The 115343-nt window shown below is 63.7% G+C and carries 99 protein-coding genes and 2 pseudogenes (1 of these 101 running past the window's edge); 69 read left to right on the top strand and 32 right to left on the bottom strand.

Annotated elements, in window-relative coordinates; all coding sequences use genetic code 11:
• The 7 genes from J2Y63_RS07960 to J2Y63_RS07930 all read left to right on the top strand — a co-directional run.
• A protein-coding gene (locus J2Y63_RS07960; RefSeq protein WP_435265616.1) for a GcvT family protein crosses the window boundary here: on the top strand, window positions 1-28 show its 3' portion. The gene continues 2411 nt to the left of window position 1, outside the view; the window shows 28 of its 2439 coding nt (coding positions 2412-2439); its start codon lies beyond the left edge, outside the window; the stop codon is at window positions 26-28.
• 2 nt (window positions 29-30) lie between these two features.
• Window positions 31-2487: a GcvT family protein gene (locus tag J2Y63_RS07955; protein WP_435265615.1), complete on the top strand. Its 2457-nt coding sequence runs from the start codon at window positions 31-33 to the stop codon at window positions 2485-2487.
• A gap of 3 nt (window positions 2488-2490) precedes the next feature.
• Window positions 2491-4065: a trimethylamine methyltransferase family protein gene (locus tag J2Y63_RS07950; RefSeq protein ID WP_435265614.1), complete on the top strand. Its 1575-nt coding sequence runs from the start codon at window positions 2491-2493 to the stop codon at window positions 4063-4065.
• A gap of 110 nt (window positions 4066-4175) precedes the next feature.
• On the top strand, window positions 4176-5141 hold the full coding sequence (locus J2Y63_RS07945; protein ID WP_435265613.1) for an ABC transporter substrate-binding protein: 966 nt from the start codon (window positions 4176-4178) through the stop codon (window positions 5139-5141).
• A 12-nt stretch (window positions 5142-5153) separates the two neighbouring features.
• Window positions 5154-6239, top strand: coding sequence for a quaternary amine ABC transporter ATP-binding protein (locus J2Y63_RS07940; protein ID WP_435265612.1), 1086 nt, complete (start codon window positions 5154-5156; stop codon window positions 6237-6239).
• Window positions 6236-7729 (top strand): ABC transporter permease, encoded by a 1494-nt coding sequence (locus tag J2Y63_RS07935; RefSeq protein WP_435265611.1) that lies wholly within the window; start codon window positions 6236-6238, stop codon window positions 7727-7729. The genes J2Y63_RS07940 and J2Y63_RS07935 overlap by 4 nt, the downstream gene beginning before the upstream one ends.
• Before the next feature lie 104 nt (window positions 7730-7833).
• A complete protein-coding gene (locus J2Y63_RS07930; RefSeq protein ID WP_435265610.1) occupies window positions 7834-8520 on the top strand; it encodes a spermidine synthase in 687 nt (228 codons plus the stop codon).
• Here J2Y63_RS07930 and J2Y63_RS07925 read toward each other — a convergent pair.
• The 8 genes from J2Y63_RS07925 to J2Y63_RS07890 form a co-directional block, all read right to left on the bottom strand.
• Window positions 8508-9506: an ABC transporter permease gene (locus J2Y63_RS07925; protein WP_435265609.1), complete on the bottom strand. Its 999-nt coding sequence runs from the start codon at window positions 9504-9506 to the stop codon at window positions 8508-8510. The genes J2Y63_RS07930 and J2Y63_RS07925 overlap by 13 nt on opposite strands.
• A 56-nt stretch (window positions 9507-9562) precedes the next feature.
• Window positions 9563-11083 carry a sugar ABC transporter ATP-binding protein gene (locus J2Y63_RS07920; RefSeq protein WP_435265608.1) on the bottom strand — a complete coding sequence of 507 codons (1521 nt, stop codon included), beginning with the start codon at window positions 11081-11083 and terminating at the stop codon, window positions 9563-9565.
• Between the two features lie 93 nt (window positions 11084-11176).
• Window positions 11177-12262 (bottom strand): sugar ABC transporter substrate-binding protein, encoded by a 1086-nt coding sequence (locus tag J2Y63_RS07915; RefSeq protein WP_256116611.1) that lies wholly within the window; start codon window positions 12260-12262, stop codon window positions 11177-11179.
• A gap of 228 nt (window positions 12263-12490) precedes the next feature.
• Window positions 12491-13213: a ribose 5-phosphate isomerase A gene (rpiA, locus tag J2Y63_RS07910; RefSeq protein WP_435265607.1), complete on the bottom strand. Its 723-nt coding sequence runs from the start codon at window positions 13211-13213 to the stop codon at window positions 12491-12493.
• 23 nt (window positions 13214-13236) lie between these two features.
• On the bottom strand, window positions 13237-14079 hold the full coding sequence (locus tag J2Y63_RS07905) for a MurR/RpiR family transcriptional regulator (protein ID WP_256116614.1): 843 nt from the start codon (window positions 14077-14079) through the stop codon (window positions 13237-13239).
• Window positions 14076-14768, bottom strand: coding sequence for an HAD family hydrolase (locus J2Y63_RS07900; protein WP_435265606.1), 693 nt, complete (start codon window positions 14766-14768; stop codon window positions 14076-14078). Before J2Y63_RS07900 ends, J2Y63_RS07905 begins: the two co-directional genes overlap by 4 nt.
• An 11-nt stretch (window positions 14769-14779) precedes the next feature.
• Complete coding sequence (gene xylB, locus J2Y63_RS07895; RefSeq protein WP_435265605.1) at window positions 14780-16306, bottom strand: xylulokinase; 1527 nt, start codon at window positions 16304-16306, stop codon at window positions 14780-14782.
• Window positions 16307-16309: 3 nt separating this feature from the next.
• Window positions 16310-17773, bottom strand: a complete 1464-nt coding sequence (locus J2Y63_RS07890; protein ID WP_435265604.1) for an aldehyde dehydrogenase family protein — start codon at window positions 17771-17773, stop codon at window positions 16310-16312.
• A gap of 288 nt (window positions 17774-18061) precedes the next feature.
• Between J2Y63_RS07890 and J2Y63_RS07885 the strand changes: the two genes are divergently transcribed.
• From J2Y63_RS07885 to J2Y63_RS07865, 5 genes are all read left to right on the top strand, one after another.
• Entirely contained in the window at window positions 18062-19207 is a 1146-nt protein-coding gene (locus J2Y63_RS07885) for a fumarylacetoacetate hydrolase family protein (protein ID WP_435265603.1), read from the top strand.
• Window positions 19207-20145, top strand: a complete 939-nt coding sequence (locus J2Y63_RS07880) for a C-terminal binding protein (protein WP_435265602.1) — start codon at window positions 19207-19209, stop codon at window positions 20143-20145. The genes J2Y63_RS07885 and J2Y63_RS07880 overlap by 1 nt, the downstream gene beginning before the upstream one ends.
• 11 nt (window positions 20146-20156) lie before the next feature.
• On the top strand, window positions 20157-20918 hold the full coding sequence (locus J2Y63_RS07875; RefSeq protein WP_435265601.1) for an SDR family NAD(P)-dependent oxidoreductase: 762 nt from the start codon (window positions 20157-20159) through the stop codon (window positions 20916-20918).
• Between the two features lie 101 nt (window positions 20919-21019).
• On the top strand, window positions 21020-23014 hold the full coding sequence (gene tkt / locus J2Y63_RS07870; protein ID WP_435265600.1) for a transketolase: 1995 nt from the start codon (window positions 21020-21022) through the stop codon (window positions 23012-23014).
• Between the two features lie 21 nt (window positions 23015-23035).
• Entirely contained in the window at window positions 23036-24469 is a 1434-nt protein-coding gene (locus tag J2Y63_RS07865; protein ID WP_435265599.1) for a xylulokinase, read from the top strand.
• 3 nt (window positions 24470-24472) lie between these two features.
• On the opposite strand, the gene J2Y63_RS07860 is transcribed toward J2Y63_RS07865, so the two are convergent.
• On the bottom strand, window positions 24473-25207 hold the full coding sequence (locus J2Y63_RS07860) for a GntR family transcriptional regulator (RefSeq protein WP_435265598.1): 735 nt from the start codon (window positions 25205-25207) through the stop codon (window positions 24473-24475).
• 311 nt (window positions 25208-25518) lie between these two features.
• Here J2Y63_RS07860 and deoC (J2Y63_RS07855) point away from each other — a divergent pair, with 311 nt between their 5' ends.
• The 7 genes and pseudogenes from deoC (J2Y63_RS07855) (at window position 25519) to J2Y63_RS07825 (ending at window position 34469) form a co-directional block, all read left to right on the top strand.
• Complete coding sequence (gene deoC / locus J2Y63_RS07855) at window positions 25519-26436, top strand: deoxyribose-phosphate aldolase (protein WP_435266066.1); 918 nt, start codon at window positions 25519-25521, stop codon at window positions 26434-26436.
• 23 nt (window positions 26437-26459) lie between these two features.
• Window positions 26460-28835, top strand: coding sequence for an aldehyde dehydrogenase family protein (locus J2Y63_RS07850; protein WP_435265597.1), 2376 nt, complete (start codon window positions 26460-26462; stop codon window positions 28833-28835).
• Between the two features lie 169 nt (window positions 28836-29004).
• Window positions 29005-29774 (top strand): annotated as a pseudogene (locus J2Y63_RS07845) (SDR family NAD(P)-dependent oxidoreductase).
• Between the two features lie 78 nt (window positions 29775-29852).
• Window positions 29853-30818, top strand: a complete 966-nt coding sequence (locus J2Y63_RS07840) for a substrate-binding domain-containing protein (protein ID WP_435265596.1) — start codon at window positions 29853-29855, stop codon at window positions 30816-30818.
• Between the two features lie 54 nt (window positions 30819-30872).
• Window positions 30873-32378, top strand: a complete 1506-nt coding sequence (locus J2Y63_RS07835) for a sugar ABC transporter ATP-binding protein (RefSeq protein ID WP_435265595.1) — start codon at window positions 30873-30875, stop codon at window positions 32376-32378.
• Window positions 32375-33367 carry an ABC transporter permease gene (locus J2Y63_RS07830; RefSeq protein ID WP_435265594.1) on the top strand — a complete coding sequence of 331 codons (993 nt, stop codon included), beginning with the start codon at window positions 32375-32377 and terminating at the stop codon, window positions 33365-33367. Before J2Y63_RS07835 ends, J2Y63_RS07830 begins: the two co-directional genes overlap by 4 nt.
• Window positions 33368-33380: 13 nt before the next feature.
• A complete protein-coding gene (locus J2Y63_RS07825) occupies window positions 33381-34469 on the top strand; it encodes a glycerol dehydrogenase (RefSeq protein ID WP_435265593.1) in 1089 nt (362 codons plus the stop codon).
• Window positions 34470-34535: 66 nt separating this feature from the next.
• Here J2Y63_RS07825 and J2Y63_RS07820 read toward each other — a convergent pair whose 3' ends face one another.
• The 15 genes from J2Y63_RS07820 to J2Y63_RS07750 all read right to left on the bottom strand — a co-directional run bounded on the left by J2Y63_RS07820 (window position 34536) and on the right by J2Y63_RS07750 (window position 48481).
• The gene (locus J2Y63_RS07820; RefSeq protein ID WP_435265592.1) at window positions 34536-35294 is read right to left on the bottom strand and encodes an SDR family NAD(P)-dependent oxidoreductase; all 759 of its coding nucleotides are present in this window, start codon (window positions 35292-35294) and stop codon (window positions 34536-34538) included.
• 23 nt (window positions 35295-35317) lie between these two features.
• Window positions 35318-36847, bottom strand: coding sequence for a xylulokinase (locus J2Y63_RS07815; protein WP_435265591.1), 1530 nt, complete (start codon window positions 36845-36847; stop codon window positions 35318-35320).
• Window positions 36844-38391 carry a xylulokinase gene (locus J2Y63_RS07810; RefSeq protein WP_435265590.1) on the bottom strand — a complete coding sequence of 516 codons (1548 nt, stop codon included), beginning with the start codon at window positions 38389-38391 and terminating at the stop codon, window positions 36844-36846. Before J2Y63_RS07810 ends, J2Y63_RS07815 begins: the two co-directional genes overlap by 4 nt.
• A 4-nt stretch (window positions 38392-38395) precedes the next feature.
• On the bottom strand, window positions 38396-39142 hold the full coding sequence (gene deoC / locus J2Y63_RS07805; protein WP_435265589.1) for a deoxyribose-phosphate aldolase: 747 nt from the start codon (window positions 39140-39142) through the stop codon (window positions 38396-38398).
• Between the two features lie 2 nt (window positions 39143-39144).
• Window positions 39145-40038, bottom strand: coding sequence for an SIS domain-containing protein (locus J2Y63_RS07800; RefSeq protein WP_435265588.1), 894 nt, complete (start codon window positions 40036-40038; stop codon window positions 39145-39147).
• Window positions 40039-40051: 13 nt separating this feature from the next.
• Window positions 40052-40912 carry an MBL fold metallo-hydrolase gene (locus J2Y63_RS07795; RefSeq protein WP_435265587.1) on the bottom strand — a complete coding sequence of 287 codons (861 nt, stop codon included), beginning with the start codon at window positions 40910-40912 and terminating at the stop codon, window positions 40052-40054.
• On the bottom strand, window positions 40909-41844 hold the full coding sequence (locus tag J2Y63_RS07790) for a phosphoglycerate dehydrogenase (protein WP_435265586.1): 936 nt from the start codon (window positions 41842-41844) through the stop codon (window positions 40909-40911). Before J2Y63_RS07790 ends, J2Y63_RS07795 begins: the two co-directional genes overlap by 4 nt.
• 4 nt (window positions 41845-41848) lie before the next feature.
• Complete coding sequence (locus tag J2Y63_RS07785) at window positions 41849-42802, bottom strand: shikimate dehydrogenase family protein (RefSeq protein WP_435265585.1); 954 nt, start codon at window positions 42800-42802, stop codon at window positions 41849-41851.
• Window positions 42799-43452, bottom strand: a complete 654-nt coding sequence (eda, locus tag J2Y63_RS07780) for a bifunctional 4-hydroxy-2-oxoglutarate aldolase/2-dehydro-3-deoxy-phosphogluconate aldolase (RefSeq protein ID WP_435265584.1) — start codon at window positions 43450-43452, stop codon at window positions 42799-42801. Before eda ends, J2Y63_RS07785 begins: the two co-directional genes overlap by 4 nt.
• The gene (locus J2Y63_RS07775; RefSeq protein WP_435265583.1) at window positions 43449-44093 is read right to left on the bottom strand and encodes a glucose-6-phosphate isomerase; all 645 of its coding nucleotides are present in this window, start codon (window positions 44091-44093) and stop codon (window positions 43449-43451) included. Before J2Y63_RS07775 ends, eda begins: the two co-directional genes overlap by 4 nt.
• 31 nt (window positions 44094-44124) lie before the next feature.
• Complete coding sequence (locus J2Y63_RS07770; protein ID WP_435265582.1) at window positions 44125-44889, bottom strand: SDR family oxidoreductase; 765 nt, start codon at window positions 44887-44889, stop codon at window positions 44125-44127.
• A 1-nt stretch (window position 44890) separates the two neighbouring features.
• Window positions 44891-45619: an SDR family oxidoreductase gene (locus tag J2Y63_RS07765; RefSeq protein ID WP_435265581.1), complete on the bottom strand. Its 729-nt coding sequence runs from the start codon at window positions 45617-45619 to the stop codon at window positions 44891-44893.
• A gap of 16 nt (window positions 45620-45635) precedes the next feature.
• Window positions 45636-46730: a glycerol dehydrogenase gene (locus J2Y63_RS07760; RefSeq protein ID WP_435265580.1), complete on the bottom strand. Its 1095-nt coding sequence runs from the start codon at window positions 46728-46730 to the stop codon at window positions 45636-45638.
• 32 nt (window positions 46731-46762) lie between these two features.
• Complete coding sequence (locus tag J2Y63_RS07755) at window positions 46763-47533, bottom strand: SDR family NAD(P)-dependent oxidoreductase (RefSeq protein ID WP_435265579.1); 771 nt, start codon at window positions 47531-47533, stop codon at window positions 46763-46765.
• Window positions 47534-47770: 237 nt separating this feature from the next.
• Window positions 47771-48481 (bottom strand): GntR family transcriptional regulator, encoded by a 711-nt coding sequence (locus J2Y63_RS07750; RefSeq protein ID WP_435265578.1) that lies wholly within the window; start codon window positions 48479-48481, stop codon window positions 47771-47773.
• 120 nt (window positions 48482-48601) lie between these two features.
• Between J2Y63_RS07750 and J2Y63_RS07745 the strand changes: the two genes are divergently transcribed.
• The 18 genes from J2Y63_RS07745 (at window position 48602) to J2Y63_RS07660 (ending at window position 67989) form a co-directional block, all read left to right on the top strand.
• Window positions 48602-49681, top strand: coding sequence for an Ldh family oxidoreductase (locus J2Y63_RS07745; RefSeq protein WP_435265577.1), 1080 nt, complete (start codon window positions 48602-48604; stop codon window positions 49679-49681).
• A gap of 52 nt (window positions 49682-49733) precedes the next feature.
• On the top strand, window positions 49734-51089 hold the full coding sequence (locus J2Y63_RS07740) for an ABC transporter substrate-binding protein (RefSeq protein ID WP_256116657.1): 1356 nt from the start codon (window positions 49734-49736) through the stop codon (window positions 51087-51089).
• Window positions 51090-51234: 145 nt separating this feature from the next.
• On the top strand, window positions 51235-52134 hold the full coding sequence (locus J2Y63_RS07735) for a carbohydrate ABC transporter permease (protein WP_256116659.1): 900 nt from the start codon (window positions 51235-51237) through the stop codon (window positions 52132-52134).
• Between the two features lie 10 nt (window positions 52135-52144).
• Window positions 52145-53005, top strand: a complete 861-nt coding sequence (locus J2Y63_RS07730) for a carbohydrate ABC transporter permease (RefSeq protein WP_256116660.1) — start codon at window positions 52145-52147, stop codon at window positions 53003-53005.
• A 4-nt stretch (window positions 53006-53009) separates the two neighbouring features.
• Window positions 53010-53252: a hypothetical protein gene (locus J2Y63_RS07725; RefSeq protein ID WP_435265576.1), complete on the top strand. Its 243-nt coding sequence runs from the start codon at window positions 53010-53012 to the stop codon at window positions 53250-53252.
• Complete coding sequence (locus J2Y63_RS07720; RefSeq protein WP_435265575.1) at window positions 53252-54361, top strand: ABC transporter ATP-binding protein; 1110 nt, start codon at window positions 53252-53254, stop codon at window positions 54359-54361. The genes J2Y63_RS07725 and J2Y63_RS07720 overlap by 1 nt, the downstream gene beginning before the upstream one ends.
• Before the next feature lie 4 nt (window positions 54362-54365).
• Entirely contained in the window at window positions 54366-55460 is a 1095-nt protein-coding gene (locus J2Y63_RS07715) for an ABC transporter ATP-binding protein (RefSeq protein ID WP_435265574.1), read from the top strand.
• Window positions 55457-57118, top strand: coding sequence for a GMC family oxidoreductase (locus tag J2Y63_RS07710; protein WP_435265573.1), 1662 nt, complete (start codon window positions 55457-55459; stop codon window positions 57116-57118). Before J2Y63_RS07715 ends, J2Y63_RS07710 begins: the two co-directional genes overlap by 4 nt.
• An 11-nt stretch (window positions 57119-57129) precedes the next feature.
• Window positions 57130-57657: a 2,4'-dihydroxyacetophenone dioxygenase family protein gene (locus J2Y63_RS07705; RefSeq protein WP_435265572.1), complete on the top strand. Its 528-nt coding sequence runs from the start codon at window positions 57130-57132 to the stop codon at window positions 57655-57657.
• On the top strand, window positions 57635-58426 hold the full coding sequence (locus J2Y63_RS07700; protein ID WP_435265571.1) for an SDR family NAD(P)-dependent oxidoreductase: 792 nt from the start codon (window positions 57635-57637) through the stop codon (window positions 58424-58426). Before J2Y63_RS07705 ends, J2Y63_RS07700 begins: the two co-directional genes overlap by 23 nt.
• 8 nt (window positions 58427-58434) lie before the next feature.
• On the top strand, window positions 58435-59430 hold the full coding sequence (locus tag J2Y63_RS07695; RefSeq protein ID WP_435265570.1) for a zinc-binding dehydrogenase: 996 nt from the start codon (window positions 58435-58437) through the stop codon (window positions 59428-59430).
• 29 nt (window positions 59431-59459) lie between these two features.
• Window positions 59460-60896 (top strand): aldehyde dehydrogenase, encoded by a 1437-nt coding sequence (gene aldA, locus J2Y63_RS07690; RefSeq protein WP_435265569.1) that lies wholly within the window; start codon window positions 59460-59462, stop codon window positions 60894-60896.
• A gap of 48 nt (window positions 60897-60944) precedes the next feature.
• The gene (locus J2Y63_RS07685; RefSeq protein WP_435265568.1) at window positions 60945-61718 is read left to right on the top strand and encodes an SDR family NAD(P)-dependent oxidoreductase; all 774 of its coding nucleotides are present in this window, start codon (window positions 60945-60947) and stop codon (window positions 61716-61718) included.
• A 433-nt stretch (window positions 61719-62151) separates the two neighbouring features.
• Entirely contained in the window at window positions 62152-63339 is a 1188-nt protein-coding gene (locus tag J2Y63_RS07680) for a sugar ABC transporter substrate-binding protein (protein WP_435265567.1), read from the top strand.
• A gap of 132 nt (window positions 63340-63471) precedes the next feature.
• Window positions 63472-64956 carry a sugar ABC transporter ATP-binding protein gene (locus J2Y63_RS07675; protein ID WP_435265566.1) on the top strand — a complete coding sequence of 495 codons (1485 nt, stop codon included), beginning with the start codon at window positions 63472-63474 and terminating at the stop codon, window positions 64954-64956.
• Between the two features lie 15 nt (window positions 64957-64971).
• Complete coding sequence (locus J2Y63_RS07670; RefSeq protein WP_435265565.1) at window positions 64972-66015, top strand: ABC transporter permease; 1044 nt, start codon at window positions 64972-64974, stop codon at window positions 66013-66015.
• Window positions 66016-66028: 13 nt separating this feature from the next.
• Window positions 66029-66922 carry a sugar phosphate isomerase/epimerase family protein gene (locus J2Y63_RS07665; protein WP_435265564.1) on the top strand — a complete coding sequence of 298 codons (894 nt, stop codon included), beginning with the start codon at window positions 66029-66031 and terminating at the stop codon, window positions 66920-66922.
• 125 nt (window positions 66923-67047) lie between these two features.
• Window positions 67048-67989: a bifunctional helix-turn-helix transcriptional regulator/GNAT family N-acetyltransferase gene (locus J2Y63_RS07660; RefSeq protein ID WP_435265563.1), complete on the top strand. Its 942-nt coding sequence runs from the start codon at window positions 67048-67050 to the stop codon at window positions 67987-67989.
• Between the two features lie 75 nt (window positions 67990-68064).
• On the opposite strand, the pseudogene J2Y63_RS07655 reads toward J2Y63_RS07660, so the two are convergent.
• From J2Y63_RS07655 to J2Y63_RS07645, 3 genes and pseudogenes are all read right to left on the bottom strand, one after another.
• Window positions 68065-71147 (bottom strand): annotated as a pseudogene (locus J2Y63_RS07655) (efflux RND transporter permease subunit).
• Window positions 71144-72220 (bottom strand): efflux RND transporter periplasmic adaptor subunit, encoded by a 1077-nt coding sequence (locus tag J2Y63_RS07650; protein ID WP_435265562.1) that lies wholly within the window; start codon window positions 72218-72220, stop codon window positions 71144-71146. The pseudogene J2Y63_RS07655 and the gene J2Y63_RS07650 overlap by 4 nt, the downstream one beginning before the upstream one ends.
• An 87-nt stretch (window positions 72221-72307) precedes the next feature.
• A complete protein-coding gene (locus J2Y63_RS07645) occupies window positions 72308-74944 on the bottom strand; it encodes a glycosyltransferase family 39 protein (protein WP_435265561.1) in 2637 nt (878 codons plus the stop codon).
• 240 nt (window positions 74945-75184) lie between these two features.
• Here J2Y63_RS07645 and J2Y63_RS07640 point away from each other — a divergent pair, with 240 nt between their 5' ends.
• From J2Y63_RS07640 to J2Y63_RS07630, 3 genes are all read left to right on the top strand, one after another.
• The gene (locus J2Y63_RS07640) at window positions 75185-75331 is read left to right on the top strand and encodes a MipA/OmpV family protein (RefSeq protein WP_435265560.1); all 147 of its coding nucleotides are present in this window, start codon (window positions 75185-75187) and stop codon (window positions 75329-75331) included.
• A 99-nt stretch (window positions 75332-75430) separates the two neighbouring features.
• Complete coding sequence (locus J2Y63_RS07635; protein WP_435265559.1) at window positions 75431-76186, top strand: response regulator; 756 nt, start codon at window positions 75431-75433, stop codon at window positions 76184-76186.
• Window positions 76183-77571: a sensor histidine kinase gene (locus tag J2Y63_RS07630; protein ID WP_435265558.1), complete on the top strand. Its 1389-nt coding sequence runs from the start codon at window positions 76183-76185 to the stop codon at window positions 77569-77571. Before J2Y63_RS07635 ends, J2Y63_RS07630 begins: the two co-directional genes overlap by 4 nt.
• Here the strand turns inward: J2Y63_RS07630 and J2Y63_RS07625 are convergent.
• Window positions 77568-77768, bottom strand: coding sequence for a hypothetical protein (locus J2Y63_RS07625; protein WP_435265557.1), 201 nt, complete (start codon window positions 77766-77768; stop codon window positions 77568-77570). The two genes, J2Y63_RS07630 and J2Y63_RS07625, sit on opposite strands and share 4 nt — an antisense overlap.
• Window positions 77769-78059: 291 nt before the next feature.
• Here J2Y63_RS07625 and J2Y63_RS07620 point away from each other — a divergent pair, with 291 nt between their 5' ends.
• The 6 genes from J2Y63_RS07620 (at window position 78060) to J2Y63_RS07595 (ending at window position 86171) form a co-directional block, all read left to right on the top strand.
• Window positions 78060-79232, top strand: coding sequence for a patatin-like phospholipase family protein (locus J2Y63_RS07620; protein ID WP_435265556.1), 1173 nt, complete (start codon window positions 78060-78062; stop codon window positions 79230-79232).
• Window positions 79233-79280: 48 nt separating this feature from the next.
• On the top strand, window positions 79281-80135 hold the full coding sequence (locus J2Y63_RS07615; protein WP_435265555.1) for a DUF3313 domain-containing protein: 855 nt from the start codon (window positions 79281-79283) through the stop codon (window positions 80133-80135).
• A gap of 122 nt (window positions 80136-80257) precedes the next feature.
• On the top strand, window positions 80258-81484 hold the full coding sequence (locus J2Y63_RS07610; protein ID WP_435265554.1) for an efflux RND transporter periplasmic adaptor subunit: 1227 nt from the start codon (window positions 80258-80260) through the stop codon (window positions 81482-81484).
• The gene (locus tag J2Y63_RS07605; protein ID WP_435265553.1) at window positions 81484-84549 is read left to right on the top strand and encodes an efflux RND transporter permease subunit; all 3066 of its coding nucleotides are present in this window, start codon (window positions 81484-81486) and stop codon (window positions 84547-84549) included. The genes J2Y63_RS07610 and J2Y63_RS07605 overlap by 1 nt, the downstream gene beginning before the upstream one ends.
• Before the next feature lie 173 nt (window positions 84550-84722).
• Complete coding sequence (locus tag J2Y63_RS07600) at window positions 84723-85340, top strand: methyltransferase family protein (RefSeq protein WP_435265552.1); 618 nt, start codon at window positions 84723-84725, stop codon at window positions 85338-85340.
• Between the two features lie 108 nt (window positions 85341-85448).
• Window positions 85449-86171, top strand: coding sequence for a response regulator transcription factor (locus tag J2Y63_RS07595; RefSeq protein ID WP_435265551.1), 723 nt, complete (start codon window positions 85449-85451; stop codon window positions 86169-86171).
• A gap of 199 nt (window positions 86172-86370) precedes the next feature.
• On the opposite strand, the gene J2Y63_RS07590 is transcribed toward J2Y63_RS07595, so the two are convergent.
• Window positions 86371-87219, bottom strand: a complete 849-nt coding sequence (locus J2Y63_RS07590) for a MipA/OmpV family protein (RefSeq protein ID WP_435265550.1) — start codon at window positions 87217-87219, stop codon at window positions 86371-86373.
• A 284-nt stretch (window positions 87220-87503) separates the two neighbouring features.
• On the opposite strand from J2Y63_RS07590, the gene J2Y63_RS07585 reads away from it, so the two are divergent.
• The 10 genes from J2Y63_RS07585 to J2Y63_RS07540 all read left to right on the top strand — a co-directional run bounded on the left by J2Y63_RS07585 (window position 87504) and on the right by J2Y63_RS07540 (window position 98243).
• The gene (locus J2Y63_RS07585; RefSeq protein WP_435265549.1) at window positions 87504-88823 is read left to right on the top strand and encodes an ATP-binding protein; all 1320 of its coding nucleotides are present in this window, start codon (window positions 87504-87506) and stop codon (window positions 88821-88823) included.
• A gap of 40 nt (window positions 88824-88863) precedes the next feature.
• Window positions 88864-89268, top strand: a complete 405-nt coding sequence (locus tag J2Y63_RS07580; protein ID WP_435265548.1) for a DUF2809 domain-containing protein — start codon at window positions 88864-88866, stop codon at window positions 89266-89268.
• An 86-nt stretch (window positions 89269-89354) separates the two neighbouring features.
• A complete protein-coding gene (locus J2Y63_RS07575) occupies window positions 89355-90377 on the top strand; it encodes a LacI family DNA-binding transcriptional regulator (RefSeq protein ID WP_435265547.1) in 1023 nt (340 codons plus the stop codon).
• Window positions 90378-90544: 167 nt separating this feature from the next.
• Complete coding sequence (locus J2Y63_RS07570) at window positions 90545-91558, top strand: SIS domain-containing protein (protein WP_435265546.1); 1014 nt, start codon at window positions 90545-90547, stop codon at window positions 91556-91558.
• A gap of 88 nt (window positions 91559-91646) precedes the next feature.
• On the top strand, window positions 91647-92972 hold the full coding sequence (locus J2Y63_RS07565) for an ABC transporter substrate-binding protein (RefSeq protein WP_435265545.1): 1326 nt from the start codon (window positions 91647-91649) through the stop codon (window positions 92970-92972).
• Window positions 92973-92995: 23 nt separating this feature from the next.
• The gene (locus J2Y63_RS07560) at window positions 92996-93952 is read left to right on the top strand and encodes a carbohydrate ABC transporter permease (RefSeq protein WP_435265544.1); all 957 of its coding nucleotides are present in this window, start codon (window positions 92996-92998) and stop codon (window positions 93950-93952) included.
• Window positions 93949-94809 (top strand): carbohydrate ABC transporter permease, encoded by an 861-nt coding sequence (locus tag J2Y63_RS07555; protein ID WP_435265543.1) that lies wholly within the window; start codon window positions 93949-93951, stop codon window positions 94807-94809. The genes J2Y63_RS07560 and J2Y63_RS07555 overlap by 4 nt, the downstream gene beginning before the upstream one ends.
• A 1-nt stretch (window position 94810) precedes the next feature.
• Window positions 94811-95674 carry a PfkB family carbohydrate kinase gene (locus J2Y63_RS07550; protein WP_435265542.1) on the top strand — a complete coding sequence of 288 codons (864 nt, stop codon included), beginning with the start codon at window positions 94811-94813 and terminating at the stop codon, window positions 95672-95674.
• A 2-nt stretch (window positions 95675-95676) separates the two neighbouring features.
• On the top strand, window positions 95677-97080 hold the full coding sequence (locus tag J2Y63_RS07545; protein WP_435265541.1) for an NAD(P)/FAD-dependent oxidoreductase: 1404 nt from the start codon (window positions 95677-95679) through the stop codon (window positions 97078-97080).
• A gap of 47 nt (window positions 97081-97127) precedes the next feature.
• Window positions 97128-98243 carry an ABC transporter ATP-binding protein gene (locus J2Y63_RS07540; protein WP_435266065.1) on the top strand — a complete coding sequence of 372 codons (1116 nt, stop codon included), beginning with the start codon at window positions 97128-97130 and terminating at the stop codon, window positions 98241-98243.
• Between the two features lie 42 nt (window positions 98244-98285).
• Here J2Y63_RS07540 and J2Y63_RS07535 read toward each other — a convergent pair whose 3' ends face one another.
• Window positions 98286-99500 (bottom strand): NADP-dependent isocitrate dehydrogenase, encoded by a 1215-nt coding sequence (locus J2Y63_RS07535; RefSeq protein ID WP_435265540.1) that lies wholly within the window; start codon window positions 99498-99500, stop codon window positions 98286-98288.
• 48 nt (window positions 99501-99548) lie between these two features.
• Window positions 99549-100223 (bottom strand): FadR/GntR family transcriptional regulator, encoded by a 675-nt coding sequence (locus J2Y63_RS07530; protein ID WP_435265539.1) that lies wholly within the window; start codon window positions 100221-100223, stop codon window positions 99549-99551.
• Between the two features lie 255 nt (window positions 100224-100478).
• Between J2Y63_RS07530 and J2Y63_RS07525 the strand changes: the two genes are divergently transcribed.
• From J2Y63_RS07525 to J2Y63_RS07505, 5 genes are read left to right on the top strand one after another with little or no spacing between them, the layout of a single operon-like run.
• On the top strand, window positions 100479-101462 hold the full coding sequence (locus J2Y63_RS07525) for an ABC transporter substrate-binding protein (protein ID WP_435265538.1): 984 nt from the start codon (window positions 100479-100481) through the stop codon (window positions 101460-101462).
• A complete protein-coding gene (locus J2Y63_RS07520; RefSeq protein WP_435265537.1) occupies window positions 101462-102304 on the top strand; it encodes an ABC transporter permease in 843 nt (280 codons plus the stop codon). The genes J2Y63_RS07525 and J2Y63_RS07520 overlap by 1 nt, the downstream gene beginning before the upstream one ends.
• 1 nt (window position 102305) lies before the next feature.
• The gene (locus tag J2Y63_RS07515) at window positions 102306-103112 is read left to right on the top strand and encodes an ABC transporter ATP-binding protein (RefSeq protein ID WP_256116721.1); all 807 of its coding nucleotides are present in this window, start codon (window positions 102306-102308) and stop codon (window positions 103110-103112) included.
• 6 nt (window positions 103113-103118) lie between these two features.
• Window positions 103119-103871 (top strand): ABC transporter permease, encoded by a 753-nt coding sequence (locus J2Y63_RS07510; RefSeq protein ID WP_256116722.1) that lies wholly within the window; start codon window positions 103119-103121, stop codon window positions 103869-103871.
• The gene (locus tag J2Y63_RS07505) at window positions 103871-104581 is read left to right on the top strand and encodes a fumarylacetoacetate hydrolase family protein (RefSeq protein WP_435265536.1); all 711 of its coding nucleotides are present in this window, start codon (window positions 103871-103873) and stop codon (window positions 104579-104581) included. Before J2Y63_RS07510 ends, J2Y63_RS07505 begins: the two co-directional genes overlap by 1 nt.
• A gap of 419 nt (window positions 104582-105000) precedes the next feature.
• On the opposite strand, the gene J2Y63_RS07500 is transcribed toward J2Y63_RS07505, so the two are convergent.
• Window positions 105001-106188 carry an MFS transporter gene (locus J2Y63_RS07500; protein ID WP_435265535.1) on the bottom strand — a complete coding sequence of 396 codons (1188 nt, stop codon included), beginning with the start codon at window positions 106186-106188 and terminating at the stop codon, window positions 105001-105003.
• An 85-nt stretch (window positions 106189-106273) separates the two neighbouring features.
• Between J2Y63_RS07500 and J2Y63_RS07495 the strand changes: the two genes are divergently transcribed.
• The 8 genes from J2Y63_RS07495 (at window position 106274) to J2Y63_RS07460 (ending at window position 115085) form a co-directional block, all read left to right on the top strand.
• Window positions 106274-106597, top strand: a complete 324-nt coding sequence (locus J2Y63_RS07495; RefSeq protein WP_256116725.1) for an ArsR/SmtB family transcription factor — start codon at window positions 106274-106276, stop codon at window positions 106595-106597.
• A gap of 219 nt (window positions 106598-106816) precedes the next feature.
• Window positions 106817-107614, top strand: coding sequence for an IclR family transcriptional regulator (locus J2Y63_RS07490; protein ID WP_256116726.1), 798 nt, complete (start codon window positions 106817-106819; stop codon window positions 107612-107614).
• 152 nt (window positions 107615-107766) lie between these two features.
• The gene (locus J2Y63_RS07485) at window positions 107767-109140 is read left to right on the top strand and encodes an MmgE/PrpD family protein (protein WP_435265534.1); all 1374 of its coding nucleotides are present in this window, start codon (window positions 107767-107769) and stop codon (window positions 109138-109140) included.
• 73 nt (window positions 109141-109213) lie between these two features.
• Window positions 109214-110404, top strand: coding sequence for a mandelate racemase/muconate lactonizing enzyme family protein (locus tag J2Y63_RS07480; RefSeq protein ID WP_435265533.1), 1191 nt, complete (start codon window positions 109214-109216; stop codon window positions 110402-110404).
• Window positions 110405-110424: 20 nt separating this feature from the next.
• Entirely contained in the window at window positions 110425-110922 is a 498-nt protein-coding gene (locus J2Y63_RS07475) for a VOC family protein (RefSeq protein WP_435265532.1), read from the top strand.
• A 43-nt stretch (window positions 110923-110965) separates the two neighbouring features.
• Entirely contained in the window at window positions 110966-112672 is a 1707-nt protein-coding gene (locus J2Y63_RS07470) for a thiamine pyrophosphate-binding protein (protein WP_435265531.1), read from the top strand.
• A 22-nt stretch (window positions 112673-112694) separates the two neighbouring features.
• A complete protein-coding gene (locus J2Y63_RS07465) occupies window positions 112695-113645 on the top strand; it encodes a ketopantoate reductase family protein (RefSeq protein ID WP_435265530.1) in 951 nt (316 codons plus the stop codon).
• Between the two features lie 129 nt (window positions 113646-113774).
• On the top strand, window positions 113775-115085 hold the full coding sequence (locus tag J2Y63_RS07460) for an MFS transporter (protein ID WP_435265529.1): 1311 nt from the start codon (window positions 113775-113777) through the stop codon (window positions 115083-115085).
• Window positions 115086-115343: the final 258 nt, after the last annotated feature.

Genomic DNA, 115343 nt, shown 5'->3' with positions numbered 1-115343 from the left:
CGCTGCCGGGACCCGGCTGAGGAGTTGAACATGAGAACACAGGCACGGGTCGTGGTCATCGGTGGCGGTGCCATGGGCGTTTCGCTGCTCTACCATCTGGCAAAACGCGGCTGGAGCGACGTCATGCTGGTCGAGAAGACCGAGCTGACCGCTGGCTCCACTTGGCATGCCGCCGGTCTCTGCACGCATTTCGCCCATAACGCGACAATCATGGAAATGCGAGCGCATTCGATCCGGATGTATCGCGAGGGACTGACGGCCGAGACAGGCCTGCCGACCGGCTTTCACGCCAGCGGTGCGCTGCGCGTCACCCGCTCGGAAGAGCGGATGAACGAGTTCCGCCATGTCCAGGGCATCGGCGACTTCGTCGGCCACGAATTCCGGATCCTGACGCCGCAGCAGCTCAAGGAGATCTATCCGCTGGTCGAGCTCGACGGCATCATCGGCGCCATCTACGAGCCCAATGATGGCCATGTCGATCCGACGCTCGCCACCAATGCGATGGCGACGGCGGCGCGCAATCTGGGCGCCGAGATCGTCCGCCATAATCCCGTCCTGTCGCTCGGTAAGAACGCCGCGGGCGAATGGCTGGTGGAGACCACCAAGGGCACGATCGTCGCCGAGCATGTCGTCAACGCCGCCGGCACCTGGTGCCGCGAGATCGGCCAGATGATGGGCCTCGACCTTCCGGTCGTGCCGATGCTGCACCAATATGTCGTGACCGCGGAGGTGCCGGAGATCGTGGCGCGCATCCGAGCCGGCGAGCCGGAGTTGCCGATCATCCGCGATCCCGAGGAAAGCTGGTATCTGCGCCAGGAGCGCGACGGCTACATCGTCGGCCCCTATGAAAAGACCGCCCATCCCTGGGCCGTCGACGGCATTCCGCCGGCCTTCGGCATGGAGCTGATGCCGCCGGATCTCGACAGCATCGAGCACATCATCGCCATGGCGATGGAGCGCGTTCCGGCGCTCGCCAATGCCGGCATCAAGACGGTCGTCAACGGCCCGATCACCTTCACGCCGGATGCCAACCCGATGGTCGGTCCGGCCTTCGGGGTGCCGAACGGCTGGCTGCTCACGGGCTCCAGCATGGGCGTCATGGAAGGTGGCGGTGCCGGCGCGTTTCTCGCCGACTGGATCGTCGACGGCGCGCCGCCGCGCGATGCGCTGGCGATCGACGGCCGCCGCTTCGGCAATTTCGCCGACCGTGACTATCGCATCGACAAGGCCGTCGAATGCTTCGGCCTGCAATTCGGCATCCACTTTCCCTATGAGGAGCGCGAGGCCGGCCGGCCACGCCGCGCAACGCCGGCCTATGACCAGCAGCAGGCTGAGGGCGCCGTCTTCGGCGCCGCCTATGGCTGGGAACGGCCCAACTGGTTTGCCAAGGACGATGCGACGCCGGACCTCACCTTCCGCCGCCCCGGCTGGTTCGAGACGGTCGGTGCCGAATGCCGCAACGTGCGCGACAATGTCGGCAGCGTCGATCTCTCCGCCTTCTCGAAATTCGAGGTCAGCGGGCCGGGTGCCGCGGAGTTCATGGCCTCGCTCGGCTCCAACCGTCCGCCGGCGCGCGACGGGCGGATCGGCCTGATCCATGCGCTGACTTCGCGCGGCGGCGTCGCCTCTGAATTCACCGTCACGCGGCTTGCGGAGGATCGCTACTACCTCACCAGCGCGGCCTTTGCCGAACGGCACGATGAGGATTTGCTGCGGTCGCGTGCGGGTGCCGGCGTCACCATCGAGAACCTCACGGAAAAGCGCGGCATCTTCGGCGTGATGGGGCCGAAGTCGCGCGACCTGTTGCAGATGCTGACGGATGCAGACCTTTGGAACGTCGCCTTTCCCTGGCTGACCGCCCAACAGATAACGGTTGCCGGCGTGCCGGTGCTGGCGCTCCGCGTCTCCTATGTCGGCGAACTGGGCTGGGAGCTGCATGCCGATCTCGATCGCATCGGCGATCTCTACCGGGCCGTGTCGGAGTCCGGCAAGGGCTTCGGCCTCGCACCCTTCGGCATCTATGCCGTCAACGCCATGCGGCTCGAAAAGGGCTATCGCGGCTGGGGCGCCGACCTCACGACAGAACGCACACCGCTCGAAGCCGGGCTGGAGGCGCTTGTGCGAACGGAGGGCCGCAGCTTCATCGGCCGCGAGGCGATGCTGGAGCGGGCCGCATCCGAAAATGCCTGGCGAATGGCGCTGTTTTCCGTCGAGGACGATGGCATCTCTCTGCCCTTTTACAATCACACCGTCTGGCAGGGCGATCAGGCCGTCGGTGTGGTGACGTCCGGCGCCTACGGCTTCCGCACCGGCAAGCCGCTGGTGCTCGCTTATCTCACGCCGAAGGCGACGGCGGCGCCGATGCGCATCCGCGTCATCGACCGCGATCTCGCCATCACGGAACTGAAGGCGGCACCCTACGACCCCGACAATCTCAAGCCGCGCGGTATCGAAGCCGCGGTGCAACAAATCAAGAAAGTGGGCTGAGCCATGGACACGACAAAAGAGAGCGTTTCGGACACGGTGCCGGAGCGCGGTCGTTCCCGCACCGGCGGCCGATCGGGCCGGGTGGAGCAGCGCGCCAATGCGGCGGCACCGCGAAAACCCTTCATCAACCGCAAGCTTGCGCCCTTCCAGATCCTCAACGAGGAAGGTCTCAACCTGATCGAGGGCAATGCCGACCGGCTGCTGAAAGAGATCGGCATGGAGTTCCATGACGATCCGGAAATCCTCGACATCTTCCGCGATGCCGGCGCGGATGTGCAGGGAACAAGGGTGCGTTTCGAGCCCGGCATGTGCCGCAAAATCATCCAGGCGACGGCGCCGCGTGAATTCCAGCAGCACGCCCGCAACCCCGCCAATACGGTCACGATCGGCGGAAACAACACGGTGCTCTGCCCCGCCTGGGGGCCGCCCTTCGTGCACGATCTCGACCGCGGCCGCCGTTACGCGACCTATGCCGACTTCCAGGATCTCATCAAGATCCACCAGATGATCCCGCATCTGCACCATTCCGGTGGCGTCGTCTGCGAACCCGTCGACCTGCCGGCCAACAAGCGGCATCTCGACATGCTCTATGCCCATATCCGCCATTCCGACCGCTGCTTCATGGGCGCCTTCATCGGCGGCATGCGGGCGCAGGATGCGGTTGACATGGCGAAGATCGTCTTCGGCGAAGACTTCGTTGCCAACAATGCCGTGCTCTACAATGTGAGCAACACCAATGCGCCGCTGGTGCTCGATGCCAACATGTCGGGCTCGCTCAAGGTCTATGCGCGCAACAACCAGCCGGTGGCGTGCACGCCCTGGACGCTTGCGGGCGCCATGAGCCCGGTCACGGTGGCGGGCACCGTCGCGCAGGTGCTGGCCGAAGCGCTCGCCACGCTCTGCCTCGTCCAGCTGATCAATCCCGGCGCGCCGTGCCTGATGGGCAGCTTTGCCTCAACGATCTCCATGCAATCCGGCGCGCCGACCTTTGGCACGCCGGAGGCCGCCAAGATGGTGCTCGCCTGCGGCCAGCTCGCCCGCCGGCTCGGCGTGCCGTTCCACACCGTCGGCACGCTGTCAGCCTCGAAGGTGCCGGATGCGCAGGCCGAGCAGGAGGCGACCTGGGGGTTGATGATGTCGATGCTGGCAGGCGCCAACATCGTCAACCATGCGACCGGCTGGCTGGAGGGCGGGCTGGTGACGGGCTACGAAAAGACCGTCATCGACGCCGATCTCTGCGGCAAGATTTCTGCCTTCTTCGAGGGCATTGATCTCTCGGAGAATGCCCAGGCGCTGGACGCCATTGCCGCGGTCGGCCCCGGCTCGCACTTCCTCGGCAGCGCGCATACCCAGTCGAATTTCATGAGCGCCTTCTACCTCTCCACCATCGCCGACAACAATTCCTTCGAGCAATGGAGTTCCGAAGGCGGGCTGGATGCCGCGCAGCGTGCAAACCGCAAATGGAAGCAGCTGTTGGAAAGCTACCAAGATCCCGGCCTGGATCCTGCGATCGATGAGGCCCTGCAAGCCTTCATCGCCAGGCGCAAGGAAAGCATGCCGGACCAGAACTACTACTGAGATGCGGCGGCTAATGCCGCCGATCAGTTTGGCTAATGATTCCAATTCCGTTGGAAGCGGACCAGCGATCTCAATACTTTATTAAAGAGCTCTACAAAAAGGGGAACCACATGGGCCAACGCATTCTTACCTCTGCATTGTTCTCGCTGCTGGCCGCCGGCGCCGTTCCGGCCCTCGCGGCCGACGTGACGATGCCGGACCCGAACTATGCCACGGCGACCGCCGTGATGAACGTCATCAAGGCCGCCGCCGAGCAGGAACTGGGCCTCGAAGTCTCGACCGTCACGACCACGGCCGTGCCCGTCATCTGGGAAGCCATGGATCGCAACAAGGGCGAGGTCGATATCTGGCCGGATGTCTGGCTGCCGAACCAGCAGGGGCTGGTCGACAAATATGTCGAGGGCAACAAGACGGTGAAGCTGGCGAAGAACGGCTACGAGGCGGTGCAGGGATATTGCGTCACCAAGACGACCGTCACCGACCACAACATCAAGAGCGTCTACGACCTCGCCAACCCGGAAAATGCCAAACTGTTCGACAGCAATGGTGACGGCAAGGGCGAAATCTGGCTCGGCGCCTCCGGCTGGCAATCGACCAATATCGAGAAGGTCAAGGCGCGCGACTACGGCTTTGCCGAGTTCTTCGACCAGCAGGTGACCGAAGAGGCCGTCGCCACCGCATCGCTCGATCGCGCGGCCAAGGCCAACAAGCCGTGGGTCGGCTACTGCTACGGCCCGCACCAGAATTTCGCGCTCTACGACCTCGCCATGCTGGAAGAGCCGAAGAACGACCCGGCGAAATATGTCGTGGTGCAGCCGAACGACGATCCGGAATGGTTCGAGAAATCGAAGGTGTCGTCCGGCTATGCGACGACGACCGTCCATATCGGCTATGCCGCCTCGCTTGCTGAACGCCAGCCGGCGCTCGTGGAAGCCCTGGAGCGCATGAGCTTCAAGCCCGAGGACGTCAGCAAGATGGCCTACGAGATCATCGTCAACAAGAAGCCGGCGCCGGATGTCGCCAAGGACTGGATCAAGGCGAACACCGAGACGGTTTCGAAGTGGTTCGGCCATTGACCGGGCGGCCCGATGACCGATCGGCAGAGGGCTGATGCAGACGGGCGCATGACGCAGGGCGGCGAACCGCTGATCGTCATGCGCAACGTCTGGAAGATCTTTGGCGAGCGCCAAGCCGAGGCGCTTGCCGCCCTGCGCGCCGGTGCGGCGGGCAAGCAGGAAATCGCCGAGCGCTTCAACTGCGTCGTCGGTGTCGCCGACGTCGACCTTTCGGTCGACCGCGGCGAAATCTTCTGCGTCATGGGGCTTTCCGGCAGTGGCAAGTCGACCCTGGTGCGGCATATCAACCGGCTTCTGGAACCCACCGCCGGCGAAATCCTTGTGGGCGGCGAGAACGTCATGGCGAAATCGCCGGCGGACCTGCGTTCTCTCCGCTCCCACAAGATCGGCATGGTGTTCCAGAATTTCGGCCTGCTGCCGCACCGCACGGTGCGCGACAATGTCGCTTTGCCGCTCGAAATCCAGCGTGCCTCGCGCCAGAAGCGTTTCGACATTGCCGAGGAAGCGCTCGAAAAGGTCAATCTCGCCGGCTGGGGCGATCGTTATTGCCATGAACTCTCCGGCGGCATGCAGCAGCGCGTGGGTCTTGCCCGCGCGCTTGCGGCCGATCCGGATATCCTTCTGATGGACGAGCCGTTCAGCGCGCTCGACCCGCTGATCCGCCGGCAGTTGCAGGACGAGTTCTTGTCGCTCTCCACCGCGATGGGCAAAACCGTCGTCTTCATCACGCATGACCTCGAAGAGGCCGTGCGCATCGGCGACCGCATCGCCGTGATGAAGGACGGGATGATCCTCCAGGTGGGTACACCGGAGGAAGTCGTCACCCGGCCGCAGCACGACTATGTCGAGAAATTCGTTGCCGAGATTTCCCGCCTCAACATCCTGACGGCGCGCAGCATCATGGTGCCGGTCGGCGAACGTCACCCGGCCGACCTTGCCGCTCTACCCTCGGTCCGTCCCGATCAGGTGCTGGGCGATCTCGTCGAGATCGCCGCCGGTCATTCCGGGGACATCGCCGTGCGCGAGGCGGACATGATCGTCGGCCTCATCGACCGGACGGCGATCCTCAACGGGCTGAAGCGGAGAGAGGCATCATGAGCGAGATTTCCTCCGAGGATGGGCTGGTCAGGGAATTCACGCGGCAGGGCGCGGACTATTACGCCCGCGTCTTCGCCCGCATCCGCAGCCATGCCGGCTTCACCTGGTCCTTCAACTGGGCCGCCGCCTTGCTCGGACCGATCTGGGCAACCGCTCGCAATATCCCCGTCCTCTTCTGGCTCGCCCTCTTCCTGGAAACGCTCGCCGTCGCCCAGCTTGCCACCGGCTTTGCCGGCAATCTCGGCGGCGAGCAGCGCGTGCGCGCCGAGCGCCTGTTCAAGCAGGCCGACGAGCGGCGCGTCGAAGCGGAAAAGGCCAAGACGGCGGGCGAGAGCAGCGCGGACAGCATGCTGCGCTCCGCCGACGGGCTCAAGACCGCCGCGGAAAATGCCGCCCGGCAGGCCGAGGCCGCGGAGGCGCGCGGGCCGATGCTGATCGGCGCGGGCCTGATGACCTTGCTCATCGGAAAACTCCTCGTCGGTGTGCTGGCCAATCCACTGCTGGAGCGCCGGTTCAACCGCTGGCGCTCCAACCGGACGCTGCGGCACGGCTTCCACCGCGCGGGCGCGCTGCTTGCGGCGGTGTTCTGTCTCCTCGCCTATGGGCTCGTCGCCTGGCGGGTTGCCGCACAGGCGCCGCCGGCCTGGTTGACGACCGCGCCGGTCAATCGCGAATGGCAGGGGCTCGTCGCTGCGATGCTCGATCGCGCCCTGGACGGGCTGTCGAAATCCGGCGAGGCCGTGTTCTCCGCCATTACCGGCCTCATCAATATCGTGCTCGACGCCGCGGCCAGTGCGCTGACGACAATGCCGTGGCCGGTGACCATGGCGATGATCGTCATTCTCGCTTGGCAATTGGCGGGCAACCGCGTCGCAATTTTCACCACGGCGGCGCTTGCCTATCTCGCCGTGCTCGGCTTTTGGGAGAAGAGCCTCGAAACGGTGGCCCTGCTCGGCACCTCGGCGGTGCTCTGTCTGATGATCGGCATTCCGCTCGGTATCTGGTGCGGGCGGCGCCCGGCCGTCTATACGGCGATCCGCCCGATCCTCGATTTCATGCAGACTATGCCGGCGTTCGTCTACCTCATCCCGGTTATCGCCCTCTTCGGCATCGGTAAGCCGCCCGGCGTCATCGCAACGCTGGTCTTCGGAACGCCGCCAGTCGTGCGCCTCACTGCGCTCGGCGTGCAGGGCGTGCCGGCGAGCATCCGCGAAGCTGCCGAAGCCTATGGCGCTACGCGGTGGTTTCTGCTGACCCGCGTGGACCTGCCGCTCGCCGCCCCGTCGATCATGGCCGGCGTGAACCAGACCATCCTGATGTGCCTGTCGATGGTGGTCATCGCCTCGCTGATCGGCGCCAAGGGGCTGGGCGAGGATGTGCTGAACGCGCTGCAATATGCAGCGGTCGGCCAGGGCCTGCTGGCCGGGCTTGCCATTCTGCTCTGCGCGATGATCATCGACCGGATCGTGCAGGGCAAGGCGCGCTCCTGAGCGGGGCGGCGCGTTCAATTCTCTCGGATTCACCGATAACGGGATGTGTTCGGCACGGCGTCCATGCTACGAGGCCGTTCAAAACAACGTTATGAGATACCCCGATGCTTCCCTGGATTGAGCTGGACCGCGCAACGATTCCCGGTGATGGCGGCGATTTGCGCCTGAAGCGGCGCGGCAGCGAATTCTCCATCATGCTCGGCTCGAACGAGCTGATGAACAGCCGGCTGAGCGGTTCTGAAGAGGCGCTGGCGACGCTTGGCTGCGAGCGCATTGCTGGCCGGAAAAACCCCGGCCTTCTGATCGGCGGCCTCGGCATGGGGTTCACGTTGCGCGCCGCCCTCGGCGTATTGGCCGAGGATGCCCGCGTCGTCGTTGCGGAGCTGGTGCCGGCGGTCGTCGATTGGGCGCGCGGACCCATGGCGGATATCCACCAGGGCACGCTCGACGATCCACGGGTCCATGTCCATGTCGGCGATGTCGGCGCGCTGATCCGTTCGAAGACGGACGCCTACGACGCCATCCTGCTGGATGTCGACAACGGTCCCGATGGCTTGACGCGGGCCTCCAACGACAGCCTTTATGACCACAATGGTCTTCGTGCCGCAAAGCTCGCCCTTCGCGCGGGAGGCGTTCTTGCCGTCTGGTCATCCGCGCCGGATAGCGCTTTTACGCGCCGATTGCGCGACGTCGGCTTCGCCACCGACGAGGTGAATGTGCGGGCCAATGGCAAGCGCGGTGGCGCCCGCCATGTCCTGTGGGTGGCGACGAAGCCGTCTCAGCCGAAGTAGCGCACGCGCACGGCGTCGATCGCAACCGCGATGAAGATCATGATGCCGCCGATCATGCCGACATAGAAGGACGGCACGGAGATGATCGCGAGGCCCACCTGGATGACGGTCAGCAGCAGCACGCCGCCCAGAACGCCGATGACGCTGCCGCGCCCGCCAAAAACCGAGACGCCGCCGATGATCGGTGCTGCGATGGCATAGAGCAGGTAGCTTGACCCTTGGTTTGAGGTGATCGCCATCTGCCACGAGGCGAGCAGGTAGCCGGCGACGCCCGCGAGGAAACCGGCAATCGTGTAGGACAGGATTTTCACCCGGTCGACGCGGATGCCGGCGGAATTCGACGCCACGTGATTGCCGCCGACCGCGAAGATTGAGCGACCGAGCACAGTGTGGCGCAGCAGCACATACATGCCGAGGATCGCCAGCACGAAGACGATCGGCATCAGCGGCCAGCCGCCGAGCGTCGTCTGGCCGATCCAGACGTAACCGGGGCTGAGGCTGGTGATGGTGCGCCCCTGCGTCAGCGCCAGCAGCGCGCCTTGCAGGATGATCATCATCGACAGCGTCTGGATCAGCGACACCATCTTGAGCTTGGTGATGCAGATCGCGTTGAAGAAGCCGATCAGCGTTGCCGCGCCGATGCCGATGAGGGCGGCGAGTGCGAAGGGCAGGCCGAGATCGGTGTTGGCCATGGCGCCGAGCGCCGAGGAGAAGCCGACATTGGCGGGGATCGACAGGTCGATTTCCGCCACCAGCAAAGGCAGCGACATGGCGAGCGCGATCATGCCGAGCACGGTCGCCTGCACCATGATGTTCTGCAGGTTGAACAGGGTGAAGAAATACTGGTTGAACAGGCCGAAGATCACGACGAGCGCGATCAGCCAGATCCACACGACATTGTGCAGGACCCATCCCGTCATTGAGCTTCGGCGGGTGCTGGTTGCAGGCGGCTTCGTCGTCGTGGCTGTCATGGTGGTATCGCTCATCTGAATGTCTCCTCTCGCGCGGCGCGCCGACCTCCTCGATCGGCACATCCGGCGCCCTATCCGAGATTGCGCAGCCGGCTGCGCGAAATGGCCTCTCCCGCCAGCTCTTCCCGGATACGCCCGTTGTGGAAAATCAGCACGCGGTCGACCGCGCGCACCAGTTCGTCGGTATCGGTGGAAATGATGATCACGGACACGCCGGTACGGCTCAGCTCGTCGACGATGCGCAGCACATCCTGCTTCACGCCGACATCGATGCCGCGCGTCGGCTCGTCGAGCATCAGGAGTTTCGGCTTGGTGGCGAGCACCCGGCCAAGGCAGACCTTCTGCTGGTTGCCGCCCGACAGCGTATCCACCGCCACCTCACTGTTCGGCGCCTTGATGCCCAGCGACTGGAAATAGCGCTGCGACAGCGCACGCTCCTGCTCCGCATTCATGAAGGCACTCTTGGCGAGCGCCACCTCGGCCGACAGCGAGATATTCTCGGCAATCGACATCTGCGAGATCGAGCCGTCCTTGCGCCGGTCGTCGGAGAGATAGGCGATACCGGCGGCAAACGCCTCGGCCGGATGGGCGGGCAGGGCGCGTGCCTCCCCGTCCACGAAGGTGATCGTTCCGGAAGAGGCCCGCTGCAAGCCGAACAGCGCGCGCGCCAGTTCCTTGCCGCCGCCGCCCGGTAGCCCGGTGACACCGACGATCTCGCCAGCGCGGATTGCCAGCGACGGCACGTCGAGCGTGCCGGAGCGGATGTCTTTCAGGATGACCGCGGGCGCGCCGGCGGGGAATTGCCGTTTTTCGCGCTCGAAAAGCACCAAGCCGCGCCCGAGCACCAGTTCCGACAGGTCCTCGGAGGTCAGGCTGCCGACATCCTCGGAGCCGCCGGCATACCGCCCGTCGCGCAGCACGGAAACGGCGTCACAGATTTCCAGGATCTCGTCGTTGAAGTGGGAGATGAAGATGAAGGTCACGCCCTCGCTTTTCAGCCGGCGCATGAAGTCGAAGAGCTGGGCGCGGTCGTCGACCGTGAGAGCTGCGGTCGGCTCGTCGAGGATGATGACCTTGCCGCCGGAAAACATTGCCCGCAGGATGTTGATCTTGCGTCGCGCCACGGCATCCAGCGCGCCGGCGCGGGCATCGGCCGCAATGCCGGTGCCCTCCAGCATGCGCTCGGCATCCTGCCGGAGCTTGCGCCAGTTGACGAAGCCGAAGCGGCGTTTCGGCCAGATGCCGAGCATGAGGTTTTCGGCGGCACTCAGGTGGTCGATGATCATCGGCTCCTGCGTGACGAGGAAGACGCCTTCCTTTTCCATCGCCTGCACGTCCACATGGGCGAGCGGTTTTTCATCAAGGTAGATGGTGCCGGAGGTCGGCTTGCGCTGGCCGGACATGATGCCGACAAGCGTGCTTTTGCCAGCGCCGTTCTCGCCGAGCAGGCCATGGATGGTGCCGGCGCGCACCGACAGGTCGACATCCCGAAGGGCGACCAGACCGCCATAGATCTTGCCCAGATTTTCCACCCTCAGCACGGTGCGTGCAGCGGGCGAGGCCTCAAGTCGGGACGTGGGCGCTGTTGTCATGGGGTCCTCATGCTGGTGAAGGACGATGCCGCCCTCACGGCGGCATCGTCCCGTTCAAACCGGCGGCCTATGGGAGGCTGGCCGTTCCCGGTATCAGGTATAGGGGATGTTCCACTCCTTCTCGGCGATGTAACCCCAGTGGCGCTTGTCATCGGCATTGGACGGGTCGATGACGAAGGGCGGGATGATTAGCGTCGGCCCGGTCTTGCCGGCGACGATTTCGCCCTTTTCCCAGAAGTATTTCTTGTTTTCGTATGTGCCGGTCGGAACGGCTTCCTTCTTCATGGCGTGTTTGGCCAGCATCTCGACGGCGATCTCGCCATAGGCGATCGGATCCTGCGAGACGCAGCCATCCATGTAGCCTTCCTTGATCCAGTTCAGCGCCACCGGCTCGCCGTCGATATTGACGAAGATGACATGGCCTTCCTCGCCGACCTTCTTCCAGCGGCCCTTCTGCTGGAGCGCGGTGACGATGCCGCGCGACGGGCTGTCGGACGGGGCGTGCACGGCGTCGAGGTTGGGGAATTCGGACAAAGTCGAAAGCGTGACCGCCAGCATCTGGTCGAGCGCGCCTTCGGTCGGGCGGGCCAGGTAGTTGATGTCCGGATATTTGGCGAATTCCGCGTCCATGCCTTCCTTGCGCTGGCGCCAGGCGACGGATTGCAGTGCACCGAAGCAATTAAGCACCGTGCCTTTGGGGCTACCATGTTTCTTGGTCAGGCCCTTGATGATCTCCTGCGCCGCCATGACGCCGCCGAGATGGTTGTCGAAGCTGACGGTGATGTCGACCTCGCCGCCGTCGGTCGGCGTGTCGATGATGGCGACGGGAATGCCCTGGCTCTTGTAGCGGTTGATGACGCTGACGATGGCCTGGCTGTCGATCGGATCGCAGACGATGCCGGCCGGGCTTTTCAGCATCAGGCTCTGCCACTGCTCGAGCTGGCGGGTGTTGTCGAAGCTTGCATTGGTCGCCTGGAATTCCCAGTCATTGGCCTGGACGGCCCGCTTCACGGCCTCTTCCTGGATGACGAAGAAATAGTAGTCGAGGCTCTTGTTGCTGTAGGGCACGAAAGGCTTGGTCTGGGCAAAGACGTTGCTGCCACCGGCAAGCGTTGCCGCGCCCAAAGCCGCGCCTGCCTGCAGCAGGTGGCGACGGCTGATCTGAATATTTGCGCTCATCTGGTTTCCTCCCTCGAAAAGCTAGCAAAACTAGATTTCCACTATATCGGTACGATGTCAATAGCGCAGGCCTGTGTCTGAAGTCTCTGGAAAGTGCTGCTGCCTAATTTTTGTGTCGAAAAATCTAGTGCGTAAAATCAATATGTTAAGCGATAAAAATCCTGCCGGAACGGCGGGGATCGAAAACCCCGGTTCCGGCGTCGTTTTCGGCAAGTCGGCAATGCCAGCCTACGTTGTTTTACTAGATTTCCGCATTTCCACGTAGGCAGAACCATCGAATTTTCCCACCACCATGCCATCGGATTCTCGCGTGAACAGGCCATTTTCCACGACGCCTGGGATGCGGTTCAGCTCGATTTCGAGTTTGCCGGGCTCGGCGATCGTGCCGCAGTGGCAGTCGAGGATGAAATTGCCGCTGTCGGTGACGACCGGCAGCTCGTCGCGCATGCGCCGTTCGATGCGGATGCCGGAAATGCCGTGGTCGACGAGTGTCTTGCGGACCATGCGTTCCGTCTGCTTCCAGGCGAATTGTACAACCTCCACCGGCAGCGGGAACCCGCCGAGCCGATCGACGATCTTGCTCTCGTCGCAGATGGTGATCATGCGCTTCGAGGCATGGGCGATGATCTTCTCCCACAGCAGGCAGGCGCCGCCGCCCTTGATCATGTTGAAATCACGGTCGATTTCGTCCGGCCCGTCGATGGTCAGGTCGATCTCGCCGATCTCGTTCGGCTCGGTGATCTGGATGCCGACATCGCGCGCGACATCGATGGTGGAGCGCGAGGTGGTGGTGCAGGTGAGCTTCATGCCGCCGGCGACATGTTTGCCGAGTTCACGCACGAAGAAATGCGAGGTCGTGCCCGAGCCGAGGCCGAGCTTCATGCCATCGCGCACGAACTCCTCGATGACGCGGCGCCCGGCCGCCTTCTTTGCTTCGTCCTGGGTGCTCATGGGGTCTGCAATCCTCCGGTCTTTCAGATCTTGTCGGTTTGCCAGCTATCGAGTGCCGGCAATTGGTCAGGGAATTCGGAACCGCTGATCACCGCCATGGAGGTGACCAGCATGTTGACGACGAGGTGATGGTTGAGGCGCGAGGCGATCGGCGTCAGAAGCTCCGTGCGCTCATAGGGCGTCACGGCGATCAGCACGTCGGAAATGCTCGCGAGCGGGCTGTCGGCCGCGGTAATCGAGACGACGCGCGCGCCGCGGGCGCGAACAGCGGTCGCCACCTCGACCATCTGCTTGGTATGGCCCGATTGCGAGAAGATCAGCGCCACTTCACTCGGCTTCGAGGTCTCGGCATGCAGCCATTGTTTCTTGCGCCCGTTCACCGCCGCGCAACGCAGGCCCAGGCGCTGGAACTTGTGCTCGGCGTCCACCCCGGTGATCTCGGAAATGCCGCTGGAATAGATGCCGATCCAGGTCGCGCCGTTCAGCAGCTTCGCGCCGGCCTCGATCTGGGCGGGGATGATATCCTCCAGCCCGCGCTGGATAGCGTTCAGCGAATTGCGCGCTGTCTTGCGCACGATGTTCTCGACCGAATCTCCGGCAACGATCTGCTCGTAGGCGAAGGGGGCCGAGGGCACGAGGCTCTGGGCGAGGTAGAGCTTGAAATCCTGATAGCCCTGGAAGCCGAAGCGGCGGCAGAAGCGCATGATCGTCGGGTCGCTGACGTCGCATTCCTCCGACAGCTTCGCCATGCTCATGTGGAGCACCTGGTTCGGCTGCGTGCTGACGAAGCGGGCGACGCGGGCTTCCGCCGTCCCCATCTCGTGGCTTTCCTGCAAAATGCGTTGCAACAGGCTATCGCTGGTCATTCCTGCACGTCTCCTTCGACAAGCGGTTGGCGCAGGGCGGCAAGGTCGGAAAGCCGGGTGAGGCGGTAGGCCGGCGCGACATCGAGATGCCGGCCGGTCCCCCAGGGAACGGCATAGAACGGCACCCCGGCGCGCGCCGCCGTGGTCTGGTCCACGGTGGTATCGCCGACATAAACCCAGCGCCCGGCCGCAAGGCCCATGCGCGTTGCGACAGTCAGGAGATGAATCGGGTCCGGTTTGCAAGCCGGCACGTCATCGGCGCCGGCGACGGCGTCGAACAGGTGGCCGATGCCGAGGATGTCGAGGATGCGCAGCGTCAGGGCATGCGGCTTGTTGGTACAGATGCCGAGGCGAAAGCCGGCTGCATGCAGCAGATGCAGGTCTTCCTTCACGGCCTCGTAGAAGCGGGTGAGGCGTGAAGGCGTGCGGTTATAGGCGGCGAGATAGCCCTTGACGGCGCGGTCCACCGTCTCGTCGTCGCTCGGCAGGCCGAGTTCCACCATCATGTCCAGCAGCAGGCGGCGCGGGCCGTTGCCGATGAAGCGCTCGACGAAGACGACTTCCAGCTGCGGCCAGCCCTGCTCGGCGAAATATTCGTTGACGCCGCCGGCAATGTCCGGCGCGCTGTCGATCAGCGTGCCGTCCAGATCGAAGATCAGCCCCTCGCACTCCTGGTCGCGTGTCGTCATCGCTGCTGCCCTCATGTCTGAATGTCGTCGAACGCGCGCGACAGCGCGTGCAGATTGTCGCGCAGCGCCGGATAAAGCGCCTGATAGACCGAAAAGCCGGGGCTTAACCGCGCCTGGCCGGCCGCGTCCACCGCCTCGCGGGTGAGGGGACGGCAAAGCGCCGCCGCCTGTTCCGGCGTTTCGTAAAGGCCGATGCCGAGACCGGCCACCAGGGCCGCGCCGAAGGCCGCCCCTTCGGCCGCCCCTTGCGTCGTCACCACGTCGCAGCCGAAGAGATCGGCCTGCATCTGCCGCCACAGCACTGAGCGGGCGCCCCCGCCGGAGGCCTTGACGACGCTGGCCTCGATGCCCGCCTCGCGCATCACGGTGAAGATGTCGTAGAGCGCGAAGGCGACGCCCTCCATCACGGCACGCGCCATGTCGGACGGGCCGTGCAGCCCGGTCAGGCCGATGAAGGCGCCGCGCGCATCGGGATCGGAATGCGGCGCGCGTTCGCCGTTGAGATAGGGCAGGAAGACGAGGCCGCGGCTGCCGGCCTGGCTTTCGGCGGCCGTCGCGGCGATGTCGTCATAGCTCCAGTCGCGGCCGGTGGCGAAGCCGCGCAGCAGTCGCTGGAACCAGCTCATGGCGAAACCGGCATTCAGCGTTACACCCATCGCATGCCATTTACCCGGCGCGACATTGCAGAACACCTGCAGGCGGCTGCCAGGATTGTCGATCGGCCGGTCGAGTGCCGAGGCGACGATGCCGGCGGTGCCGATCGTCGTCTGCACGTCGCCGGGCGCAATCACGCCAGAGCCTATGGTCTGGATGACGCTGTCACCGCCGCCGCCGACCACGGGAATGCCCTCGGCGAGCCCGAACAGCTCCGCGCCTGCGCGGCTGACGCGACCGGTGATCTCCGGCGATTCATGGCAGGGCGCAAACAGGCCGGCGTCGATATCGAGCTTTTCCATCAGCGAAAGGCTCCAGGCGCGGGCGCGCACGTCGAACAGGCCGGTGCCGGAGGCATCGGAAACCTCCGTCGCCTTTTCGCCGGTCAGCAGCAGCCGCAGGTAATCCTTGGGATTGAGCACCTGCTTCAGCCGGCCGAACAGGTCCGGCTCATGGTTGCGCATCCAGGCGATCTTGCCGCCGGTATAGCCGAGCAGCATGCGGTTGTTGGTATAGCCTCGCAGCGCCGCCTCGCCGCCGGCTTTTTCCGTCAGCGCGGCACATTCCGCGCCATTGCGCTGGTCGTTCCAGAGCAATGCCGGGCGCAGCACGCGGTCGGCCTCGTCGAGCGGCGTCAGCCCGTGCATCTGTCCGGAAAGGCCGATCGCGCGGATTTCGACGTCGCGATGGGCGGCAATGAGCCGGCCGACGGCCTGGCGTGTGCCCTCGATCCACAGCGCCGGATCCTGCTCCGTCCAGCCGGGGCGCGGCTGGGCGAGGTCGTAGGTCGCGGTCTCGCTGCCGATCAGCGCGCCATCGGTTGCGAGCAGCAGCGCCTTGCAGCCTGACGTTCCGATATCGATCCCGAGGACGGCCTGCCGCATGGCTCACAGACCTTCCGGCAGGTCGAGACGGATGCGGATATGCTTGAAATTGAAATATTCCAGCATGCCCTCGCGGCCGTGTTCATAGCCGACGCCGCTCTGCTTGCGCCCGCCATAGGGCGCATTCATCACCCCGGCATCGACATTGTTGACGGCGACATTGCCGTAATCCAGTCGGCGCGACAGGTGGCGGATTTCGGCGGCATCCTGCGTGTAGAGATAGGAGGCGAGCCCATAGGGCGTGTCGTTGGAGAGCTTGACCGCCTCCTCCAGCCGGTCGAACGGCATGACGCCGACGAGTGGCCCGAACGTCTCCTCCGTCATCACCTTCATCGTGTGATCGCAATCGACAACCACCGTCGGGCGGAAGAAATGGCCCCTGGCGAAGGCTTCGCCCTGCGGCCGGTCGCCGCCCGCAGCAAGCCGCGCACCGTTGGCGAGCGCGTCCTTCAGGTGGTCGATGGTCTTGTTGAGCGGCTCGGCCGAGGCCATGGCGCCGATATCGGCATCCGGCTGCGTGAGCCCATTGGCGACGGTCAGTGCATCGGCGGCTTTCGCCAACCCCACGACGAAGGCCTCATAGACCGGGCGCTCGACATAGATGCGGTTGATCGCGATGCAGATCTGGCCATTGTTGCGGAAGCTGCGGCGGGCAGCACCCTTGATCGCTGCGGCGAGATCGGCCTTGGCGGTAACGATCATCGGGCAATTGCCGCCGAGTTCCAGCGACAGGCGCTTGATGCGCGGGCAGGTCTTCTGGATGTGCAGGCCGACGGCAGACGAGCCGGTGAAGGCGATCTTGTCGATATCCGGATGCTCGACCAAAGCCTGGCCGACGACGGAGCCGGAGCCGGTAATGACATTGACGACGCCCGCCGGGATCTTCGCCTCCTTCACCTTGGCGGCGATGGCGAGCGCGGTGAAGGGCGTCAGTTCCGCCGGCTTGATAATGATGGTGCAGCCGGCGGCAAGCGCGCCGCAGAGCTTCCAGCCGATCAACTCCGCCGGATAATTCCACGGCGTAATGGCGCCGACGACGCCGATCGGCTCGCGCACCACGTGGCTTTCGCTGTCGGTCGTGTCGTTCGGAATGATCTCGCCATGCACGCGCACCGCCTCTTCGGCATAGAAATGGCAGGCCTCGGCAAGCTTCAGGATCTCGCCGCGCGCCTCGTTGACCGGCTTTCCCTGTTCCAGCGTCATCACCTTCGCCATGGCATCGGCGTCCGCGGCGATGACCTCGCCCAGGCGATGCAGCGCGGCGGCGCGCACCTTGGCGGGCGCTGTCGCCCAGTCCGGAAAGGCCTTGCGGGCGGCAGCGACGGCGGCGTCGATTTCCTCCTGGTTCGCGAGCGTGATGGAGCCGATCTCCTCCAGCGTCGCCGGATTTTCCACCGGGATCGGCCGGCCGCGCCCGGTCACGAAATCGCCGTCGATAAACAGTTTGCCGCTGAGCTGGTCGAGCATTGTACCCATCGTTCTTGCAGTGGTCTTCGAAGGCGTCTTCACGCCGGATGGCTGCAATATATAGTATCACTACGTATCCACAAGCCCTGCCATAAGCGGGAATTTCATTTTTGCGCGTGCGAGATAACGTTGCAGCGCAACAAGAAAACAGCATTAAATCATTGCATTACTTTCATATTCAGCGCCTTGTGGCGTTCTCCGCCGCGACGCCCGCTTTCGGTGGCGTATTTTGGATTGACGAGAAAATGAAGTAATACTAGTAATGCCGCATCCCAAGGAGGACTTCTCATGACCATCGATTTTCCGAAGGCTGCGCGCCTGATCGGCCGCGTCTGGCGCCCTGAGCTGGACGGGCCTTCCGTCGTTATCCTGCGCGACGGCGTGCTGTTCGACGTCACACAGGCGGTGCCGACCGTCGCCGACTTCCTCGACCGGGATTGCGTCGCAACCTTCGATGCGCTGACCGGCGAGCGGCTCGGCCCCGTCGAGGATTTCGTCGCCAGCCCGCAGGAGATGGGCAATGGCGCGGCGCGCGCCTGCCTGCTCGCGCCGTGCGACCTTCAGGCGCTGAAGGCCTGCGGCGTCACCTTCGCGCGCAGCATGATCGAACGCGTCATCGACGAGCGCACCGCAGGCGATCCGCAGCGCGCCGAGGAAATCCGCCAGCGCATCGGCGACCTGATCGGCGGCAGCCTGACCAAAGTGCGCGCCGGCTCGGAAACGGCCGAGCATGTGCGCGGCGTGCTGCAGCGCGAGGGGCTGTGGTCGCAATATCTGGAAGTCGGCATCGGGCCGGATGCGGAAGTCTTCACCAAGTCGCAGCCGATGTCGTCCGTCGGTCACGGAGCGCTGGTCGGCGTCAACAAGATTTCGCGCTGGAACAATCCCGAGCCGGAAATCGTGCTCGCCGTCAACAGCCGCGGCGAGATCCGTGGCGCGACGCTCGGCAACGACGTCAACCTGCGCGATGTCGAGGGCCGCTCCGCCCTGCTGCTCGGCAAGGCGAAGGACAACAACGCCTCCTGCGCCATCGGCCCCTTCATCCGCCTGTTCGACGAGGGTTTCGGCATCGCCGATATCGAGAAGGCGGAACTCAGCATGTCGGTCACCGGCGAAGACGGGTTCGAACTCACCGGCCGCTCCAACATGGCCGAGATCAGCCGCGCGCCCGCCGAGCTGGTGCGCCAGACACTGTCGAGCCATCAATATCCGGACGGTTTCATGCTGTTCCTCGGCACGATGTTCGCGCCGACGCAGGATCGCGGCACCCCGGGCAGCGGCTTCACCCATCAGGAGGGCGATGTCGTGGAAATCTCGACGCCGATGCTCGGCACGCTCGCCAACACCGTCACCTCCTGCGACAAGGCTGCTCCCTGGACTTTCGGCACGCGGGCGCTGATGCGCAACCTCGTACAGCGCGGAGTTTTGGGGTGATGCGCGTCGTCGTCACCGATTACGCCTTCGGAAATGTCGATCAGGAGCGCGCGGCTGCGATGGCCGTGGCTGCGGCCTTTTCCGAACACCAGTGCCGCAGCGAGGACGAGACCATTGCTGCCGTGCGCGATGCCGATGTCGTCTTCAACAACTTCGCGCCGATGAACGAACGCACCATGGGCGTCATGGCCCAGGGCGCCACCGTCATCCGCTACGGCGTCGGCGTCGACAATGTCGACCTGGAGGCGGCGCGGCGGCTCGGCGTGCATGTCTGCAACGTGCCGGATTACGGCGTCGAGGAAGTCGCCGATCACGCCGCCGCCATGGCGCTTTCGCTGGCGCGCAAGCTCGGCCGTTACGACGCCGGCATCCGCGCCGGCGAATGGAAGATCGCCGCGATGGTCGATCATGTGCATTCGCTCGGCCAGTCGACCGTCGGGCTTGTCGGCTTCGGCCGCATCGCCCGCGCTTTCGCGCGCCGCATGCAGGCTTTTGGTGCGACGATCGTCGCCTATGACCCTTACGTTTCCGCCGCGGATGGCGCGACGATGCTGCCGCTCGACGATGTGATTGCGCAGGCCGACATCCTCTCGCTGCATGTGCCGCTGACACGCGAAACCCGGCAAATGATCGGCAAGGCCGAGATCGCCCGCATGCGCAGGGGCGCGATCCTGGTCAATGTCTCGCGTGGCGGGCTGGTCGATGAAGTGGCCCTCGCCGAAGCGCTTTCCAGCGGCCATCTGGGCGGGGCAGGGCTGGATGTGTTCGAAAAGGAACCGCTGCCGGCAGGGGTGCCGCTTCGCGATGCGCCCAACGCGATCTTCTCGCCCCATGCGGCCTTCTTTTCCGATGCCTCGGTCGAGCGACTGCAGCGGCTTGCTGCGGAAGAGGGTTTGCGGGCGCTGAAAGGCGAGCCTCTGCGCTGCGCCCTGACATGATGGAGACGCCGATGGCCTATCTCAAACAATTCGACCTCACCGGCCGCACCGCGCTGGTGACCGGCGCGGGACAGGGCATCGGCGCCGAATGCGCCACAGCCCTTGCCGAGGCCGGCGCGCATGTCCATTGCACCGACCGCGACGGCGCCCGCGCGGCAGAAACGGCGGAGCGGCTGAAAGCCGCCGGTTTCAGCACCGAGGCCCATGCGCTCGACGTCACCGATACGGCCGCCCTCGAAACGCTGGCGGCGAGGCTGCCGCCGCTCGACAGCCTGGTCTGCAATGCCGGCATCGTCACCAACACGCCCGCGGAAGAGATGAGCGACGATGAATGGGACCGGGTGATCTCCATCAATCTCACCGGCGTGTTCAAGACCTGCCGCGCCTTCGGCCGCCGGATGCTTGCCGCCGGGCGTGGCTCCATCGTCACGATCGGCTCGATGTCCGGCACTATCGTTAACACGCCGCAGCCGCAGTGCCACTACAATGCGTCGAAGGCTGGCGTGCATCACCTGACGCGCTCGCTTGCGGTCGAATGGGCCAAACGCGGCGTTCGCGTGAACGCGGTCGCGCCCACCTATATCGCCACGCCGCTGCTCGACAAGCTGAACGAACAGCCGGAGCTCATTCGCCGCTGGCTGGACCTGACGCCGATGGAGCGCCTCGGCAAACCCTCGGAAATCGCCTCCGTCGTCCTGTTCCTCGCTTCGGATGCTTCAAGCCTCATGACGGGCTCGATCGTGACGGCCGATGGCGGCTACACGTCGATCTGATCGCTTCTCGTCTCGAAGGCTGCAATCTCCAAGAATCTCTCTTGTCATGTTGTAAGTACAACATTATAGGATGAAGAGAAGATATCTGGAGGATGCCGCATATGTCCGAACGCCGTGAACTGGCGAACGCCATTCGTTTCTTGACCGTCGATGTCGTGCAGAAGGCGAATTCCGGGCACCCCGGAACCGCCATGGGCATGGCCGATATCGCGGAAGTGCTCTGGAACGATTTCCTGCGGCACAATCCGGGCAACCCGAAATGGCTGAACCGCGACCGTTTCGTGCAGTCGAACGGCCATGGGTCGATGCTGACATATTCGCTGCTGCATCTCGCCGGCTATGGGCTGACGGTTCAGGACCTGAAGGATCACCGCAAGCTGCATTCCAAGACGCCTGGCCATCCGGAATACGGCATTACCGCAGGCGTCGAGATCACCACCGGCCCGCTGGGCCAGGGCTTTGCGACGGCTGTCGGCATGGCGCTTGCGGAAAAGAAGCTGGCGCAGGATTTCAACCGCGACGGCTTCCCGGTGGTCGATCACCACACCTATGTCTTCGTCGGCGATGGCTGCCTGATGGAGGGCGTCGCGCAGGAGGCGGCCTCGCTGGCCGGCACGCTGAAACTCAACAAGCTCATCGCCGTCTATGACGACAACAAGATTTCCATCGATGGCGAAACACCCGGCTGGTTCGCCGATGACAGCGCGGCCCGTTTCCGCGCACTCGGCTGGAATGTCATTGCCGATGTGGACGGGCATGACGCCGAGGCCATCGCCGCCGCCTTTGCTGCTGCCCGCCGGTCTGAAGACAAGCCGACCATGATCTGCTGCAAGACGATCATCGGCTATGGTTCGCCGAACAAGCAGGGCAAGGAAGAGGTGCATGGCGCACCGCTCGGCGTGGACGAGGTGGCCCGCACGCGCGAGCATCTCGGCTGGACGCATGAGGCCTTCGTCGTGCCGGAACCCGTCATGCGGGCCTGGGACGCCCGCCCGCGCGGCGAGCGGGCGGAAGCCGAGTGGAACACGCTCTTTGCCGCCTACAAGACACACTATCCCGAGCTTGCGGCCGAACTGGAACGCCGCAGTGCGGGCACGCTGCCGGATGGCATCGATGCCGCGGTGGCGGGCGAAGTGACGCGCATTCTCTCCGCCGCGTCCGTCAAGGAGCCGGTCCGCAAGGCGTCCAACCGTGTTCTCGGCAATCTCCTGAAAAGCCTGCCCGAGGTGATCGGCGGTTCGGCCGACGTCTCGCTCTCCACGCTCGCCTGGACGGGTGCCGCCCGCTCCATCACGCCCGACGATTTTTCCGGCAACTTCCTGCATTACGGCGTGCGCGAATTCGGCATGTCGGCCATGATGAACGGCATGGCCGCCCATGGTGGATTGATCCCCTATGGCGCCTGTTATCTCGTCTTCAGCGACTACAGCCGCAATGCCGTGCGTCTTGCCGCGCTGATGGGCCTCAAGGCGATCTTCCTCTACACGCACGATTCCATCGGCGTCGGCGAAGACGGGCCGACGCACCAGCCTTGCGAACAGCTTGTGGCCTTGCGTGCGATCCCCAACATGTCGCTGTGGCGGCCGGGCAGTGAACTGGAGGCATTGGTGGCGTGGGAACACGCGCTGAAGCGGCAGGGGCCGAGCGTGGTGGTTGCCGCGCGGCAGGATGGCGGTGTGTTCGCCCATTCGGTGGGCGACCTCGATGGCATCCGCAAGGGCGGTTATGTGCTGAAGGATTCGGCGGGCAAGCCGGACGTCGTCCTCGTCGCGACCGGTTCGGAACTCGGCCTCATCCTTGCTGCTGCCGCCACCCTGGAAGCCCAGGGAAAGGCCGTTCGCCTCGTCTCCATTCCCAACGGCAACCTTTTTGCGCGGGAAAGCCGCGACTACCAGGACAGCGTGCTTGTCTTCGGCACGCCGACGGTCTTTGTCGAGGCGGCATCGCCGCTTTACTGGTACCAGTTCCTCAAGGGGCCGGGTACGGTCGTCGGCGTCGATCGCTTCGGCGAATCGGCGCCCGGGCCGGAGATCTACCGCCTGATGGACCTGACGGCCGAGCGGATCGTCTCCGAGGCCGAGCAACTGCTGCGTTAATCATTAAGGGACGGGGAAGACATGTATCTCGGCATCGATCTGGGCACCGGTTCGGTCAAGGCTCTTCTGATCGACGATGGCGGCAAGGTCGTCGCCGAGGCCTCCCGTGTCTATCCCGTCTCCTCCCCCGTGCCGGGTTATGCCGAGACCGCACCGGCCGACTGGTGGGCGCAGACGGTGGCGGCCGTGCGCGCCTGCTGCGAAGGCCGCGGTCGCGAGGTCCGTGGGATCGGCCTGTCCGGCCAGGCCCACGGCCTCGTCGTCATGGGTGCCGATGCGAAGCCGCTTCGGCCCGCCATCCTCTGGGCAGACCAGCGGGCGACGGCCGAGATGGATGCCGTGCTCGCGCTGCCGGAAACGGTGCGCCGCCAGCTCGCCAATCCCGTCGTCAGCGGCATGGCCGGGCTTTCTCTGCTGTGGTTGCGGGCAAACGAACCAGAGACGTATGCCGCGACCCGCCGCATCCTCTCTCCGAAGGATTGGCTGCGGCTCATCCTGACGGGCGAGACCGCGACGGAGCCCGCGGATGCGTCGATGACGCTGCTTTACGATGTCGGGGCCGACCGTTGGGCCACGGATTTCCTCGGCTCATTGTCGATCGATCCCGCAATCCTCGCTCCGGTGGTCGAATCCGATGCGGTGGCGGGCAGGCTGACGGCGGCGGCTGCGGCGGAACTCGGCCTTGCACCCGGCACGCCGGTGGCCGCCGGCCTATCGGACACGGCCTCCTGCCTGTTCGGCATGGGGCAGGTAAAACCCGGCTCGACCATCCTCCAGGTCGGCTCCGGCATCCAGATCATGTCGGTGGTCGAGGCCATCGAGCCGCGGGTCCAACCCTTCTACAACAGCTATCGCGGCATCGGCCGCAGCCTCTATTCCATGGCCGCGTTGCAGAATGGCGGCACGGTGTTCGAATGGGCGCGCATGGTTCTCGGCGCCTCCTGGCCGGAAATGTACCGCGCCGGCTTCGAGGAGAATGAGGGAAACGGCGGCATCGTCTTCCTGCCCTATGTCACGGGCGAACGCGCGCCGCTGCTCGATCCGAATGCCTCCGCCGCCTGGGCCTATATGCGCCTCGGATGCACGCGAAACCAGCTCATCCGCTCGGTCTTCGAGGGCGTGGCGCTTGCGGTACGCGACAGCTGGGATGCGATGCAGGGCATCGGCGTTTCGGCCGACCGCATCCTGCTAACCGGCGGTGGCAGCACCGATCCACGCTGGCAGCAGATGCTGGCCGACATTCTCGAAATGCCGCTGGTGCCGGCCCACGATCTCGGCAATGCGACCATCGGCGCCGCCTATCTCGGCGGCATCGCCGCCGGCCATTGGCGTGGCCCGGACGATATTCCCTTTCCGGACGAGCTTGGCGCGCCCGTTGATCCCCAACCGTTCGAGGGACTGGACGAACTCCTCGCCCGTTTCCGTGCGACCTACCGCGGCCTCAGGCACATTTGACGCTCAATAGGTCCGGTGCAGGTCGATCGTCAGCCGCGTGCGATCGGGGTGATGCCAGGACTCGTAATATTCGAGCACCTGCTTGTTCTGGTCATAGGTCACTTCGCGGTTGAACAGGACGTAGCTGTTCATCTCCACATGCAGCTGTGCGGCGATCGCCTCTTCATTGATGCGGGCAAGCTCGACCTGCCGCTTGCCGGTCGTCGCCACCGCGTCGTAGCGCTTGGCGAGGTACTGATAGAGCGAGACCTTCTCCAGCTCGTTCGATTGCAGCAGGTCGGGAAAGCGCGAATAGGGCAGGTAGTTGCGCACCACGAGGAAGACGACGCCGTCCGCATAGCGCAGGCGCTCCAGGAAGATCGCGTCGTTTTCACCGATCTCTTCGGCGATGTGGGCGGGCGGTTTGATGCGCTCCTGCTTCAGCACCCGGGTCGTCAGCTTGAACCCGGCCTTCGCCATGCTTTCGAGCAGCGGATCGAGCTGCTGGACAAGCGCGATCGGCACCTTGCGCTCCAGCACGAAGGCGCCGCGGCCGCGTTCTGTCTCGATGAGGTTGTCATGGGCGAGCGACTGAAGGGCCTGGCGGACGACGCTGCGCGACACGTCGTACTGCTCACAGAGTTCGCCTTCGGTCGGCAGCTTGCTACCCGGCGGATAGGCGCCCGTCTCGATTGCGGCCCGCAGCGTTTCGGCAAGCTGGAAGTAAAGGGGGATGGGTGAATTGCGTTCGATGCTCATGCGAATCTCTTCCTCCCGGACCGGGGTCGAACGACTTTGCCTGTTGTGCCCATGACATGACAAGCGGACATCTCGAAAAGCATTGGCCGACGTCATGGGCTGTTGACACCAGGAACGTAGTTTGATTATGTTGTCCGTACAACATTACAAACTGCTATCCTGATATAGCAGACTGTGCCGACGACATCAAATCCGGGAGTTGCAAGGTGGGTGCGAGTGAAGCTGTCATCGAGGGTGTATCGGCGTTGCGCGCCGTCACCAAGGCGCGCAATTCAGGCCCGCATCCGTCAAATCCCGGCGTGGCCTTTTCGATGGATCCGGTTGAGGCGGTGCGCGTCAATCTCTCGGCCGCCGAACGCCGTGTTGCCTCGCTCGCCGGCCGTCGCACGGTCAAGAAGGAATGGCAGGCCGCCTGGCTCGTGCGGGCGATCGAATGTATCGACCTCACCACGCTGAGCGGTGACGATACGGAAGGTCGTGTGCGCCGGCTCTGCGCCAAGGCGCGGCAACCGCTGCGCGAGGACCTTCAGGAAGCACTCGGCCTTGCAAACCGCCGCATCACCACCGGCGCCATCTGCGTCTATCACCGTTTCGTGGCGACCGCCGTCGATGCCCTGAAGGGCAGCGGCATTCCGGTCGCGGCCGTGTCTACCGGCTTTCCGGCTGGTCTTTCGCCGCTCGAGACGCGCCTCAAGGAAATCGAGGCGTCCGTTGCCGATGGGGCCGCGGAGATCGACATCGTCATCACGCGCGAGCATGTGCTGCGCGGCAACTGGCAGGCGCTTTACGACGAGGTAAAGGCTTTCAAGAAGGCCTGCGGCCCGGCGCATATGAAGGCCATTCTGGCGACCGGCGACCTCCAGACGCTGCGCAACGTCTCGCGCGCCTCCTGGGTCGCGATGATGGCGGGGTCGGATTTCATCAAGACCTCCACGGGCAAGGAAGGCATCAACGCCACGCTGCCGGTGACGCTGATCATGCTGCGCGCCATCCGCGACTATCGCGAGATGACCGGTCATGTGGTTGGCTACAAGCCGGCCGGTGGCATCTCCACCGCCAAGGATGCCATGGCCTATCTCGCGCTGATGAAGGAGGAGCTCGGCAATGACTGGCTCCAGCCGAACCTCTTCCGTTTCGGCGCCTCCTCGCTGCTCGCCGATATCGAGCGCCAGCTCGAACATTATGTCACCGGCCGTTACGCGGCCTTCAGCCACCACGCCATGGCCTGACGGCGGGCGAGGGGAGAATAGAAATGTCGATTGCAGAGATTCTTGACACGATGAGCTATGGCCCGGCCCCCGAAAGCGACAAGGAAGCGCGCGCCTGGATCAAGACGCTGGGCGGCGAGACGAAGCTGTTCATCGGCGGCGCCTGGAAGAAGGCGAAGACCGGCGAAAGTTTCGAGACGACCGCACCGGGTTCCGGTGAGGTTCTGGTGCGTGTCGCACAGGCAGGTGCTGCCGATGTGGATGCGGCCGTCAAGGCCGCCGCCAAGGCGCAGCCGGCCTGGGCCGCACTTCCGGGCCACCAGCGCGCCCGCTACCTCTATGCGCTGGCCCGCCTTATCCAGCGCCACAGCCGCCTCTTCTCGGTGGTGGAAACGCTCGACAACGGCAAGCCGATCCGTGAGACCCGCGACATCGACATCCCGCTCGTCGCTCGCCACTTCTACCACCATGCCGGCTGGGCGCAGCTCATGGATGGCGAGCTTGCCGACCGCGAGGCGCTCGGCGTCTGCGGGCAAATCATCCCGTGGAATTTCCCGCTGCTGATGCTCGCCTGGAAGATCGCGCCGGCCATCGCGCTCGGCAACACCGTCGTGTTGAAGCCCGCCGAATATACCTCGCTCACCGCCCTTCTCTTCGCCGAAATGTGCCAGAAGGCCGGTCTGCCGGAGGGCGTGGTCAACATCATTACCGGCGATGGCGCGACGGGCGAGGAGATCGTCAAGCATCCCGGCATCGCCAAGATCGCCTTCACCGGCTCGACCGAAGTCGGCCGCCGCATCCGCGGGGCGACCGCCGGCACGGGCAAAAGCCTGACGCTGGAACTCGGCGGCAAGTCGCCCTTCATCGTCTTCGACGATGCCGATCTCGATGCGGCTGTCGAAGGCGTGGTCGATGCCATCTGGTTCAACCAGGGTCAGGTCTGCTGCGCCGGTTCGCGCCTGCTGGTGCAGGAGAGCATCCACGATCGTTTCATCGCCAAGTTGAAGGCCCGCATGGAGACGCTGCGCGTCGGCGATCCGCTCGACAAGGTCATCGATATCGGCGCCATCGTGCACCCGGTGCAACTGGAGCGCATCCGCTCGCTGGTCGAGGCGGGCGTCAAGGAAGGCGCCACCCTGCACCAGCCGAAGGCCGGTATTCCGGGCAAGGGTTGCTTCTATCCGCCGACGCTGCTGACCGGCGTGCATCCGGCTTCGACGGTCTCGCGCGTCGAGATCTTCGGCCCCGTGCTCGTCGCCACGACGTTCCGCACGCCCTCCGAGGCCGTGGAGCTTGCCAACAACACGGAATACGGCCTTGCCGCCTCCATCTGGAGCGAGACCCTGTCGCTTGCCCTCGACATAGCACCGAAACTGAAATGCGGCGTCGTCTGGGTGAATGGCACCAACATGTTCGATGCCGGCGTCGGTTTCGGCGGCTACAAGGAATCCGGCTTCGGCCGCGAGGGTGGCCGCGAGGGGCTTTCCGCCTATAGCCGGCCGAAATGGCTCGCCAAGGCGAAGGCGATCGTCGAGAAACCGGCGGCACAGGCGACCGGCGACGTACTCTCCACCGGCTTCGTCGATCGCACGGCGAAATTCTATGTCGGCGGCAAGCAGGCCCGGCCCGATGGCGGTTACTCGCGGCCCATCGTTTCGCCCTCTGGCGCGCTTGTCGGCGAAGTCGGCGAGGGCAACCGCAAGGACATCCGCAACGCCGTGGAAGCCGCGCGCAAGGCGACGTCCTGGAGCACCGCCAGCGAGCACAACCGCGCGCAGATCCTCTATTACATCGCCGAGAACCTCGATGCCCGCGCCGGCGAATTCGCCGATCGCCTCGCCGCCATGACCGGCCAGCGCCGGCAGGATACGATGCGCGAGGTTTCCGCCAGCGTCTCGCGCCTGTTCTCCTACGGTGCCTGGGCCGACAAGTATGAGGGCGCCGTGCACAAGCCGCCGATGCGCGGCGTGGCGCTCGCCATGAACGAGCCGGTCGGCACGCTCGGCATTGTCTGCCCGGAGGAGCCCGGCCTGCTCGGCTTCGTCTCCACCTTCGCGCCGGCCATTGCGCTCGGCAACCGCGTCGTCGTCGTGCCGTCGGCAAGCCAGGCGCTCGCCGCCACCGATTTCTACCAGGTGCTGGAGACCTCCGACGTGCCGGACGGCGTGGTCAACATCGTGACGGGCGACCGCGATGCCCTGGCACTCGACCTCGCCAAGCATGAGGAAGTCGACGGCATCTGGTATTTCGGCACGGCGGCCACGGCCGGTGCCATCGAGAAGGCGTCCTCCGGCAACCTCAAGCAAGTCTGGACCGAACAGGTGCAGCGCGACTGGTTCGATGCGCGCCAGGGCGAGGGCCGGGAGTTCCTCGCGCGCGCCACGCAGGTGAAGAATATCTGGGTGCCTTACGGCGAGTAAGGCACGTAAGAACGGCAGGCCACCCCGGCCCGCCTGAGAAAATGCCGGGTGGCCGCTATGGCCTCTCGCATCGATTTCGAAGACCGACGGTTCGCAGCCGAGGGCAGCGCTTTTGCGCGCCCACCCTTTCGTGCGGCCGGAGATCAGGCATTTTAGACGGAGGAAAGACGTGTATCTCGAACGTTTCAGGCTCGACGGCGAACTGGCAGTCATCACGGGGGGAGGGCGCGGCATCGGGCTTGCGAGCGCCGATGCGCTGGGCGAGGCCGGCGCACGGCTCGCCCTCATCGAGCGCGATCCCGCCCTTCTGGAAGAAGCGCGCGCGACCCTTCAGGCCAAGGGCTATGACGTTTCCGTGCATGAAGGCGACGTCACCGACGCCAAGCGCATGCAGGCGATCGCCGACGAACTGGCCGCCAAGGGCGGCGCCTCCATCCTCGTCAACAATGCGGGCATCGCGCTGAGCGACATCCCCGCCGAGGACATGGAAGACGAGCGCTGGCTCAAGGTCATCGATGTCAATCTCAACGGCGTCTACTGGTGCTCGCGATCCTTCGGCCGGCACATGCTGGAGGCCGGCCGCGGCGCCATCGTCAATGTCGGCTCCATGCCGGCTTCATCGTCAACCGGCCGCAGCCCCAGGCGCATTACAACGCCTCGAAGGCCGCCGTGCACCACTTGACCAAGTCGCTCGCCGCCGAATGGGCGCCGCGTGGCGTCCGCGTCAATGCAGTGGCGCCCACCTATATCGAAACGCCGCTCAATGCGCTCGTCGAGAACAACCGGCCCATGTTCGATCGCTGGATCGATTCCACGCCCATGGCGCGCATGGGCAAGGACCACGAGGTCGCAAGCGTGATCCTCTTCCTGTCCTCCCAGGCAGCCAGCCTGATGACCGGATCGATCGTGCTTGTGGATGGAGGATACACGCTCTGGTGACCGCATCCCGTCCCGGGTGCCGCACCGCATCGTGTTTGCCGCAATAGCATGCAAACAAGTCAACTAGGAGGAGTTACCATGACCACGATCAAGACGCTTCTGGCAGGGTCCGTCGCCCTGTTCTGCCTCACATCCGCCGCCATGGCCGCGGATTGCAAGGTGGGCCTCACCATGCCTTCGCTCAACGCGCCCTATTTCGCCGCGCAGGTCGCTGCCGTCGAGAAGGCCGCCAAGGATGCGGGCTGCGAAATCACCACGGCGGACAGCCAGAGCGATTTCTCCAAGCAGATCAACGATGTGGAGGACATGATCGCCAAGGGCATCAACATCCTCATCATCAATCCGCGCGATCAGGAAGCGCTCGTGCCGGTCGTCAATGCGGCAACCGCAGCCGGCGTCAAGGTCGTGGCCATGGACTCGACGCTCAATCCGAAGGCCAATTTCATCTCGCAGGTGCGCTCTTCCAGCGACGAGAACGGCCGCCTGGTCGGCGACTGGATCGCCAAGACGATGAAGGGCACGCCGATCAAGATGATCCTGCTGTCCGGCAACCAGGGCAATCCGGGCGGGCTTGAGCGCCGCATGGGCGTCATCAAGGGCATTACCGAGGCGCAGCTCGTCAACGAAGGTGCGGTCAACCTGCAGATCCTCGGCCAGGGCTGGGGCGACTGGGCGACGGATGGCGGCCTGAAGGCGGCAGAAGACCTTTTCCAGGCCCATCCGGACGCCAACCTCGTCGTCGGCGAGAACGACTCCATGGTGCTCGGCGCCGTGCAGGCGGCCAAGGCCGCCGGCCTCGACAAGATCCTTTTCGCCGCCGCTGCCGATGGACAGCGCGAGGCGCTGGCGATGATCAAGGACGGCGCCTACGGCGCGACGGGCCTCAACGATCCGGACCTCGTCGGCCGCACCGCCTTCGACGTCGCCTACAAGGCGTTGAAGGGCGAACTGCCGTCGGATTTCCCGAAAGAGTATTTCACGCCCGCCGACGTGATCTCCAAGGACAATGTCGACAAGTATTACAAGCCCGATTCTGTATTCTAAATCGACAGCAAGAGAAGGATGCACCGGTTTCCGGTGCATCCTTTTGGGAGCCCAATGACAGAACTTGTCAGTCTATCCGGTATCCGGAAGAACTATGCCGGCGTGCAGGCGCTGAAGGGTGTGGATTTCGACCTGAAGGCCGGCGAAGTGCATGCGCTTGTCGGCGAAAACGGCGCGGGCAAATCCACGCTGATGCGCGTGCTCGGCGGCGAGACGCCCCCGACTTCGGGCACGGTCAGCCTTTACGGTGAGATGGTCGCACTGTCCGGCCCGCGCGATGCGACGAGCCGCGGCGTGTCCGTGATCCATCAGGAGCTGGCGCTGGCGCCGGACCTGACGGTGGCCGAAAACATCTTTCTCGGGCGCCTGCCGGGTTTCGTCAATCACGGCGCGCTGCGCAAGGCGGCACGCGATATCCTCGATCGCCTCGGCTTTGCCATCGATCCCGCCGTGCAGGCCGGCCGTCTGACGGTCGCCCACCAGCAGGTGGTCGAGATCGCCAAGGCGCTGTCCAACAAGGCGCGCATCATCGTCTTCGACGAGCCGACCGCCGTGCTCGCCAACAGCGATGCCGAGCGGCTGCTCGCGATCATCCGTGAGCTGCGCGCCGGCGGCACCGGCGTCGTCTATATTTCCCATCGCCTGAACGAGGTCTTCGACCTTTCCGACCGCATCACGGTGATGAAGGACGGCTCGCATGTCGAGACGCTGGAGACGGCCGCCACCGATGTCGACGCAGTGATCGCCCGCATGGTCGGCCGCCAGATGTCCGCGCTGTTTCCGCCGAAAGACGGACGTGTGCCCGGCAAGGTGGTCGTCGACTTGCGCAATGTCACCCGCGGCCGCAAGGTCCGCGATGTCAGCTTTTCCGTCCGCGCGGGCGAGGTCGTCGGTCTCGGCGGGCTCGTCGGCTCGGGCCGCACGGAGGTCGCGCGCCTCGTCTTCGGTGCCGACAGGATGGATTCCGGCACCGTCGAGCTCAACGGCAAGCCGCTGCACCTTTCCTCGCCGCGCGATGCCGTGCGCGCCCAGATCGGCCTCGTTCCGGAAGACCGCAAGGAACACGGCGTCATCCTCGATGCGCCGATCCGCATCAACACGACGCTCGCGAAGATCCGCAGCATCACCCGTTTCGGCATCCTGAACGTCGCCAAGGAACGGCAGGTTGCCACAGCGCTCGGCGCCGAGATGCGCCTCAAGGCATCGAGCGTCGATGCGCCGGTCTCCAGCCTTTCGGGCGGCAACCAGCAGAAGGTGGCGCTCGCCAAGTGGTTCCATGCCGATTGCGACCTGCTCATCCTCGACGAGCCGACGCGCGGCGTCGATGTCGGCGCAAAAAGCGAAATCTACAATTTGATCAACGACCTGGCCAAAGCCGGCAAGGCGGTTCTCGTCATTTCGTCCGAACACCAGGAGCTGTTCGGCATTTGCGACCGCATTCTCGTGATGGCGGAAGGCGCCATCGTCGGTGAACTTGCCGAAGGCGCGTTCACTGAGCAGCAGCTTTTGACGCTGGCAATGACCCAGTCGGCCAGGAACAGAGATGAGGCAAGCCTATGACCACTACACCCGCAAGCGCCGCCGCGCCGTCGCCGCTTACGCCCCGCATTCTGGAGGCGGTCCGCCACTACGGCACGCTCGGCATCTTCCTGGTGCTGGTGATCGTCGCGTCGCTCTGGTCCGATGCGTTCCTGACAGAGCGCAACCTGATGAACGTCGTGCGCCAGGTCGCCTCCGGTGCCGGCATCATGGCCGTCGGCATGCTCTTCGTCGTGCTGACGCGCGGCATCGACCTTTCTGTCGGCTCGATTGCCGCCGTCGGCTCGGTGCTCTGCGCCCATCTCATCGCCGCGCAGGGGTTCAGCGTGCCGCTGGCGATCCTGCTCGTCATCGCGACCGGCGCGGCCTGCGGCGTGGTCACCGGCTTCTTCGTCGCCTATATGCGGCTGCCGTCCTTCGTCATCTCGCTTGCCATGATGGCGATCGCCCGCGGCATTTCGCTGATCGTCAGCGCCGGCCGGCCGATCACCATGGGAGAGCCCGGCGCGTCGCTGGTCGATTTCGGCAGCGGCTTCTTCCTCGGCATCCCGCAGCCGGCCATCCTGATGCTGCTCATCTACGCCATCGGCGCCGCGGTTTTGACCTATACGAGCTTCGGCCGCATCGTCACCGCCATCGGCTCCAATGAGGAGGCCGTGCGGCTCTCCGGCGTGCCGGTCGAGCGCTACGTGCTTTCGGTCTATGTCATCAGCGGCGCGCTGGCGGCGGTCGCGGGCATCGTGGCGGCCGGGCGCACGGGCATCGGCACGCCGCAGGTCGGCGTTGGCGCGGAGCTTGATGTCATCGCAGCCGTGGTCATCGGCGGGGCGAGCCTGATGGGCGGGCGTGGCAACATGTTCAACACGCTGCTCGGCGCGCTGATCCTCGGCATCATCACCAACATCATGAACCTTGCGGGCGTGCCGGGCTACCACCAGAACGTCTATCTCGGACTGATCATCATCCTGGCGATGCTCATCCAGTACGTCACCGCCCGCTCACGGCGCTAAATCGGAGAACAACATGTCCCGTTCCTTCGGCAGCCCCAGCCGCTACATCCAGCGCCGCGGTGAAATCGCGCGCCTCGGCGAACACCTGGCGCCACTTGGCCGCAAGCCGCTCGTGCTCATCGACGCCTTCCTCTTCGAGCGTTACGCCGAAACGCTCGGTGCGAGCTTGAAGGAGGGCTTCGGCGCCCGCTTCGAAAAATTCGGCGGCGAGTGCAGCGACCGCGAGATTGCCCGCGTGACGGCGATTGCCGCCGAACACGGCGCGGATGTCGTCGTCGGCATTGGCGGCGGCAAGACGCTCGACACGGCCAAGATGGCCGCCCACCGGACGAATGCGCGCATGCTGGCCGTGCCCACCATCGCCTCCACCGATGCCCCGACGAGCGCCGTGGTGGTCGTCTATTCCGATGAGGGCGTCTTGCAGGAGGCGCATAACCTGCCGCGCAATCCCGATCTGGTGCTGGTCGATCCGGAAGTCATCGTCGCGGCACCCGTACGCTTCCTTGTTGCCGGAATGGGGGATGCGCTCTCCACCTGGTACGAGGCGCGCGCCAATATCGACGCCGGCACGTTCAACTACATTTCCGGCGGCTTTCCGGCCACCCGCGCTGCCATCGCCATCGCCCGCGAATGCCATGCGGTGATCATGGAGCAGGCGGTGAAGGCCAAGCTTGCGGCGGAAGCCGGCGTTATTACGCAGGCCGTCGAGGATATCATCGAGGCGAACACGCTGCTCTCCGGTCTTGGCTTCGAGAATTGCGGCGTCTCCGCCGCGCACGGCATCCACGATGCGCTGACCGTGCTGCCGGAAATCCACGGCCTCCTGCACGGCGAGAAGGTCGCCTTCGGCGTGCTCTGCCTGCTCGTGCTGGAAAACCGTCCGCAAAGCGAGATCGACGAGACGCTCCGCTTCTGCCGCACCCTCGGCCTGCCGACGACGCTGGCGGACCTGAACATCACCGAGGATGTGCCAGCTAAGGTGCGCAAGGTCGCCGAAGCCGCCGTCAAAGGCAACATCACGCACGCAACTCGTGCGCCGGTGGGCGTGCAGGAGATCGAAGCGGCCATCCTCGCTGCCGACGCACTCGGGCGGGCGACCTGAGCAGCTTCCATACTGCAAACTAAACCGAAACCCCGGCCGAGAGGCCGGGGTTTCTTATTTGGCGCTTTAGAAACCGCCGACCACGAAGCCGCCGTCGACCGGCAGATCCGCGCCGGTGATGAAGACGGCGGCGGGGGAGGCGAGGAAGAGTGCGGTGCCGACGAGGTCGTCCACCGTGCCCCAGCGCTTCAGCGCCGAACGCTGGGCGATCTTTTCGGCCGGCACCGGGTCGGTCCACAGACCCTTGGTCATGTCGGTCTTGTGGTAGCCGGGCGAGATCGCGTTGACGCGGATGCCGTCGGGGCCGAAAGCATGGGCGAGATGGCGGGTGAGGCCGAGCACGCCCGATTTGCTGGCGCCATAGGCCGGCACGAGCGGATCGCTGACATAGCTGAGCATGGAAGCCGTGTTGAGGATGACGCCCTTCGAGGCCTTGAGCAGCGGCAGCACGGCCATGGCGAAGCGCATCTGGCTGTTCAGGTTGACATCCATCACCTCCATATAGGTGTCATCCTCGAACTCGGCTTCGGGACGGGCAATGCCCGCGCCGTTGACGAGAACGTCGAGCTTGGAAAGCGTCTTCGCGAAGGCCTGGATCGCCTCCGGGTCGCGCACGTCGACGCGCTCGAAGCGGATGCCCTTGTTCTCCGGGTCGGCGGCGGCGGCCTTCAGCTTCGTCTCCGAACTGCCGAGTGCCACGACCGAACCGCCGAGCCGGGCAAAACCCTGGGCGATGGCAAGGCCGATGCCGGACGAACCGCCGGTGACCAGGATGTCCTTGCCGGCAAACAGGTCCGGGCGAAACGTGTTGATGATGTCCTTCATGAAGTCCTCCTCAAAGTGATGGTTCAGGGCCGATCGCCGGCCGGGCGGATCTGGGCGGCAAGCGCGTCCATGTCGTCGTAGAGCGCCTTGCTGTGATGGTAGAGCCGGTCGAAAACCGGCTGGACATGGCTGTAAACCTCTACCCATGCGGGATCGGGCGCGATTTCATCGGCGTAACGGACATAGGCTTCCGCCGCATCCTCCGGCCGCGAGAAACGGCCCGTCGCGGTCGCGGCCATTGCCGCGCAGCCGACGAGGCCGCATTCCGGCTCCTGCGGCACGAGCACCGGCGTGTCGAAGACGCTCGCCTTGATCTTCAGCCAGAGTTTTGTGCGTGCCCCGCCGCCGGCGGCGATCATGCGCTCCAGCCGTTTGCCGGAGCTCGCCTCCATGATGCGGATATGGCGGGCCATGGCAAAGGCGATGCCTTCGAGGATCGCCCGGTGCAGGTGCTCCATGCCGTGCACCGCGCCAAGCCCGAAGAACTGCGCGCGCGCGTTGCGGTGTTGGCCGAGACGCTCGCCGGTCAGGAAGGGCATGAACAGCAGTGCCTCGGAACCGGGCGGTGCTTTTTCGGCCCGCTCGACGATATCGCTGTAGCTCAACGCGCCATCATGGAAGGCGCGGCGCGCCCAACGCATGCCGTCGCCACCGGTTTCGAGCAGCACGAAGGGCGCCCAGTTGCCCTCGATCGTCGCGACGTTGGAGATTTCAGAATCGAGCAGCGGCTTTTCGGCGATCATCGTGACAATCGCGCCGGTGCCGGTGCTGTCCGAGCCGAGGCCGGGCCGGCAGGCGCCCGATCCGAGCAGCGCCATCGGATAATCCGCCCCGCCGACCATGACGGGCGTGCCGGCGGCAAGCCCCGTTGCTAGCGCTGCTTCCTCCGTGACGTGGCCGATGATGTCGAGCGGATTGCGGATCGGCGGCAGGAGGCGGGCATCGAGCCCCATGCGCTCGATCATCACCGGCGACCAGGCGACCGTCTCGGGGTTCATCAGGAAGCTGCACGAGGCGTCGCCGGTATCCATGGCGATTTCGCCGGTCAGCCGGAAGTTGATGTAGTCCTTCGGCATGATGGCGACGGCGCTGCGCTTGTAGGCCGCAGGGTCGGCATCGCGCACCCATTGCAGCTTGAAGCCCGGCCAGGCGGGCGTTGGCGTATTACCGCTTTCGCCGAGATAGCTTTCGGGCGCGTTCTCGGCCTCGAATTTTCGCACAAGATTGAGCGTGCGCTTGTCGTTCCAGAGCGGCGCGGTATCGCGGGTCAGGTGCCCCGCATCGTCGAGCAGCACGAGGCCGTGCATCTGGCCGCAGATGGCGACGATGGAGATGCGCTCGCGCGCGCCTTCGCTCTTGTCCAGCACGGCGCGCACCGCAATGCAGGCGCCCTCCCACCAGTCGAGCGGGCGCTGCTCGGCCCAGCCGAACTGCGGAACGATCTGGTCGTGCTCGCGCGCCGCGATCTCGACGATTCGGCCCGTGGTGTCGATAAGCGCGGCCCGCACGCTGCCGGTGCCGACGTCGATGGCGAGAAAGAGCTCCCCGGTCACGATGCAACCTCCCTGAGCGCGGCGAGTGCGCCCGACAATGCCTGCTGTTGCTCGGCGGCCTGGCGATAGGCGACAAGCGCCGCCTGGTAGACGGCGCGCGTTTCTGCCGCGGGTTCGCTGCGGCCTTCCGCGACATGCAATTCGCGGATCGGCAGGAAATCCGTCCAGAGCCCCATTCCGACGAACGCCAAGGCTGCTGCGCCGAGTGCGGCCGCCTGTTGGTCGATCTTCGTCTTGATGATCGTGCAATCGAAGACGTCGGAAAAGACCTGCCGCCAGAAGGCGCTGCGCGCACCGCCGCCCACGATGATCATTTCCGAGCCGATGGCAGTCATGCGGCGCAACTCGTCGAGCGCGACGCGCAGGCCGAGCGCCACGCCCTCCAGCGCCGCGCGCAATATGTCGGCGCGGCCGTGTTGCAGGTCCAGCCCGATGAAGCCACCGCGCACAGCAGGCCCGCCTTCGAAGCTCGTGCCGCCGCCGAGCGTGGGCACGAAGATCAGGCCGCGTGCGCCGGCGGGCGCTTCGCCGGCGAGGCGGAACAGTTCGTCGTGCAAGTCCAGACCGGCTGTTTTGGCCGCCTGTTTGACGTCCGGCAGCAGCGTGTCGGTCACCCAGTTGACACTGGTGCCGGAGGAGAAGATCGAGGTCGCCGAAATGAACATGCCCGGCGCCACATGGGCGAAGACGAAGGGGCGCACGCGGTCATCCAGCAGCGGCTCGGAAGAGGAGACGGTGATCCAGCTCGACGAGCCCATCGAGGCATAGGCGTCGCCCTCCAGGAAGGTGCGGCCGCCCAGCGCCATGCAGCTGTTGTCCACACCACCCGCGACCACCTTGACGCCCGTCGGCAGGCCGAGTTGCTTCGCGACATCGGGCAGGACCTCGCCGAGAATCTCGGTAGAGGCGACGATTGCCGGGAAGAGGTCCGGGCTGAGCCCCGCCGCTTCGATCAGCTCCGGCGCATAGCGTCCGGCCTTCAGATCATAGACGCCGGTGCCCGAGGCATAGGACGGGTCGGTGGCGATGCGGCCGGTCAGCCGCAGGTTGATATAGTCCTTGGTGCCGATGATCGTTCTTGTCCGGGCGAAGATATCGGGCGCGTTTCGGCGCAGCCAGATCGCCTTGAACACGGTGTAGAGCGGGGCCGGAAAGCCGTTGCCGGTCTTGCGATACCAGGCGTCCGGATCGACGCGCGTGAAGAAGTCCTCCGCTTCTGCAACGGCGCGGCCGTCCGACCAGAGCGGCACGAACTCCTGCAACAGGGCGCCGTTCTCATCGAGCGGAATGCAGCCGAGGCTGTGGCCGGAAATGGCGATGGCGCGGATGGAAGCGGCATCCACCGCGGGATTGCCGAGCAGCGTCTTCAGGCTCGCGCAAATGGCATCCCACCAGTCCTCTGGGCGCTGCTCGTGGTGCGAGGACGAGGGGTAGAACGTCTTGTAGGACACGACCTCTTCCGCAATGCAGTTGCCATCCGGACGGAAGATCGCCGCCTTGACGCCCCCGGTGCCGAGGTCGAATGCCGCAACGGTATCGGCCATGGTCTCACCCCGCCATGCCGGTTACGTCGAGGCGGCCGCCGGGCAGGGCCGCGCACTCGCGCACCAGATCGACCGCGACCTTTGTGTTGATACCAAAGCGGGTGACGCCGAGGCGCACCATGGCGGCAATGCTTTCCAGCGAGCGAATGCCGCCCGAGGCTTTCACTTCCACTGCGCCATCCACGGTATCGATGATGAGCTTCAGCTTTTCCGGTGTCGTGGCGCTCGGCGTCCAGCCGGTGCCGGTCTTGACGAAGGCGGCGCCGCTCTCGGCGACAATGGCTGAGGCGGTGCGGATTTCGTCGTCCGTCAGATGTGCGAGTTCGAGGATGACCTTCAGCGGCACGGGCGCAATTGCTTCCACCACGGCGCGCATATCGCTGCGCACATAGTCGAGATCGCCGGATTTGAGGCGGCCGACATTGATCATCATGTCGAGTTCCTGCGCGCCGTTTGCGGCAAGTTCCGTGGCCTCCGCGACCTTGGTGCGGGTCGTATGCCCGCCGGACGGGAAGCCGACCGGGCCACCGACGAGCGTCAGCCCGCCCGTAGGCACGAGGCTGCGCAGCAGCGGCACGAAATTCGGCAGCACATGGGCGGCGATGAACCCTTCGGCCACGGCGATGTCCGCCAGCTCCCGCACGTCCGCCTCGGTATGGAAGGCCTGGACGGCGCTGATATCGATCAGGGCGGCCAGCTCGCGGGGCGAGAGCGATGCCGGCGTCGGGGAGCGGTGGCGGGTGTTGTGCATCTCTATGTCTCGTTGCTCATTCGTAGGTAGCGGAGGTTGCGCTTCATGCCGGTGAAGAGTTCGACATGTTCGGCGCCGCGGCGCAGCGCCACGCTGGTGGACAGGATGTCGATCACCGTCAGCGCGGCGATGCGGGAGATCGTGGGTGTGTAGATATTGGTGTTTTCCAGCGTCTCGACCTTCAGCACGAGATCGCAGAACTCGACGAGCGGCCCATCCGCGCCGACGATGCCGATGATCTGGCAGCCGTTCTCTCGTGCCCGGCGTGCGGTCTCGATGATGGCGAGCGTCGCCCCCGTATTGGAGATGACGACGGCGACGTCGCCCGGTTTCAGCATGGAGACGACCATGATCTGCTGGTGCGCGTCCGTCTCCGCGCCGCAGGGCACGCCGAACAGCGGGAATTTCTGCTGGGCATCGCGGGCAACGATGCCCGATGCACCGAAGCCGAAGAAGTCGATGCGGTTCGCCTTGGCGAGCATATCGACGACCTGGCCGACTTTTACCGGATCGAGATGGTTGCGCACCCAGTCGAGGCTGGTGATCGTGTAGTCGAAGATTTTTTCCGAGACCTGGGCCGGCGTATCGTTACCGTCGATGACCGAATGGGTCGCGGACACGCCGAGCGCCAGGCTTTGCGCGAGGCGCAGCTTGAAATCCTGGTAGCCCTGGCAGCCGACGGAGGCGCAGAAGCGGATGACCGTCGGCTGGCTGACCTCCGCCCATTCGGCGGCCTCCGCGATGGTCGCGTTGATAACGCGCTTCGGATCGGCGAGCACGAGTTCGGCCACCTTGCGATCCGATTTGCGGAGCTCTCCGCGCTTCATGCGGATGACCTCCAATATGTTGTTATTGTTGCCGCCAATCGGTTTGGGCTGGAGCGCGCTGGTTGACATGGAGACCCCCGGTTCACTTAGACAATCGGTATTCAACCGACAGCTTTGCCCGATGGAGCCGCGCCCTGCAATCAGCCGCCGCCGATTTGGCATCGATCGTCGCAGGGTCCTCGGTGTTGAAGGCGAACATGCCGTAGTGATGGGCGATCATGTCCGCCGCGCCGATCTGGTCCGAGAGCATACAGGCTTCGTCCAGCGTCAGATTGCCGGCGATGCCGGCTTGCGTGAGCTCAGGCCGGCGGCCATTGACCGGCAGCAGCGCGAGATCGACCTTGAAGGGCGCGACCTCGTCGACGAGCCCTTCGAAGGGGATCGTATCGCCGGAGTGGTAGAAGCGAACGCCATCGCTCTCGACCACGTAGCCCAGAAATTTGTGCCAGCCCTCCGACGAACGCTCCAACGTCTCGTGCGCGGCGCGGACGGCGGTGATGGAGAGGCCGGGCAGCGGCTCGATACGCTCGCCGGCATCCACCGCGATCAGACGCTCCGGTCCGACGCCGATGCGTTCTTGCGCAGCCGCGATCGCGGCGCGCGGCACGACGAAGCGGCAATCCGGATTGGCCTCGGCGATCGGCGTCAGTGTCTGCTGGTCCATATGGTCGGTATGGTGATGCGTCACCAGCACGAGATCGACCGGGCCGATTTCGGACGGCTCGATGGGGGCGGCCATCAGGCGGTCGTGCTCGAAGCGCTTGCCCTGGTATTTCTGCGCAAGGCTGTCGGAAAGGTAGGGATCGATGACGATGCGATAGCGGCTGGTCGCGATGACGAAGCCGGCCTGCCCGAGCCAGTAGAGCCGGACGTCGCCGGCCGGCGGCGTAGAGAGCCGCGCGGCGAGCGTTTCCGAAAATGGCACGGGCAAGAGCGACGTCATGCGGCGTCCTCCCTGACCAGCGCGGCGAGCAGGTTTTCCACGGCGATCGTCGTCGCCTTGCTGACGCTCTCGTCGGTCAGTCCGCCGATATGGCTGGTGGCGATGACGCGGGGATGGCTGGCAAGCGAGCCGGGGGCGGGCGGTTCCTCGACGAAGACGTCGGTGGCATAGGTCTGCAACCGGCCCTCGTCGAGTGCAGCGCGCACGGCATCCTCGTCCACCAGCGTCGCGCGGGCGGTGTTGATGAGGATGGCGTTGGGCGGCATGATCGCGAGACGGGCCGCATCGACGATCGGCCGGCCGTCGGCGGGCGCGGGGCAATGCAGCGAGACGATGTCCGCTTCCGCAAAAACCTCATCCAGGCTTGCCCATTTGAACGGCCCATAGACTTCGACATTCGGGCGGAAGGGATCGTGCGCGACGACGTTGGCCCGCATCGACGAGACGGCGCGTGCGACGCGCTTGCCGATGGCGCCGCAGCCGATGATGCCGACGGTGCGTTCTGCGATTTCCTTGCCGCGCGAACGCGGCCAGCCGCCGGCCCGGATACCGGCCGTCTCGGTGGGGATGTGGCGGAGGGAGGCGAGGATGAGCCCCATCGCAAGCTCCGCCACGCCGACAGCATTGGCACCCTCGGCCTTGAGCACGCGGATACCGCGGCCCTTCAGCAGTGACAGAGGCAGGTTGTCGATGCCGGTGCCGTTGCGGCTGATTGCGCGCAGGCTGTCGGCAGCGGCGATGACCCGCTCGGAGACGGGTTCGACGCCGGCGAGCCAGCCGACGCAGCCGGGCACGAGGTCGAGCAGTTCGGCCTCATCCGGCATGCGGCCGGGCGTCGGGAACACGAGGTCGAAACCGGCATCACGAAGCGGTCCGAGTTCCGGCGGCGGATCGAGCGAGAGCGAACGGGGCGTGACGAGAATACGCTTCACCGCATCACCCCTTTGCCGCTTCGATGGCGATGCGCGAAATCTCGTCGAAGGACGGGCCGGAGGTCGGGATGTCGATATCGAAGACTTCGGCGATGACCTGCGTCCAGCCATGCAGGAAATAGGTCCAGCCGTCCTCGACCTGCAACCCGCGCGCCGCCTGCTGGCGCCGTGCCTGGTCGAGAAAGACGAGGTCGCCGCGGTAGTTTAGGTCCCAGGCCATTGCTCGCTCGGGGAAAATACCCGCATCGGTGATCGGCGAGCCGGGCGCGTCCTTGCCGAGGCCGGTGGCGTTGATGACGAGCGAGCCCGGCTTCAGCGCGGCCATGGCGGCATCGTTCAGCTCCGGCCGGTCGGCCAGCACGTAGTCGATCTTAACGCGGGCGTTCATGTCCTGGTGAATGCGCCGCAACTCGTCGAGACGCGGCTGCGACCGGTTGGTGACGACGATACGGGACGGCATGTCGGCGCCGCGGCTTGCCTGCATGAGGTGCCAGGTGATCGCGATGGTGGAGCCGCCGGCGCCCATGGAGAGCACTTCCGCGCCGGTATTGGCAAAATGGCCTTCCGGCACGAAACCGTCGATCGCCAGGCCCGAGGAAATGGGGTCCTTGGCATGGCAGATCAGCTTGCCGTCGCGCTTCGAAAGGCAGCTCGTCTCATGCATGAGCAGCGCATGCGGATCGATCACGTCGAACATGTCGCGCGCCGCATTAAACAGGTCGATCTTGTGGGTGGTGACCAGCGCGCCGAGCGACAGCGGGTCCGTCCTGATGAAGGCGACGGCCTCGCGATAGGCCGCGGGATCAGCGTGCAGCGGAAAGTCGATGCCTTTGAGCACCGCATCCTTCAGCCCGAGATGGCGCGCCCAGGCGGGAAAGACCCGCATGATCGAGCTTTTCGCCGTCGTCACGCCAATGAAGTAGAAGGTCGGCTGGGTCGCGGGTTGATAGCGGCTCATCGGTTCGCCTCGCGTGCCTCTTTGGCCCTTGCCACCGCCGCGCGCGCCTTCGCCGTGATATCGGCCCAGCGGCCTTCGCCGATGTCCGCTTTCGTCGCGATCCAGGTTCCGCCGACGGCTGCCACCGCGCCGAGCTTCAGCCATTCGTGCATGTTGTCGAGGCTGACGCCGCCGGTCGGCACGAAGCGGGTGCCGAGATGCGCGAAGGGCGCGCTGATCGCCTCCAGCATGGCGGGACCGCCGGCCGCTTTCGCCGGAAAGAATTTTGCGAGCTTCAGGCTGTGGCGGGTGACGGCGGTCAGGTCGGAGGGCGTCATGATACCGGGCGCAAAGGGAAAGCCCTTGCCGTTCGCCGCCACGACGATCTCGGCATCGAAACCGGGCGCAAGGCCGAAGCGGGCGCCGGCGCTGATCGCCGCGTCGAGCGCTTCCGGCGTCAGGATCGTGCCGGCGCCGACCAGCAGTTCCGGGCGTTTGTCGGCCATGATGGCGATGACTTCGGCGGCCGCCTCGGTGCGGAAGGTGATCTCGGCAAGCGGCAGACCGCCTTCGAGAAGCGCGTCTGCCAGCGCGACGGCGTCGGAGGCGTGCTCGATGGCGATGACCGGAACGACGCCGAGCTTGGCTGCCTGATCGAATGGAGCACTCATGCGGTTTCTTCCTTCTCCTGATGGCCATAGAGGGCGGCGATCGTCGCCGCGTCCCGCATCCGCCAGCCGGCATTGTCGACCTGTTTCCAGCCGCCCTTGCCGTCGTCGATGATGCGGGCGCGCATGCCGCCGGCCTTGGCGATGCAGTCATAGTCCTGTCCGGAATCGGCGGGGTAGCAGAACAACATCACCAGCTCCTCGTTGCCAACATTGACGGAGCGATGGATCCAGTAGGGCGGCACGTAGCAGACGGTCTGGGCGTCGATTTCGACGATGCGGATCTCGCCTTCCGGGGATTCCATCAACATGAGGCCGCGGCCCTTCTGGCCGTAATAGATTTCCGGCCGGTCGGCCTGCCGGTGGATATGGCCGCGGGTGACGAAATACTCGCTTCCCACCTTGCCGGGCAGCATGCGGGTGACGCCGAAGATGAGATCGCCGGACCGCTCGTTCGGCCGGAACTCCGAGACTTCATAGACGACCGTGTCGTTCCACTCGGCCTGCATGGCGGAGAAGGCATCCGCATCCTCATAGAGACCCTCAAGGTCGCGGAAACGTTTCTGGTAATCGCCCGTGGCATCGCTCATGGCGCCGGTCTGAAGGTCGATCTTGCACCCGACGGGCTCGAATAGCTGTGTCAAAACTGGGTCCTCGTCTCTGTCAATTTTTCGATCAAACGATGGTGTAGCCGCCGTCGATCATCAGGTTTGCGCCGTTCACCATCGCGGCCGCACCGCTGGCGAGGTAGAGCACCGAGGCGGCGATCTCCCACGGCTTGGCGAAGCGCCGCGTCGGGATGGCGGCGCGGGCGCGCTCGCCCTTTTCGCCGGCCCAGCCGGTGAGCCCGAGTTCGGTCTCCACCACGGTCGGCGAGAGCGCGTTGACGGTGACGCCGCGCGGTCCCCATTCCAGCGCCATGCAATTCGTCATGCCGACAATGCCCGCCTTGCTGGCGCAATAGGCGACATGGCCCTCGATGCCGATGATGGCGGCCTGCGAGGCCATGTTGACGATGCGGCCGGCCTTGCGCTCCAGCATGCCGGGCGCAACCGCGCGCGCCATCAGGAAGGAGCCCTTGAGGTTGATGGCAAGCGTGCGGTCCCATTCCGCCGTCGGATAGCTTTCTGCCGGCGCCAGCGGCCCGATGCCGGCATTGTTGACGAGAATGTCGATGCGGCCGAAGGCCTCGGTCACCGCTTGAACGGCGCGCTCGACGCCCGGCTCGTCCGTCACGTCCACGATATGGGCGATGTGCTGGGCGCCGAGCGAGGCGGCAACATCGGCAACGGAGGGATCGCGGTCGAGCAGCGCGACGCGCGCCTTCTTCTCCGCGAAGGCTTCGGTAATCGCCCGCCCGATGCCGGTCGCCGCACCCGTAACCACCACGGTCTTGCCACTGAAATCCAGCAGGTCGTCGAAGGAAGGGATATCCGTCATGTCAGAATTCCTGGCCTGTATGGGTGATCGTCATCTCCTGGAGATTGACATCCTGCGGCAGCTGGTAGGCAAAGAGCATGGTGCGCGCGATGTCGTTGACGTCGAGACCGCCATCCAGCTGCTTGCGGCCGTTGTCCCAGAATTCGTAGGCATTCTGGTGGGTGATGGTCTTGTCGATCTCCGACTTGGCGACGCCCGGCGAGATGACCATAACGCGCACCCGGTGGGCCGACATGGTCTGGCGCATGCCCTCGCTCACGGCATGTACGAAGTGTTTGGTGCCGCCGTAGACGTCATGATGTGGGTAGACTTTTCGGCCGGCAATCGACGAGACGTTGATGATCGTGCCGTGGCGGCGCTCCTTCATGCCGGGGGCCACCGCATGCATGCCGTTCAGCACGCCGAGGCAGTTGATATCAATAAGGTCGCGCCATTGTTCCGGGTCCTGCTCGTCGAGACGCGCGAGGCGGGAGATGCCGGCATTGTTGATCAGGCAGTCGACCGGGCCGAACTTTGCCTCGCCCTCGGCGATCGCCGCGACCAGCGCCGCATGGTCTCGCACATCGGCGTTGACGGCCAGCGTATCGGGAAGCCCCATCGCCTCGATCAGCTCGGGGCGACGGGCGATGAGAAGCAGCGGATAACCGGCGGCCGAAAAGACGCGGGCGGTTTCCTGGCCGATGCCGGCGCTGGCGCCGGTGATTATGACGAGGGGTTTTCTGTCAGTCATGGCTTACCTCCCGCGGTCAAGCGATGCTGCGCGAAAAAGCGTCGAACGCCAGGATCGCATCGCGAACCGCAGGCACCGTGATGGTGACGGGCGTCGCATAGATGATGTTTCCCGGCCGGCATGCGGCCTCCGCCACGCGCTCGATCTTGGCGGGCACGTCTTCGACGACGCCGAGGTCGGAAAGCTTCGTCGGCAGGCCGACGCTACGGCAGAAGCGGATCATCGCCTCGATTTCGGCATGATCGCGGTTTTCCAGCATCAGCAGGCAGAGCGTGCCGAAGGCGACCTTTTCGCCGTGGAAATAGCCGTGGATTTCTTCGAGCACCGTCAGCCCGTCATGGATGCCGTGCGCAGCCGAGCAGCCGCAATTCTCGAAGCCGAGGCCCGACAAGAGCGTGTTCGCCTCGATGATGTTTTCCACCGCCTGGGTCAGCAGCCCGGCCTCGACGGAGATCTTCGCCTTGACGGCATCGCGCACCAGCACGCTGTGGCAATGCCCGGCGATTGCCATGCCAGCCTCCGTGGTCGGAAAGCCGCCGGCGACATAATTGTTCGTGCGCGATTCGATGTTGGAGCGGGCCTCGAACCAGGTCGAAAGCGCGTCACCGATGCCGGCGACGAGGAAGCGCGCGGGGGCGGCCGCGACCAGCGCGGAATCGACGACGACGACATCCGGATTGCGCGGCAGGCGGAGGGAATCCTCATAGACCCCATGTTCCGAATAGCGCACGGCAATCGCGCTGCAGGGTGCATCGGTCGAGGCGATGGTCGGTGCGATGACGATGCGCGCACCGGTGTCGATGGCGACGATCTTGGCGGTATCCGCCGTCTTGCCGCCGCCAACGCCGACGAGCACGTCGCTGCCATGCTCGATGGCAATTGACCGCACACGCTCGATTTCGGAGGTGCAGCATTCGCCGCCGAACCGCTCGAAGCGGATGTCGAGGGCGTCGCCCGCGCTCTTGCCGATGCGCTCGCTGAGCGTGTCGAACAGCACGCGGTCGATCAGTACGAGGGCACGTTTGCCGAGCGGTGCCAGGTAGCTCGCCAGCTTGTCGATCTCGCCTGCGCGCTGGATATATTTGTTCGGACCGCCGAATGCGCGTGCCATTCAATTGCTCCCGTATTTCTTTGCTGTGAAGGTCAGTGGATGGTGTAGCCGCCGTCGATGGTGAGCACCGAGCCGGTGACGTAGCTGGCGGCATCGGAGGCGAGGTAGAGCACGGCGGCCGCCACTTCGCTCGGCTTGCCGGTGCGGCCCAGCGGCGTCATGCCGAGCCAGATCTTCGACCATTCCGGGTCGTCCAGTCCGCCCTGCGTCATAGCGGTTTCGATATAGCCGGGCGCCACCGCATTGATGCGGATGTTGTTCTTGGCGAACTCGCCGGCCAGCGACTTGGTCAGCATATGCACGCCGGCCTTGCTGGCATTGTACGCGACCTGGTTCTGCGGAAGATTGCTGATATAGCCGGAGATCGAGCCGATATTGACGATCGAGCCCCGCCCCGCCGCAACCATCGTCTCGATGGCCGCCCGGCAGCACCAGAAGAGGCCGGTGAGGTTGGTGTTGATCACCTCGTCCCAGGTCTCTGGCTTGACGTCGAGGCTGTCGCCATGGCGCGCGATGCCGGCATTGTTGACGAGGATATCAAGCCCGCCAAGCTTGGCGGCCGCCTGCTTCACGACCGCCTGGGCGGTGCTCTCGCTGGAAATATCGGCGGGCAGGTAGAGCGCTTCGATGCTCTTGCCGGCCAGGTGCCGCACCGCCTTTTCACCCTCGTCGCGAGAGCGCGCGGAGATGGCGATGCGTGCGCCGGCCTCCCCGAGCGCCTCGGCGCAGGCAAGCCCTATGCCTCGACTGCCGCCCGTCACCAGCGCGACACGACCATCCAATCTGAAAAGCTCAGCGTACACGATCCCCTCCCGGTAGCGCCCTCCTTGGCGCCTCTAAAAATGTAGTTTAGCTACCTTGACAATCGAGTGTCAATCCGAAAATCTATGTCTCAGGGATGGAATTTACCGAAATCAAAGGCAGGCGAGACATAATTCGCGCCATGATTTCGATAAAATGTAGCTAAGCTACGGGAGGACAGCAAAATGGGCGTTCAGCCGCGCTACCGTTTTCGGTCGGGCGACGTGGGTGGCGATGTGTCAGCGGCGCGTCGTTCGGCGCCGTCCTTTGGCCGGCGCCACGGCGGCTTCCGCCTCCCGCGCCGTCACCGCAGCCAGATAATGTTCGCGCGTCGCCTCGATGTGGCTGCCCATGAGGTCCACGATGGCCTGGTCGTCGCCGGCCGCCACCAGTTCCGCCAGCCGCACATGCTCCTCGAACGAGGTGGCGTTGAGCGAGGGGGCGAGCGACAGGCGGTTGCGCAGAGCCTGCACCCGGAAGGCGATCAGCTCGTAGGCCTCCATGAGATAGGCGTTGTCGGCCAACTCGAAGAGCACGCGGTGGAAGCCGCCGTCGAGCGTGCGGTAGAGCTCCGCGTCATTGGCGTCGAGCGACTTGCGCATCTTCTTGACGATGTCGGCCCATTGCTTGGCGAGCGCCCGGCGATCGGTCGCAAGCGCCATGCGGAGGGCGGCGAGTTCCAGGACCTCGCGCAGTTCCGAAAGCTTGCGGACCTGATTTGCATCCATGTCGAAGACGAACGAGCCGCGCTGCGGATGCACCTCGATGAGACCCTGGCGCTTCAGCACCATCAGCGCCTCGCGCACGGGCGTCTTGGAGACGCCGAGCTCGGTGGCGAGCGCGATTTCGGAGAGCGGTTCGCCGAGCTGGAACACGCCGCGCACGATGCGGTTGCGTATTTCCTGGGCCGCCAGGTCGGTCAGCGACGGACCGCGGTCGAGTGTATTCATAGGGGCTCCCTTCCTTGCAGGGGCCGACGCAGATTCGCCGAGCCCTCAACTATTTACACTGAGATATTAGATATGATACGCCAATTCTCGTCGTCTGCAATCTCCTAGGTTGGGTCCGATATGTCCGTCCAGACTCTAGTTGCCCCCGATTTGCTCCAAGCGCGAGTCGAAACTGCGCTGCGCAACGCCGGCGCGTGCGATGCATCCGCCGCTGCCGCGGTGCAGGCGTTGATGCATGCCTCGCGCATCGGGGTCGACAGTCACGGCGTGCGGCTGGTGGTCCATTACGACAAGGTCCTGCGCGGCGGGCGGGTCAATGGAACGCCGAACATCACGGTCCGCAAGACGGCGGCTGCGACGGCGATCGTCGATGGCGACAATGCGCTCGGCCACCATGCGGCCTATGTCGCGATGGACACGGCGATCGGGCTGGCGCGCGACAGCGGCATCGGTGCGGTCGGCGTCATCAATTCCTCGCATTTCGGTGCGGCCGGTGCCTATGCGCGGGTCGCCGCGGAAGCCGGTTTGATCGGTTTCGCGACCACCAATTCCGACAGCGTCGTGGCCCTCTTCCAGGGCCGGGAGGCCTTTCACGGCACGAATCCGCTGGCCTTTGCGGCTCCCAGCGGCGGTGAAAAGCCGTGGTTGCTCGACATGGCGACCTCGTCGATCCCGCTCAACCGGCTGCTGCTCTACAAGTCGCTCGGCGTGCGTCTGCCGGAGGGTGTCGCCGTCGATGAGGCCGGCGCGCCGACCGTCGATCCGGCTTCGGGCAAGACGCTCCTGCCGCTCGGCGGCGTGGATTTCGCCTTCAAGGGGGCGGCTCTTGCCGGCGTCGCGACGCTGCTGTCGGCCATTCTTCAGGGCATGACGCTCGATCATGCCTTCATCCCCATGGTCGGGGGCGACGATTATTCGACGCCGCGCCAGATGGGGCATTTCCTTCTCGCCATCGATCCGGACCGCTTCGGCGGCCGGGACGTCTTCCATGCCGGCATGGCCGCCTATCTGGCGGCTTTGAGGAGCGCGCCGGCGCAGGAAGGCGGCGAGATCCTGGCGCCCGGCGACCGCGAATGGCGGGTCGAAGCCGAGCGTCTCGTGGCCGGCATTCCGGTCGATCCCGATACCGCGGCGTTCCTGGAACTGCCGCGGAGCCCGGCCGGACCGGCCGGACATTCCAAGGAGAACACAGCAGCATAGCCAATCACGCGCCGGGGCAGGGAGCCCACGGCCGTCAACCGGGAGGAATGAAATGAAATCCATGCTGAAAAAGGGTTTGCTGGTCGCAGCGCTGATGACCTCGACGGCGCCCGTCGCCATGGCGCAGGAATGCGTCGACGCCGACCGCGTGCCAATCACCTGGTCGACGATCGCCGGCTTCTACACCGATGCCATGGCGAACCTCGTCGCGGGCTTCGAGGCGAAGAACTGCGTCAAGGTCAATGTCGTCAACATCGACAACTCGCAGCTCTACAACAAGCAGGTCATCGAGATGGTCGGCCAGACCGGCGCCTATGACGTCGTGACGCTGGAAACCTCCGAAAAGGCGGAGTTCGCCGAAAACGGCTTCATTCTGCCGATGACGGACTATTTTGCCGACAAGAAGGCGCAGCTCGACGACGTGGCGCCGACGCTCGCAGCCCTCACGACGCAGTACAAGGGCGACGTCTGGGGTCTGCCCTACTACACCTATACCGCCGGCTATATCTATCGCGCCGACCTGTTCGAGGATGCGACCGAGAAGGAAGCCTTCAAGAAGCGCTTCAACTACGATCTCGCCGTGCCGACCACCTGGGCACAGCACCGCGATATCGCCGAATTCTTCACGCGCAAGGCCGGCGAGAACCTCAAGGGCGAAGCGCTCGCCAAGGACTTTTATGGCGTCGGCCTGATGGCCGGTCCCTTCCCGGAAATCCAGGACGAGATGTCCGGCGTGCTGTGGTCGCAGGGCGCGGACTGGCTGACGGATGAGGGCAAGGTGCCGGTCGACGCGGTCGAAAAGGCCATGAACGACTATCTGGCGCTGATGAAATTCGCCCCGCCGGCGGCCCTCACCGTCACCTATGACGGCGTGATGAACCAGATGAAGGACGGGCAGATCGCCCAGACCTATTCCTTCTTCCTCGATCAATGGCCGAATGCCGTGACGACCGAAACCAGCGTTCCGGGCGCCAAGATGGGCGTTGCCGAAGCGCCGGAGAAGAAGGCCTATATCGGCGGCTTCCTGCTCGCCGTCTCCGCATCGTCCGCCCATCCGCAGGAGGCGATGGACTTCGTCGCCTATATCGGCGGCCATGACGCGCAGATGGAGTTTGCCAAGGCGGGCGGTACGTCGACTCTGATGAGCGTGCTCTCCGACCCGGCCTTCGCCGCGCCGGAAAGCCGCACGAAGACCGGCCACTTCTCGACGCTGCTGAAGATCTTCGATTCCATGAAGGGCTTCCGCTCGAACCTGTTCGACACGCCCTTCGGCGCGAAGATCTACAACACGATGCAGATCCCGCTGCAATCGGCGGCTGCCGGCCAGATCGACGCCCGCGCGGCGGCCGAACAGCTCGCTGCCGAAGTCGAGAAGATTTGCGGCGGCCCGTGCCCGATCGGAAAGTGATCGAAGCATCGATCCAAGCTTTGCATGGTGGGCACCCGCCCACCATGCAGTTTGATTTGAAAGGCGGGTCTACCCGCCCAAAAGTTTCTTCTGGAGGAGTTTGATGTCGCAGTCGCTATCCGTGTCGGCGTCGCAGGAAAAAGGCGTGGCCAGCCCAACCGCCATGTCCGATCGCTGGTTCTCGATCCTTCTTGTCGTGCCTGCGATGTTGGTCATCCTTGTCTTCGCGCTGCTGCCGCTCGCTTATGCGCTCGACGTGTCCTTCCGGTTCGCGGACCTGACGCGCGGCCGCATCGGCGATTTCGTCGGCCTCGACAACTACCGGACGGTCCTGCATGACAGCGCTTTCTGGAGTTCCGTCTGGGTCACGCTGAAATTCACGCTGACGGCCGTCACCCTCGAAATGGTGCTGGGCATCGCCATCGCCTTCCTCATCCACGGCGCGACCGTCGGCAAGGGCGTCATCCGCAGCCTGATGATCCTGCCGCTTGCCACCTCCGCGGCGGTGACGGGCCTGTTCTGGCGTTATCTCTATGATCCGCAGTTCGGCCTGATCAACTATTTCCTCGGCCTCATCGGTCTGCCCGAACCCAACTGGCTCGGCGACTATACGATCGCGCTCTGGTCGGTCATCCTGTTCGACGTCTGGCAATGGACGCCGTTCGTGGCGCTGATCGCGCTTGCCGGTTTGCAGGCGCTGCCGAAGGAGCCGTTCGAGGCCGCCGAACTCGATGGTGCCAGCACCTTCCGCGTGCTGCGCACGCTGACCTTCCCGATGCTGAAGCCGGTCCTGTTCCTCGTCCTCGTGCTGCGCACCATCGACAGCGTGCGCCTCTACGACGCGGTGGCGGTGCTGACGCGCGGCGGGCCGGGCACGGTGACCGAAACCATGACCTTCTATCTCTACCGCACGGGGCTGAAGCTGTTCCGGATGGACTATGCCTCCACCATGGCGATCTTTTTCCTCTACGCCATGCTGGTCGCGAGCCTCTTCGCGCTTCGCCCGCTGCTCACCCAATTTTCGTCGCGCGCATCCGAAGGCTGAGGAGATCGCCATGCTGCAACGTGAATCAAGCTTCCCGAAGGAAGCGCTCCGCTACGGCCTGATCGTCATCGTACTCGGCTTCATCGTGTTCCCGATCGCCTGGATGATCATCACGTCGTTCAAGCCGGCCGATGCCATCATGGTGTCGCCGCCGCGCTTCCTGTTCACCCCGACGCTGGATAATTACGTCCACGCGATCTACGACAAGAACTTCCTGTTCTACATCAAGAACACGCTGTTCATCTCCGTCGCCTCGACGATCATCGTCGTCATCACCGGCTCGCTCGCCGCCTACAGCTTTGCGCGTTACAATGTTGGCGACGGCCATATCCTGTTCTTCATCCTGTCGACCAAGATGTTTCCGGCCATCGCCGTCATCCTGCCCTACTTCCTGATCTTTCGCGAAGTCGGCAGGACGGGCGCCGGCAAGTTCCTCGGCATCGGCCTCGACCAGCCGGGCGCGCTGATCATCTCCTATACGGTGTTCAACCTGCCCTTCGCCATCTGGCTGCTGGTGTCGTTCTTCCAGGATATCCCGCGTGAACTCGAACATTCTGCCCGCCTCGACGGCCTGTCGCGGCTGAAGGTGCTGGCCAAGGTCGTCTGCCCGCTCGCCGCCCCCGGCATCGCGGTCACCGGCGTCTTCACGCTGATCTTCAGCTGGAACGAGTTCCTGTTCGCCTACATCCTGACCCGCAAGGCCGCGAGCACCGTCACCGTGGGCGTCGAGTCCTTCTTTACGCTGCAAGGCATTCTCTGGGGGCCTGTTGCGGCCGCCGCCACCATCAGCGTCCTGCCGATGCTGGTCTTCGTGCTCGCCATGCAACGCTACATGGTGCGAGGCCTCACCTTCGGCGCTGTGAGAGGATAAGATCATGAGCTTCAGTCAAGGCTGGGATACCGGCTTCCGCGTCATCCTTCTCTATGTCGGCGTCGTCTTCGTCTGGCTCGGCTTCATCGAGCCGTATTTCCCCAGCCAGTCGATGTCGGTGGTCATCATGAACATCGTTGCTTTCGTGATCTCGGCGGCCTTCGTCGTGCGCGCCCGCAGCCGCTTTATCGCCGAGCGCCAACAGGCGGAGGCGGAAGTTGCCGCCCTCATGCAGGAGGACGTCTGATGTACGAACTGAAATCGGTCCACAAGCGCTACGGTCTCGCCAAGGTCGCCCTTCGCAAGATCGATCTTACGGTGCGCGACCGCGAGTTCCTCGTGATTTACGGTCCGGCCGGCGCCGGCAAGAGCACGCTCCTCAACATCCTCGCCGGCATCACCAAGCCGACCAGCGGCGACGTGCTACGCAACGGCATCTCCATCCTGCGCGTGCCGCCGGAAAAGCGCGACGCGGCGATGGCCTTCGAAAACTATGCGCTCTATTCGCATCTCTCGGTCGGCGAGAACCTAGCCTTTCCTCTGAAGGCCCGGGGCATCGGCCGCGCGGAAGTCGAGGAACGCGTCAAGCGAATCTCCGGCATTCTCGGCATCGGCCACCTGCTCGACCGACGCCCCGGTTTCCTCTCCGGCGGCCAGCGGCAGCGCGTGGCACTCGGCCGCGCGATCATCCGGCCGGCGGACATTTATCTCCTAGATGAGCCGGTCGGCCATCTCGACGCGAAGCTGCGCCACAAGATCCGCGCCGAACTTAAAGCGCTCGCCGAGGACTTGTCGGCGACCGTCGTCTTCACCACGACGTCGTCACGCGAGGCCCTGGCGCTTGGCGACCGGGTGGCCGTGCTCAATGCCGGCAAGCTGGAGCAGCTCGGCAAACCGGCCGATCTCTATCATCGGCCGGCAAACGCTTTCGTCGCCTCCTTTGTCGGCGATCCGCCGATGAGCTTCATTTCCGTGCAGCCGCGGCGCCACGATGGCCGGGTCGATTTCGTAACGGCGGATGGCATGCCGGTCGCCTCGCTTGCGGCCGAAGCCGTCAGCGATCTCAACGAGGAGGTCGGCTCGAAAATCCAGGTCGGCTTCCGTTCCAACGAGGTGCGGATTGCCCGCGAGGGTGATTCCAATGCACTGCGCGGCCGTGTCGATGTCATCGAGAACCTCGGCTACATGAAGATCGCCCTTGTCGGCATCGGCAATGACCAGGTCTCCGTCTCGGTGCCTGCCGGCACGTCGCTCGGTGTGGGCGAAACCGTCGCCATCGCCTTCCCGCGCGATGCCGTCCACTTGTTCCAGAACGCCCGGGCGGTCACGCACGCCACGCCTTCCGCAGGAGTTTGACCCCATGGCCTCCATCAAAGCCGAAAGACTCGTCAAGCGCTACGGCGCCGTCCAGGCCGTGCACGGCATCGATTTCGAGATCGCCGATGGCGAATTCGTCGCCATCCTCGGCCCGTCCGGCTGCGGCAAGTCTTCGACCATGCGCATGATCGCGGGCCTGGAGACGGTCACAGAAGGCTCGATCTACTTCGACGGCAAGCGTGTCAACGATGTGCGCGCCCGAGACCGCAACGTCGCGATGTCCTTCGAATCCTACGCGCTCTACACGACCATCTCGATCTACGAGAACATCGCCTTTCCGCTGCGCTCTGCCAATGTCGACAGCAAGGAGATCGATCGCCAGGTTCGCGACATTGCCGAGAAGATGGAGCTCACGGCGCTGCTGCACCTGAAGCCGAAGGGCCTCTCTTCGGGCCAGGCGCAGCGTGTCGGTCTGGCGCGTGCGCTGGTGCGCAAACCCGAAGTGTTCCTGCTCGATGAGCCGATCTCGCATCTCGACACGCGCCAGCGCTACCGCATGCGCCGCTTCATCAAGAGCCTGCACCAGAAGTTCAACTACACGATGATCTACGTCACCCACGATCAGGAGGAGGCCTTGGCGCTCGCCGACCGCGTCATGGTGATGAGCGACGGCGAGATCCAGCAGATGGCGGTGCCGGATGAGGTTTATGCCCGGCCGAAGAACGCCTTCGTCGCCGGCTTCGTCGGCGAGCCGCCGATCAACTTCTTCGATTGCCGCGTGGCGGCGGCGGATGGCGGGTGGTCGATCGAGTTCGAAGGCCGCAAGCTTACCTTGCCGCAACGCCTGCATGCGGCAGCGCAGGACATCGGCGACGGCGGGCTTGCCGCCATCCGGCCGCACTTCTTGTCGATCGGCGGCGACAGTCCGCTGCGTCTCGATGGCAAGGTCTTCATCACCGAGGAATTGCAGGACCAGAACCTGATCTTCGTCGATGTCGGCGAGACGCGCTTCACGCTGGTCGCCCACCCCTCGGTGACACCCAAGCGCGGCGAGGCCGTGCCGGTGTCGATCGATCCGGATCACCTGCTGCTCTTCCCGCGTTCGCAGGCCGGCAAGGTGGAGAGTATCGTCGCATGAGCTACGACCACATCGTCGTCGGCGGGGGAACGGCGGGCTGCCTTGCGGCGGGCAAGCTCGCGGGCGAGCACGGCGCCCGCGTGCTCGTGCTGGAAGCCGGGCCGGACGACCGCAACCCGCTGATCCGCATGCCCGCCGGCTTCGTCAAGCTGCTCGGCGTCGAGAAATATATGTGGTTCTACAAGTCCGTGGCGCAGGCGCGGCTTGGCGGCCGCAGGCCCATCGTGCCGCAGGGCCGCGTGCTCGGCGGCGGCTCGTCGGTCAATGCGATGGTCTATATGCGTGGCCAGCCTGCCGACTACGACGGCTGGGCCGACGAGATCGGCGACGAGCAATGGTCCTATGATGCACTGCTGCCCTACTTCACCGGCATGGAGGACAATGCGCGGCTGAACGACGACTATCACGGCGTCGGCGGCCCGTGGAAAGTCTCAGATCTCGAACACATCTGCGAACTCTCCCGCGCCTTCGTACTCGCCGCGCAGGGCATCGGTCTGCCGCACAACAGCGACTTCAACGGCCGCAGCCAGCGTGGCGTCGGCGCCTATCAGGTGACGACCCGCGATGGCCGCCGCTGCTCCACGGTCGATGCCTTCCTGCGACCTGCCATGGAGAGTGGCCGGCTCGATGTGAAGACTTCCTGCCTCGTCCATTCGCTGATCATCGAGAACGGCCGCGCCGTCGGCGTGCGCTATTCGCAGGGTGAGGGGCGGACGGTGGTGGAAGCCCGTTGCGACGGCGAGGTGCTGCTTGCCGCCGGTGCCATCGCGACGCCGAAGCTGCTGATGCTCTCCGGCATCGGCCCGGCCGATCATCTCAAAACCCACGGCATCAACGCGCTCGTCGATCTGCCGGGCGTCGGCACCAATCTTCAGGACCATACCGAGACGCCGGTCGTGGCGCTCTGCAATGGTCCCTATGGCTATTACGGCCACGACCGTGGCTGGAAGCAGATGCGCAACGGTCTCGAATATCTTGTGAACCGGACCGGGCCGGTGACGTCCAACGGCGTGGAGGCCGGCGCCTTCTTCGATCCGGACGATCTCTCCAACGATCCGAAGATCCAGCAGTTTTGCGTGCCGACGGTCTATCTCGACAAGGACCATACCGACCAGCAGGCAAGCCATGGCCTGACGCTCAATTCCTGCGTCGCCAAGCCCCGGTCGCGCGGCTCGGTGCAGCTCGCCTCCGCCGATCCGAAGGACCAGCCGCTGGTTGATCCGAACTATCTGGCCGACCCCGAAGACCTGCGCCTGTCGATCGGCGGCGTGCGCCGCGCCCGCGAAATCCTTCAGCAGGAGCCGCTGCGCTCGATGATCGCGCGCGAAATCTTCCCCGGCCCGGACAAGATGTCCGATGCGGACCTCGCTGAACACGCAAAGCGCTTCGTCAAGACCGTCTATCATCCGGTCGGCACCTGCCGCATGGCGCGCGAAGGCGAGGCCGGCGGCGTGCTCGGTGCCGATATGCGGGTGCGCGGCGTCGAGGGGCTGCGGGTCATCGATGCATCCGCGATCCCGACCATAATTGCCGGCAACACCAATGCGGCCGTGCTGGTCGTCGCCGACAAGGCGGTGGAATTTATCACCGGCGCAAGGCGCCGCCAGCCTGCGGGCATCGCGCCACGGCGCGAGCCCAGCACACTCCAGACAGCCTGAGGAAGACGCCGATGCCTCCCATGAAGACCGATCCCAACCCGCGCATGCCCTACCAGTTTCCCATGCCGAAGGAGTCGCTGCCGGATATCGTCATTCCCGACGCGATCCCCGTTGATGATCGGGTCTGGGTGCCGCAGGGCACCAACGTCTGGTTCCGCCCGCTCTGCCTCAACCGCTCCGCCGGCTACTGGATGAACCTGTTGAAGGTGCGCAAGTCCGGTGTGCTCAGCCGCCACCGCCATCCCCAGGCGGTGCACGGCTTCGTGCTGAAGGGCCGCTGGCATTATCTGGAGCATGACTGGGTCGCCGAAGAGGGCGGCTACGTCTTCGAGCCGCCGGGCGAGACGCACACGCTGGTCGTGCCCGATGACGTGGAGGAGATGATCACCTTCTTCCAGGTCAACGGCATCATGTATTACGTCGATGCCTATGGCGAACCGCTCGGCTTCGAGGACGTGTTCACCAAGATCGACATGTGTCGTGCGCATTACGAGGCGGTTGGGCTGGGAGCGGATTATGTCGACCAATTCATCCGCTGACGGGCGGACCCGCGCGATCGGCAACCCCGCCGCCTACCTACGCCCCGGCCTGTTCGAGGGCCGGCAAGTGCTGGTGAGCGGCGGGACTTCCGGCATCGGTGCCGCGATCTGCCAGGCCTTCATCGCGCTCGGTGCGGACGTGGTGGCAACGGGCGTCACCGACGCCGAGATCGCCGCCGCCGGAGACCGGCCCGAGATGAAGGGTGTGCTCTTCGCCACGCTCGACGTGCGCGACAAGTCGGCCGTCGATGCCCTCATCGCCGGCCTGCCACGGCTCGATCATGTGGTGAACTGCGCCGGCATTATCCGCCGCAATGACGAACTCGAACCGGACGTCTTCGCCGAGGTCGTCGACATCAATCTCAACGGCTCGATGCGCGTTTGCGCCGCCGCTCGTCCGCGCCTTGCAGAAACCGGCGGCACGATCGTCAACACCGCCTCTATGCTGTCTTTCTTCGGCGGCGGGCTGGTGCCCGGTTACTCGGCCTCCAAGGGCGGCATCGCGCAGCTCACCAAGTCGCTGGCGATTGCCTATGCGGCCGATGGCATTCGCGTGAATGCCATCGCGCCCGGCTGGATCGCCACGCCGCTGACCAAGGGCCTTCGCGAAAACGCGGAACGCAACGCGGCCATCGTCGCCCGCACGCCGCTCAACCGCTGGGGCGAACCGGCCGAACTTGCCGGCGGCGTCCTTTATCTTTCCTCTCCGCTTGCGAGCTTCGTTACCGGCAGCGTGCTGGTCATCGATGGCGGCTACCTGATCACATGAGGCACCCTATGAAGGCGATTGTTGTTTCCGATGCAAAGGCCCGGCTTGACGACGTGGTCCTGGCCGACCTGCCGATCCCAGAGCCGGGACCGGGCCAGCTGCGCCTCAAGGTCATCGCCGTTTCGATCAACCCGGTCGACTGGAAGCTGGCGCTCGATCACAAGCCGGAATGGATCTATCCCCATGTGCTGGGGCTCGATGCGGCCGGCATCATTGACGCGGTCGGTCACGGCGTTGAAGGCTGGAAAGTCGGCGAACGGGTGGTGGTGCACAACAACCTCTGGAAGTCCGGCGTCTTTGCCGAATATTGCCTCGCACCGGCCCATGCGACATCCCGCCTGCCGGAGGGCATCAGCTTTACCGACGCGGCCGCGGTTCCCTGCGCTGGTTACACCGCCTATCAGGCGCTCTTTCGCAAGGCGCGGATCGAGGCGGGGCAGACCGTTCTCGTCCAGGGCGCCAATGGCGGCGTCGGCGGGTTTGCGACGCAGCTTGCCCATCAGGCCGGCGCGAAGGTGATTGCGCTCACGCGTACCGAGCACTTCGATGCGGTGCGCGCTTTCGGCGCCGATATCGTCTTCGATTATCGCGATCCGGATCTTCTGAAAAAGGTGAAGGCCGAGACGGAAGGCGGCTATGGCGTGGACGTCATGGTGGAAGTGGCCAACCCCGGCGACGCCCGCAAGTCGCTCGCTTTCGTGCATTATAACGGGCATCTCGTCTCGGTCGATCCGCTGCCTGTCATGACCGACGTGCCGTCCTATACCTATGCCGCGTCCATTCACGAGATCGGGCTCGGCGGCGCCTACAATGCCGGCCATGTGCCGACGCAGCGCGATTTCGCCCGCATGGGCGATGACCTGATGGCGCGGCTTGCGGCGGGCAAGCTCGATCCGATGGTGGAGGAGATCGTCACGCTCGAAGACATTCCGGATGCCTTGCAGCGCCTGCGTGCTCGCGCAGTGACGGGCAAGATCGTCGCCCGCGTCGCGCCGGATGCCTGATGACAACACAGCACTACGGGAGGAAAGACATGCCCAGGAACACCCATTACATCGACGGCCGGTTTGTCGAGGACAGTGCCTCCGATCGCATCGCCGTCTACAACCCGGCAACCGAGGAGCAGATCGCGGAAATACCCGATGCCTCGGCCGAGACCGTCGATGCCGCCGTGGATGCGGCGCGCAAGGCGCAGCCCGCCTGGGCCGACCTGCCGCCCATTGAGCGCGCTGGTTTCGTCAAGGCAATCGCCGGCAAGATTCGCGATAAGGTCGATGTGCTGGCCGAGACGATCTCCCGCGAACAGGGCAAGACGCTTGGCCTTGCGCGCGGCGAGGTGCTCGGCATGGCCGGGTTGATGGACTACATGGCCGAATGGGCGCGCCGCATCGAGGGCGAGATCATCGCCAGCGACCGCAAGGGCGAGACGATATACCTGAACCGCGTGCCGATCGGCGTCGTCGCCGGTATCCTGCCCTGGAACTTCCCGTTCTATCTGATCGGTCGCAAGCTCGCGCCGGCGCTGGTGGCGGGCAACACGATCGTGGTGAAGCCCAGCGAGGAGACGCCGCTCAATGCCTTCCTATTCGCGGAATTAGCCGACGAGGTCGGCCTGCCGAAAGGCGTGTTCAACATGGTCTCGGGCCGCGGCCGCACGACCGGTGCCGCGCTGTCCGGCCACACCGGCATCGACCTCGTCAGCTTCACCGGCAGCGTGCCGACGGGCGTCGCCATCATGGAGGCGGCGGCGAAGAACCTCACGCGGGTCAATCTCGAACTCGGCGGCAAGGCGCCGGCCATCGTGCTGAAGGATGCCGACCTCGATCTCGCGGTCGAGGCGATCACCGCCTCGCGCATCATCAACACCGGCCAGGTTTGCAATTGCGCCGAACGCATCTTCGTCGAGCGCCAGGTGGCGGACGATTTTACCGAACGTTTCATCAAGCGCATGGCGGCCGTCAGCTATGGCGATCCGCTGACGGAACGCGATGTTGATATGGGGCCGCTGGTCAACGCGGTGCAGCTTGGCAAAGTGGAAGCCATGGTCGACCGGGCGCGGCAGGCGGGCGCTACCGTGGCGCTTGGCGGGCAGCGTGCCGATCGCAACCGCGGCCACCATTACGAGCCGACTGTGCTCACCGGCTGCACGCCGGACATGGAGATCATGCGCAAGGAAATCTTCGGTCCCGTCGCGCCGATCGCCGTCGTCAACGATGCCGACGAGGCGGTCTATCATGCCAATGACACCGAATACGGCCTGACATCTTCGCTCTATACGCAGGATCTCAACAAGGCGATGCAGGTCACGCGGCGCCTGCAATTCGGCGAGACCTATATCAACCGCGAGAACGGCGAGGCCTATCAGGGTTTTCACGCCGGCCGCAAGAAATCCGGTATCGGCGGTGCGGACGGCAAACACGGCTTCTACGAATATATGGAGACGCAGGCCGTCTACATCCAGCACGGGTGAGGGTGGCCGCGAGGCATGGGCCGCGACCGGCGGCCAGAAAGGAACGGTATGTATCTTCAGAAATTCGATCTGTCCGGCCGCGTGGCGGTGGTCACCGGCGCCGGGCAGGGGATCGGGCTCGCCTGCGCCGAGGCGCTCTGCGAGGCGGGCGCACATGTCGTGCTCACCGATATCAGCGTCGAGCGCAGTGAAGCCGGCCGCGCGGCGCTGGCCGCCAAGGGCTATTCCGTCGAGGCGGACGTGATCGACATCGGCGACAGCGCGTCGGTCAATGCGGTGGCGGATCGGCTGGCGAGCGCCGGCCGGGCGGCGGATATCCTCGTCGCCAATGCCGGGATCGCCCAGGCGGGCGTGCCAGGGGAAGACCTGTCGGATGCCGACTGGGAGCGGATGATCAACATCAACCTCAACGGCGCCTTCCGCTCGTGCCGGGCCTTCGGAAAACACATGCTGGCGAAGGGCAAGGGATCGATCGTCACGATCGGCTCCATGTCCGGCACCATCGTCAACCGGCCGCAGCAGCAGGTCCATTACAACGCGGCCAAGGCCGGCGTGCATCACATGACCCGCTCGTTCGCCGCCGAATGGGCGACGCGCGGCGTGCGGGTGAATTCCGTGGCGCCGACTTATATCGACACGCCGCTCCTGACCTTCGCCAAGGAGGACAAGCCGATGTACGAGCAGTGGCTGGACATGACGCCGATGCACCGGCTCGGCCAGCCGGACGAGATCGCCGCGATCGTGCTGTTCCTAGCCTCCGACGCCTCCAGCCTGATGACGGGTTCGATCGTCACGGCGGATGCCGGTTACACCTGCTGGTAAGGCCGCAGGTGGCATTTATCTCGCTGCCCGCGCTGCAATTTCGCGGCGCGGGCGCAAGACTTGCCGAAGCTTTCGGCCTTGAATCATTATCCTGACATGCTATACGTACAACATGACAAATTAGGCCTTCAGCCTGCGCGGTCCTTAGATGGACAGAGCCAGCGCGCAAGAATTTGGTGCGCTTTGCGCATGAGGAGAATTAAGTAGCTTAACTACATTATGACGCGGCAGATTGGTTGAGTCTGATCTGCCGCGACACCGGTTTTGCGCCAAATCCGCCGAAAGTAACGCAAAAGATTGTGATCATAATCGCAAAAAATGTAGTTGAATTACCTTATCGCTTTGTCTAGCATCCGATTAACGTGAGGGGTGGGAGCGCCGATCGGCGCCCATTGCGCACGTTGGAGGAGATTTTTTCGACAGGGAGGGAGCTATGTTCAAGACGCTCGCAAAAGCATCATTGTTTGCTGCGGCCGCGACTGTTGCACTCTGGCCGGCATTTAGTGCCGCGCCGGCCGTGGCACAGGAAGGCGACAATATCGACATCACGATCGGCTGGGTGCCGCCGGACATTACCGGCGTCTTCAAGACCGCGACGAACTTCTTCGAACTGGCCGCCGCGGACGCCAACAAGAATGGCTTCAACGTCACGGTCCTGACCAAGTCGCCGACCAGCCCGACGGCGTTTGCCGAGCAGGTCAGCATCATCGAGGACATGATCCAGCGGAAGGTCGACCTGATCGCCGTGTCGCCGGCTGAAGTCGCGACCGTCAAGCCTGCGCTTATTCGCGCCACAGAAGCCGGCATCCCGGTCATCATCGTCAACCTGCTGGAGCCGATCGACGGCGTGAACGTCTCGTCCTATATCGGCTTCGACAACACGCAGGGCGCCGAAGTCAGCGCCTATTCGGTCGTCGATTATTTCGGCGGTCCGGGCGTGCTGGGCACGGGCGACAAGGTCACCGTCGAGCCCGGCGCCTATCTCGACCTGAAGTTCTGGCAGGATCTTGCCGCAAAACTTTCCGATGAGGACAAGGCCAAGATCAAGGCGCGCGGCGCCATCATCGAAGGCGTTGCCGGCGGCTTCTTCTCGACGGCCCGCCTCAACGGCTTCCGCAAGGTGCTCGAACAGTTCCCGGGCATCGAGATCGTCGGCGGCACCTGCGCCGGCGACTGGAACCGCGAGAAGGGCACGCGCTGCGCCGAGGATATTCTTCAGGCCAACCCGGAGAACCTCGACTTCATCTGGGCCGCATCGAACGAAATGGGCCTCGGCGCCATGCTCGTCGCCGGCTCCAGCGGTCGTCTCGAAACCGTGCAGGACGGTGCGAACATCGGCGACAAGAAGGTGGCGGTCTTCACCAATGACGTGACGCCGGAATCGGTCGACCGCATTGCCGAAGGCAAGATGATTGCCGAAACGACCCACGGCTTTGCCGATTGGGGCTGGTTCGGCACCAAGTTCGCTGTCGAGCTCGCCTGCGGCCTCGAAGTGCCGAAGACCTTCGATATCCGCCCGCGCACCGTCTACGAGGCGAATGCGCGCAACTTCTACCCCGAGCCGAAGCTCGAAGCGATCGACTGGAAGACCATCCGGACGAATTGCAAGAAAGCCAACTAAGGTTTCTCCCAGGACGCGGGGCGCATCTTCTCTTGAAGAGGTGCCCCGCGCCGCCGTTCGCCTGCGAGGCGAGGCGCGGTGTCAGGAGATGAAGCGGCACGCTCGGTGCCGGTTGAATGGTAGTCGAGGCGTATGGACCAGCACGAAATCCTTCTGAAACTCGAAAATATCGAGAAGCGTTTTCCCGGCGTCGTGGCCTTGAAGTCGATCTCGCTCGACGTGCGTGCGGGCGAAGTGCAGGTGCTTCTCGGCGAGAATGGCGCCGGCAAGTCGACGCTGATGAAGATCCTCGCCGGCGAACATGCGCCGACCGCCGGAGACATCGAGATCGGCGGCAAACGGGTTTCGGCCCTTACGCCGACGCTCGCCACGGAACTCGGCATTGGCCTGGTGCATCAGGAACTGAGCCTCATTCCGGCGCTGAGTGTCACGGAAAACATCTTTCTCGGCCGCTTGCCGCGCAATGCCTTTGGCAAGATCAACTGGGGCAAGGCCCATGAGGCGGCGCGGCACGCGCTGGAGGCGCTGGGCGTCGCCATCGATCCGACGGCCGAGGTGCGCACGCTCGAAGTGGCCGAGCAGCAACTGATCGAGATCACCCGCGTGCTGGCGCGCGGCCCGCGCATCCTGCTGCTCGACGAGCCTACCTCGGCGCTGTCGGACAGCGAGCGGAGCCGGTTATTCGACGTCATCCGCCGCCTCAAGCAGCGCGGCCACGGCATCATCTATATTTCGCACCACCTGTCCGAAATCCCGATGATCGCCGACCGCGTGACGATCCTGCGCGACGGCATCGTCGTCGATACGCTGCCCGCTGAAAGAGCGGACGAGGACACGGTGATCGGCCTGATGGTCGGCCGCAGGCTGGAAGAACAGTTTCCCAAGGAGACGGTGGCCCTCGGCGCGCCGGTGCTGGCCGTCGAAAACCTTGCCTCCGGCGGCACGCTGAAGGACCTGTCCTTCTCGCTTCGCCGCGGCGAGATCCTCGGCATCTACGGCCTGATGGGCGCGGGGCAGGCGGAGATCGCAGGCGCGCTGTTCGGCTTGCAGACGGTGAAGGCCGGGTCGATCGAGGTCGAGGGCAAACGCGCCGATTTCCGCCATTCCTCCGATGCGATCGCGGCGGGCCTCGGCCTGATTTCACGCGACCGCCGCCAAAGCCTCGTGCCCATGCAGCCGGTCGGCCCCAATCTCAGCCTGTCCTGGCTGGCCGGCAAGTCGCTGCTGTCGCGGCTCGATCTCGTGCGCGAGCGCGAGGAGGGCAAGCGCTACATTTCGGACCTGCGCATCCGGCCGGCCTCCACCACGCACAAGCTCTTCTTCTTCAGCGGCGGCAACCAGCAGAAGGTCATCCTGGCGCGCTGGATGTCGAGCGGTGCGCGGATCCTGATTTTCGACGAGCCGACGCGCGGCATCGATGTCGGCGCCAAGGCGGAGGTTTTTGCGGTGATGAGCCGGCTGGTGTCGGAAGGTGCGTCGATCCTGATGATCTCCTCGGAACTCAACGAGTTGATCGGCATGGCGGATCGCGTGCTGGTCATGCGGGGCGGGCGGCTTTCGGCGGAGTTGCCGCGAGACGAGATTACGCAGCAGAACATGCTGCGCTATGCGAGCTAGGAAGTGGGAGACAGCATGAGTGCGGAAAAGAATTCGGACACGCCGGCAGCGGCCGTGGGTGGCCGCGGGGCGAAGATCAAGGGGGTCGTCTTCCAGGCCGGTCCGCTGATCGCGCTCGTCCTGCTGATGGCCTATCTCGCCTTCGCGACGTCCAACTTCCTGACCTTCGACAACCTCTCCAACGTGGCGCGCCAGTCCGCCTTCGTCGCCATTCTGGCGGTGGGGCAGACATTCGTCATCCTGACCGGCGGCATCGACTTGTCCGTCGCGGCCATCGCCGCACTGGCGGGGTCGATAACGGCCGTCCTGCTCACGCAGTCGCTGGTGCTGTTCGGCGTCGATCTCGGCTTCGTGCCGCCGCCGGTGGCGATCCTGATCGGCCTTGCCGTCGGTGTCGTCGCGGGCGCGCTCAATGGCTGGCTGATTTCCACGTTCAAGATCCCGGATTTCATCGCGACACTCGGCACGATGACGGCTTTCCGCGGCGCCGCGCTGCTGGTGACGGATGGCATGCCGGTGCCCTCGTTCAATGCCACCCGGCAACTGCCGGAAACGCTGACCTGGGTCGGCGGCGGCCAGCTCTTCGGCGTGCCGGTAAGCGCGCTCATTGCGCTGCTCTGTGCAGTGGCCGGCTGGTACGTCCTGCGCTACACGGCGCTCGGCCGCGCCATCTATGCCGTCGGCGGCAACCGCGCGGCCGCGCATTCGTCCGGCATCAGCATCACCCGCACCAAGATCATGACCTATGCCATCTCCGGCCTGTTGGCCGCGATTGCCGGCATCATCCTTGTCGGGCGGCTCAACTCCGGCAATGCGCTGATGGCAGAAGGCGAGGAGCTGCGCTCGATTGCCTCCGTCGTCATCGGCGGCACCAATCTGTTCGGCGGCGAGGGCGGCGTCTGGGGATCGATCATCGGCGCTACCATCATCGGGGTGCTCGGCAACGGCCTCAACCTGCTCGATGTCAGCCCGTTCTGGCAGCGTATCGCGCAAGGGGTCGTCATCGTGGTCGTCGTCATCTTTGACCAGTGGCGCCGCCGCAGCATGACACGCGTCTGACGAGGAGGACAGCATGAACAAGCTTGGGCTGCACGCCAATGTCTGGGTGCGCGACTGGAGCCGCGAGGAGTGTGTCCTGGCGGTCAACAAGACCGCCGAACTCGGCTTCGACATCATCGAAATCTCCGCGCCCGACCCGAAGGCCATGGACATCGCCTTCACCGCAAAGGAGTTGCAGAAGGCGGGCATCCGGGCCAACCTCTCGCTCGGCCTCGATGCCGCAAGCGACATATCGAGCGGTGATCCGGACCGCGTGCGGGCCGGCGAGACGCGGCTGCGCGAAGTCCTCGCCGCTGCCGCCGAACTCGGCTCGTCGCATGTCTGCGGCATCCTCTATTCCGCCTTCCAGAAATACAGCGAACCGCCGACCGCCGCAGGCATTGCCGGTGCCGTGGACGTCCTGTCGCGCATCGGCGAGGAGGCCGCCCGGCATGGCATCACGCTCGGCCTCGAAGTCGTCAACCGCTACGAGACCAATGTGCTCAACACCGCCGGCCAGGGCGTCGAGCTGTGCAAGCGGGTCGGCCTGCCCAACGTCAAGGTCCACCTCGATTCCTACCACATGAACATCGAGGAAGCCGACGTCGAGATGGCGATCGTCGATGCCGGCGAGCACCTCGGCTATTTTCACATCGGAGAATCGAACCGAGGCTATCTCGGCGCCGGCTCGGTGGATTTCGTGGCGATCTTCAACGGGCTCGCCCGGATCAACTATGCCGGCCCCATCGTCTTCGAATCCTTTTCCTCCACCGTCGTCGGCCAACCCCTCTGCGGCATCCTCGGCATCTGGCGGAACCTCTGGACCGACGGCGAAGACCTCGCACGCCACGCGAAGGGCTTCATCACCGCGCACCAGCAGTCAGCGAAGGAAGTCGGCAGGGAAGCGGCGAGATCGGCGCTTCCGTGAGGTTGAGCGCCGTCGCCTCCGATGTGTCGAGCGGCTGTCTCCTTAGGCAAACTTCGAAGTTCTGCATCCTTGCTTTCTCAATTAATATAGTTGTATTATGCAACCATATTAATTGAGAGTCCCGAATGAGCACCTCCCCACGATTGGTTGAGGAAATCCGCGCCGCCTCGCGTTCGATGGTGCGCGAATGGGGCTTTATGGGCGGCGATTTTGCTGGGACGGATCTGTCCCCTTCGGCCGTCCATCCGTTGATCGAGATCGAACAGGGCGGCATGACTGCGCGTGAGCTTGGGGTTCGCCTCCGTCTCGAAAAGTCGAGCGTTAGCCGGATGCTGCGCAAGCTGGTGGAAGCTGGCGATGTCAGCGAGGATGCGGGGGAAGAAGACGGCCGCGTCAAGATGCTTTCGCTGACACCCGCCGGCAAACAGCGCGTGCAGGCGATCCATGCCTATGCGGGCGCGCAGGTTGCCAATGCCCTCGGCCATTTGGAGACGGGGCAAGAGCGCGTGGTACTGGAGGGGCTGCGACTCTACACGGCGGCCCTTGGGGCCGCCGCTGGCGAAGGGATTGCGGCTCCTACCATCGAGATCGTCCAGGGATACCAGACCGGCCTCATCGCCCGCATCACCCAAATGCACGCGCTCTATTATGCAAGGACATCCGGTTTCGGCCAAAAGTTCGAGAGCGTCGTTGCCGGCGGCCTCGCTGAATTCTGCAACCGTTTGGAAAGCCCCCGCAATGCGATCTGGACCGCGACGCGTGGTGGCGAGATCATCGGCTCGGTTGCGATCGACGGTGAGGACCTTGGCGAAGACAAAGCGCACTTGCGTTGGTTTATCGTCGATGAGGGTGTGCGTGGCGGCGGAGTGGGCCGCAAGCTGCTTTCCGCCGCACTCGGCTTCGTGGACGCGCAGGGTTTCGCGGAAACGCACCTCTGGACGTTCAGCGGTCTTCTGGCTGCCCGCCACCTCTACGAGGCTTTTGGCTTCAGTTGTACAGAAGAGCAATCTGGCGCTCAGTGGGGCAGACAGGTCATGGAACAACGCTTCGTCCGGCTGCGCCCTTGACGACAAGCCCTGCTTGCGGTCTCGATCACCCCACGGTCTTCTTCTCCGGCATGCAGGGCGCGGTCGCCGAAATGGTCACGCTCGGCGAGGATCGTCGAACGGCGCCGTTTTGGTAACCCCGACAAGGCGCTTGAGCATCTCAAGGACATCGTCGACGAAGGTGAAGATAACCGGGATGACGACGAGGCTGAGCAGGGTGGAGGTCATCAGGCCGCCGATGACGACGATTGCCATCGGTTGGCGGAAGCTTCCGTCACCTCCGCTGAGGCTGAGCGCCACGGGGAACATGCCGCCGGCCATCGCGATCGTCGTCATGACGATCGGGCGGGCACGCTTGTGGCAGGCGTCGACGAGAGCGTCGAACCGGGACAGACCGGCGCGGCGCGAGACGATTGCGTATTCGACCAGCAGGATCGAATTCTTCGTCACCACGCCCATCAGCATCAGCAGGCCGATCACCACCGGCATGGAGAAGCCGGTTCCGGTGACGACCAGCGGCAGCAGGGCGCCGCCGAGCGACAGCGGAAGCGCCATGAGGATCGTCAGCGGCTGGAGGAAGTCGTGGAAGAGCAGGACTAGGACGGCATAGATGCAGAAGACGCCGATCGCCATGGCGATGGCGAAACTGCCGAAAAGCTCGGAACTGCGCTCCAGCTCCCCCTGTTCGACGAGTTTTACCCCATCGGGAAGGTCGCGAAGTGCGGGCAGCGCCTGCGCCTCGCGATAGACGTCGCCCAGGATGCGCCCGTTCAGTTCCAAAGACAGCGTCACGTTTCGCGAGCGGTCGATGCGGCTGATCTCCGACGGGTTGCCGCCGATGCGGATATCGGCGACGGAGCCGAGATCGACGCTGCCGCGGCCACCGGAAACGCGGATGTTTGCGATGTCGTCGAGCGTCGTTCGATTGCCGGGATCGAACCGGACGCGGATGGCGAGTTGTCGTTGCGGCAGGTTGAGCTTGGCGAGTGCGGCGGCGTAGTCGCCATTCGTCGCGACGCGGACCGCCTCGGAAATCGCCTCCGCCGTGACGCCGAGGGCCGCGGCGCGGTCGAGATCCGGCACGATCTGGATTTCGGGCGCCTGCAGGGCGGCGCTGGAGGTGACCGCTCCGATGCCGCGGAGCGTGCGCAACTGGTCTTCAAGGGCGCCGGCGGTCCGGTCGAGTGCATCGGGATCGTCGCTGGCAAGCGTGATTTGAAGCGTCGTGCCGTTGCCGCCCGTGCCGACCTCGACCCGGATGCCCGGAAGAACGGCGAGGGCATGACGGATGTCGTTTTCGATTTCGCTCTGCGTGCGGTCCCGCTCGCCGATTTTCGTGAGGTCGACGACGAGCGAGGCCGTTGCCGTATCGACGGTCGTGGACGCGTCGAGCAGGTCGCCCGATGAGACGCTCCCGACGGCGGAGAACACGCGGGTGACGCCGGGCAGGCCGGACACGATCTCCGCCGCCCGCCGCGTGGCCCTGTCCGTCTGCTCGATCGTGCTGCCGGGTTGCAGCGTCAGGGTGACCTGCGTCTGCGCATCGTCCGACGCGGGCAGGAAACTGGTGCTCAGCAAGGTGATCGTCGAGAGCGACAGGGCGAGAAAGATGCAGACACCGAGGACCGTCAGTTTGCGATGGCTGAGGCAGGTCTTCACGAGCGCCATGTAGGTGCGCGTGATCCAGCCGTCCTTCACAGCGACGGGGTGTGCTTTCATCATATAGGCGGCCATCATCGGGGTCAGCAGGCGAGCGACGAGCAGGGAGGCGAGCACCGCGACGGCGGCCGCCACGCCGAACTGGCGGAAGATGAGGCCGGGAATGCCGCTCATGAAGGCGGTGGGCAGGAAGACCGCGACGAGCGTGAAGGTCGTGGCGATGACGGCAAGGCCGATCTCGTCCGCCGCCTCAAGGGCCGCTTGCTTCGCGTTTTGCCCATTTGCAGATGGCGGGCGATGTTTTCGATCTCGACGATCGCGTCGTCGACGAGGATGCCGACCACCAGCGAGAGCGCTAGCAGCGTCACCGTGTTCAGGCTGAAATCCGCAAAATACATGACGAGGAAGGTCGGAATGACCGAGAGCGGCAGCGCGACCGCCGAGAGGAAAGTAGCCCGCCAGTCGCGCAGGAAGAGCCAGACCACGACGACCGCCAGGATCGCGCCCTCATAAAGCATGTTCATGGAGCCGTCGTAGTTTTCGACGATCGGCCCGATCGTGCTGTAGGCCTCGACGATCTCGACATCGGGATTGGCGGCGGAAAAATCCCTCATCGCGGTTTCGATGGCGGCTGCGACACCGGTGTCCGAAAACCCGTTTGAGCGCTTGACCTGGACAGCGATCACGGCTTCGCCGTCGAGATAGGCGATCGACGACCGGTCGGCAAAGCTGTCCGTCACGCTGCCGATCTCGTCGAGCCGCACCAGTTCGCCGCTCGGAAGCGGGATGGGCAGAGCCTTCAGCGCCTCGATCGAGGACACGGCGCCGAGCGTGCGGATCGCCTGCTTGGCCCCGCCAATCTCCGCCCGGCCGCCCGAAGTGTCCGACTGCATCGACCTCAGACGATCGGAAACAGTCGCCGCGCTCAGATGGAGCGAGGCCATGATGCCGGCGTCCAGATCGACATGCACCTCGCGGTCGACGCCGCCGAGCCGGCTGACCTCGCCGACACCGGGGACGGCGAGCAGCGCTTTCGTCATGGCATTGTCGACGAACCAGGAGAGTTCCGTGTCGTCGAGCTGGGTGGAACGCACCGCATAGGTGAGGAGAGGCGAGCCCTGCACGGTGACCTTGGTGACGCCGGGCGTCTGCATCTGGGAGGGCAGGTCGCCGCTTGCGCTGTCGACGGCGTTGCGCACTTCGTTCAGCGCCGCCTCGCTGTCCTTCTCCAGCTGGAAGGAGACGGTGATGGAGACCGCGCCGTCGGTGATCGTCGTCGTGATGTGGTCGAGCAGACTCAGCGCGGCGAGCTTGTCTTCGATCTTGCGCGCGACTTCCGTTTCCAGCTGGGCAGGTGCCGCGCCTTCGAGCGTGGCGTTGATCTTGATCGTCGGCAGCACCATGTCGGGAAAGTTCTGGACCGCCAGCCGGTCGAAGGCGAGAAGGCCACCCGCGGTCAGCAGGATGAACAGGAGTATGGCGGGAACGGGATTGCGGATCGACCAGGCCGAGACGTTCATCGGATGGTTTCCTCCACCCGGACGAGTGTGCGGTCGGACAGAAACGCACCGCCGGCCGTCACGACATCGGCCGCGCGATCGGCGCCGGAGAGGATTTCCACCTCGCTGTCCTTGCGGCGCCCGGTTTCCACGCGGATACGGGACGTGCGCCGGTCCGCATCCACCGTGAAGAGGTAGCTGATGCCGTCGCGCAGCACGAGCGCCGACTCCGGTACGGTGAGGGCCGGCGTGCTATCGAGTTCGATCTGGCCGGTGGCGTAGAGGCCGATGGGTGGGCGTGCCTCGGAAGGCAGCGTGACATAGGCGAGCGCGCGTCCGGTGTCCGTGCTGACGGTCGGTCCGACGAGCCGGACGGTTCCTTTGAGGCGGCGGCCATCGGGACCGACGATCGTGGCGGTCAGGCCCGCCTTGATGCGCGGCAGATAGCGGGCGGAGACTTCCGCCTGCCATTCGACGCGCTGCTGGCGGATGAGGCGGAACAGCTCCGTGCCGGACGAAACGACGGCGCCAAGCTGGGCGGAGCGCGACGTAATCAAGCCGTCGTCGGGCGCCACGATGATCGTCTGGGCCAGCTTGATCGCCTGGCTGTCCAGCAGGGCTTGCGCCACCTCGACGCCTGCCGTCGCCGTTTGTTCGGCAATCAGATATTCGGTGATCTTCTCCTCCGACAGCGCGCCGCTTGTCTGCATCCGGCGCGCCCGGTCGGCATTGGCTTTCGCCTTGGCGAGGTCCGCCTTGGCGCTTGCCAGCGCCGCCTCTTCCTTGCGCAGTTCCGCCCGCACGGCCTCGTCGGCGAGCCGGACGAGGGGTTGTCCTTTGGAGACCACCGAGCCGACGTCGACAAGCACATCGGTCACGCGCAGGCCGCCGGTCTCCGCGGCGACGACCGCCTCGTGCCAGGGCTTCAGCCAGCCGCTGGCCGGCACGGTTTCGGGCCATTGGCGTTCCACGGGTTTTGCCACGGCGACGGTGAGCGCGACCGCCGCCTCATCCTGTGGCGCGAGCGCGGCTTCGGCGGCGGAAACGGGATTCACGCCGAGGAAAAGCGCAAGAAAAAGAGGTGTCGGTCGCATCGTGCGGGTTTCCTTTCGATTTTTCGGGAAGCTCGCACGGATGTAGCGGATCGCATGTGAAGTGCGGTCAAGTTCGGTTAAGTTAGATTAAGTTGGCTGGCGAAATCCGTAGCCCACGCGATAGAAGAACGTGCCCGCCACGCTGCCATTCTTCTGCACGGCCCGTCTTTCGACGGGGCCGATAGTGTCGAACCACTTTGCGAGCTCCTCGCCGGAGACACTGTTTTCCTTCACGCCGTACAGGATGACGACGCGGCCCGCGGACGCCTTTCCGGCGTGCCAGGTGCCGAACATCAGGCCGTTCTGTCCGAAAAGATTCTGGCTGGTGATGTCGTCCAAGGCTGTTCGCCCTTGGCCATAGAAGCCGAGTTGGCTCGCGATATTGTAGGCATCCATGCCGACGAGCAGCGGCGAATATCCGGTTTCGGCTGCGACCTTAGCCTTGATCTGCTCGGCGCCGGCGGAAAACTCCTCCCAGGCGATCGGTAGGCCGCGCAGGGTGCTGGAATAGCCGGTGAACGGAAGGCCCAACGCCAGATAGTGCAGGAACAGGGCGAAGCACAGGATGCTCGTTGCCGTGCCGACTTTCAACGCCGCAACCAGCCGTGCCCTGCGGCCTTGTTTCACGGCGTCTGCAACGATCTTCGCCATCGCCGGCAGCAGCGCAAGCCAGAGCGGTCCGGTCCAGTTCAGCTTGACGCCGTGCAGCAGGCTGAAGCCAAGGAAGACGGACAGTGGGACGAGGGTGAAGACCAGGATGAACGTGGCAGGCCCGCGCATGGCGAGATGGTCGGCAAGCCGCACCAGTCTGGCCATCGTGATGCCTGCCAGTGCGAGTCCGACGGGGCCAAGCAAGGCTGTGATGAACATCGAAAGCGTGTGCGTGGAGAACCGGATATCCGCCAGCCATCGCCGGCTTCCCTGGAACTGGAAGGACGCCCAGTCGTGGGTGGCGTTCCAGAGGATCACGGGCGAAAACAAAGCGATGGCGATGGCTGCACAGAGATAGGGCCATTTCGACAGGAACCAGTGCCGGGATTGCGGATGGATGATCAGGAAAACGATCGTCGCCGGCCCGAGCAGGGCGATCGTGTATTTCGACAACATGCCGAGGCCGATGCAGATGCCCACCCCGAGCCAGGCTCTTCGGCGCCGTCCGATCAAGCCACGTTCCAGAAAATACAACGCTCCCGCCCAGGCAGCCGTCAGCGGCGCGTCCGGCGTCATGACGGTGCCGATGGCGAAGAAGAACGGGAGAATGGACACGAGCAGCAGGGCCAGGAAGGCCGATGTGCGGCCGAACAGGTTGTCGGTAAGGCGAAAGAGGAAGAACGCCGTCAGCAGCCAGCACAGGGTTGCGCCCGCGCGCACGCCGAACTCGGAATTGCCGAAGATCGACGTGCCGAGCCATATCAGCCACGCGACCATCGGCGGGTGATCCAGATAACCCAAGGCCGGATGCTGGGCATAATTCCAGTAATAGGCTTCCTGCGGGATAAGGTCGATGCTGCCCTGGTAGACGATCCGGATCATGACGACATAGGCGGCAACGGCGACCGAGGCGAGTTTCCACCGGGTCGTCGACGGCAGGAACGTATCGCTGCGGAAGACGTAGAACTCGTTTCCGACGTAGCTGACGATGCCGCCGCCGGCGATGCCCAACATCAGCACCCACAGGAAGGGTAGCCCGAGGTCGGAGGCCGTCGCAATGAAACCACCGCGCATCGCCAGGGCCAGCACGGAGAGAAGCAGAAAACGCGCGAACCGCGTGCTGTTGCCTGCGCGGTCTTTGAAGGACCATTCCGCGTGTGCCAGGTAATTGAAGAGGGCCGCAAAGCAGAAACCGGACATATGCGCGACGGTGATGTCGGCGCCAAGAATGCGCATCATCGACACGATGGCGAAATCCAGCACGAAGCCGGCAAAGCCCACCACCGCAAAACGATGAAAGGTGTCCGAGGTGTCCGTTCCCCTGGAAAACCGCACCAACTGGCCAAGATAGGCCGCGAACTGGCGCGCGCCGATCTTCGATTTCCCCTTGATCCGGTCGGTGAAGGAGATCGGGACCTCGGTGACCGTCAGGGCGTCGCCACCGGCGAAGATTGCCTCCAGTCCGATCTTGAAGCCTTCGGCATGGGAGCCGGCGGCCAGCAGGCGGTCCCGCTTCACGGCGAAAAAGCCTGAAAGCGGATCGCTCACGTCGGTGAAGGGCGAGGCGAATGCGCCGCCGAGCCGGGAGAGAAGGCGGCGGTGGAGCGGCCATCCGACGGTGCGTCCACCCTCGACATAGCGGCTGCCGACGGCCATGTCGAAACGCCCGGAGGCGAGAGGGCGGACGAGATCTGGAATGGAACTCGCGGGATGGCTGCCGTCCGCGTCGAGAACGACAAGGATCGGGAACCGCGCCTTCGCCGCTGCCGAAAACACGTCCTCCGCCAGTCCGCCGGGGCCGTCGTTCCTGACCAGGCGAATGGGGTGCCGACTTGCCCAGCGATTCGCGCTTTCGCATGTGCCGTCGGTCGATCCGCCATCCGTGACGATGATCTCGAAATTGAAGTGTTCACGCACGCTGTCGATGATGTCGCCGAGGATGCGGTCGATGTTCTCCGCTTCATTCAGCGTCGGCACGATGATCGAGACGGCGGGGCGGATGTCCTGGACATCCGATAGCTGGAAGGCCTTGGCGTGTTCCGCCTCATGCGACGGCATCCGATATGAAAACATGGAGCTCTCCGGGCAATGCAACGCGCAGTCGGCAATCCGACGACGCCATTGCCTGGAACTAGCCGCTCCCCCGGCCGGATGGTTTTAAGACTTATTAACGTTTGCTCGGAGTTGTTGCCTTGGCAGGCGCGGGAGAAACATCTCTTAACAAGACAAAACCCATCCCAAAGCGAATCCCCACCAATTTTCGCCCCGCGGCCCATGCGGCCTGCAGAATGCTAACGCACCCAGGAGTGAACATTGTCTTCCGAGATAAAACAGACGGGCAACTGGTTCGTCAGGAGCCAGACGGAACTCGTCATCCTGACCGGCGGTGCGAAAAACAGCCCCATCGTCCAGAAAGACACCCAGCCGTCGGTCATGATGTTCGTGGGCTACAAATTCTGAGGCATGGTAGCGGCGGAGCCGCAGCAACAAAAATAAACACAATTGTTGCTGACAGCCACGATGGCGGGCGGGATAGTCTTTGCCGGGAGGGCGACCGGAATGGCTGAGGTCATGAACAACACTGCGAGCAATGTTCTCGCCCAGGCGTCTGCCCGCATCCTCGTCGTCGAGGATGACCGCGATATTGCGAGCATGCTCATCGAGCTTATGCGGGAAGCCGGATACGCGGCCGAGGCCGTCGGTTCGGCGCTCGAAATGGACCGCCTGCTGAGAAAGAAGGAGTTCCAGCTCATCATCCTGGATGGAATGCTGCCGGGCGAGGATGGCTTCAGCATCTGCAGGCGGATCCGGTCGTCCGATACGATACCCATCCTCATGCTGACAGCCCTGTCGAAAGAAATCGATCGGGTCGTCGGGCTGGAACTGGGCGCGGACGACTATGTCACGAAGCCGTTCAACTCCAGGGAGTTGCTGGCGAGAGTGAAGGCGCTCCTGCGGCGTTCGTCCTATTCGATGCAGGTCAAGCCGAGCCTGGAAAGCATGACATTCGCCGGCTGGCGGATCGATCCCGTCACCCGCGAACTGACCGACAGCGACGGCGTGCATGTGTCGCTCACCACGGCGGAATTCGATGTGCTGCTCGTCTTCTGCCAGAACCCTCGGCGCGTCATGACGCGGCAGGACATCTTGACCCGCACGCATGCCGGCTCCGCAGGACCCGTCGAGCGCAGCATCGACGTGCATGTCAGCCGCGTCCGCCAAAAGATAGAGCCGAACTACAAGGACCCCACCTTCATTAAAACCGTCCGCCTCGGTGGCTACATCTTCACGCCGGAGGTGGAGGTAGAGACATGATCGACCGCTTTCGCAAGGCATCCATACGGTGGCAGTTCATAGCGGTGGCGTTGTTTCCGATCCCGGTGATCATCGTGTTTATCATTGCGATGCTGCCCGAGCCGCTCATTTTCTACAATGAGAAGCTGCTGATGGTCCGGCGCACGCAAATCGAGATGATCGTCACGCAGTTCAGGAATGCGGGCGACAATCCCGAGGTACAGGACCTGGTGCGCTCCAGCGCGCCTCTCGGCCTCGAATTGACGGTCGTGCCGTGGAGTTCCGCGAGCGAAGCGCAGGCGCGCGCGGAAGATACCCATGCCGTCTCGGACGAGCTGCGCCGCCTCCTGCCTGACGATTTCGAAGCGGTGGCGCTGCAAAACCCGCCGGGAAGCGAGCGGCACAATTCGGTAGCGGTGCGCCTTGACGCGCGGCGTGCCCTCGTTATCGGCTTCTCCAAGGCCTACAATTCCCCGTCGTTTCTCAGCCTGGTTCTGGAGTTCGTCGCCAAGCTCACCATCCTGATGCTGCCGATGCTTCTGCTGGTGCTCTACATGGGGCGCATGATCACGTCGCCTCTCGTGCGTTTTGCGGATGCGGCAAAAAGATTGCGTCTCGACGACAATGAGGACGAGCTGTTCACGGCCGAAGGCGCCAAGGAACTTCATACGCTCGCGACGTCGCTCAACAACATGCGGCGGCGTATCCGTAGAATGGTCGACGACCGGACGCGGATGCTGACGGCCGTGAGCCACGATTTGCGAACGCCGCTGACCCGGCTGCGCATGCGCGTGGAGCGCTCCAGGGACCCGGCATCACGGGACGCGATGCTCGCGGATATCGAAACGCTGACCACCATGATCGAGGAAAGCCTGCAATATCTGAGCAGCAATGCGACCGCCGAGCCGATGAAAAAGGTCGATATTTCCAGCCTGCTGCAGACGATCACCTCGGGATTCTGGGATCTCGGCCATACGGTGCGCTACAGCGGGCCGGAGCGGCTTGGATATCTGTGCAGGCAAAAGGCGCTTGTCCGCGCGATCACCAACATCGTGGAAAATGCGGTGCGGTTCGGCACGGTCGTCAGCGTCGAATTGCGCAGCAATCCGCAGGGCGGCGCGGTGATCACGGTGAGCGACAACGGTCCCGGCCTTGAAGAAGGGCTCGAGGAAAAAGTGCTGGAGCCCTTCTTCAAGGCCGACGAGGCGCGGTCGCCGAATTCCAATAGCGGTTTCGGATTGGGGCTTTCGATTGCGGACGAAGTCGTAAAAGGCCATGGCGGTTCGCTCGCGATGGAGAATATTTTGCCGCATGGCCTGCGCGTGACGATACATCTGCCGGCGATCCAGGCCATCTCGGTTCAAAGCAGCGCGCGCTTCGTCGCAAAAGGGAAGGCCATCGCTTAAGCCTCCGGCCTTGGCGAAGCCCTCTCCCGTGCGACCATCCCCGGAAAGGTGCAGGCGTGCCTCTCGGCCGTGCGGGCACGGGCTGCGTCGCGCAGCAGTTGCCGCATCTGTCTCAAGGATACTCCGTCTGCCCGCATCATCTGCCGGATGAGCGGGTCCTTCAGAATCTCTGCCATCGTCATTTCGCGCTCGGTCATCGTGATCTCCATTCTGCTGCCGTTTGGATAGCCGCGGCACAAAACCTCGCGATGTCAAAACGGGGACGAAACCAAGGCGTTTGGTGAAGTTTTGTTGCCGGGCGCCAAAGCCCGCGCGCCAACATCTCTTAACAACACGAAACCCAAGGCAATGATGAATCAGACCTAATGCCGTCAGATGCGATTTCGAAGGAAGCTTGGCATGAGACAACGGCGGCCTGCTGCGGCTGAAAACCAATGGTCTATCGGCGCTCGACAGCCATTTTCTTTCTTCCCCTGAGAGTGGCCAACGTGCATCGCTGCATTGCCATCCTCATGCTGGTTTTCCTCGCCGGCTGCGTGGCGCCGGACCGCATCGCCTACGGGCCGCGTGCCGCGGCAAACGCGGCGATCGAGGGCTTCGAGCATATCCGCATCTATGCGGATACCGGGCGAGACCTGCCCGATGCGCGCGGCTGGCTGCCGGTCCCGGCCCGCAACGAAATCAACTATCTCGTCCTGTCCGGTGGCGGCGCGGGCGGCGCCTTCAGCGTCGGCGCGCTGAAGGCCTGGTCGGATAAGGGCGGGCGGCCGCAGTTCGACATCGTCAGCGGTGTCAGCACGGGCGCGTTGATTGCGCCTTACGCTTTCCTCGGCTCCCCCTACGACCACACCCTCGTCGATCTCTATACGAGCGGCGTCGCAAAGGAGCTGATCGATGCAGACTTCTTGCCGAAGGGCCTACTTGGCGCGAGCCTCCTGAAGCAGGCGCCGCTTCGCACGATGGTGGAGCGCTACCTGACGCGCGACATTCTGGCGAAGATCGCTGCAGAGCATCGCAAGGGTCGGCGCCTGCTTGTCCTGACCTCGAACCTCGATTCCCAGCGGGCGGTGATCTGGAACATGGGCGCCATCGCCAATAGCGGCCGGACCGATGCCCTGAAACTGTTCCAGGACGTCATCATCGCCTCGGCAAGCATCCCCGGCCTCTATCCCGCCGTCCTCATCAAGGCGACATCCGAGGGCAGGGCATTTGAGGAGATGCATTCCGACGGCGGTTCGGCCTCCCAGATCCTCACGATCCCCGAAGGCTGGATGGCGAGCTCCGACAAGGTCGATTGGCCAAAAGGCTTCAAATTCAACATGTTCATCATCGTCAACAACGCGCTCATTCCGGAATTCTCGACGACGACGAACAACACGTTTGCCGTCATGGCGCGGGCGAATTCCGCTCTGATCAAGGCGCAGACGCGCAGCGCGCTGCTGGCCACCTACGTCTATGCCCAGAAGACCGGCATCCGGTTTCATGTGGCCTCGATAGACACGCAGGTCCCCTACAAGATGACCGACCCGTTCAACACCAACTACATGCGCGCCGTCTACAATCTTGGTTATGCAAAAGCGGCGAGCGGCAGCCTGTGGAAAGACAGGCCGTCTTTCAGCGAGCCGTTGAGGATCGCCCAACCTGTGGAGCAGGCGCCATAGATGCACCGGCCCGTCCTCCCTTTAAAAAATCCTGACAGGAGACTGAAAATGCTGCATCTTTCCATTGGGCGGCACCGACCGCTCGGCGCCGCGCTTTTCCCTTGCCTCGTCGTGTCGATCCTTGGCGGCTGCGCCTCGGTGCCGCTGGAGCAGGCGAATTCACTGGCATCCTATGAAGGCCTCACGCCCGTCGACGGGCGCCTGAGAAAGGCGAAATACAAGGCCGTGCCCGGCGACCTGGGCACGATCCGGACGGTCTACATCGAGCCGACCCGGATCTCGCCGACCGCAGCGCTGTCGACACAAAAATCCTCGGAACAAGCCTTGGTGGCGAACGCCATCAGCCGCGCACTGTGCATCGGCGTCAGCGACCGCTTTGCAGTGGTCGAGCGAAAGGAGGATGCCGATCTCGTCGTCCATGCCACCATCGTCCGCATCGTGCCGACCAATGCCACGGTCGCCGGCGTCTCGACGGTCGCCTCGCTCGGCTCCTCCTTCGTGCTTCCCGTGAGCGTGCCGAGACTGCCTTTCGGCCTCGGCGGGCTCGCCGTCGAGGCCGAGGCGACGACCAGGGACGGAAAGCAGCTTGGCGCCATGGTCTGGGCCAAGGGTGCGAATTCCCTGACCACGGATGCGCGGGTTTCCCAGGTCGGCGACGCCTATTCACTCGCAAGCAGTTTCGGCAACGATTTTTCAAAGATGCTCGTTACCGGCAAGACGCCGTTCAAGGGCCTGCCGAAGCTGCCGTCCTCGCAGAAGCTGAAATCCAATCTGGGCGGCAAGCCCAAATATCTTGCATGCGAACGGTTCGGCCGGGCGCCCGGCCTCAAGGATTTTGCTGGCGCGCAACTCGGCATGCCGCCCTCCTGGACCGACAAGGCAGGCGCGGAGCAGAAACGCTGAGCACGGTGCCCAAGCGCAATCTTTCGTAATGCGATGAAACACCGAGAGCGTCATGGATCGGTAGCCTTTGATCCGGATCATGCCGGGGCGATGTGCCTTCGGATCAATCGGAAGGTGGTTTCATGCGTGAGAAATCCAGCTCACATTCAACGCGCGCCCGTTTGCTGCTGGGCGTCCTGCTGCTGTCTTGCCCCGTGACGCTGAAAGCCCAGGAGCAGATGCCGGTTACGGTCGTCGTCGCCCGGCAGAGCACGGTGACCGAGCAGGTTTCCGTCGTCGGCTCGGTGGTGTCCCGCGAGGAAGTGCAGGTGCATTCCTTCATCCAGGGGCAGGAGATACGGCAGATTCTCGTCGAGGCCGGGCAGTATGTCGAAAAGGGCCAGCCGCTCGCCGTGCTCGACACGACCGATGCCCGGATGCGGCTCGCTCGCAATGCCGTCAGCATGCAGCGGGCAAAGGCAGCCGTCGCGGTGGAGGCCGCCCGGGTGGATGTGGCGCGGGTGACGGAAGCGGAAACCGCGAGCGTTTTCGAGCGCAGCCGCGTGCTGCATGCCAGAAACGTCATCTCGCAACAGGTCTTGGACCAGCACCGCAACGCCCATGAGAGGGCGGCGGCCGAACTGGGCCTGGCGCGTCAGTCTCTTGCCCTTGCGGAGGCGGAAGCCGCTTTGGTGACCCGCGAACGCGCGGAAATCGAGCTGACGATCGAGCGCAGCACGGTGCGGGCTCCGATGGCCGGGCTCATCCTCAGCCGCACGGCGCGCCTCGGCGCGATGACCTCGGACGCCGCCACGCCGCTGTTCCTCATCGCGGAAGAGGGGAGCATGGAATTCGTCGCCTCCGTGGTGGAAACGAATTTCGTTCGCCTGCAAAACGGCATGCGCGCCGACGTGATGCTTCCCGGCCACGAGGATCCTGTTTCCGGTACGCTGAGGCTGAAGGCCGCGCAGCTCGATCCTGCGACCCGCAGCGGTCAGGTTTATATCGCGCTCGACAGGCGGGATGGTCTCACGCCCGGCGTTTTCGCGCAGGGACGCATCGATGTTTCCGAACGCCAAAACATTCTTCTTCCGGGCAGCGCGGTGAAGACCGTGCGCGGCGCGGACACGATCTTCGTTGTTACGGAAGGCGCCGTGGATGTGCGGCCCGTCACGGTCGGTGCCCGTCAGGGCGGCCTGGTGGAGATCACGCGCGGCGTCGATGACGGGGAGATGGTGGTCTTGAAAGCGGGCGGATTCCTGAAGGCGCAGGACAGGGTGCAGCCGGTCGTCGCAACGCTGGATGCCGCTCCGGCGGACAGATTGGCCGCCTCCCTGCCGAGCGTCGATGAAACGAGGGAGATCCGGTGATGAACGCCAACATTTCCGCCTGGGCCATTCGAAACCCGCTGCCGTCGTTCCTGTTCTTCGTGGTGCTGACCGTTGCAGGGCTCTACAGTTTCTCCCGGCTGCCCGTCACCTATTTTCCGGCGATCGTCACCCCGCTCGTGCGCATCACCGTCGAGCAGTCCGGCGCCACGCCGGTCGAGCTCGAAACCGAAGTGACGCGGCCGATCGAAAACGCGGTCGCATCCCTACCTGCCGTCAAGGAACTGACATCGACGGTCGACCAGGGTCGCTCCGTGACCACCGTCGAGTTCGAGCTCGGCCTGGTCTCGCCCGACCGCGCGATGGACGACGTGCGGGATGCGGTGGCGCGCGTGCGGGGCGATCTGCCCGATGGCATCGACGAGCCGGTGATCGAGCGGCTGGAAGAGGAAGCCCAGTCCGTCGTCACCTACGCCGTTTTCAGCCAGGACATGACGGTCTCGGACCTGTCTTGGTTCGTCGACGACGTGGTGGCGCGTGATCTCCAGGGATTGCGCGGCGTCAGCCGGGTTGAGCGCATCGGTGGCGGCGACAGGGAGATCCGCGTCGAACTCGATGCCGACAAATTGCAGGCGCTTGCACTCACCGCCGGCGCAGTCAACGAAACGATCCGCCAGAGCCAGCTCGAACGATCGGGTGGGCGCCAGGAGATCAACGGCCGCGAACAGGTTCTGACGACCGCCGCTTCCGCCGAGACCGTTTCGAGCCTGGCCGAGCGGCGCCTTGCGCTGGCCGGAGACAGTTCCGTTCGGCTTGCGGACATTGCAAGCGTTCGCGACACCATTGCGGAACCCCGGTCCTTTGCGACGTTGAACGGCGAAGAGATCGTGAGCTTCGCCGTCTCGCGCTCGCAGGGCGCAAGCGAGGTGGGGGTCGCCGAGGTTGTTGCGGTCGCTGTTGCCGAATTGGCGGTGAAGAACCCGGCCGTCCAGTTCCGGCTGGTAGATGACAATGTCTCCTATACGACGGGCAATTATCGCTCGGCGATGAACACCTTGCTGGAGGGTGCGGCACTTTCCATCGTCGTGGTCTTCCTGTTCCTGCGCGACTGGCGGGCGACCATCGTTGCCGCCGTGGCGCTGCCATTGTCGATCATCCCGACCTTCTTCGCGATCGACCTTCTCGGCTTTTCGCTTAACATCCTCAGCCTGCTGGCCATCACGCTGGTGACCGGCATCCTTGTCGATGATGCGATCGTCGAGATCGAGAACGTCGTCCGCCATCGCAACATGGGCAAGTCCGCCTATCGGGCCGCGCTCGACGCTTCTGATGAAATCGGGCTTGCCGTCATCGCGATTTCCGCGACCATCATTGCGGTCTTTGCGCCAGTCGGGCTGATGAGCGGCATCGTCGGCCTCTATTTCCGTGAATTCGGCCTGACCGTCGCCATCGCCGTGTTCTTCTCCCTGCTGGTCGCACGGCTGATAACGCCCATCCTCGCCGCCTATTTCATGACCGGCCATCCGCGGACGGAGTCGCGCGACGGTCGCCTGTTGCGGGCCTACCAGAGCCTGTTGAGGATGAGCCTTCGCTGGCGATGGGCGACGATCGCCGGCGCTTTCGGCCTGTTCGCGCTCTCCGTCATGTCGCTTGCATCGGTGCCGACGGCCTTCCTGCCAGATGAAGACATGGGGCGGTTGACGCTCACCGTGGAATTGCCTCCGGGCGCGACACTGGAAGAGACCCGCGCCATCACCGATGAGATCGCGGCTCGCGCGAGTACATTCCCCGAGGTCGAGGGTGTTTTCGCACGCGCGGGGGCCAGCATGAACGGGCAGCAGGATCTGCGCTATGCCGTGATCCTGATCGACCTCGTGCACAAGACGAAGCGGGACCGCTCCTCCTTCGCCGTCGAGGCGGACATGGAAAACAAGCTCGCCTCCATCGCCGATGTGCGCCTGAGGTTCCTCAACAATCGCGGCGGCCGCGACCTGTCCTTCGCTGTTCTGGGAAGCGATGGAGAAGCGGTGCAACAGGCCGCCGATGCCATCCTGAACGAGATGTCCGGCGACCCGAGCTTCGTCAAGCCCGCAAGCGACAATGTCGCCACGCGCCCGGAACTGCGGATGTCCGTGTTGACCGACAAGGCCGCGCTGCTTGGCGTAACGCCCGCCGTGATCGCCGACACGATCCGCCTCTCGACGATCGGGGACACAGACAGCAGGCTGGCGAGCTTCATCGACGGCTCCCGCCAGATCCCGATACGCGTCGTGCTCTCGCCTGACGCACGCGACCGGCTGCCGATCCTGCAAATGCTGTCCGTGCCATCAGACAAGGGCAACCATATCCCCTTGTCCGCCGTCGCCGACATCGGCTTCGACGAGACGGTCGCCGCGATCGATCGTTTCGATCGCCAGCGCCGGATCGAGATCGGCGTGGACCTGAAGGACGGCATGACATCGGGACAGGGCCTCGACCGGCTGATGCAGCTCGAGAGCGTGAAAGCCCTTCCGGAGGGTGTCCGCCTTCAGGCGACCGGCGATTCCGATTCCGAGGGCGATGTCTTCGAGAGTTTCTTCGTGGCGATGGGATCGGGCATTATGCTGGTTCTCATCGTGCTGATCCTGCTGTTTCGCAGCGTTCTGGCGCCCTGGACCATCCTCGCCTCCCTTCCGCTGTCGATCGGCGGCGTTGCCGCAGGGCTTCTCTTCAGCGGCAATGCGATGTCGCTTCCCGTGGTTATCGGCATCCTCATGTTGATGGGCATCGTGACCAAGAACGCCATTATGCTGCTCGACTTCGCGATCGAGCGCGAAGCGCATGGGCTTTCCCGCACGGAGGCCATCGTCGAGGCCTGCCTGGAGCGGGTGCGCCCCATCGTCATGACGACGCTCGCGATGGTGGGAGGAATGGCGCCCTCCGCCTTCGGATTGGGCGATGGCGGCGAGTTTCGCGCGCCCATGGCGATCGCCGTCATCGGCGGGCTGCTGGTGTCCACGGTGCTGTCGCTGATCGTGATCCCGTCGCTGCACCTGGTCATGTCGGGCCTGGGCGACCGGGTGAGCCGGACGTTCGGACCAATGGTCCGTCCAGCCGAGACGCAATAAGGCGTACAACTTCTTAATCAGTCGAAACAAATCTTTAAGCCGGCGCGATCCCGCCCGTGGGAAGGAAATCCATCGACTTTCCTTCAAGCACAGACATTGCGACATGCTCTTCATCGTTTGCCGATCACGGAAACTGCACCCAGCGACGGGCAAGCGGGCAGGGGAGGCGGATCATGGCTGAGGTCCGCGCTCCCTTCCTGCAGCAATACCGCATCAATACGCTCCGCCTCTTCGGCGCCGTCGCGTTCGCATTGCTGGCCGTGACGGCGTCGCCGCCCGGTGCGCCGCTTGTGAATTCCCTCTTCGAACTGACGGGATTGCTGGCAATCTTCACGGCCATTGCCGGTCGCGTGTGGTCGCTGTTCTATATCGGTGGACGCAAGAATGCCGAACTCGTCACCGACGGCCCCTATTCGATCACCCGCAATCCCCTTTACCTGTTCAGCCTGATCGGCATTGCCGGGCTCGGCGCGCAGACCGAGAGCTTGTTGTCGATGGTCGCGATGACGGGCATCGCCTATTTCGCCTTCGACATGGCGATGCGGGGCGAAGAAGCCTTCCTCGCCGGCCGTTATGGCCACAGCTTCGAGCACTATCGCCGGGTGACACCGAGGCTCCTGCCGGATTTCTCGCTCTGGCGGGAGGCCGACGATACCCCACTGCGATCCGAGAAAGCCGTCAGCGGCCTCAAGGACGGCGCCGTCTTCCTGGCCGCCTGGCTGGGCATCGAGCTCATCAAGCTGGGGCAGGCGGCGGAATTGCTGCCGGTCTTCTGGACATTGCCGTTCTAGCACCTGCCGCGCAGTCGCCCCATTTCCTCGCAACAAAACGTAACAAAGCGAAATGTTTGTCGCCCGCGTGATAAGCATTATATGCGCGTTCAGGTTGGGAAGACGAGAATGCAATCGAGTTCCGCAAATGCAAGAATCCTGATTGTCGAAGACGATCCGGAGATCGGCAGTCTCCTCGCGCTGACGGTGCAGGAGAGCGGGATGATCGCGACCGTCGCGGAAGACGGGCGGGTGATGCAATCCCTGCTGCGCAACAACGAATTCGACCTGATCATTCTGGACGTGATGCTTCCCGGCGAGGATGGCCTCAGCATTTGCAGGCGCATCCGCTCGGAGAAGACCACGCCGATCATCCTGCTCACGGCGCTGGGGGAAGAGATCGATCGCATCGTCGGGTTGGAAGTGGGCGCCGATGACTATGTCACCAAACCCTTCAGCCCCCGGGAGATCGTTGCCCGTATCCGCAGCCTTCTGAGGCGGGCGTCCTACGGCCTGGCGAACAATGTCGATCAGCGCAAGCTGCGCTTCGATGGCTGGCAGATCGATCCGCTGCGCCGGCAGCTGCATGATCCGAGCAATGCCAGGGTGGCGCTGACCACGACGGAGTTCGATCTGTTGCTGGCCTTTTGCCGGAATCCCGGCCGGATCATCACCCGCGAAGAGCTTCTGTCCCTGACCCATAGCGGCCTTGCCGGACCGATCGAGCGCAGCATCGACGTGCATATCAGCCGGTTGCGCCAGAAGATCGAAGCGGACCCGAAGACGCCGGCGCTGCTGCACACTGTGCGGCTCGGCGGCTACATGTTCACCGCCCGGGTCGAGCAATCCTAAGGCCAATCGACATTCAGCCCATGCCGGCCTCCAAACGGCAATTTTCCGCGCTTCCGGTGCTCACGTACCAAAAGTACGCAGCGCTCCGGATCGCGGAAACGCACCATTTTCGGCACGGCCTGGACTGAATGTCGATTGGTCCTGGCCACTTGTTGTGGGCAAGAAGCCGGAATTGCTCCGGCTTCTTTGATCGCTTCAGTCAGAATTTGTAGCCGACGAAGATCGAGGCCGAGGGCTGAAGCTTCTTTTCCACGATCGGGCTGTCGGCGGCGTCTCCGGTCAGGATGCCCAGCGCCGCCTCGCCCCGCACGAACCAGTCTTCACTGAGCCCATAGGTGGCGGATGCCGATACGTTGACGCGCTTGATACCGGCTTCCGCCTTGTATTCGGAAAGGCCGGATGCGGCCGCCTGTGCGGCGTTCACGCCGAAATAGGCCTGCATGTGCTTGTCGTTGGCAACGACAACCTCCGCCCCGGCACTGACCATCAGCCGTTCGGTCACGGGCGCCGAATATTCGACGCCGACCGTTCCGATGAGGCTTTCGCTTCCCTCGATCGTCTGGTCGAGCGTTGCGTAGAACTCGAAGGCGTTCCAGGTATAGGCCGCTTTGGCACCGACGGTTGCGGCGAAGTCGATGTCGCCGAGGCCATTCAGGCGGTCATGGTCATCCTGGTCGCGCCCGGTTTCATAACCGACCTTGCCCGCGAGCGAGAAGCCGCCATTCCGAAGCGCGGTAATGGTCGCGCCTGTCGGATCGATCTCCAGCCATTCGCCATAGGTGAAGATGACGAGCGGAACGGGGCTGACCTTGAACTCGTCGCTGCCTTCATATTCCGGTTCATAGATGCCGCCGGCACCGATGATGAGGCTCCAGCTCGGTTTGACGGCCTCGTTGTTGAACCGCTCCTGGTCGAAGGGCGGCTCCTGTGCCTGGTCCGCCAGGCTGGCATCGGCAGCCAGCACGGTGGATGCCGTTCCGAGCGATGTGAACGTGACGAACAGCGCGCTCCGGGTAAGGCGCCAGTCGATATGCTTGGTACAAAACATGAGTGCTCCAGTGATTTGACACGGGATGCCGGCCGCAGCGGCGAACCGTGTGTGCAACCTCCTTGTCTTTTCATGGATCAGGATTGGGCTGGATGTTGTTGTGTTACGGTTTGTTGCCGGCGGGCGATGGCGTCGGATCAGCGGATGTCCGGCCGGCCTTAATAAATCGACACAAAACGTAACGCAGTTCGGTCACGCGGGCCTGTTTCCATTACCCTATCGATGACAGTGTCGGTTGGACAGGCAGAGTTTGTGCGCGGCGAAGGCTTGCGCGAGGAGGCGCGTTGAGGTTTCGCTTATCCAAATTGATTTCGACGATTCATGGACAGATCACGATCATCGTCTTTCTTGCCCTTGTGATGGTCATCTCTGCCGGCTCCGCGCTGGAGCGCTGGATGCGTTCGGACTTCAAGATCATCGACCTCGAGAATATTTCCGAGCGCGTCTCCGCGATCGGCTCGGTGCTGGCTGAAGCCAAGCCATCGGAACGTGTGACCATTCTGGAGATCGCCAATCGCGGCGATTGGAAATTCTCGATTCGTCCTCTCTCCCTGTCGCAGCAGTTCACCACATCGTCGCCCACCGAGCCCTTTGTCGACGTGGTCGTGGACTGGCTGTTCCCCCCGGACGACGGCGCGGAGCCGCTTGGGGGCTGGCGAACCTTCATCGACGGCAAACGCATCATCGCCGCCAAGATCGACGATAGCGAGATGCTGGTTCTGGAAAGCCTGCCGGGACCTTTCCTGCGCGGCGATGCCTTGAATTTGGGTTCCAACTACCTTCTCGCGGTTGTCATCCTGATGATTCTGTTTTCCGCCTTCGCTGTCTGGACGATCACGCGTCCGTTGCGCCGCATTGCGGCGGCGGCAATGCGGGCGGATCTCTCCGTCGGCCCAGCCCTGTTCGAGGAGCGTGGAAGCGAGGAGATCGTGGCTTTGGCACGCGCGTTGAATGGCATGCAAAGACGCATCTCGACGATGGTTGATTCGCGGACAAGAATGCTGCGCGGCGTCAGCCACGATCTGCGCACGCCACTCACCCGGTTGCGGCTCCGTGTCGAGCGCGTGGACCAGGAGGAGGTGCGGGAGGCCCTGCTTGCCGATGTGGAGCGCATAGACCGTCTTTTGAAGGAAAGCCTCAGCTATCTGCGCGACAACCACCGGACCGAAGCGTTTGAACGCGCCGACCTTGCCTCGATCATCCAGACGGTGTGCGACGAATTCGAGGACATCGGCCACGATATTACCTACCGCGGACCGGCCCGTTTGATCGCGAATTTCAAGCCGCTCGCGATCACGCGGGCGGTGACGAACCTGTGCGAGAACGCCACGAAGTTCGGCAACAGCGTTCGCGTCGAGCTCGGAGTAAGCGCGGGTATGGCGACCATCGACGTGGCCGACGACGGCCCCGGCATTCCCGCCGAGCATCGCAGCCGGGTACTGGAACCGTTTTACAAGGTCGATGCGGCCCGCGGAGGAACCGGCGCCGGTTTCGGCCTTGGTCTGTCCATCGTCGCCGAGATCGTGCAGGACCACGCTGGGAAACTGGAGCTGCTCGATCGGCATCCGAACGGGTTGATCGCACGGATTGCAATCCCGACCTGAAGGCGGGGAACTCGACAGCCGCACCCGGGCGGGCTAGATCATGACCATGAGTTTACGCTTCGATCCCGCGTCTTTCGTGCGCGCTGCTCTGCTGTTCGTGGTTTTGGTGTTGCTGGCGACGTTCGGCCGGAATCTGGGCTGGGTTCGCAGCTTTCTCGGCGATGTACTGGCTGTGGGATGGGTCTTTTACGCCATACGGGCCTTCGTAAAGGCGCGAGCATGCTCGATAGCTGCCATCGCCTTCGGCATCGGCGTCGCGGTGGAACTGGTGCAACTCCTTCTGACCAGCTTCGATGTGCAGATACCCAACCGAATCCTCCGCATCGTCTTTGGCGCGACGCCGGACTGGTGGGATATTCTGGCCTACGCCATGGGTGCGGCGCTTGTCCTTGGCGTGAATTTGCCGAGCTCCGCACGAGAGAGGGAAATACAAGGCAAGTCCTGATCGCTTTTCCGCGGCGCCGTGACCTATGCGAAGCGGTCACCCGAAGCTACAAGGAGAATTCTGCTTGTGTGATCGCGAAGGGTGAAATGGTTCGGAAACCGGCGACTTTGAAGGATGTGGCGGCGCTGGCCAATGTGTCGCGCGCAACCGCCGCCCGCGCCTTGAACAGTTATGGCTATGTCGGCGACGAGACCGCACAGAAGGTTCAGGCGGCGGCGGAACAGCTCGGTTATCGCGGCAACCGCTTGGCGCAGGCGCTGCGCAACGGGCAGTTGCCGATCGTCGGCTGCATCCTCGGCGATATCCAGAACCCGTTCTTCGCCCGCATCGCGCACGATATCGAGGTGCTTGCCCGCGAGCGTGGGCACAATCTCGTCATCGGCAGCAGTGAGGAAGAACTGGCGCAGGAGATCTCCCTGCTGGCGAGCCTCCAGTCGCTCAGCATCCGCGGCTTCATCGTCGCGCCGACATCGGCCGACAACAACGCTCATTTGCAGGGCCTGATTGCGGAAAATGTGCCGCTGGTGCTGATCGACCGCGTCGCCGAGGGCGTCGATTGCGACAGTGTTCTCGTCGACAACGAGGGTGGCGCGCGCAAGGCTGTCGAGTATCTCATCGGGATGGGCCACCGTCACATCGGCCTGCTGCAGGACGACATGCGCATCTTCACCTCGCGTGAGCGCATGAGCGGATATCAGGCAGCGCTCGCCGCCGCCGGTATCGAGCCGAACGACCGAATGGTCTCCGTCTCGCAATCCACGGTGGAACATGCGGTCGACGCGACGATCCGCCTCTTCAGCCAGAAGAGCCCGCCGACGGCACTTTTCACGGTCGACAGTTTGATGACGCAAGGGGCTCTTCTCGCCTTCCGCTCCATGGGCATTTCCATTCCGCACGACGTTTCGCTGATCGGTTTCGACGACTTCAATCTGGCGACGTTCACCGATCCGCAGATCACCGTCGTCTCGCAGCCAGTCTCGGAAATCGGCCGTGCGGCGGCGCGCCTGTTGTTCGACAGGCTCTCCGGCAAAAACGAACCACCACAGAAAATCCGCTTTGAAACCAAGCTGATAGTGCGCGGCTCCGTCAGCCGGCGAAGCGGCGGCTGAGCGCCGTACACAAGCCCTGAAAAAATTCCGGAATCCTACTTGCCAGCGCAAAATTCTTGTGCGGTAATAGATGTGAGATCGATCTCACATCATCTCAAAGATTATTTTCGCGCAGATGCTATCCGCTTCGACAGCGATTTGGCGCAGCGCAAAACGGGAAGGTTCTAATGCTCAACTTCGATAGAGATCGCTTTGTGAAGATACAAAGCGGCGCAGTCGCCATCGCCGACGATGTGCGCGCCCTGATGCGCGATCTGCTCAACGACGGTCTGGAACGCATCTTCTTCATGGGGACCGGCGGCGTGCAGTTCCTCACCCAGCCGGCCATTGAGCTTGCGCGCATTTCGACTGTGTTCCCGGTTTCCGCGGCCTATTCCGCGCAGGTCGTCCTGGAGCCGCCTGCAGGCCTCAACGAGAAGGCGCTGGTCGTCCTGCCGTCGCTGTCGGGCACGACCAAGGAGAGCGTGCAGCTTCTCGCCTTCCTGAAGGAGCGGGGCGTGAGGACGCTGTCGCTCACCGGCCACAAGGACACGCCGCTCGGCCGCGATGCCGACTACAATTTCACCAATTTTGCCGAGGACGACACGTCATCGGAATCGTTCTACCTGCAAACCCTGATCATTGTGCTGGCGCTTCTCGCCGAGCGCGGCGAATACCCGGATTTCGACGCGACCGTCGCCGAACTCAAGCTGCTGCCGGATCTGCTGGTTTCGGTGAAGGAAAGCTACGAGGCGGATGCCGCCACGCTTGCCAACGATATCAAGGACGAGACTTACCACATCTTCACGGGTGCAGGCTCCGCCTGGCCGGAAGCCCACTATTACGGCATGTGCATCCTCGAGGAAATGCAGTGGATCCGCACCCGTCCGGTCCAGGCATCCGACTTCTTCCACGGCACGCTGGAGCTCGTCGAACCGGGCGTCAGCCTGTTCATCTTCAAGGGCGAGGATGCCTGCCGGCCGCTGACCGACCGGGTGGAAAGTTTCGCCAAGCGTTACACCGACAAGGTGCGCGTGCTGGATGCGGCCTCCGCCAGCCTTCCCGGCGTTTCCGCGAAGACCCGCAGCCTGATTTCCCCGGTCATCCTGGCCACGATGCTGGAGCGCCTGAGCGCCCATCTGGAAGTCTTGCGCGACCACCCGCTGACCACGCGCCGCTATTACAAGCGCGTCGAATATTGAGTTTTTCCCGGTCCGGCGGTGACGCCGGACCGGATTCCAGATTTTTGCATGCCCCAAGAAACCAAAGACAACAGAGAGGAACTGCGAAATGAAAGCCAACACGTTCTTGAGCACGACGAGCCTCGGATCGCTTGCCGTCGCCGCATTCGTTATCGGCGCCGTCGGCAGCGCTTCTGCGGCCGATCCGGTCGTGGCCGACCCCAGCGCGACGGTCGAATATTCGGGCACGGTCAGCGTACTGACGAAATTCGGCCTCCAGCAGCTTTCTCCCTTTTTCGTCAATGCAGCTCAGGCATATGAAAAGCTTCACCCCGGCGTAAAGGTCGAACTTATCCAGGAGAGCGACGACAGCGTGAAGGGTAAGACGAAGGCGCTCGTCGCATCCAATTCGCTGCCGGACGTCTATTTCACCTGGACGGGAAGCTGGGGCGAGAATTTCGTGCGCGGCAATCGCGCCGTCGATCTGACGTCGGTCATCGGCCCGGACACCGAATGGGGCAAGACGCTCGCCACAGCCGCGGTCTCCGCCTTCCAGTACAACGGCAAGCTCTACGGCATCCCGCTTTATCTCGACGCCAAGTTCATGGGCTACAACAAGAGCCTGTTCGAAAAGGCGGGCGTTTCCGAACCCAAGACCTTCGACGAACTGCTGACCGCCTGCGCGGCGCTGCGCAAATCCGGTGTGACGCCGGTCTCCTTCGGCAACAAGGAAGGCTGGCCGGGCGTGCACTATGCGGGCCAGTTGCTCGCCTACAACGTGCCGCAGGCGACGCTCGAAAAGGATTTCGTCCCGGCCACGGCCGACTATGCCGATCCCGGTTATGTCGTCAGCCTGACGCAGTTCAAAAAGCTGATCGATGAATGCTCGGACGGATCGGGCACGAACGGCTCGTCCTATGCCTCGGCCATACAGCAGTTCGGCAGCGGCAAGGCCGCCATGTACTATCAGGAGATCATCGAGTTCGACCAGGCAACGGCCGAAGGCGCGCTGAAGCGGGAGGATTTCGGTTTCTTCAAGCTGCCGGCGCCTGCCGATGCCAAGGGCGACGTCAAATCCATCGAAGGCGCGCCGGAAGGCTACATGATCAGCGCGGCCTCGAAGAACATCCCGCTCGCGATCGATTTCATGCGTTTCGTCACTTCGGCTGAAAACGGCAAGGTTCTCTCTGCGCCGCCCTACGGCCAGCCGAGTGCGACCGTCGGCGGCTATTCCGCCGACAGCATGAACCCGGCCGTCGTCGGTGGCCTGAAGGTGATCGCGGATTCCTCCTATCTCATGCCCTGGCTCGATACGGCCAATCCGCCGCGCGTAGCGGCTGCCTGGCTTTCCGGCCTGCAGGCGCTGGTCGGCGGCACCATGAGCCCCGAAGAGGTCATGGAACGCGTCAAGGAAGCGGCGGCTTCGTCCAAATAAGGGTAGGGCCGGCAATGGCTGTCATGAAGCATGAACACGAAGGTGAAGCCGCCAAAATCGGCTTCACCGGGCCGAGCCGGGTCGAGAAAGACCGGTTCGGCCCGATCGCCGGGGTCCTGTCGTTCCGCTGGGTCCTCATCGCCTTCGTCCTGATCCTCTGGTTCGTCTACTACCCGATCATCGACAATTTCATCGTCAGCACGAAGAACCAGGACATCTTCACCGGCGAGACCGCCTTCATTGGACTGGACAATTACCGTCGCTTGCAAGGCGATCCGGTCGTCTGGACGGCGATCGTCAACAACACGCTCTATGCCGTCATCTCCGTCGTTTTCCAGGTTTTCGGCGCCTTCGTGCTGGCGGCCCTCATCGAAGGGCTCACCGAAGAGAGATGGCGCCGGTTCTGGCGCGCGGTCTATTTCGTGCCCTCGGCCATCTCGATTACCGTCACCGGCCTCCTGTTCTATTTCATTTATCAACCCGATATCGGCCTCCTGGATTCCGCACTGACGCAGATCGGGCTTGCGGAGTGGTCGCGCGCCTGGCTCGGCGAGGAAGGCACCGCGATCTACGCCATCATCGCCATGAGCCAGTGGCAGGGTTTCGGCTATTCGACGCTGCTCTTCGCCATTGCGATCCAGAAGATCCCGCGCGAACTCTACGATGCGGCGATCATGGACGGGGCAGGGACCTGGCGGCGCCTGTGGAACATTACCTTTCCGCTCACCCGCGAAATGACGGGTCTCATGGTGATCGTCACGATCACCGGCGCCTTCCAGGTCTTCAACGAGGTCATGGTGATGACCGGCGGCGGACCCAACAACAGCAGCCAAGTGCTGGGCACATGGCTTTACCAGCAGGGCTTTATCGAAAACGACTTCGGTTATGGCGCGGCCATCGCAACGGTCATCTTCGTCATCACGCTGATCACCGGCTTCGCGCAGCTCTGGTACACCAAGAGACGGAGGGTCGACCTGTGAGCGTCTCCCATCACACGCGGGAAACCGAGCGCACCGACTTCGTCGCCGTGCTGGCGAAAACGTGCCTCGTCACCTTCCTGATCAGCCTCGGCTTCGTCGTGCTCTATCCGCTATTCTGGATGGCGATGAACGGCTTCAAGACCAATGCCGAAATCTTCGGCAACCCCTTCGCGCTGCCGAGCGGCTTCAGCATTGCGAACTATATTTCGGCCTGGAACCAGGGTATCCGGAACTACATCGCGACAAGCGTCATCGTCACGCTCGGCTCGGCCGTCTGCACGGTGCTGGTCAGCGCCTGGACAGCCTATGGCCTGACCCGCTCGAAACTGCCCGGAAAGCCGTTCTTCGTCGGCATCGTGCTCGGCGGCCTCATGCTGAGCCCGACGGTGGCCGTCATTCCGCTCGTACGCATGATGCAAGATCTCGGCCTCTACAACACCTATTGGGCGCTGATCATCCTCTACACCGCCTTCCGCATTCCCTTCACGACTTTCCTCATCCGCGCCTACATGCTCGGGCTGCCGCGCGATCTGGACGAGGCGGCCATCATGGATGGCGCCAGTGAAGGCCAGATCTTCTGGCGCGTGACGCTGCCGCTCTGCAAGCCGATCCTGGTGTCCTGCGTGATCCTGCACGTGCTCTTCGCGTGGAACGAATATCTCTTCGCGATGATCTTCACCAGCGGCGCGGACCTCCAGACGCTGCCCGTCGGCCTCACCTCCATCATGGCGAAGCATGGAACGAACTATGCCGTCGTCTTCGCGGCGATGACGCTCTCCGCCCTTCCCATCGTCATCACCTTCTTTGCGGCCCAGCGCTTCTTCATCCGAGGGCTGGCCGAAGGCATTGGGAAATAGAATGAACAAGGTCAATCCCACCCTGATCGCCGTCGGCGACAATTGCCTCGACGCCTATCTCACCAAGGGTTTCGTCACCGTGGGCGGCAACGCCCTCAATGTCGCCGTGCAATGGCGGCGGCAGGGATTAAACGCCCGCTATTTCGGCGCGCTGGGTCTCGACGAGGAAGCCGAGATCATGTTCGGTGCCATCGAGGATGCGGGTCTCGACCGCGGCGACATCGAGATACGCCCGGGCTCATCTGCCGTCACGCTTTTGACCGATGATGCCGGTGAGCGGCGCTTTCTCCTCGAATCCCTCGGCGTCGGGGAGGAATATGTTCCAAGCACCGAACGCTATGCGGCACTGCGCCACGCGGACTGGGTGCATCTCGGCACCAATTCCAGCGAAAGATTGGTCCGCCGTCTCGTTGCGGATGGTGCGCCGTTCAGCATCGACGTCTCCACCCGGCATTTCGACTTCTCTCTCGAAGGCGTGCCGCTGGTTTTCGCCTCCGGCCCGGATGATCCGGCGGAGCCCGTCGAGCCGCTGATAGCACGGTTCAGGGCGGCGGGCGCGCGCCAGGTCGTGATCACCTGCGGCAAGCGCGGCTCCTTCTATGACAACGGCAGCGCCCTGTTTTCCGCGGGCTCGGTGCCGGTGGCGGTGGTCGATACCTGCGGCGCGGGCGACAGGTTCATCGCGAGTTTCGTCGTGTCGCGCCTGTTCGAAAACCGATCGGAGCAAGCCGCCCTTGAGAGAGCCGCGGCCGAGGCTTCGGAAACCTGCACTCATCTCGGCGGGTTTCCCCAGCCGATCCTCGCGATCCCGCAATGGCTGCTCGACAAATATGACAGCGTCATCCGCACGGCACAGAGGGCCTGAGCATGAACACCATCACGATGAGGCCGCCCGTGGCGGCGGCGAAGGCGGATCGCTCCTTCTGGCTGCAAAGCATCGATGCGGACGCCGTCACCGCGCCCTTGTCGGGAAGCGAGACCTGCGACGTGGCGATCGTCGGCGGCGGCTATGCCGGCCTGTGGACGGCGCTCCGAATCAAGGAACAGTCTCCGCAGACGGAGGTGACTGTGCTCGAAGCGGATTTCTGCGGCTCCGGCGCCTCGGGCCGCAATGGCGGGCAGGTCCACACCTGGTTTGCGGAAATCGACATGCTGCGCGCGCTTGTCGGCGAGGATGATGCGCTCATGCTCTGCCGGGCGACCGCTGATGCCATCGAGGAACTGCACGGCTTGCAGGCCTCCGGCACGATCGACATGGACCTGAGGCTCGACGGCTGGTTGTGGACGGCAAGTTCGACTGCGCAGGAAGGCGCCTGGGCGCAAGCCGAGGCCCTCAGCCGTGCGCTGGGCGAAGCGCGCTTCCAGCCGCTTCAGCGTGCCGAAATCCTGCGCCGCACGGGCTCCGCCGCGTCCTATGTCGGTATCATGGAGGGGAGGGCAGGCACAGTACAGCCGGCAAAACTTGCCCTCGGCCTGCGCCAGCTCGCCCTTTCCAAGGGTATCGTCATCCACGAGCACAGCCCAGTCATCGAAATCGCCCCGGGTCCGCGACCGCAATTGCGCACAGTGACGGGCGCGCTGTCCGCCGGCAAGGTCGTGCTTGCAGCGAACGCCTGGCTCTCCGCTATCCCGGAATTGCACCCCTATCTCTACGTGGTCAGCAGCCAGGTTATCGCCACCGCACCCGCGACGGATATCCTGGAGCGGATCGGCTGGGTCGACGGTGCGTCGATCTGCGATGCGCAGCATCACGTGCTCTATTATCAGCGAACGCCGGCCGGCAACGTCATCTTCGGGCGCGGCACGGGCGGCATCGCCTATCGGGATCACATCGACGGTCGTTTCAACCGCAGCGGCGATGCGGGGGCGGACAATATCCGCGAACTGCACCGGGTCTATCCGCAGCTTAAGGACGTGCCCGTTCTCTACGACTGGAGCGGCCCGATCGACTGCACGGCGCAGCACCTGCCGGTCTTCGGACATCTCAAGGACCACGCGAACATCTTCTACGCCATGGGCTTTAATGGCACCGGCATTGCGCAGGCGCCCGTCGCCGGCCGTATCATGGCGAGCCTCGTTCTCGGCCGCGACGACGCCTGGTCCCGATGCGGACTGGTCGGCCTTGACAACCGCACCAAGCTGCCGCGCGAACCCTTCCGCTATGTCGGCGCGAAGGTCGTGCGCCGGGCCATTCGGCGAAAGAACGATCTCGAAATCCTCAACCGGAAACCGGATCGACTGACGCGGTTCCTCGCCGGGCTCGCCCCCTGACGGCGCGCTGCCCGCAAGGGTGAAATCAAGAAAATGGAATGGGAACGATGGTCGATTTGTCGCTGAGAAACATCCGCAAGGCCTATGCCGATCTCGAAGTCCTGCACGGCATCGATCTCGACATAAAATCGGGCGAGTTCATCGTCTTCGTCGGCCCATCCGGCTGCGGTAAATCCACCCTGCTGCGCTCCATTGCCGGCCTCGAGAGCATCACCTCCGGCGACCTCGTCATCGCCGGCGAGCGGATGAATGCCGTCGCGCCCTCCAAGCGCGGCATCTCCATGGTGTTCCAGTCCTATGCGCTCTATCCGCACATGACCGTCTACGAGAACATGGCCTTCGGTCTGCGCATCGCCGGCACGCCGAAGGCCGAGATCGACACGCGCGTGCGCCGCGCCGCCGGGATCCTGCAACTCGACAAATATCTGCAAAGACAGCCGAAAGCGCTATCGGGCGGACAGCGGCAGCGCGTCGCGATCGGCCGCGCGATCGTGCGCAATCCGCGCGTCTTCCTCTTCGACGAGCCGCTGTCCAACCTCGACGCGGCGTTGCGCGTTGCAACGCGCATCGAGATCGCCAAGCTGAAGCAGAGCATGCCTGATGTGACGATGATCTATGTCACCCATGACCAGGTGGAGGCGATGACGCTTGCCGACCGCATCGTCGTCTTCAAGGACGGCTATGTGGAACAGGTGGGTACGCCGACCGAACTCTACAGGAAACCCGCAAACCTGTTCGTCGCCCAGTTCATCGGCTCGCCGGCCATGAACATCCTGAAGGGAAAGATCATCGACCGCTCGGGCGAGGTCGCGCGCTGCCAGCTCGACTGCGGTCTTCTCCTCGATATCGAGGAAGGGCAGGGGAGGCTTTCCAAGGGCGAAACGATCAGCATCGGCATTCGCCCGGAAAACACTCGGACCGCTGGGGAAGACGCATCCGATCCGGCCTTTTCGGGCACCATCGATCTGGTGGAGCATCTCGGTGACGTGCAGATTCTTTACGTGGACCTGCCTGGCCACAACGAAAAATTCCTAGTCAAAGCGGATGGCGAGAGCGCCTTGGCGCGCGGGCAAAGCATCCGCTTCACGGCGCGTTGTCAGGATATCCATATTTTCGACGCTGCCGGTGCTGTCGTCGCCTGCCGAATTCTGCCGCCAACTTGAGCGAAACGGCGGGGAGGGTGCCCCGCCGTTTGTTGGAATGGCTCAGGCCGCCATGGCCTTGCGGAGGTTTTCGTCGATCTTGTCGAGGAAGCCGGTGGTGGAGAGCCAGGGCTGGTCGGGGCCGATGAGGAGAGCAAGGTCCTTCGTCATGAAGCCGGATTCGACCGTGTCGACGCAGACCTTTTCCAGCGTGTCGGCGAAGCGCGCGAGCTCGGCATTATTGTCCAGCTTGGCGCGGTGCGCGAGGCCGCGGGTCCAGGCAAAGATCGAGGCGATCGAGTTGGTCGAGGTTTCCTCGCCTTTCTGGTGCTGGCGGTAGTGGCGCGTCACCGTGCCGTGCGCGGCTTCCGCTTCTACCGTCTGGCCATCCGGCGTCATCAGCACGGAGGTCATGAGGCCGAGCGAACCAAAACCCTGCGCCACGATGTCGGACTGTACGTCGCCGTCGTAGTTCTTGCAGGCCCAGACGTAGCCGCCGGACCACTTCAGCGCCGAGGCGACCATGTCATCGATCAGGCGGTGCTCGTACCAGATCTTCGCTTCCTTGAACTTGTCCGCGAATTCCTTGTCGAAGACCTCTTGGAAGATATCCTTGAAGCGGCCGTCATAGACCTTGAGGATGGTGTTCTTGGTCGAGAGATAGACCGGCACCTTGCGCTGCAGGCCGTAGTTCAGCGAGGCGCGGGCGAATTCGGTGATCGAATCGTCGAGATTGTACATGCCCATGGCGACGCCGGCGGACGGGGCGTCGAACACGTCGTACTCGATCTCCTTGCCGTCCTCGCCGACGAACTTCATCGTCAGCTTGCCCTTGCCGGGGAACTTGAAATCGGTGGCGCGGTACTGGTCGCCAAAAGCGTGGCGGCCGACGATGATCGGCTTGGTCCAGCCGGGCACGAGGCGGGGCACGTTCTTGCAGATGATCGGCTCGCGGAAGATGACGCCGCCGAGGATGTTGCGGATCGTGCCGTTCGGCGACTTCCACATCTTCTTCAGCTTGAATTCCTCGACGCGTCCCTCATCGGCCGTGATGGTGGCGCATTTCACGCCGACGCCGTGTTTGCGGATCGCATGCGCGGCATCGATCGTCACCTGGTCGTCCGTCGCATCGCGGTTTTCGATGCTGAGGTCGTAATAGTCCAGATCCACGTCGAGATACGGGTGGATCAGCTTGTCCTTGATGAACTGCCAGATGATGCGCGTCATCTCGTCGCCGTCGAGCTCGACGACCGGGTTGGCGACCTTGATCTTCGTCATTCCATGTTCTCCCTTGGGCCGCTTTTGCCGCCCCTCCTCGGATTTCGTTCAGCGCATGTCGCGCATATGGCCCTCGACACTGCGTAGGTGCCGACGCATTGCGTCCGCCGCGGCAGCGCCGTCGCGGTTGGCGATCGCCTCGACGATGCGCTCATGTTCCGCGAAGGAATGGTGGTCCGGCGGCGGGCGGACCGGCGTGTCGCGCAGCCGCCCCCAGGTGACGGCGCGGCGCACCGCATTCAGCGTGTCGAGCAGGCCGAGCAGCAGCGAATTCTGCGAGGATTCGCCGATCAGGCGGTGCAGGCGGTTGTCCCACTGCTCGTAGAGCCGCCAGGTCGGCGCCTGCTGCGCCTTCAGCATGCAGCTGCGCAACTCGGCGATCTGGCTCGACGTGGCGTTGAGCGCAGCGCAGCGCGCGACCTCCGGCTCGAAGGCGATGCGCGCGCCCATGACCTCCAGCGGATTGGTCCGCTGCACCATGGCATTGATGTCCGCGACGGTGTCGATCGGCCGCTCGCCGGTAAACGTGCCTTTGCCGACATGGCGCCAGACGACGCCCTCCGTCTGCAAGGTCGCCAGCGCCTTGCGCAGCGCGCTGCGCCCGACATCCAGCGATTCCGCGAGGTCGCGCTCCGGCGGCAGGCGTCCGCCCTCGGCGAGCTGCGCCGTTGCAAGGAAGTCTCTGAGCCGGGAAAGCACGGTGGCATCGGTGTTTTCAAGCATGGTATAGTCCGAACCAATTCAGGATTGGTTTGCTTATATTGAACATATTGGCTGCTGTCAACGCGCCGTTATCGAGACCTCAAGTCGGAAATTTTTATAGCGTAAAATCAATATATTAAATCAATTAGAGGCCAGAAGTAGCCTGCCGATCCCGCATCGCAGCATGTTTAATTGGTTGACACAATGCTCGTTTAATGAAGAATTGGTTTTATATTGGGTTGGGAGAACCCGATTTTGGGAGGAAGAAAAATGAACATGTTTGCCAGACGAATGAGGGCGTCCGCGGTCGCCGCCGTACTTTGCCTTTCTGCCGCAGTGCCCGGATTGGCCTTTGCCGATCCGATGCGTGTCGCCTTCGGCGATATCGCGACGGTCGAATCCCTCCATCTGCTTGCGGCGCTGGAACGCGCCAAGGAAAAGGGCGTCGACGTGCAGGTGACGTTCCTGAAGAGCGAGGATATCGCCGCGCAGGCCGTCGTCAGCGGCCAGGCCGATATCGGCATCGGCGGCCCCTATGCGCTGCTCCAGAAGGTGAAGGCGCCGATCCGCATCTTCCTGCAACTCTCCAAGCTCCAGTTCTACCCGGTGGTCAACACCGAGTTCTACAAGGAGTGGAAGGATCTCAACGGCCAGGAGATCGCCGTGCATTCGCGCGGTTCCGGCACCGAGGCGATCATGCAGCTGATGGCCGACAAGAACGGCATCGCCTATTCCAACATCTCCTACGTGCCGGGTGCCGAGGTGCGCACGGGCGCGCTGCTCCAGGGCAACGTCAAGGCGACGATCGTCGATTCCTCCGGCAAGCGCATCCTGGAAAAGGAAGCGCCGGGCAAGTTCGCCTTCCTGCCGCTGGGCGAGGTGGCGGCAACGGACGAAGCGCTCTTTGCCAATACCGATTATCTTTCGAAGAACACGAAGGACGTGGAAATCCTGGTCGAGGCGATCCTGACCACCTGGCGCGAGGTCGCGGCGGACCCGAAGGCGACCATTGCGCTGCGTGAAAAATACAAGCTGCTGCCCGATGCGACGCCCGAAATGGTCGCCGACATCGACCCGTATTTTGCTGAAGCCGCAGCCGCCCTGCCGCTCAACGGCGGCGGCGAGGATGCCGCGAAGGACGACTTCGACTTCTACACCGTCTCCGGCGCGCTGGAAGGCAAGGCCGCGGACCTGAAGGTCGAGGACTTCTGGGACCTCACGGCACTTAATGCGGTGCTTGCCAAAATCGGAACCAAATAATGCACATGGCCGCTACACCCCACAAGGTGAGCGCGACGGGAGGGGCCGGCAGCGGCTCCTCCACCATCGTCGAAACGCTCGCCGAATTCGCCCGGCGCCGGAAGTCCTTCTGGGTCGTGCTGTCGCTCGCAATTCTCTTCACCGCCTGGGAAATCGCCGGCCGCGTCCCGATCAGTTTCGCCTTTCCGACCTTCCTTGAAACCTTCGCTGCCCTGATCGAAATGGCGCTCGACGGCACCCTGCTGCCGGCCTATGCCATCACCTTCCAGCCGCTCCTCATCGGCGTCGCCGTCTCCGCGGTGCTCGGCATCGGGCTCGGCATCGCCATGGGCCTGTCCGACAAGGCGGAATGGCTGCTGGCGCCGGTCTTCATCGTGCTCCAGGCGGCACCGATGGCCGCGCTCGTGCCGCTCGTCACCTTCGTCTACGGCATCGGCCTCGTTGCCAAGACGCTTGCCGTCATCATGCTGGCGCTGCCGGTGATCGTGCTCAACTCCTACAAGGCGGTGCGCCACGTCAATCCGTCACTCGTCGACATGTGCCGCTCCTTCCAGGGCACGCGCCTGCAGCAGATCTTCAAGATCATCATTCCGGATGCAACGCCCGTGCTGTTTGCCGGCCTGCGCCTCGGCATCGCCGCCGGCTTCATCGGCGTCATGCTCGCCGAACTGCTGATCACGCCCACGGGCATCGGCGACCTCATCACCTACCACCGTTCGATCGCCAACTACGCCCACATGTACGCGGCCGTCGCCTCCATCATCGCCGTCTCGACGATCACGCTTGCCGTCCTGCAATATGTCGAGGTCCGCTTCCTGCGTCCCGAAAAGAGGAGAAAGTGACATGGCCAATCCCATGCCGGCCCGCGCGGCCGAACAATCCGGAACCGCCACGTCCGATGCCATCGTCGAGGTGCGCGACATCTGCAAGCGCTATGGCGATATCGAGGCGTTGCGCGGCATCAACCTCGAATTCGAACGCGGCAAGCTGACGACGCTGCTCGGCCCCTCCGGCTGCGGCAAGACCACGCTTCTGAAGATCATCGCCGGCCTCGTGCCCGCCACCTCCGGCCAGATCCGCATCAACGGCAAGGTCGTGACCGGCCCGGGCCCCGAGCGCGCCTTCGTTTTCCAGGATTTCGCGCTGATGCCCTGGGCGACGGTACTGCGCAATGTCAGCTTTGGCCTGGAACTGAAGGGCGTGCCGCAGGCGGAGCGCCACCGCATCGCCAAGCACTATATTAGCGAAGTGGGCCTCTCCGGCTTCGAGGAAAAGTACCCGCACGAGCTTTCGGGCGGCATGCGCCAGCGTGTCGGCATCGCGCGCGCCTTCTCGGTCAATGCCGACGTGCTGCTGCTTGACGAGCCCTTTTCCGCGGTCGACGAGCAGAACCGCCGGAAATTCCAGGAAGACCTGCTCCAGCTCGTCGAGAAGGAGCGCAAGACTTTCCTGTTCGTCACCCATTCGATCGAGGAAGCGGTCTACGTTTCCGACCGCATCGTGCTGCTGTCGCCGCGCCCCGGCCGCGTCTCCCAGATCATCGAACCCAATATCGACCGCTCTGCTGCTCCGGACGTCATCCGGCGCGACAAGGGCTATCTCGATGTGGTGGAGGAGATCTGGCAGGGCCTCCGGCAATATGCGGAGTAGGGCGCCATGAAACTCTTTGGCTTCAAGGTCCCCATGATGACGTCGCTCCTGTTCTGGGCGCTCGTCTGGGAAGTCGTCGGCCGGATGGATGTGATCTTCCTGATCCCGCCGATGAGTGCAATCGTTTCGGCCGGCTTCGAGCTCGTCGCGACGAATTCCTGGCAGAACGCCTCGCTGGTAACGCTGCGGTCCTTCGTCGTCGGCATGGCGCTGGCGATCGGGGTCGGCGTACCGCTCGGCATCGCCATGGGACGCTTCAAGATCGTCGACAACATCTTCGGCCTCTGGGTCAACATGTTCGTCAGCGCGCCACTCTCCGCCCTCGTGCCGGTGCTGATGATCCTCTTCGGCCTTGGCGAGACGACGGTCGTCGTGACCGTCTTCCTCTTCGCCGTCTGGATCATCGTGCTCGATGCACGGGCCGGTGTCATGCAGGTGCCGCCGTCGCTGATCGAAATGGGGCGCTGCTACGGCGCTTCGAGCATCACGATCTTCTCCAAGATCATCCTGCTCTCCGCCCTGCCGGAAATCCTCGCGGGCATCCGTATCGGCCTCATTCGCGGGGTGAAGGGCGTGGTGATCGGCCAGATCCTCGTGTCGATCATCGGCTATGGCGAACTCTTCGAGCTCTATTCCCGCTCCTTCGACATGGAACGGTTCTGGGCCCTGACAATCATCCTCTTCGCGGCAGCCATGCTGTTGTCCGCGGCCGTGGAACTCTTTGAAAAACGCATCGAATATTACGCAGGAGCGCGATAATGAACGACATGTCCTCCATCAATGCCGCTTACGTCTTCAAGCCGGCAGCCGTCCCCACGCTGCCTGTCGTCGACAGCCAGGCGCTCTTCCCGGTGCACCGCATCTACTGCGTCGGCCGCAACTTCGCCGACCATGCCATCGAGATGGGCCACGACCCGGACAAGGAGCCGCCGTTCTTCTTCCAGAAGAACCCTGATACGCTTGTCCTGCCCGGCACCGATTTCCCCTATCCGGCCGAGACGAAGGACGTGCACCACGAGGTCGAGCTCGTCGTGGCGCTGAAGAGCGGCGGCGACAACATCCCGCTCGATAAGGCGCTCGACTGCGTCTACGGCTATGCCGTCGGCCTCGACATGACCCGGCGCGACCTGCAAGGGGAGGCCAAGAAGCTCGGCCGCCCGTGGGAGACCGGCAAGGCCTTCGAAAGCTCCGCGCCCTGCGGCCCCGTCCATCCGGTCGAAAAGGTCGGCCACCCGACGGACGGCGCGATCTGGCTCAAGGTCAACGGCGAGACCCGCCAGGAGGGAGACCTCAACCAGATGATCTGGAAAGTGCCGGAAATGATCTCGTACCTCTCCCGCCTCTTCACCCTGCAGCCCGGCGACGTGATCTACGCAGGCACCCCCGCCGGCGTCGGCGCGATCGTCAAGGGCGACGTGATGGTCGCCCATGTGGACGGTGTCGACGAGGTCTCCTTCAAGGTTGGCTGAACACGAGGCGGCGCGCTCCGGCGCGCCGTCCTTTCTTATTTGGCCCGCAAAGCTTGGGCAGGGAAGATAGAAACTTCGGCGATTATTTTTCCCAAAGCCGCACTTCATTTTTGAACCAAACGGTGACGTTTATCGTCCAGCCTCTCCGACCATCGATCACCGAAAAACAGAGGATGTCGCAGCGGCCACATGCTCCACGCCCGACCATCGGTTCGTGATGGTATCAGTTCAAGGATACTTTGGGCTGTAGTCGGCGTAGACACCCCACTCCGGCAGGGCAGAGTAGGCGAGCGATCCGCGCACGAAGGAATTCTTGTCGAAGGTGCTTTGAGGATAGCTGATATGACGTGCGGAGCGGCCAACACCAGCCGCGTGAATCTGATTGTGTGCCAACCCGCTACGAATCCAGTTAGACAAACTCAAGACGACGTTCCGAACTTCCGCAGCAGGCCCGCCGCCGCCGAGAACAACACGATCAGCGTGCCATAACCGAGCGTCGTCGCCGTCAGGCCGAAAGCGCCGACGGCGATGCCGGCCAGCAGGGTGGGTAGGCCGAAGGCAAGGTAACTCAATGTGAACAGGGCGGCGAAGAGTTCGCCGCGCTCGTCTGGTCGAACGGTCGGGACGATGGACCGCAACACGCCGTAGAAGCATGTCCCGAAGCCGGTCCCGGCAATGACGAGGGCGGCGAGATAGGCCGGCAGGGACTGCCAGGCGATCGCAGCGAGTGTCAATGCCGTTCCGATCGAGAGCGCTGTGGTTCCGTAAAGCGTCACCTGCCGCGAGGAATGGCCACGCGCGATATAACAGGCGGCGGCGCCGGCAGCACAGAGCAGCACGATGACGCTCGCTTGCGTCAGATGATGCTCGGCGCCGAAGACGTGCCGGATGATCGGCGCACCGAGTGCAAGATAGAGCCCGCCGGTCGCCCAGCCTGCAATAACGGCCGGTGCGCTCCGCCAGAAGGCTTTGGCAGCCGTAGCCGGTACGCCGATCCGCGGCCGAAGCGAGGCCCAGACACCCCCATGCCGCGGCGCGGTCTCGGGGATGGACCAGATCACGGCGGCAAACAGCACATAGGCGGCGACGAGGGTGCCGAACACATCCGCTTCCGCCATCTCGGTGACGTCCATCAAAATGCCCGCCGCGAGAGCCCCTATGGCAAGCCCACCCAGTGGAATAACCGAGTTCCACACCGAGGCGCTTCCCGGCCTGTCCTGCGGCTCGAAATCGACCACCGCCGCAGAGAGCGCCGACAGCAGCATCCCGGCCGCGATGCCCTGCAGCACCCGCGCCACCATCAAACCGGCCACGTCGCCCGCCTGCCAGAACAGCAGCAGGCTCAGCGCCATCAGCGCAAAGCCCCCGGATATGACCGGCCGCCGGCCGACATGATCAGACAGCGATCCCGTAACAAGCAAGGATGCGAGCAGCGCAACGGTATAGACGGCGAAGATGCCGGTCAGCATCGCCGCCGAAAAGCCGATCTCCTGCTGAAGCACGGGATAGAAGGGCGAGGGCGCGCTGGCGCCGGCCATCATGACGGCCATTCCGGCAAGGGTAATGCGAAAGCCCGTGAGGCTGCGCAGCGGCATGGATTGCGTCATATCCGTCAAGGTGCACCTGATAGTTCGAATAATTTCGAACAATTCTCTACTATCATTTTCACGACGGTTCAACTAAATTCGAACCATGGCGTCCGATACCGACCTTCACCATCCCGCCCGCCACGATCTGCGGCTGACCGACGTGCTCTTCGCCTTGAGCGATCCGGAGCGCCTGGCCATCGTACGCCAGCTTTCCGATGGACCGCTTGAAATGGCGCAATGCTATCTCTCCGACCCTTCGATGCCCAAATCGACCAAGTCGCATTTGATGAAGGTTCTGCGCGAGGCGGGTGTCATCCGCAACGAGCCCCTGGGCCGCGGCCGCCGACTCAGCATCCGCCACGACGACCTAGAGGCGCGGTTCCCGGGATTGATCGGTTCAGTGCTCGGCGCTTCCGTCGATGCTTAGCGGAGGTATGGCCTGATGGGCGCTGAGGGGACTCAGGGCGGATTTCCGACCAATTGCTCCGAATGCGGGTCACATCGTTCTGTATTTGGAATGGCAGTCGAAATATAGAACAATATTCGATTTTCTATTTGACATGCCGGACGGTTGTTCCTCTTATTGTTTGTATCGGTACAGAAACCCAAGGGGTGGAGGCCGATGAAGTAGAGGGAGGAACTGGCTTTGATACTCAACGAAGCAGTCGTTCGTGCAATCGACATCATCAGCCTGATCGCCGCTTCAAGCAGGCCGCTGACCCTCTCCGAGATATGCAAGAAGACCGGAATTCCGAAGACGAGCGCTTTCGGTATCGTCAACACGTTGGTGCACAAAAGGGCGCTCGAAATTGCCGACGATCAGGTGAAATCCTTTCGCATCGGATTGGGGATCCTCGAAACCACACTGGCCGCGCTTTCGGAATCGGATCTCCTGAAGGCGGCGCGGCCGACACTGGAAGAACTGAACGGACTCATCGGGGAGACGATCCTTTTCGCGGTCGAAGACAACGGCCAGATGGTCTTCCTCGACATGTTGCAGGGTGAGGCCTATCTGCGCGCCATCGTAAAGCTTGGTACACGCGTCGAGATGCATTGCTCGGCAATCGGCAAGGCCGTTCTGGCAGCGATGCCCGAGATTGAACTTCTGACGTTCCTCAACGACTCGCCCCTGATGAAGAAAACCACGCACACGATCACCAGCCGCGCGGAACTTATGAAGGATTTGCAGGCGACGCGTCAGCGGAAGTTTTCTCTGGACGACGAAGAGAATGTTGAAGACGTGCGTTGCGTCGGTGCCCCGATCTACTCGCGATCCCGCAAAGTGATTGCCGGCGTCAGCATCACGACTCATGCTTCCCGGGTGGACCGGGACAAACTCGAATACTACGGGGCGCTGATCCACAATGCCGCGCTGAAGATTTCGCGGCGCATGGGATTTAGCGAAACGGACCTCTACTGGAATGAACTGGCATCCACCGGCTGACCATCGTTCGACCGATGGTTTTCTGAGGACGACCGGGCCGTCGCTGAACGGCGGCCCGAAGCCGAACTGAGTCTTCTTTTCAGGAAGATCGGACGAGCCTGCGCCCACCGGCGCCGGAAAGCCCACCTGTGTGTAAAAATGGAGGAAAAACAATGGGTTTGAAAACCACCCGCGAGATCGCTGACTACGTGCACGACTTCAAGTATGAGCAGTTGCCGTCGGATCTCGTCTCACATGTCAAGGACATCGTCAGCGGCTATATGTCGTCCACGCTGGCGGGTTCGATCCTGCCGATCGGGCGGGTCGCGACGGCCTATGCCAGGCAGCAGGCCAGCAGCCAGCAGGCCGGCGTGTTTGGCGGCGGATTCAAGACGACGCTCGAAGCAGCGGCGGCGGCGAACGCTACCATGGCGCATGCGACCGAACTCGAGGATGTCGCCTTTCCAGAGGGGCTTTATACGCTCACCGTTCTTGCACCGGTCTTTGCCATCGCAGAGCATCAGCGGATGACGGGCTGCGAGGCCATCGAGGCGTTCGTTCTCGGATATGAAGTTGCGGGAAAGCTCGGAGTGGCTTGTGCCGACGCCGGAGCGAAGGGCTGGATGCTGTCCGCCGTCTTCGCATCTGTCGGCAATGCCGCGGCGGCCGCCAGGCTCTTCAAGCTCGACCGTGAGCAGACACTCAATGCCATCAGCATTGGTGCTTCGCAGGGCACGGGCCTGGTCAAGCAGGCCGGCATGGGCGCCCACACATTCGAGGCAGGGTTCGCCGCTCGCAACGGCATTTGCGCTGCCACGCTCGCCAAGCTGGGCCTGGACGGTGCACCCGGTATTCTCGAAGGCGTCGGCGGAATGGCGGACCTCATCGGCGGGATGGCGGATTTCGAGCTGGTCGAAGGATTTCGGACAGCGGAGATCGGTATTCGCAAATATCCATGCTGCGGGCTGCTCCAGCGGACGATCGACGGTATGTCCGACCTTATCGCGGCAGAGAAGCTGACGATCGATGCGGTGGAAAGCATCGAGGTCGAAGTAAACCACACCTTTGCGATGTACATGAAGTACGCCGATCCCCGCACAGCCGCCCAGACGCGCTTCAGCATCGAGCATGCCATGGCCGCCTGCTTCATCGAGCAACCGGTCTTCCTGGTATCCTTCACCGACGAGGCGGCTCATGATCCACGCTACGCCGCAATCCGCCGGAAGGTGACAATGAAGGTTCACCCCGAATGGGAACGCGGTTACTTCCCGCAGCCCGCCATTATCACGGTCACAAAGAAGGACGGAACGGTTCTGAAACGCGAGTGCGTCTTCGCCCGCGGAGATGCGGGCCATCCCGCTTCCCGCGAAGACATCGGCGGCAAGTACCAGGGTGCGATAGATTTCGTCGGTGTCCTCTCGCAGGAGCAGGCCGACAAGGCCTCGCGCATCATCGAAAAGCTCGACGACATTGAGGATGTCTCGGAGCTGACGACGATCTTTGCCTTCCCTGACCAGCTCAAGGCATCGGAACGCAAGGTCGCGTGAGGATGAATGGTCGGCGGGCGCCGCTGGCGTCCGCCGATGTTCGAAAGGTGGGAATGATGAGGGGAGGCATCGCATGAAAATCACCAATGTCGAAGCGCTTCTATGCGATGGTGGCTGGTGGCCCTGGATATTCATCAAGGTCCAGACCGACGAGGGGATTGTCGGCTATGGCGAATGCAGCGACAATCGCGTCAATCCCTACGGAATCCTTGGCTGTGTCGAAGACCTGAAGCCGCTGCTCGTGGGCTCGGACCCTTCCGCGGTCGAAGCCCTGTACTGGCAAATGTTCCGGCTGACGCGCCCCAACCTCGGGGGCGTGGTACAGAAGGCGATCGCTGGCATCGAGATCGCGCTCTGGGACATCAAGGCGAAGGCGCTCGGCGTGACGGTCAGCGAACTGTTCGGCGGGCCGATCCGGGACAGAATCCGGGTATACTGGAGCCATTGCGGCACCTATCGCGCGCTCTATCCCGACATGGTTGGTTCGATGCCGATCCGCTCGCTCGGCGATATCGCCGAACTCGGCGCGGAGGTTGCGGAGCGCGGCTATACCGCACTAAAGACCAACATGGTGGTGCCGGGGGAGCCTGCGTCGACGATCTGGAGCGCCGACGGAAACGTCACGGTCGAAACCTGCCGGTCGATCGAGAAGCTGCTCGGGACGTTCCGCGATGCCGTCGGCGATACGGTCGACATTGCCCTCGACCTCAACTTCAATTTCCGGGCGGACGGAAACATTCGCATCGCCCGCCTCGTCGAACAGTTCGATCTGATGTGGCTGGAGCTCGATTGCTACGATCCCGTAGCACTTCTGCAGGTGAAGAACGCCGCACGCACACCCATCTGCTCGGGCGAAAGCCTCTATACGATGCGGCAATACAAGCCTTTCCTGGATGCCCACGCGGTGGACGTTGCGATGGTTGACGTAGCTTGGAACGGCCTGTCCGAATCAAGGCGCATCGCTGCGCTCGCCGATATCTGCGAAACGCCGGTCGCCCCGCACAATTATTACAGCCATCTATCGACGCTGCTGAGCGCGCATTTCTGCGCCGCCGTGCCGAACCTCAAGATCCTTGAGGTCGATGTCGACAGCGTTCCGTGGCGCGATGACCTTTTGACCGAACCGCTCGAGATCAAGGACGGCTATCTGACGCTGCCGAAGAAGCCAGGCCTAGGGGCCGACCTCAACGAGGCCGAAGTACGCAAGCGCCCTTGGGTGCCCAAGGCAGATCCCCTCAAACTTCGACGCGTGCGCGGCGCCTGATCGCGGCCGGAAAGAGAACCATGAACGACACCCGCCATATTCGACATCAGGAACCGATCGGCCGGCAGGATGAACGGATTTTCGATCCTGCACGGCTCTATCACGTCGGCATCTGTGTGAAGGACATTGCCGCGACGGTCCAGTTTTACAGCGACGCCTTCGGCATCGGTCCGTTCACCTATCGAGATGTCAACTTCACGAACGCTACCTACTACGGAGAGGTCGCGGGCTACAGCGGCAAACGCGCCTTTGCCCAGCTCGGCCCGATGACGCTGGAACTCATCGAGCTTGGCGAAGGGCCGACGATCCAGAAGGATTTCATGGAACAGCACGGCGAGGGCCTGCACCATCTCGGGTTCGAGGTCGACGACCTTGCCACGGCGATGGACGAGGCCAGCCGCAAGGGATTGACGATCACGCAGAGCTTCACACGTCCAGACGGGACCGGATTCGCCTATGTCGATTCCGACCGGGTGGGAGGCACGATTTTTGAAGTCGTCGAGAAGGTACGGCCGTGATGCACGGCGACTTTGCGGCAGCAACGCGAACGGAAGACAGGACATGACCATCGCCGAAAGACATATAGAGGCCTCGACAACGTCGGGAGCGGAGTTGATCGCCTCGACGCTGAAAGGCTATGGCGTTACCCACGTTTTCTTCATGGAGTCGGTCCTGCGTCAAACGCTGATAAGGCTGGAAGAGCTGGGCGTGAAACGCGTGCTGGCCCATAGCGAGGCCGCCGCCGTTTACATGGCGGATGGCTATGCGCGCATAGCCCGGCGACCTGGTGTCTGCCTGGCCCAGTCGGTGGGTGCCGCGAACCTTGCCGCTGCCTGCCAGGACCCGTTTCTCGGAAAATCGCCTGTGCTTGCACTCACGGGCAAGAAGGCGCCGCATGCACAACACCGCAACGCCTATCAGGAGATCGACCACCGATCGATGTTCGAGGCGGTCACGAAATTCAACGCGGCCGTCGAGACGTTCGAGCAGTTGCCGCGCCTTCTGCGGCAGGCGCTCCGTGAGGCGATGTCCGGTTCGCCCGGACCGGCGCACCTCGATATTGCCGGCGGTTTTGCGGGGGAACTGATTGAAACGGCGACGGGCGTCTCGAACGTCATCGTCGATGCGCCTTTTACCAGCTATCCCACGCATCGTCCCGGCGCCGACGTGGACAGCATCGCGCGGGCGGCACGCCTCGTGACAGCGGCGAAGCGCCCCGTCATTCTTGCAGGAGGAGGCGCGCGCCTCTCCGATGCGGGCGCCGCGATCCGGCGCCTCGCCGAGCAGCATGCCATCCCGGTCGTAACGTCTCTGAATGCCAAGGATATCATTCGGGGTGATCATCCATTCTCGGTGGGCGTCATCGGAACCTATTCGCGATGGACCGCCAATCGCACCGTCCACGAGGCTGATCTCGTCATCCTCGTCGGCACGCAGACGAGCGATCAGGTCACTGCAAACTGGACAATCCCCGCTGTGGGCACGCCCGTCATCCAGATCGACATCGATCCGCGTGAACTGGGGCGGAACTATCCCAACACGGTTTCTATCTGCGGTGATGCGAGGACGTCGATTGAGCAGTTGACCGAGGCTTTGCAGGAGCCGGTGCAGCGACAGGCGTGGACCGAACGCTGGCGTGCGCTCAACACGGAGTGGGACGAGGCGTATGACGGCCCTTGCACGAGCGACGCTATGCCGATCAAGCCCGAGCGTCTCTGCCGTGAGATCACTGAAGCACTGCCGGAAAACGGCATCCTTGTTTCCGATACCGGTTATGCCGGGATCTGGACCGGGGCGCTTGTCGATCTGAAATATGAGCGCCAGGATTATATCCGCGCCGCCGGCTCGCTCGGCTGGGGCTTTCCTGCGTCTCTCGGAGCAAAATGCGCGGCGCCCGACCGGCCTGTCGTGTGTTTTACGGGCGATGGCGGCTTCTGGTACCACATGAGCGAGCTTGAGACGGCGCGCCGCTGCGGCATCAACACGGTGACCGTGATCAACAACAACAGCGGTTTTGGACAATGCATCGATGCGATCCATCGAAACTATGGCAGTCGGCCGGGACACCCGACCGATCTCTATGAATTCAGGAACACGGACTTCGCACGGATCGCCGAGAATCTCGGATGCATCGGCATGCGCGTCACTGATCCTTCGGACTTGCAGGAATGCTTGTCGCAGGCGTTCGCAGCCGAGCGGCCCGTGGTGATCGACGTGGTGACGGATCAGGCCGCGCGGGCGCCCGCACCGTGGTTTCCAGCAAATTGAGCGTGCCTGGGGAGGGACCGAAATGACGAATTACGAGAATCCGGCGGTTGTCATTGTCGGTGCCGGCGCAATGGGATGCCTGTTTGGCGGGCTTCTGGCGGAGGGCGGTCTGAATGTCACACTGGTTGATGTCTGGCAGGACCATGTCGATCGCATAAACCGTGACGGCCTGAAGGTCGTCGGGTTCGGGGGCGATCGCCATATTAGGATGCGTGCCGTGCCGAACGGTGCCGAAGTCCAGTGTGCAGATGTCGTCTTCTTCCAGTGCAAGGCGACCGCCAACAAGGCAGCGGCGGGCAGCGTCCGACACCTCTTTTCGGGCGGAGAGACCGTCGGCATCAGTTTCCAGAATGGTATGGGCAGTGAAGACGAGATTGGCGGCATCGTCGGTCCCCAACAGATGCTGATGGGACTGACCGCCCAATCGGCGATGCTGGAGGAACCCGGTGTCGTCCGTGGTTTTGCAGATCTGCCGAGCTATATCGGAGAACTTCAGGGTGGAGCCTCGGAGCGCGCGACCCGGGTTGCATCCGTGTTGACGCGACCCGGCCTCAAGATCGTCGCGAGCGAGGATATCCTGCGCGAAAAATGGTCCAAGCTGCTCGTCAACATCGCCTTCGCGGGCACAAGCGGCACCACCGGGCTGACACTCGGTGAGGTGATCGAGCACGCCGAACTCCGCGCCGTCGCAGAGGCAGCGATGGAGGAAGCGGCGATGGTCGCAGCGGCAAAGGGCGTTGTGCTGGATCCAGCGGCTCGCACGAAAACGTTCGACCAAATCCTGTCGGGTGCGGCACGAAACAACAAGGCCAGTGTCCTGGCTGACCTAACCGCGGGTCGCCTAACAGAAGTGGATTACATTTACGGCACCGTGATCCGCTATGCCAGTGAACTCGGCATCGCCGTGCCAACCATGAGGGCGCTTGCTGCGTTGATCAAGGGCCGCGAGGCAGCGGCAAAGCGCCCCGTCTAGGCAGGAAAATACGCATATCGAGATTATCAGAGACCCATGGTGGGGAGTGACCGTGGTGATCGAGTGCATTTGCGTCGCGAGACCGGCTCGAAGCAAATGTTGGGCTTACTGGTTTTTGGAGGAACACCGATGACTACGCTTGTGGAGAGGACCACTATCAACAAGGTCGCCTGGCGACTGATGCCCTTTCTGTTCATTTGCTACTTCTTCAACGTGATCGACCGCGTCAATGTCGGCTTCGCGGCGCTGACGATGAATGCGGACCTGAAGTTCACCGCAACCGCTTTCGGGACGGGCGCGAGCATATTCTTCGTCTCCTACGTGCTGGCCGAAGTGCCATCCAATGTCCTGATGCACCGCTTTGGTGCCCGGATCTGGATCGCTCGTATCATGATCACCTGGGGCATCCTGTCTGGTGCGCAGGCGTTCGTCTGGGACGAATTTACTTTCTATTCTGTGCGGTTCGCCCTAGGCCTTGCCGAGGCCGGTTTCTTCCCAGGCATGATCTATTATCTCGCGCAGTGGTATCCGGCACAGTACCGTTCGCGGACCTTCGCGCAGCTCATGGCTGTCAGTCCGTTCAGCAGCGTGGTCGGCGCTCCGGTCTCCGCCTGGTTGCTTGGCTTTACGGCATTCGGCTTCGCCGGCTGGCAGCTCATGTTCATCATCGAGGCAGTCCCCTCCGTCATTCTCGGCGTCATTTGCCTCATCTTCCTGACCAATCGTCCCGAGGATGCGCACTGGCTGACCCGAGAGGAGAAGACGTGGCTGACGCAGACGCTGAAGGCCGAGGAAGAGGCCAAGCAGAAGGTCCGCAATTTCACCTTCTGGCAGGCCTTGCTCAATCGGAAGGTCCTCATGCTTGCCGTTCTGGAATTCGGCCTTGTCATGGCAAATTGGGGCATGAGCTTCTGGCTTCCGCAGATCGTCAAAGGATTCGGCGGCCTGAGCAATATCCAGGTCGGCTTCATCAGTGCCATTCCATTTCTCGGAGCCCTGGTCGGCATGCAACTCTGGGCACGCAGTTCGGATCGCACATTGGAGCGCCGCTTCCATCTCGCATTCGCCTGTCTGGTTGCCGCGCTGGGTATTGCTGCCGGAGCGCTTATCGCCAGCCCTGTGCTCAAGATCATCGCCCTGTCGATCGGCATCATGGGCTTTTGGTCAGCTCTCTCGGTCTTCTGGACGGTACCGACCGCTTTCCTGGGTGGTTTGGCGGGTGCCGGCGCAATCGCGCTCATCAACTCGCTTGCGCAGTTCGGCGGAATCATATCGCCGTGGCTGATGGGCTATTCGAAGGATGCGACGGGCGACTTCACCGTCGGCCTTTTGGTGATCGCCGGGTTCTGCATGGTCTCTGTCATTCTTTCGCTCTTTGTCACCAATGATGAGCGCGATCAGAAGGCGGGCAAGCTTGTTGCCGTGCCCGCTGGAGAATGACATCCGGGTGAGGAAGCCCTGAACTTGCGAACCGCACCCGGGAAACCGTGTGCGGTGTCGCCGCAGATAAAGCCGGCGGCACCCTGCGTTTCAGGGATTGACCCATCGCCAATCAGAAACCGTACCTGCCTCATCACAGGCGATAGCAGCCCTTCAGGGTTTTAGCCGCTCCCTCAGGCTCCCTGTCAATGTCTACAGCGCGGCGCGCTTGTCGTATCGCGCAAGGCGAGACAACAGATAATCCACCTCCGCCTTGGC

The sequence above is a fragment of the Shinella sp. BE166 genome (genome assembly GCF_051201095.1).
Lineage (GTDB): Bacteria > Pseudomonadota > Alphaproteobacteria > Rhizobiales > Rhizobiaceae > Shinella > Shinella lacus.
Note: the sequence above shows the minus strand (reverse complement) of the source record. Positions and strands in the feature narration are given on the sequence as shown.

Excerpts from the sequence above, each read along its gene's own strand:
- J2Y63_RS07465 (WP_435265530.1), top strand. The coding sequence starts at position 112,695 with ATGACGAATTACGAGAATCCGGCGGTTGTCATTGTCGGTGCCGGCGCA.
- J2Y63_RS07710 (WP_435265573.1), top strand. The coding sequence starts at position 55,457 with ATGAGCTACGACCACATCGTCGTCGGCGGGGGAACGGCGGGCTGCCTT.
- J2Y63_RS07925 (WP_435265609.1), bottom strand. The coding sequence starts at position 9,506 with ATGAGCGATACCACCATGACAGCCACGACGACGAAGCCGCCTGCAACC.
- J2Y63_RS07820 (WP_435265592.1), bottom strand. The coding sequence starts at position 35,294 with ATGAAGGACATCATCAACACGTTTCGCCCGGACCTGTTTGCCGGCAAG.
- J2Y63_RS07610 (WP_435265554.1), top strand. The coding sequence starts at position 80,258 with ATGCGTGAGAAATCCAGCTCACATTCAACGCGCGCCCGTTTGCTGCTG.
- J2Y63_RS07505 (WP_435265536.1), top strand. The coding sequence starts at position 103,871 with ATGAACGACATGTCCTCCATCAATGCCGCTTACGTCTTCAAGCCGGCA.
- J2Y63_RS07795 (WP_435265587.1), bottom strand. The coding sequence starts at position 40,912 with ATGACGTCGCTCTTGCCCGTGCCATTTTCGGAAACGCTCGCCGCGCGG.
- J2Y63_RS07525 (WP_435265538.1), top strand. The coding sequence starts at position 100,479 with ATGTTTGCCAGACGAATGAGGGCGTCCGCGGTCGCCGCCGTACTTTGC.
- J2Y63_RS07685 (WP_435265568.1), top strand. The coding sequence starts at position 60,945 with ATGTATCTTCAGAAATTCGATCTGTCCGGCCGCGTGGCGGTGGTCACC.
- J2Y63_RS07470 (WP_435265531.1), top strand. The coding sequence starts at position 110,966 with ATGACCATCGCCGAAAGACATATAGAGGCCTCGACAACGTCGGGAGCG.
- J2Y63_RS07500 (WP_435265535.1), bottom strand. The coding sequence starts at position 106,188 with ATGACGCAATCCATGCCGCTGCGCAGCCTCACGGGCTTTCGCATTACC.
- J2Y63_RS07720 (WP_435265575.1), top strand. The coding sequence starts at position 53,252 with ATGTACGAACTGAAATCGGTCCACAAGCGCTACGGTCTCGCCAAGGTC.
- rpiA (WP_435265607.1), bottom strand. The coding sequence starts at position 13,213 with ATGAGCACCCAGGACGAAGCAAAGAAGGCGGCCGGGCGCCGCGTCATC.
- J2Y63_RS07830 (WP_435265594.1), top strand. The coding sequence starts at position 32,375 with ATGACCACTACACCCGCAAGCGCCGCCGCGCCGTCGCCGCTTACGCCC.
- J2Y63_RS07930 (WP_435265610.1), top strand. The coding sequence starts at position 7,834 with ATGCTTCCCTGGATTGAGCTGGACCGCGCAACGATTCCCGGTGATGGC.
- J2Y63_RS07520 (WP_435265537.1), top strand. The coding sequence starts at position 101,462 with ATGCACATGGCCGCTACACCCCACAAGGTGAGCGCGACGGGAGGGGCC.
- J2Y63_RS07885 (WP_435265603.1), top strand. The coding sequence starts at position 18,062 with ATGACCATCGATTTTCCGAAGGCTGCGCGCCTGATCGGCCGCGTCTGG.
- J2Y63_RS07475 (WP_435265532.1), top strand. The coding sequence starts at position 110,425 with ATGAACGACACCCGCCATATTCGACATCAGGAACCGATCGGCCGGCAG.
- J2Y63_RS07945 (WP_435265613.1), top strand. The coding sequence starts at position 4,176 with ATGGGCCAACGCATTCTTACCTCTGCATTGTTCTCGCTGCTGGCCGCC.
- deoC (WP_435265589.1), bottom strand. The coding sequence starts at position 39,142 with ATGCACAACACCCGCCACCGCTCCCCGACGCCGGCATCGCTCTCGCCC.
- J2Y63_RS07580 (WP_435265548.1), top strand. The coding sequence starts at position 88,864 with ATGACCATGAGTTTACGCTTCGATCCCGCGTCTTTCGTGCGCGCTGCT.
- J2Y63_RS07890 (WP_435265604.1), bottom strand. The coding sequence starts at position 17,773 with ATGCTCGACCAGCTCAGCGGCAAACTGTTTATCGACGGCGATTTCGTG.
- J2Y63_RS07480 (WP_435265533.1), top strand. The coding sequence starts at position 109,214 with ATGAAAATCACCAATGTCGAAGCGCTTCTATGCGATGGTGGCTGGTGG.
- J2Y63_RS07940 (WP_435265612.1), top strand. The coding sequence starts at position 5,154 with ATGACCGATCGGCAGAGGGCTGATGCAGACGGGCGCATGACGCAGGGC.
- J2Y63_RS07595 (WP_435265551.1), top strand. The coding sequence starts at position 85,449 with ATGCAATCGAGTTCCGCAAATGCAAGAATCCTGATTGTCGAAGACGAT.
- xylB (WP_435265605.1), bottom strand. The coding sequence starts at position 16,306 with ATGCGGCAGGCCGTCCTCGGGATCGATATCGGAACGTCAGGCTGCAAG.
- J2Y63_RS07935 (WP_435265611.1), top strand. The coding sequence starts at position 6,236 with ATGAGCGAGATTTCCTCCGAGGATGGGCTGGTCAGGGAATTCACGCGG.
- J2Y63_RS07800 (WP_435265588.1), bottom strand. The coding sequence starts at position 40,038 with ATGTCAACCAGCGCGCTCCAGCCCAAACCGATTGGCGGCAACAATAAC.
- J2Y63_RS07905 (WP_256116614.1), bottom strand. The coding sequence starts at position 14,079 with ATGACCAGCGATAGCCTGTTGCAACGCATTTTGCAGGAAAGCCACGAG.
- J2Y63_RS07660 (WP_435265563.1), top strand. The coding sequence starts at position 67,048 with ATGAGCACCTCCCCACGATTGGTTGAGGAAATCCGCGCCGCCTCGCGT.
- J2Y63_RS07730 (WP_256116660.1), top strand. The coding sequence starts at position 52,145 with ATGCTGCAACGTGAATCAAGCTTCCCGAAGGAAGCGCTCCGCTACGGC.
- J2Y63_RS07515 (WP_256116721.1), top strand. The coding sequence starts at position 102,306 with ATGGCCAATCCCATGCCGGCCCGCGCGGCCGAACAATCCGGAACCGCC.
- J2Y63_RS07760 (WP_435265580.1), bottom strand. The coding sequence starts at position 46,730 with ATGGCACGCGCATTCGGCGGTCCGAACAAATATATCCAGCGCGCAGGC.
- J2Y63_RS07550 (WP_435265542.1), top strand. The coding sequence starts at position 94,811 with ATGAACAAGGTCAATCCCACCCTGATCGCCGTCGGCGACAATTGCCTC.
- J2Y63_RS07565 (WP_435265545.1), top strand. The coding sequence starts at position 91,647 with ATGAAAGCCAACACGTTCTTGAGCACGACGAGCCTCGGATCGCTTGCC.
- J2Y63_RS07700 (WP_435265571.1), top strand. The coding sequence starts at position 57,635 with ATGTCGACCAATTCATCCGCTGACGGGCGGACCCGCGCGATCGGCAAC.
- J2Y63_RS07605 (WP_435265553.1), top strand. The coding sequence starts at position 81,484 with ATGAACGCCAACATTTCCGCCTGGGCCATTCGAAACCCGCTGCCGTCG.
- J2Y63_RS07750 (WP_435265578.1), bottom strand. The coding sequence starts at position 48,481 with ATGAATACACTCGACCGCGGTCCGTCGCTGACCGACCTGGCGGCCCAG.
- J2Y63_RS07920 (WP_435265608.1), bottom strand. The coding sequence starts at position 11,083 with ATGACAACAGCGCCCACGTCCCGACTTGAGGCCTCGCCCGCTGCACGC.
- J2Y63_RS07785 (WP_435265585.1), bottom strand. The coding sequence starts at position 42,802 with ATGAGCCGCTATCAACCCGCGACCCAGCCGACCTTCTACTTCATTGGC.
- J2Y63_RS07825 (WP_435265593.1), top strand. The coding sequence starts at position 33,381 with ATGTCCCGTTCCTTCGGCAGCCCCAGCCGCTACATCCAGCGCCGCGGT.
- J2Y63_RS07545 (WP_435265541.1), top strand. The coding sequence starts at position 95,677 with ATGAACACCATCACGATGAGGCCGCCCGTGGCGGCGGCGAAGGCGGAT.
- J2Y63_RS07695 (WP_435265570.1), top strand. The coding sequence starts at position 58,435 with ATGAAGGCGATTGTTGTTTCCGATGCAAAGGCCCGGCTTGACGACGTG.
- J2Y63_RS07485 (WP_435265534.1), top strand. The coding sequence starts at position 107,767 with ATGGGTTTGAAAACCACCCGCGAGATCGCTGACTACGTGCACGACTTC.
- J2Y63_RS07650 (WP_435265562.1), bottom strand. The coding sequence starts at position 72,220 with ATGCGACCGACACCTCTTTTTCTTGCGCTTTTCCTCGGCGTGAATCCC.
- J2Y63_RS07665 (WP_435265564.1), top strand. The coding sequence starts at position 66,029 with ATGAACAAGCTTGGGCTGCACGCCAATGTCTGGGTGCGCGACTGGAGC.
- J2Y63_RS07530 (WP_435265539.1), bottom strand. The coding sequence starts at position 100,223 with ATGCTTGAAAACACCGATGCCACCGTGCTTTCCCGGCTCAGAGACTTC.
- J2Y63_RS07575 (WP_435265547.1), top strand. The coding sequence starts at position 89,355 with ATGGTTCGGAAACCGGCGACTTTGAAGGATGTGGCGGCGCTGGCCAAT.
- J2Y63_RS07880 (WP_435265602.1), top strand. The coding sequence starts at position 19,207 with ATGCGCGTCGTCGTCACCGATTACGCCTTCGGAAATGTCGATCAGGAG.
- J2Y63_RS07860 (WP_435265598.1), bottom strand. The coding sequence starts at position 25,207 with ATGAGCATCGAACGCAATTCACCCATCCCCCTTTACTTCCAGCTTGCC.
- J2Y63_RS07495 (WP_256116725.1), top strand. The coding sequence starts at position 106,274 with ATGGCGTCCGATACCGACCTTCACCATCCCGCCCGCCACGATCTGCGG.
- J2Y63_RS07915 (WP_256116611.1), bottom strand. The coding sequence starts at position 12,262 with ATGAGCGCAAATATTCAGATCAGCCGTCGCCACCTGCTGCAGGCAGGC.
- deoC (WP_435266066.1), top strand. The coding sequence starts at position 25,519 with ATGGATCCGGTTGAGGCGGTGCGCGTCAATCTCTCGGCCGCCGAACGC.
- J2Y63_RS07680 (WP_435265567.1), top strand. The coding sequence starts at position 62,152 with ATGTTCAAGACGCTCGCAAAAGCATCATTGTTTGCTGCGGCCGCGACT.
- J2Y63_RS07715 (WP_435265574.1), top strand. The coding sequence starts at position 54,366 with ATGGCCTCCATCAAAGCCGAAAGACTCGTCAAGCGCTACGGCGCCGTC.
- J2Y63_RS07765 (WP_435265581.1), bottom strand. The coding sequence starts at position 45,619 with ATGACTGACAGAAAACCCCTCGTCATAATCACCGGCGCCAGCGCCGGC.
- J2Y63_RS07630 (WP_435265558.1), top strand. The coding sequence starts at position 76,183 with ATGATCGACCGCTTTCGCAAGGCATCCATACGGTGGCAGTTCATAGCG.
- J2Y63_RS07615 (WP_435265555.1), top strand. The coding sequence starts at position 79,281 with ATGCTGCATCTTTCCATTGGGCGGCACCGACCGCTCGGCGCCGCGCTT.
- J2Y63_RS07835 (WP_435265595.1), top strand. The coding sequence starts at position 30,873 with ATGACAGAACTTGTCAGTCTATCCGGTATCCGGAAGAACTATGCCGGC.
- J2Y63_RS07635 (WP_435265559.1), top strand. The coding sequence starts at position 75,431 with ATGGCTGAGGTCATGAACAACACTGCGAGCAATGTTCTCGCCCAGGCG.
- J2Y63_RS07745 (WP_435265577.1), top strand. The coding sequence starts at position 48,602 with ATGTCCGTCCAGACTCTAGTTGCCCCCGATTTGCTCCAAGCGCGAGTC.
- J2Y63_RS07900 (WP_435265606.1), bottom strand. The coding sequence starts at position 14,768 with ATGACGACACGCGACCAGGAGTGCGAGGGGCTGATCTTCGATCTGGAC.
- J2Y63_RS07510 (WP_256116722.1), top strand. The coding sequence starts at position 103,119 with ATGAAACTCTTTGGCTTCAAGGTCCCCATGATGACGTCGCTCCTGTTC.
- J2Y63_RS07645 (WP_435265561.1), bottom strand. The coding sequence starts at position 74,944 with ATGTTTTCATATCGGATGCCGTCGCATGAGGCGGAACACGCCAAGGCC.
- J2Y63_RS07625 (WP_435265557.1), bottom strand. The coding sequence starts at position 77,768 with ATGACCGAGCGCGAAATGACGATGGCAGAGATTCTGAAGGACCCGCTC.
- J2Y63_RS07670 (WP_435265565.1), top strand. The coding sequence starts at position 64,972 with ATGAGTGCGGAAAAGAATTCGGACACGCCGGCAGCGGCCGTGGGTGGC.
- J2Y63_RS07590 (WP_435265550.1), bottom strand. The coding sequence starts at position 87,219 with ATGTTTTGTACCAAGCATATCGACTGGCGCCTTACCCGGAGCGCGCTG.
- J2Y63_RS07875 (WP_435265601.1), top strand. The coding sequence starts at position 20,157 with ATGGCCTATCTCAAACAATTCGACCTCACCGGCCGCACCGCGCTGGTG.
- J2Y63_RS07675 (WP_435265566.1), top strand. The coding sequence starts at position 63,472 with ATGGACCAGCACGAAATCCTTCTGAAACTCGAAAATATCGAGAAGCGT.
- J2Y63_RS07460 (WP_435265529.1), top strand. The coding sequence starts at position 113,775 with ATGACTACGCTTGTGGAGAGGACCACTATCAACAAGGTCGCCTGGCGA.
- J2Y63_RS07770 (WP_435265582.1), bottom strand. The coding sequence starts at position 44,889 with ATGACGGATATCCCTTCCTTCGACGACCTGCTGGATTTCAGTGGCAAG.
- J2Y63_RS07840 (WP_435265596.1), top strand. The coding sequence starts at position 29,853 with ATGACCACGATCAAGACGCTTCTGGCAGGGTCCGTCGCCCTGTTCTGC.
- J2Y63_RS07740 (WP_256116657.1), top strand. The coding sequence starts at position 49,734 with ATGAAATCCATGCTGAAAAAGGGTTTGCTGGTCGCAGCGCTGATGACC.
- J2Y63_RS07570 (WP_435265546.1), top strand. The coding sequence starts at position 90,545 with ATGCTCAACTTCGATAGAGATCGCTTTGTGAAGATACAAAGCGGCGCA.
- J2Y63_RS07600 (WP_435265552.1), top strand. The coding sequence starts at position 84,723 with ATGGCTGAGGTCCGCGCTCCCTTCCTGCAGCAATACCGCATCAATACG.
- J2Y63_RS07705 (WP_435265572.1), top strand. The coding sequence starts at position 57,130 with ATGCCTCCCATGAAGACCGATCCCAACCCGCGCATGCCCTACCAGTTT.
- eda (WP_435265584.1), bottom strand. The coding sequence starts at position 43,452 with ATGAGTGCTCCATTCGATCAGGCAGCCAAGCTCGGCGTCGTTCCGGTC.
- J2Y63_RS07810 (WP_435265590.1), bottom strand. The coding sequence starts at position 38,391 with ATGGCCGATACCGTTGCGGCATTCGACCTCGGCACCGGGGGCGTCAAG.
- J2Y63_RS07955 (WP_435265615.1), top strand. The coding sequence starts at position 31 with ATGAGAACACAGGCACGGGTCGTGGTCATCGGTGGCGGTGCCATGGGC.
- J2Y63_RS07725 (WP_435265576.1), top strand. The coding sequence starts at position 53,010 with ATGAGCTTCAGTCAAGGCTGGGATACCGGCTTCCGCGTCATCCTTCTC.
- tkt (WP_435265600.1), top strand. The coding sequence starts at position 21,020 with ATGTCCGAACGCCGTGAACTGGCGAACGCCATTCGTTTCTTGACCGTC.
- J2Y63_RS07540 (WP_435266065.1), top strand. The coding sequence starts at position 97,128 with ATGGTCGATTTGTCGCTGAGAAACATCCGCAAGGCCTATGCCGATCTC.
- J2Y63_RS07535 (WP_435265540.1), bottom strand. The coding sequence starts at position 99,500 with ATGACGAAGATCAAGGTCGCCAACCCGGTCGTCGAGCTCGACGGCGAC.
- aldA (WP_435265569.1), top strand. The coding sequence starts at position 59,460 with ATGCCCAGGAACACCCATTACATCGACGGCCGGTTTGTCGAGGACAGT.
- J2Y63_RS07950 (WP_435265614.1), top strand. The coding sequence starts at position 2,491 with ATGGACACGACAAAAGAGAGCGTTTCGGACACGGTGCCGGAGCGCGGT.
- J2Y63_RS07560 (WP_435265544.1), top strand. The coding sequence starts at position 92,996 with ATGAAGCATGAACACGAAGGTGAAGCCGCCAAAATCGGCTTCACCGGG.
- J2Y63_RS07850 (WP_435265597.1), top strand. The coding sequence starts at position 26,460 with ATGTCGATTGCAGAGATTCTTGACACGATGAGCTATGGCCCGGCCCCC.
- J2Y63_RS07865 (WP_435265599.1), top strand. The coding sequence starts at position 23,036 with ATGTATCTCGGCATCGATCTGGGCACCGGTTCGGTCAAGGCTCTTCTG.